80 protein-coding genes, 4 tRNA genes, 1 rRNA gene, 1 pseudogene and 1 riboswitch (1 of these 87 running past the window's edge) are annotated in these 93,410 nt (G+C 64.5%); of the genes and pseudogenes, 24 read left to right on the plus strand and 62 right to left on the minus strand.

Features of this window, described 5'->3' with window-relative positions; genetic code table 11:
* On the minus strand, positions 1–796 hold the 5' portion of the coding sequence (locus QMK22_RS11470; RefSeq protein WP_283497856.1) for a YeiH family protein. It extends 179 nt beyond the left edge of the window; 796 of the gene's 975 nt are visible here — the first part of the coding sequence; its start codon is at positions 794–796; the stop codon falls past the left edge of the window.
* 202 nt (positions 797–998) lie between these two features.
* On the opposite strand from QMK22_RS11470, the gene QMK22_RS11475 reads away from it, so the two are divergent.
* Complete coding sequence (locus tag QMK22_RS11475; RefSeq protein ID WP_283497783.1) at positions 999–1,943, plus strand: LysR family transcriptional regulator; 945 nt, start codon at positions 999–1,001, stop codon at positions 1,941–1,943.
* Between the two features lie 125 nt (positions 1,944–2,068).
* On the opposite strand, the gene QMK22_RS11480 is transcribed toward QMK22_RS11475, so the two are convergent.
* The 4 genes from QMK22_RS11480 to QMK22_RS11495 all read right to left on the minus strand — a co-directional run bounded on the left by QMK22_RS11480 (position 2,069) and on the right by QMK22_RS11495 (position 5,809).
* Positions 2,069–3,142 (minus strand): hypothetical protein, encoded by a 1,074-nt coding sequence (locus QMK22_RS11480; protein ID WP_283497784.1) that lies wholly within the window; start codon positions 3,140–3,142, stop codon positions 2,069–2,071.
* Positions 3,143–3,229: 87 nt separating this feature from the next.
* The gene (locus QMK22_RS11485) at positions 3,230–4,303 is read right to left on the minus strand and encodes a hypothetical protein (protein ID WP_283497785.1); all 1,074 of its coding nucleotides are present in this window, start codon (positions 4,301–4,303) and stop codon (positions 3,230–3,232) included.
* A gap of 142 nt (positions 4,304–4,445) precedes the next feature.
* Entirely contained in the window at positions 4,446–5,219 is a 774-nt protein-coding gene (locus QMK22_RS11490; RefSeq protein WP_283497786.1) for a hypothetical protein, read from the minus strand.
* Positions 5,216–5,809, minus strand: a complete 594-nt coding sequence (locus QMK22_RS11495) for a TetR/AcrR family transcriptional regulator (protein ID WP_283497787.1) — start codon at positions 5,807–5,809, stop codon at positions 5,216–5,218. Before QMK22_RS11495 ends, QMK22_RS11490 begins: the two co-directional genes overlap by 4 nt.
* Before the next feature lie 73 nt (positions 5,810–5,882).
* Between QMK22_RS11495 and QMK22_RS11500 the strand changes: the two genes are divergently transcribed.
* The gene (locus QMK22_RS11500; RefSeq protein ID WP_283497788.1) at positions 5,883–6,932 is read left to right on the plus strand and encodes a zinc-binding dehydrogenase; all 1,050 of its coding nucleotides are present in this window, start codon (positions 5,883–5,885) and stop codon (positions 6,930–6,932) included.
* A 131-nt stretch (positions 6,933–7,063) separates the two neighbouring features.
* Here QMK22_RS11500 and QMK22_RS11505 read toward each other — a convergent pair.
* Positions 7,064–7,153 (minus strand) — tRNA-Ser (locus tag QMK22_RS11505).
* 235 nt (positions 7,154–7,388) lie between these two features.
* Here QMK22_RS11505 and QMK22_RS11510 point away from each other — a divergent pair.
* Both QMK22_RS11510 and radA read left to right on the plus strand, forming a co-directional pair.
* A complete protein-coding gene (locus QMK22_RS11510) occupies positions 7,389–8,168 on the plus strand; it encodes an SGNH/GDSL hydrolase family protein (protein WP_283497789.1) in 780 nt (259 codons plus the stop codon).
* Positions 8,169–8,244: 76 nt separating this feature from the next.
* Positions 8,245–9,606 carry a DNA repair protein RadA gene (gene radA, locus QMK22_RS11515; RefSeq protein ID WP_283497790.1) on the plus strand — a complete coding sequence of 454 codons (1,362 nt, stop codon included), beginning with the start codon at positions 8,245–8,247 and terminating at the stop codon, positions 9,604–9,606.
* 63 nt (positions 9,607–9,669) lie between these two features.
* On the opposite strand, the gene QMK22_RS11520 is transcribed toward radA, so the two are convergent.
* The 21 genes from QMK22_RS11520 to tilS form a co-directional block, all read right to left on the minus strand.
* Positions 9,670–10,077, minus strand: a complete 408-nt coding sequence (locus tag QMK22_RS11520; protein ID WP_283497791.1) for a dehydrogenase — start codon at positions 10,075–10,077, stop codon at positions 9,670–9,672.
* A 79-nt stretch (positions 10,078–10,156) separates the two neighbouring features.
* Complete coding sequence (locus QMK22_RS11525) at positions 10,157–10,804, minus strand: hypothetical protein (RefSeq protein WP_283497792.1); 648 nt, start codon at positions 10,802–10,804, stop codon at positions 10,157–10,159.
* Positions 10,805–10,951: 147 nt separating this feature from the next.
* Positions 10,952–15,265, minus strand: coding sequence for an ExeM/NucH family extracellular endonuclease (locus QMK22_RS11530; protein ID WP_283497793.1), 4,314 nt, complete (start codon positions 15,263–15,265; stop codon positions 10,952–10,954).
* A gap of 195 nt (positions 15,266–15,460) precedes the next feature.
* The gene (locus QMK22_RS11535; protein ID WP_283497794.1) at positions 15,461–15,973 is read right to left on the minus strand and encodes an amino-acid N-acetyltransferase; all 513 of its coding nucleotides are present in this window, start codon (positions 15,971–15,973) and stop codon (positions 15,461–15,463) included.
* Between the two features lie 245 nt (positions 15,974–16,218).
* Positions 16,219–18,744, minus strand: coding sequence for an ATP-dependent Clp protease ATP-binding subunit (locus QMK22_RS11540; protein WP_283497795.1), 2,526 nt, complete (start codon positions 18,742–18,744; stop codon positions 16,219–16,221).
* 137 nt (positions 18,745–18,881) lie between these two features.
* On the minus strand, positions 18,882–20,345 hold the full coding sequence (cls, locus tag QMK22_RS11545; RefSeq protein ID WP_283497796.1) for a cardiolipin synthase: 1,464 nt from the start codon (positions 20,343–20,345) through the stop codon (positions 18,882–18,884).
* Positions 20,346–20,350: 5 nt separating this feature from the next.
* Positions 20,351–20,530 (minus strand): hypothetical protein, encoded by a 180-nt coding sequence (locus tag QMK22_RS11550; RefSeq protein WP_283497862.1) that lies wholly within the window; start codon positions 20,528–20,530, stop codon positions 20,351–20,353.
* Positions 20,531–20,564: 34 nt separating this feature from the next.
* A complete protein-coding gene (locus QMK22_RS11555; protein ID WP_283497797.1) occupies positions 20,565–20,711 on the minus strand; it encodes a hypothetical protein in 147 nt (48 codons plus the stop codon).
* Entirely contained in the window at positions 20,712–22,241 is a 1,530-nt protein-coding gene (gene lysS / locus QMK22_RS11560; RefSeq protein ID WP_283497798.1) for a lysine--tRNA ligase, read from the minus strand.
* Positions 22,242–22,290: 49 nt separating this feature from the next.
* A complete protein-coding gene (gene panC / locus QMK22_RS11565) occupies positions 22,291–23,163 on the minus strand; it encodes a pantoate--beta-alanine ligase (protein ID WP_283497799.1) in 873 nt (290 codons plus the stop codon).
* The gene (locus tag QMK22_RS11570; protein ID WP_283497800.1) at positions 23,160–23,921 is read right to left on the minus strand and encodes a Rossmann-like and DUF2520 domain-containing protein; all 762 of its coding nucleotides are present in this window, start codon (positions 23,919–23,921) and stop codon (positions 23,160–23,162) included. The genes panC and QMK22_RS11570 overlap by 4 nt, the downstream gene beginning before the upstream one ends.
* On the minus strand, positions 23,918–25,621 hold the full coding sequence (locus tag QMK22_RS11575; RefSeq protein ID WP_283497801.1) for a PH domain-containing protein: 1,704 nt from the start codon (positions 25,619–25,621) through the stop codon (positions 23,918–23,920). The genes QMK22_RS11570 and QMK22_RS11575 overlap by 4 nt, the downstream gene beginning before the upstream one ends.
* Positions 25,618–26,160, minus strand: a complete 543-nt coding sequence (locus QMK22_RS11580; protein WP_502857565.1) for a PH domain-containing protein — start codon at positions 26,158–26,160, stop codon at positions 25,618–25,620. Before QMK22_RS11580 ends, QMK22_RS11575 begins: the two co-directional genes overlap by 4 nt.
* A complete protein-coding gene (locus tag QMK22_RS11585; protein WP_283497802.1) occupies positions 26,153–26,623 on the minus strand; it encodes a DUF3180 domain-containing protein in 471 nt (156 codons plus the stop codon). Before QMK22_RS11585 ends, QMK22_RS11580 begins: the two co-directional genes overlap by 8 nt.
* On the minus strand, positions 26,620–27,159 hold the full coding sequence (folK, locus tag QMK22_RS11590; protein WP_283497803.1) for a 2-amino-4-hydroxy-6-hydroxymethyldihydropteridine diphosphokinase: 540 nt from the start codon (positions 27,157–27,159) through the stop codon (positions 26,620–26,622). The genes QMK22_RS11585 and folK overlap by 4 nt, the downstream gene beginning before the upstream one ends.
* Positions 27,156–27,518: a dihydroneopterin aldolase gene (gene folB, locus QMK22_RS11595; protein ID WP_283497804.1), complete on the minus strand. Its 363-nt coding sequence runs from the start codon at positions 27,516–27,518 to the stop codon at positions 27,156–27,158. The genes folK and folB overlap by 4 nt, the downstream gene beginning before the upstream one ends.
* Positions 27,511–28,368, minus strand: a complete 858-nt coding sequence (gene folP, locus QMK22_RS11600) for a dihydropteroate synthase (RefSeq protein WP_283497805.1) — start codon at positions 28,366–28,368, stop codon at positions 27,511–27,513. The genes folB and folP overlap by 8 nt, the downstream gene beginning before the upstream one ends.
* Complete coding sequence (gene folE / locus QMK22_RS11605; protein WP_283497806.1) at positions 28,365–28,934, minus strand: GTP cyclohydrolase I FolE; 570 nt, start codon at positions 28,932–28,934, stop codon at positions 28,365–28,367. The genes folP and folE overlap by 4 nt, the downstream gene beginning before the upstream one ends.
* Before the next feature lie 6 nt (positions 28,935–28,940).
* Complete coding sequence (ftsH, locus tag QMK22_RS11610) at positions 28,941–30,950, minus strand: ATP-dependent zinc metalloprotease FtsH (protein WP_283497807.1); 2,010 nt, start codon at positions 30,948–30,950, stop codon at positions 28,941–28,943.
* A gap of 84 nt (positions 30,951–31,034) precedes the next feature.
* Positions 31,035–31,607 carry a hypoxanthine phosphoribosyltransferase gene (hpt, locus tag QMK22_RS11615; RefSeq protein ID WP_283497808.1) on the minus strand — a complete coding sequence of 191 codons (573 nt, stop codon included), beginning with the start codon at positions 31,605–31,607 and terminating at the stop codon, positions 31,035–31,037.
* A gap of 22 nt (positions 31,608–31,629) precedes the next feature.
* Positions 31,630–32,610 (minus strand): tRNA lysidine(34) synthetase TilS, encoded by a 981-nt coding sequence (gene tilS, locus QMK22_RS11620; RefSeq protein ID WP_283497809.1) that lies wholly within the window; start codon positions 32,608–32,610, stop codon positions 31,630–31,632.
* A 45-nt stretch (positions 32,611–32,655) separates the two neighbouring features.
* On the opposite strand from tilS, the gene ppa reads away from it, so the two are divergent.
* Positions 32,656–33,147 carry an inorganic diphosphatase gene (gene ppa, locus QMK22_RS11625; RefSeq protein WP_092106945.1) on the plus strand — a complete coding sequence of 164 codons (492 nt, stop codon included), beginning with the start codon at positions 32,656–32,658 and terminating at the stop codon, positions 33,145–33,147.
* A gap of 58 nt (positions 33,148–33,205) precedes the next feature.
* On the opposite strand, the gene QMK22_RS11630 is transcribed toward ppa, so the two are convergent.
* Positions 33,206–34,627 (minus strand): C40 family peptidase, encoded by a 1,422-nt coding sequence (locus QMK22_RS11630; RefSeq protein WP_283497810.1) that lies wholly within the window; start codon positions 34,625–34,627, stop codon positions 33,206–33,208.
* Complete coding sequence (locus QMK22_RS11635) at positions 34,620–35,885, minus strand: M23 family metallopeptidase (protein WP_283497811.1); 1,266 nt, start codon at positions 35,883–35,885, stop codon at positions 34,620–34,622. Before QMK22_RS11635 ends, QMK22_RS11630 begins: the two co-directional genes overlap by 8 nt.
* 370 nt (positions 35,886–36,255) lie before the next feature.
* Between QMK22_RS11635 and QMK22_RS11640 the strand changes: the two genes are divergently transcribed.
* The 3 genes from QMK22_RS11640 to QMK22_RS11650 all read left to right on the plus strand — a co-directional run bounded on the left by QMK22_RS11640 (position 36,256) and on the right by QMK22_RS11650 (position 36,630).
* A tRNA-Glu gene (locus tag QMK22_RS11640) sits at positions 36,256–36,328 on the plus strand.
* An 83-nt stretch (positions 36,329–36,411) separates the two neighbouring features.
* Positions 36,412–36,485 (plus strand) — tRNA-Asp (locus tag QMK22_RS11645).
* A 69-nt stretch (positions 36,486–36,554) separates the two neighbouring features.
* Positions 36,555–36,630: transfer RNA gene (locus QMK22_RS11650), tRNA-Phe, on the plus strand.
* Between the two features lie 182 nt (positions 36,631–36,812).
* On the opposite strand, the pseudogene QMK22_RS11655 reads toward QMK22_RS11650, so the two are convergent.
* Positions 36,813–37,079: pseudogene (locus QMK22_RS11655) on the minus strand (RpiB/LacA/LacB family sugar-phosphate isomerase); the annotation flags it as partial.
* Positions 37,080–37,235: 156 nt separating this feature from the next.
* On the opposite strand from QMK22_RS11655, the gene QMK22_RS11660 reads away from it, so the two are divergent.
* The 3 genes from QMK22_RS11660 to QMK22_RS11670 all read left to right on the plus strand — a co-directional run bounded on the left by QMK22_RS11660 (position 37,236) and on the right by QMK22_RS11670 (position 40,663).
* Positions 37,236–37,907 (plus strand): FadR/GntR family transcriptional regulator, encoded by a 672-nt coding sequence (locus QMK22_RS11660; protein ID WP_283497812.1) that lies wholly within the window; start codon positions 37,236–37,238, stop codon positions 37,905–37,907.
* A complete protein-coding gene (locus tag QMK22_RS11665) occupies positions 37,904–38,722 on the plus strand; it encodes an ABC transporter ATP-binding protein (protein WP_502857571.1) in 819 nt (272 codons plus the stop codon). The genes QMK22_RS11660 and QMK22_RS11665 overlap by 4 nt, the downstream gene beginning before the upstream one ends.
* Positions 38,723–39,115: 393 nt before the next feature.
* Positions 39,116–40,663 carry a carbohydrate-binding domain-containing protein gene (locus tag QMK22_RS11670; RefSeq protein ID WP_283497813.1) on the plus strand — a complete coding sequence of 516 codons (1,548 nt, stop codon included), beginning with the start codon at positions 39,116–39,118 and terminating at the stop codon, positions 40,661–40,663.
* Positions 40,664–40,740: 77 nt separating this feature from the next.
* On the opposite strand, the gene QMK22_RS11675 is transcribed toward QMK22_RS11670, so the two are convergent.
* A complete protein-coding gene (locus QMK22_RS11675; protein WP_283497814.1) occupies positions 40,741–41,064 on the minus strand; it encodes a DMT family transporter in 324 nt (107 codons plus the stop codon).
* An 11-nt stretch (positions 41,065–41,075) separates the two neighbouring features.
* A riboswitch (guanidine-III (ykkC-III) riboswitch) is annotated at positions 41,076–41,140 on the minus strand.
* Between the two features lie 96 nt (positions 41,141–41,236).
* Positions 41,237–42,286: a dipeptidase gene (locus tag QMK22_RS11680; RefSeq protein WP_283497815.1), complete on the minus strand. Its 1,050-nt coding sequence runs from the start codon at positions 42,284–42,286 to the stop codon at positions 41,237–41,239.
* A gap of 607 nt (positions 42,287–42,893) precedes the next feature.
* Here QMK22_RS11680 and QMK22_RS11685 point away from each other — a divergent pair.
* From QMK22_RS11685 to QMK22_RS11705, 5 genes are all read left to right on the plus strand, one after another.
* Complete coding sequence (locus tag QMK22_RS11685) at positions 42,894–44,357, plus strand: sugar transferase (RefSeq protein ID WP_283497816.1); 1,464 nt, start codon at positions 42,894–42,896, stop codon at positions 44,355–44,357.
* 1 nt (position 44,358) lies between these two features.
* Positions 44,359–45,612 carry a glycosyltransferase gene (locus tag QMK22_RS11690; RefSeq protein ID WP_283497817.1) on the plus strand — a complete coding sequence of 418 codons (1,254 nt, stop codon included), beginning with the start codon at positions 44,359–44,361 and terminating at the stop codon, positions 45,610–45,612.
* Positions 45,609–46,382 (plus strand): CDP-alcohol phosphatidyltransferase family protein, encoded by a 774-nt coding sequence (locus QMK22_RS11695; RefSeq protein ID WP_283497818.1) that lies wholly within the window; start codon positions 45,609–45,611, stop codon positions 46,380–46,382. Before QMK22_RS11690 ends, QMK22_RS11695 begins: the two co-directional genes overlap by 4 nt.
* Positions 46,383–46,510: 128 nt before the next feature.
* Positions 46,511–47,992: a tyrosine-protein kinase domain-containing protein gene (locus QMK22_RS11700; protein ID WP_283497819.1), complete on the plus strand. Its 1,482-nt coding sequence runs from the start codon at positions 46,511–46,513 to the stop codon at positions 47,990–47,992.
* Positions 47,992–49,038 carry a glycosyltransferase family protein gene (locus QMK22_RS11705; protein ID WP_283497820.1) on the plus strand — a complete coding sequence of 349 codons (1,047 nt, stop codon included), beginning with the start codon at positions 47,992–47,994 and terminating at the stop codon, positions 49,036–49,038. Before QMK22_RS11700 ends, QMK22_RS11705 begins: the two co-directional genes overlap by 1 nt.
* A gap of 50 nt (positions 49,039–49,088) precedes the next feature.
* Here the strand turns inward: QMK22_RS11705 and QMK22_RS11710 are convergent, their stop codons facing one another.
* The 4 genes from QMK22_RS11710 to QMK22_RS11725 form a co-directional block, all read right to left on the minus strand.
* On the minus strand, positions 49,089–50,168 hold the full coding sequence (locus QMK22_RS11710) for a glycosyltransferase family 4 protein (protein ID WP_283497821.1): 1,080 nt from the start codon (positions 50,166–50,168) through the stop codon (positions 49,089–49,091).
* Positions 50,161–51,135: a glycosyltransferase family 2 protein gene (locus tag QMK22_RS11715; RefSeq protein ID WP_283497822.1), complete on the minus strand. Its 975-nt coding sequence runs from the start codon at positions 51,133–51,135 to the stop codon at positions 50,161–50,163. Before QMK22_RS11715 ends, QMK22_RS11710 begins: the two co-directional genes overlap by 8 nt.
* Before the next feature lie 72 nt (positions 51,136–51,207).
* Positions 51,208–54,696: a PKD domain-containing protein gene (locus QMK22_RS11720; RefSeq protein WP_283497823.1), complete on the minus strand. Its 3,489-nt coding sequence runs from the start codon at positions 54,694–54,696 to the stop codon at positions 51,208–51,210.
* A gap of 252 nt (positions 54,697–54,948) precedes the next feature.
* A complete protein-coding gene (locus QMK22_RS11725) occupies positions 54,949–55,671 on the minus strand; it encodes a hypothetical protein (protein ID WP_283497824.1) in 723 nt (240 codons plus the stop codon).
* 220 nt (positions 55,672–55,891) lie between these two features.
* Here QMK22_RS11725 and QMK22_RS11730 point away from each other — a divergent pair, with 220 nt between their 5' ends.
* Positions 55,892–56,965, plus strand: coding sequence for a glycosyltransferase family 4 protein (locus QMK22_RS11730; RefSeq protein ID WP_283497825.1), 1,074 nt, complete (start codon positions 55,892–55,894; stop codon positions 56,963–56,965).
* Here QMK22_RS11730 and QMK22_RS11735 read toward each other — a convergent pair.
* The gene (locus QMK22_RS11735) at positions 56,962–58,848 is read right to left on the minus strand and encodes a WD40 repeat domain-containing protein (protein WP_283497826.1); all 1,887 of its coding nucleotides are present in this window, start codon (positions 58,846–58,848) and stop codon (positions 56,962–56,964) included. The two genes, QMK22_RS11730 and QMK22_RS11735, sit on opposite strands and share 4 nt — an antisense overlap.
* Positions 58,849–59,104: 256 nt before the next feature.
* Between QMK22_RS11735 and QMK22_RS11740 the strand changes: the two genes are divergently transcribed.
* Entirely contained in the window at positions 59,105–59,614 is a 510-nt protein-coding gene (locus tag QMK22_RS11740; RefSeq protein ID WP_283497827.1) for an FAD synthase family protein, read from the plus strand.
* Between the two features lie 77 nt (positions 59,615–59,691).
* Here QMK22_RS11740 and QMK22_RS11745 read toward each other — a convergent pair whose 3' ends face one another.
* The 6 genes from QMK22_RS11745 to QMK22_RS11770 all read right to left on the minus strand — a co-directional run bounded on the left by QMK22_RS11745 (position 59,692) and on the right by QMK22_RS11770 (position 68,173).
* Positions 59,692–61,965: a WD40 repeat domain-containing protein gene (locus QMK22_RS11745; protein WP_283497828.1), complete on the minus strand. Its 2,274-nt coding sequence runs from the start codon at positions 61,963–61,965 to the stop codon at positions 59,692–59,694.
* Between the two features lie 196 nt (positions 61,966–62,161).
* Positions 62,162–63,313: a right-handed parallel beta-helix repeat-containing protein gene (locus tag QMK22_RS11750; protein ID WP_283497829.1), complete on the minus strand. Its 1,152-nt coding sequence runs from the start codon at positions 63,311–63,313 to the stop codon at positions 62,162–62,164.
* A 317-nt stretch (positions 63,314–63,630) separates the two neighbouring features.
* Positions 63,631–64,491: a hypothetical protein gene (locus tag QMK22_RS11755; RefSeq protein ID WP_283497830.1), complete on the minus strand. Its 861-nt coding sequence runs from the start codon at positions 64,489–64,491 to the stop codon at positions 63,631–63,633.
* A 252-nt stretch (positions 64,492–64,743) separates the two neighbouring features.
* Positions 64,744–65,790, minus strand: coding sequence for an acyltransferase family protein (locus QMK22_RS11760; RefSeq protein WP_283497831.1), 1,047 nt, complete (start codon positions 65,788–65,790; stop codon positions 64,744–64,746).
* Complete coding sequence (locus QMK22_RS11765; RefSeq protein ID WP_283497832.1) at positions 65,787–66,854, minus strand: acyltransferase family protein; 1,068 nt, start codon at positions 66,852–66,854, stop codon at positions 65,787–65,789. Before QMK22_RS11765 ends, QMK22_RS11760 begins: the two co-directional genes overlap by 4 nt.
* On the minus strand, positions 66,851–68,173 hold the full coding sequence (locus QMK22_RS11770) for an O-antigen ligase family protein (protein WP_283497833.1): 1,323 nt from the start codon (positions 68,171–68,173) through the stop codon (positions 66,851–66,853). The genes QMK22_RS11765 and QMK22_RS11770 overlap by 4 nt, the downstream gene beginning before the upstream one ends.
* A gap of 223 nt (positions 68,174–68,396) precedes the next feature.
* Between QMK22_RS11770 and QMK22_RS11775 the strand changes: the two genes are divergently transcribed.
* Together QMK22_RS11775 and QMK22_RS11780 are read left to right on the plus strand one after the other, a co-directional pair.
* Positions 68,397–69,338 carry a hypothetical protein gene (locus QMK22_RS11775; RefSeq protein WP_283497834.1) on the plus strand — a complete coding sequence of 314 codons (942 nt, stop codon included), beginning with the start codon at positions 68,397–68,399 and terminating at the stop codon, positions 69,336–69,338.
* Between the two features lie 109 nt (positions 69,339–69,447).
* Complete coding sequence (locus QMK22_RS11780) at positions 69,448–70,722, plus strand: oligosaccharide flippase family protein (RefSeq protein ID WP_283497835.1); 1,275 nt, start codon at positions 69,448–69,450, stop codon at positions 70,720–70,722.
* On the opposite strand, the gene QMK22_RS11785 is transcribed toward QMK22_RS11780, so the two are convergent.
* The 12 genes from QMK22_RS11785 to QMK22_RS11840 form a co-directional block, all read right to left on the minus strand.
* Positions 70,719–71,717 (minus strand): glycosyltransferase family 2 protein, encoded by a 999-nt coding sequence (locus QMK22_RS11785; protein ID WP_283497836.1) that lies wholly within the window; start codon positions 71,715–71,717, stop codon positions 70,719–70,721. The genes QMK22_RS11780 and QMK22_RS11785 overlap by 4 nt on opposite strands.
* 50 nt (positions 71,718–71,767) lie before the next feature.
* On the minus strand, positions 71,768–72,724 hold the full coding sequence (gene pip / locus QMK22_RS11790) for a prolyl aminopeptidase (protein ID WP_283497837.1): 957 nt from the start codon (positions 72,722–72,724) through the stop codon (positions 71,768–71,770).
* Positions 72,725–72,762: 38 nt separating this feature from the next.
* On the minus strand, positions 72,763–73,464 hold the full coding sequence (locus QMK22_RS11795; RefSeq protein WP_283497838.1) for a response regulator: 702 nt from the start codon (positions 73,462–73,464) through the stop codon (positions 72,763–72,765).
* 11 nt (positions 73,465–73,475) lie between these two features.
* A complete protein-coding gene (locus tag QMK22_RS11800) occupies positions 73,476–74,717 on the minus strand; it encodes a sensor histidine kinase (RefSeq protein WP_283497839.1) in 1,242 nt (413 codons plus the stop codon).
* 16 nt (positions 74,718–74,733) lie between these two features.
* On the minus strand, positions 74,734–75,576 hold the full coding sequence (locus QMK22_RS11805; RefSeq protein ID WP_283497840.1) for an ABC transporter permease: 843 nt from the start codon (positions 75,574–75,576) through the stop codon (positions 74,734–74,736).
* The gene (locus QMK22_RS11810; protein WP_283497841.1) at positions 75,573–76,511 is read right to left on the minus strand and encodes an ABC transporter ATP-binding protein; all 939 of its coding nucleotides are present in this window, start codon (positions 76,509–76,511) and stop codon (positions 75,573–75,575) included. Before QMK22_RS11810 ends, QMK22_RS11805 begins: the two co-directional genes overlap by 4 nt.
* A gap of 161 nt (positions 76,512–76,672) precedes the next feature.
* Positions 76,673–78,781 carry an acyl-CoA dehydrogenase family protein gene (locus tag QMK22_RS11815; RefSeq protein WP_283497842.1) on the minus strand — a complete coding sequence of 703 codons (2,109 nt, stop codon included), beginning with the start codon at positions 78,779–78,781 and terminating at the stop codon, positions 76,673–76,675.
* 217 nt (positions 78,782–78,998) lie between these two features.
* Positions 78,999–80,981: a DNA helicase RecQ gene (recQ, locus tag QMK22_RS11820; protein WP_502857588.1), complete on the minus strand. Its 1,983-nt coding sequence runs from the start codon at positions 80,979–80,981 to the stop codon at positions 78,999–79,001.
* A gap of 230 nt (positions 80,982–81,211) precedes the next feature.
* Positions 81,212–81,853, minus strand: a complete 642-nt coding sequence (locus tag QMK22_RS11825) for a copper resistance CopC family protein (RefSeq protein ID WP_283497843.1) — start codon at positions 81,851–81,853, stop codon at positions 81,212–81,214.
* A 56-nt stretch (positions 81,854–81,909) separates the two neighbouring features.
* On the minus strand, positions 81,910–82,626 hold the full coding sequence (locus tag QMK22_RS11830; RefSeq protein WP_283497844.1) for a YcnI family copper-binding membrane protein: 717 nt from the start codon (positions 82,624–82,626) through the stop codon (positions 81,910–81,912).
* Positions 82,627–82,726: 100 nt separating this feature from the next.
* A complete protein-coding gene (locus tag QMK22_RS11835; protein ID WP_283497845.1) occupies positions 82,727–83,353 on the minus strand; it encodes a hypothetical protein in 627 nt (208 codons plus the stop codon).
* Positions 83,354–83,457: 104 nt separating this feature from the next.
* Positions 83,458–84,099 (minus strand): copper resistance CopC family protein, encoded by a 642-nt coding sequence (locus QMK22_RS11840; RefSeq protein WP_283497846.1) that lies wholly within the window; start codon positions 84,097–84,099, stop codon positions 83,458–83,460.
* Between the two features lie 148 nt (positions 84,100–84,247).
* Between QMK22_RS11840 and QMK22_RS11845 the strand changes: the two genes are divergently transcribed.
* Positions 84,248–85,174, plus strand: a complete 927-nt coding sequence (locus QMK22_RS11845; RefSeq protein WP_283497847.1) for an EamA family transporter — start codon at positions 84,248–84,250, stop codon at positions 85,172–85,174.
* A gap of 42 nt (positions 85,175–85,216) precedes the next feature.
* On the opposite strand, the gene QMK22_RS11850 is transcribed toward QMK22_RS11845, so the two are convergent.
* The 6 genes from QMK22_RS11850 to paaA are packed head-to-tail and all read right to left on the minus strand — an operon-like array spanning position 85,217 to position 89,893.
* A complete protein-coding gene (locus tag QMK22_RS11850) occupies positions 85,217–85,990 on the minus strand; it encodes an enoyl-CoA hydratase/isomerase family protein (RefSeq protein ID WP_283497860.1) in 774 nt (257 codons plus the stop codon).
* Positions 85,991–86,039: 49 nt separating this feature from the next.
* The gene (gene paaE / locus QMK22_RS11855) at positions 86,040–87,185 is read right to left on the minus strand and encodes a 1,2-phenylacetyl-CoA epoxidase subunit PaaE (RefSeq protein ID WP_283497848.1); all 1,146 of its coding nucleotides are present in this window, start codon (positions 87,183–87,185) and stop codon (positions 86,040–86,042) included.
* The gene (gene paaD, locus QMK22_RS11860) at positions 87,185–87,760 is read right to left on the minus strand and encodes a 1,2-phenylacetyl-CoA epoxidase subunit PaaD (protein WP_283497849.1); all 576 of its coding nucleotides are present in this window, start codon (positions 87,758–87,760) and stop codon (positions 87,185–87,187) included. The genes paaE and paaD overlap by 1 nt, the downstream gene beginning before the upstream one ends.
* Positions 87,754–88,608, minus strand: coding sequence for a 1,2-phenylacetyl-CoA epoxidase subunit PaaC (paaC, locus tag QMK22_RS11865; protein ID WP_502857584.1), 855 nt, complete (start codon positions 88,606–88,608; stop codon positions 87,754–87,756). Before paaC ends, paaD begins: the two co-directional genes overlap by 7 nt.
* Positions 88,605–88,910 carry a 1,2-phenylacetyl-CoA epoxidase subunit PaaB gene (gene paaB, locus QMK22_RS11870; RefSeq protein ID WP_283497850.1) on the minus strand — a complete coding sequence of 102 codons (306 nt, stop codon included), beginning with the start codon at positions 88,908–88,910 and terminating at the stop codon, positions 88,605–88,607. The genes paaC and paaB overlap by 4 nt, the downstream gene beginning before the upstream one ends.
* Positions 88,907–89,893: a 1,2-phenylacetyl-CoA epoxidase subunit PaaA gene (gene paaA / locus QMK22_RS11875; RefSeq protein ID WP_283497851.1), complete on the minus strand. Its 987-nt coding sequence runs from the start codon at positions 89,891–89,893 to the stop codon at positions 88,907–88,909. Before paaA ends, paaB begins: the two co-directional genes overlap by 4 nt.
* Before the next feature lie 218 nt (positions 89,894–90,111).
* Between paaA and paaI the strand changes: the two genes are divergently transcribed.
* The 3 genes from paaI to QMK22_RS11890 are packed head-to-tail and all read left to right on the plus strand — an operon-like array spanning position 90,112 to position 92,518.
* Positions 90,112–90,540, plus strand: a complete 429-nt coding sequence (gene paaI / locus QMK22_RS11880; RefSeq protein ID WP_283497852.1) for a hydroxyphenylacetyl-CoA thioesterase PaaI — start codon at positions 90,112–90,114, stop codon at positions 90,538–90,540.
* Positions 90,541–90,557: 17 nt separating this feature from the next.
* A complete protein-coding gene (gene paaK, locus QMK22_RS11885) occupies positions 90,558–91,877 on the plus strand; it encodes a phenylacetate--CoA ligase PaaK (RefSeq protein WP_283497853.1) in 1,320 nt (439 codons plus the stop codon).
* 41 nt (positions 91,878–91,918) lie between these two features.
* Positions 91,919–92,518, plus strand: a complete 600-nt coding sequence (locus QMK22_RS11890) for a TetR/AcrR family transcriptional regulator (RefSeq protein WP_283497854.1) — start codon at positions 91,919–91,921, stop codon at positions 92,516–92,518.
* 588 nt (positions 92,519–93,106) lie between these two features.
* Here the strand turns inward: QMK22_RS11890 and rrf are convergent.
* Positions 93,107–93,223: ribosomal RNA gene (gene rrf, locus QMK22_RS11895) — 5S ribosomal RNA — on the minus strand.
* Positions 93,224–93,410 lie beyond the last annotated feature (187 nt).

Genomic DNA, 93,410 nt, shown 5'->3' on the forward strand with positions numbered 1-93,410 from the left:
CGATCGGAAGCGGAACGAGTGTGCGCACCAGCATGGCGGCGATGAATCCGGCGACGAACAGCGGCACGATTGGCGGGTGCTTCGTGCCGACCGCGGGGATATCCGCGCGGCGCCGCACAATAAACGAGGTGATGGCCACCATCGGAGCGAGCATCAGCACGCGGGTGAGCTTAATCACGATGGCAACGGCCAGCGCTGCGGGGCCGGCGATCTGGGCGGTGGCGACGACCTGACCGACATCGTGCACGCTCGCGCCGACCCAGTGACCGAACTGCAGCGCAGAGAAGCCGAGCGGATGCCACAACAGCGGCAGCACAACGATAGCCAAGGTGCCACAGAGCGTGACGAGGGCGACCGGCGTAGCGGTGTCTTCGTCTTTCGACTTCACGACCTGGCTCATCGCACCGATCGCGGATGCCCCGCAAATCGAGAACCCCGTCGCAATCAACAACGGTTGGTGACCGGGCAATTTGAAGAGCTTGCCCAGCCACAACGTCACCACGAAGGTAATCGCAAGAACCGCGACGACGGAGGCGATCGAGACCCAGCCGAGGTGGGCGATATCGATCAGGCTCAGCTTGAGGCCGAGCAGCACGATGCCCAGACGCATGAACGTCTTGGCCGCGACACTCAGCCCGGGAGCGAGTCGACCCTGCAGCGCGGGACGGGCGACCGGAAGTTGTGCCACCAGAATGCCCAGGGCGACGGCGGCGGTGAGCAGCGGAATGCTCGGCATCAACAAGTGGATGCTCCACGCGAGCAGCGCCGCCGCTCCGGCGGCAGCGACCCCCGGCATCCAGCTCACGGATCGAAGCGGCTTCGTGCCCGTCTGGCCAGAATCCCCCGGCTGCGCCTGCAGCGAATCCGCGCTGGAGAAATCGGCACGGTCGGGACGTATCTCTGCTGAACTCACAGTTCCTACTCTCGTCCCGGTGCGGGCGTGGCTGTAGAGGGCGTAACGTTGGACGGGCACAAGTCAGACTTGTAGGAGGTGCGCAGTGCTCGGTCCCCACGTACCCGACCTTGCCGGGTTGCAGATGCTCGTCTCCGTCGGAGAGCTCGGCAGTCTCACCCGCGCGGCGGCGGTTCTCGGCGTCTCTCAGCAGGCGGTCTCGTCGCGGGTGCGCTCGCTGGAAGGCCAGATTGGGGCATCCCTCATCGTGCGGTCTGCGCGCGGATCCACGTTGACCGCCACCGGGACCATGGTCACCGGCTGGGCCGCGGACGTGCTCGAGGCGGCAGCGCGTATGGAGGCCGGGATCGAGGCCCTCCGCTCGCAAGCGCTGCGTCACCTCGATGTTGCGGCCAGCCTCACGATCGCCGAGTATCTCCTGCCGCGCTGGCTGGTCACGCTGCGCGACCGGGAGGAATCGGCCGGTCACGTGGCGACCAGAGTCGGACTGACCGTCGCCAACAGCGAGGCGGTGATCGCTCTGGTGCGGGCCGGCACGGTACCACTCGGGTTCATCGAAACCCCCAATATCCCGGCAGACCTGCGCACCGCGACCATCGGGCACGATACCTTGATGGTCGCAGTCGCTCCAACGCATGCCTGGGCGCAGCGGCGACGGCAGCAGGTGACCGCGCAGGAGTTGGCCGACACCCCGCTGATCACACGCGAAGAGGGCTCGGGCACCCGTCAGGCGCTCGACCATTTGCTCGAGAGTGTTCCCGAAGTATCCGGCGCCCTCGCCTCGCCACGCCTGGAATACTCCACTACAGCCGCCGTTCGCACGGCAATTGCATCCGGGGTGGCGCCCGGTGTGCTCAGTTCGATGGCGATTGCCGATGATCTGGCCCTCGGGCGATTGATCGCGATAGACGTGGCCGGGCTCACCCTGACCAGAACGCTGTCAGCCGTGTGGGCCAGCGGCCCCCACCCCTCTCAGGTCCTGGCGCAGGAGATGATAGCGATTGCGCGCCAGCCGCTCCCACAGACCTGATGACGTAGCGAGACCTTCTCGACGCAGCGTTCGCCGAAGAATAGATCGTCGAACGGCTGATCCTTGGGTGGACCAACGGGCGTCTGACCGCCGCGCTGGCCCCACCCAACCAAGCTTGGTTCAGATCAGTTCAGTGCGATCCGGCGGTGCTTCGTCAGCACCAGACCGAGACCTGCGAGCAGGACCAGGAGAGCCGTGACCAGACCCGAGAAGACATTCGCTCCGGTCGATGCGAGCGTCGTGGTCGAACCCAGAGCAGCGAGCGTAACCGGGGTAACCGTCGTGACCGGTGTCGTCGACGTGGTCGGTGTAGCGGGCGTAACCGGCGTGGTCGGCGTCATCGGCGTCGTCGGCGTCGTCGGCGTCGTCGGCGTGGTCGGCGTCGTCGGCGTGGTCGGCGTCGTCGGCGTGGTCGGCGTCGTCGGCGTGGTCGGCGTGGTCGGGTCACCGATTACCGTGACGGCATTGCCACTGATGGTGATCGGCAGGGCGATGTTCGGAATGATCTGTGTGCCGCCGAGGATGCTGCCAATTCCAGTGGTCGTCGGAACGCGCATCGCAGAAACCGGCGCAGCCACCGGCGCAGCCGAGGCAGCGGGCGCAGCCGGGTCACCGATCAATGTGATGGCGTTTCCGCTGACCGTCACGGGCACCGCAACATTCGGAATGACCTGCGTGCCACCAAGGATGCTGTCAGCTCCGGTGGTCGTCGGAACGCTCGTCGACGCAACCGGCGCTGCGACCGGCGCAGCCGAGGCAGCGGGCGCGGCCGGGTCACCGATCAACGTGATGGCATTTCCACTGACCGTCACGGGCACCGCAACATTCGGAATGACCTGCGTGCCACCAAGGATGCTGTCAGCTCCGGTGGTCGTCGGAACGCTCGTCGACGCAACCGGCGCTACGACCGGCGCAACGGAGGCAGCGGGCGCAGCCGGGTCACCGATCAACGTGATGGCATTTCCACTGACCGTCACGGGCACCGCAACGTGCGCAATGGCTTGCAGGCCACCGAGAATGCTGTCGGCGCCGGTGCTGGTCGGCGCCGACGGGGCGGGAACTGCGGTGAGGATCTGTCCGATCGACAGGCCATCGATTGCGGGAGCCGGTTCGGCGGCATTCGCCGCTCCGATTCCAACGATCGACAGACCTCCAACGAGGGCTGCGCACAGCAGGCCCTTTTTGACGAATGAATGCATGGTTCTACTCCAGTTGTGTGAATGATGGTGTGCTCCCAGGGGGAGGCTTTGGTCTGCGTGCTGCCATAAGAGGGCAGGGCAGACCCATCAGTCGGGAGTAGGAACCGAGTCGAAATGCGGCGCTGACGGAAGTCCGTCACGGCCGAGAGCAGACAGGGTGAGAGCGCTGGCCGGGGCCGCGACCACCGGTGTGAAAGCATCCGCACCCGGGTTGGGCGTGCTGCCCGAACCGGTTGACCCCGCAGCGGATGCTGGCACGATCGCGTCGGTGGTTAGGGGTGTGGGCTGATCTGGAAAATGGCGCCCAGGCGCCGGGGCCTGTCTGATCTCACCCGCAGCGTTCGTCGTGATGACCGTGGACGACGGGACGACCGGTCGTAGTACCGCGCCTGATGCTCCTGGCGATGCGTCCGGCAGCCCTGCCGCGTCAGCCAGGCTGGCTTGAACGCTGATCGGGGCCGGTGCGGTCGGGGCTTCGTCGTGGCCCGGCACCTGGGTGCTTCCACCGGGAGTGGGGCCGACGGGGCCTGGGTGGAGGCAGTCGGTGATCGGAGCCAGCACGTCGGTTACCGGAGCCAGCACGTCGGTTACCGGGGCCAGCAGGTCGGTTACCGGAGACAGTGCCGCAGTGACCGGTGCGACCATGCCAGCTATGGGCATCAGAGCATCGGTAACCGGGGAGAGAGCGTCGGCGATGGGGAGCAAGACCCCCGTGGCGGGAGCGATCACTGCGCCGGCCAGTGGGGCGACACCAGTGATCACTGGTTGCACGGCCGCGCCGACCGGAGTCACTACCGGCGTAACGACGGCATGGACCGGCGCGGACACCGGCGCGATGACCGCTTTAACGACGGCCGAAGCAGAATCTGTGGCCGGCGTCGCGACGGCGACGGCGACGGAGACGACGGGGTTTATCACGGCGACGACGGGCGCGGCCACCGTGGCGATGACGGGCGTGAGGGCAGCAGCCGTGCTGTCCAGCACGGAAGAGCCGGCCGATGAGGCTCCGCCCAAAAGATCGAGGCCATCGGTGATCGCGGCCTGGGCCGGGGAAGCTCCGCCTCCGATCAGGCTGACAGCAGACCAGGCCAGTGCAACAGCCGCACCAACGAGGGCCAGGCGCACACCGGCGGAGGCGGGACGCCGCTTCTGCTCCTCCATGCGGCTCCCCCCAGTGTGTTCGTCGAACACTCAGCACAGCAGAAAAGTGCTTATAAGTCCAGTTTTTCGGACAGGTCGAGATCACCGTTTTACCGAGAGGGCATCGAGGCGACCGCGCTCCGGGTGCCACGAGCCGTTGCTGTCATCGTCCGGAAGTCTTCACGATGGGCGTCTGCCCGCACGTTGACCTCATGGCGAGGGCGACCCGTTCGTCATCCCCGGGCAGCCCCTGGGCGACGCTCCCCACCTGAGAAGAATTTCGAGCAATGCGGCCACCATCGGTGAGTATGATCTGCGTTCGGGTGATGTCGTACGTTCCGTCGGCCTGCCGTGAGGCCAAAACGCCGTACAGAAGGCTGCCGCCGTTCTGATCGGTGCACTGCACGCCGGTGCCATAGTCGCTGAACCCGTTGAGCCCGAACCGGTACGGCGTTCCACCCGAATCGGTCGTAGTGACAAACGCGCAGTCGATAAAGGCGTGCAGCGTTGCCGTTCGACCATCGTCAAGAACAGTGACCGTGGCTCCCTCACGAATCGACGTCCAGCCACTGTGAGTATTCGGTCCCGCGAGGTCATCTTTCAGTAGAACGGTAGCCCCGGACGCCGTCCGAATGCCGTAGTAGAAGCCGTCCTCCTCGGAGTAGAACTCAGCGTCCCCCCGCCCGTCGCCGTCGACATCCTGAATCGTGGCGAGGGCGGCGTCGGCGGGAACAGGTACATCGTTGGCGGGGCATCCGGCGGCGGCAGTCGTGGTCGGTGACGGGCTGATGGTGGGAGCTGTCGTTTCACCCGTCGGCGAGGGGGCTACCGTCGGTGAAGCGGATACCACCACTGTCGGCGCCGAGCCCCCGGTGGTAGCGCAACCGGTCAGCAGGAATGCCAACGCGATACCGATGATGACCCCGTGTCGTCTCATGAGGGCGAGTGTACTGCTGCGCCCCGTTCTGTGTTCGACGCCACCAGCGCGCGGGCCAGGTCGGCGCTGACCGTGAGGGTGTCGAGCGGGAGTGGCTGTGTGACAAGGGCGCCCTCATGCAGCACGAAGAGTTGCATGGCCAGTGCTGCGGGAGTTGAGCTGTTCGCCGCGGTGGCGAGTTCCTCGAAAAGATTCAGCAGCCAAAGCTTCTGGTTCGACGCAACGCGGTGCGCCGGATGGGCTGGGTTGGGGAACTCGGCCAGTGCATTGATGAATGCGCATCCGCGGGGGTTGGTCGTATTCCACGTGCGGAGGGCGACGAAGGGCGCGGCTACTGCCTCGACCGGAGAGTCGCAGGCAGCAACCGTGGCGCGAACAAGTGACTGCCAGCGCTGTTCACGCTCCTCCAGGTAGGCCACCACGAGGTGGTCTTTTGAGCCGAACTGGTTGTAGAGGGTGCGCTTGGTTACGCCGGCGTGTTCGGCGATCAGATCAACACCGACCGCCGTGATTCCTCGATCGTAGAAGAGGTCGCCGGCCGCTGCCAGCACGCGATGACCAGCAGGGGTCATGAGCTTTGCTTCCGCCACGAGACATTCCTTTACCGATCGGTGTACTGTAGCGTGAGTTCACAGATCAGTATACCTCTAAGGAGTTCAGTAAATGGGCATTCCCCAGACCATGCGTGCCGTGCGCATCACACAACACGGAGGACCGGAGGTTCTTGATCTCGCCGAGGTGCCCGTGCCGGTTCCACAGGCGGGAGAAGTCCTGATCCGGGTCAGCGCCGTTGCTCTGAACAACACCGATTTATGGACTCGGGAAGGTGCCTACGGGCGCCCGGGAGACCCGACGGCGCTGTCGGGTTGGCGTGGTCCGATCGATTTCCCGCGCGTTCAGGGCGCGGATGTCGCGGGCCGGGTCGCAACCGTCGGCACCGGCGTAGACGCAGGTCTCGTGGGACAGCGAGTGGTCGTCGACCCGACAATTTACGACTCCGAAGGACCCGACGCGAACCCGGTGGGCCTGATGGGTAGCGAATGCGACGGCGGGTACGCCGAGTATGTGGTCGCCCCGGAGAATCGTGTGCACGATATGACCGGGTCCCCGCTCACCGACGATCAGCTGGCCGCGTTGCCGACCGCTTTCGGCACTGCGCTGGGAATGATCGAGCGAGGCAGGCTGAAAGAGAACGAGACCGTGCTGGTCTCGGGAGCGTCCGGCGGTGTCGGCATTGCGCTTGTGCAGATCGCCCGCGCCCGCGGTGCCAGAGTGGTCGCCATCAGCAGCGGATCCAAGATCGATACGGTGCGCGAGGCGGGCGCCCATGAAGTCGTCGACCGTGCGGGAGACATCGCCGAGCAGGTGCGCGCTGCTGCCCCGGAGGGTATCGACGTAGCCCTCGATGTCGTCGCCGGGGAACTGGTCAGTGACGGACTACCGCTGCTGCGCGAAGGGGGCCGCTGGGTGATCGCCGGCGCCCTCGGCGGGTACGGCGTGAGCTTCGACGTGCGCCGTCTCTACCTACACAACGCGCAGTTGATCGGCTCCTCGATGTACACACCCACGCATTTTGAGATGCTCATGAACATGGCGCGGCGGTCCGAGATTCACCCCATCATCGCCGCGACCTTCCCGCTGGAGCAGGCTGCCTTGGCGCAGGAAGAGCTGGCCCGCAGAGGACACGTCGGCAAGATCGTCTTGCACCCATAGCGGAAAGCATCCGGGCGCCGGCCGCTCGAAACCGGGTCGCGACTAAAGCCACGATAATTCCGAAACGACCATCCGGGCAAAACGAAACCCCCTACTCCCCAGTGAAACACTGGGATGTAGGGAGTTTTTCGTGGCGGTACCGGTGGGATTTGAACCCACGGTGGAGTCTCCCCCACACGACTTTTCGAGAGTCGCACCTTCGGCCGCTCGGACACGGTACCGCCGTCGATCCTAGTAGAGACTTGGGGCGGAAGCGAATCGGCGAACGGTTCGAGTTGCCGGCGGCATTTCACATTGCGCGGGGACTGCGCCGCTACGCGGGAGGTAGAACTGGCGCGTATTGGCGCACGTCCCGCGCACCGCGTTTCATCGCGCTCCGAAACACTCGGCCATCCCGAAGATCCCGAATCGCGAACGTGCAGCAGACACACGGATACCGCGGAGTAGCCTCAGCGGGTGACCTCACCTACCCCCCGCATCCGCTCTACAATCGCTGGCGGTGCACTCTTCGTCGCGACCAGCATCGTGGTGGCATCGACCTGGTTCCGCCGCGACCACGAGCAGCAGAAGGCCATCCTCAACAAAACCCTGCCGGTGCACTCGGCCTGGTGGCGCGACCACGCCATACAGTCAGGAGAGCTGCTCTACGTTGCGATCGGCGATAGTGCCGCCCAGGGCATCGGAGCTTCCAGCCCGAACAAGAGCTACGTCGGCGTGCTCGCCGATCACCTGCGTCTCGTCACTGGTCAGACTGTGCGCGTCGTGAACCTCAGCGTGTCGGGCGCAACGGTGGCTCTGGCCGCGCGCGACCAGCTGTCCCGTTTCGAAGCGCTTAAGCCCGACCTCGTCACGGTCGCGATCGGCGCCAACGACATCGCCCAGTGGAACCCGGAGCGGTTCGAAGCGGGCATTCGCACCGTCTTTACGGCGCTGCCGCCGACCGCCCTGGTCGCCGACGTGCCGTGTTTTCACCTGCCGCACAACGAAGTCAAGGTCGCGGTGGCGAATGAGATCATTCGTCGGGTTGCCGCCGAGCACGAGCTGACCGTGGTTCCCCTACACGCGACGACCAAACGGGCGGGCATTCGCAGCATTACGACGCACGTCGCTAAAGATCTGTTTCATCCCAACGATCGCGGCTACCGGTCGTGGGCCGAGGCGTTTCTGCCGGCGCTCAGCGCCGACGTCGCCCATCGCTTCTCGGAGGTCGGCCAAGCAGCGGACGGCACCGATTAGACCCGGTATGCGCCTTACCACCGTGCTGGAACCATGCGCGCGGTCGTGTGTCGGTGGCCCCGGCTAGGCTCAAAACATGGCAAAATCCGTTTCCTCCTTTCGCTGCTCCGAGTGCGGCTGGACCACCCTAAAATGGGCGGGCCGCTGCGGCGAATGCCAGCAATGGGGCACCGTCGTCGATGCCGGCCAAACTGCCGGCATCACCCGCAAGCTCAAGGCCATCACTCTCGTGGGCGATGGCATCGCCCGTCCCATCACCCACGTTGAAACGGATGCCGCCGCCCATTGGCCGACCGGCATCAATGAGTTCGACCGAGTGCTCGGCGGCGGTATTGTTCCCGGCTCCGTCATTTTGCTCAGTGGTGAGCCCGGCGTCGGTAAGTCCACGCTGCTGCTCGAAGTCGCTTCCAAGGCCGCCGCAGCGAAGAGCCGCGTGCTCTATGTCAGCGCCGAAGAATCCGTGAGCCAGGTACGGTTGCGGGCCGAGCGCACCAACGCGCTCGAGCCGGAGCTGTATATCGCCGCCGAAACCGACCTCGGCGTCATCCTCGGACAGATCGACGCCGTCAAGCCCGACCTCATCATCATCGACTCGGTGCAGACGGTGTCGAGCGCCCTGTCCGACGGTTCGCCGGGCATGCCCAGCCAGGTGCGGGAAGTGGCATCCACCCTGATTCGGGTGGCCAAAGACCGCAACATACCGGTGCTGCTCGTGGGCCACGTCACCAAAGACGGTTCAATTGCCGGGCCACGGGTGCTCGAGCACCTGGTCGATGTGGTCTGTCAGTTTGAGGGCGACCGGCAGACGTCACTGCGCTTCGTTCGTGCCCTCAAAAACCGCTTCGGGCCCACCGACGAGGTTGGCTGCTTCGAGATGACCGGCGACGGCATCGCCGAGGTACCCGACCCTAGCGGGCTGTTCCTTAGCCGGGCCACCGAGCCGGTCGACGGCACCTGTGTGACCGTGGCGTTAGAAGGTCGTCGGGCCATGCCCGTCGAGGTGCAGGCGCTCGTCACCGACACCCAGGCCCCCAATCCCCGACGCGTCACGAGTGGCGTCGACTCAGCGCGTGTGGCCATGTTGCTCGCGGTGCTTCAGGAACGCGCCGGCATGAACCTGTCCACCAAAGACGTCTATGTGTCGACGGTCGGCGGCATCCGACTGAACGAACCGGCCGCCGATTTGGCGATCGCGTTGGCTATCGCGTCGGCGTTCACCGGACTGGCCGTGGCCCACAACGTGGTCGCGTTCGGCGAGATCAGCCTGGCCGGCGAGGTGCGCGGTGCGCTCATGTCGAAGCAGCGGGTGAACGAGGCCGTGCGGCTCGGCTTCACCACGCAGATCGACGCCGCCTGCGGGTCGATCCACGCGGCGGTCGCCCTCGCTCTCGGTACCAGTCGCAGTTCGCGCGATGCCGAACTTGATCGCGCCTTCTAAGAGCCGAAGATACGCCGGGTCCTCGACCCGGCCGTCCGCTCGTCCCGCGGAACCCTCCGTGGGCTAGTCGGCCTCGTCCTCGCCGAGCTGCGGGCTCAGCGCCTTCAACAGGTCCGCCGGGGCAGCCTGCATGACGTTGGGTCCGGCGATGTCAAAGAAGACCATCTCCAGGGTCGACGCGTGCACGGTGAGAAACTCCCGCAGCCATTGGCCATCGCACACCATGACCTGGGGGTTGGGGTCGTCGGGAACGGTGCGCACGTAATTCTCTGCCGCGGAGAACAGCAGAAGCATCCGCTTGTCGGAGCCTTCACGGCCGAACACGCGCACCTGCGCGGCCTCGCCGTTGACCACGAGTTGCGGCACGATCATGTAATCGTTGCGCAGCGCGTAGGCCACAGCGACGACGTCTTGCGCCGCCAGGGCGGCGGCGAGCGCCTCGGAACGGGTATTGGCAGTCGTATCAGTCACCCATTCATTCAATCAGGCAGGGCCGTGCCCGCCCAGCTGAGCACACATGCCACGAGCGAACGCGCATCACGTTGGCTGGCTACTGCAGAATCATGAGCGCCGGGTCGGCCGCCTCAACGCCGTCCACGCTCACGTGCAGGTAGTACGACGCTCCCCCGGCGGGAACGGCGGTTCGCGTTTCGTCCTGGCAGGTATCAACGGCCGAGCGGGTGCGGTCCCAGGTGATCGGCGTTGCCAGCGGCATAACCACACCCGGTTTGAGCGTCACTTCGGCGTCGACCGGGTCGGTCTGGCAGTCGGTCGAGGTCCAGTAGACGTCCTGGCCGCTCATCACGGTGAACACCTGCTTGCCAGTTCCGGCGTTGATCACACAGTCGGTGGTACCAATATTGGTCAGGCTCAGGGACAGTTGCGGCAACGCGTCGGCCGCGTAGCTGGTCTCGTCGGTGATGGCCGCAACCTGCACTGCGGCCGGATCGCAGGCCGCGCCGTCGACGGCGGTGGCCACCTCGGGAAGGGTGGTGGCGGCATCCGTCGGCGTGGCCGACTCGGTCGTGTCGGTCGCCGGCGTTTTCGGAGAATCGGCATTACCGTTGCTGGCGCCGGGCTTCACGATGATGAGAAAGAGTATGACGAGCACGGCGAGCAGCCCGAGCCCTACTACGAAACGCCGGCGCCGGTACACCTTGCTGGACTGGCGGCCGACCGGTTGCTTGATCGTCGACATGCCCCAAGGCTATTGATGTTCGGCGCCGGCAGCCGGTAATGGCGCGCGTGTCGGGGCCAATTGCTGCCGGAATGCACGAAGCCCGCCCGCCACCGAAAGTTCTCCGGTCGCGGGCGGGCCCGTTTGTTCAGCGCTCTGGGCCGTGGATTACTCCAGGCCGCGACGGCGGCGCTTCAGCATGAGCGCGGCACCGAACACCAGCAGAAAACCGCCGGCGTACAGCCACGGGGTCGTGTCCGTTCCGGTGTTGGCAAGGACGGCTGAGCTGGATTCCGCAACGGTAATGTCGGTCCAACCCAGAACGTTGCCGTCGGCGTCCTGCACGATGATGCGGTGTGCGCCTGCCGACAGGTTGCTTGGCAGGGTGGTGCTTACGTTGCCCTGAGCATCAACCTGCAGCCAGCCACCGAGTTGCACCGGCGTGGAACGAACCCACACTGAGACGAATTCGCCGGCGTGCTGCGCGCCGACGCTAATCGTGATGGCCTCACCCGCACGATACAGCCCCTTGTTGGTCTTAATCATGTGCTGCAGAGCCGCGGTGAGGGCGGCTTCGCCAGCGGATGACGCGGGCACTGTCGGCAGCATCGGCACCGTCGGGCCCGGAACTGTCGGGTCCGTCGGATCGGTCTGGTTGACCGCGATGGCGAGGCGCACGATCGTGCCCGACTCCGCCGCTATCAGCTCGAGCACGCTGTTGGCGGCAGCATCGGCCGGCACGGTGACGGCAACCGTGGCGGTACCGGTCGAATCAACGGATGCCGTACCCACGTCGGTGCCCGACCAGCGCAGCGCGAGCTGCGTGTTCTTCGGAGCTCCGAGCGACGTGAGGTTGAGGTTGCCGACCGTGAAGGTGACGGTGTCGCCCGGGTTGACGGCCGCCGTAGGCGCCCCGGTAATCGAGGCCTGGTTGGCCTTGAACGACGGGGACAGCGGGCTGTTCGTCTGCAGGTAGGAGATCCAGGCGTCCCGATCGACCAGACCCGAATCGCGGGTGGCCGTACCGTTCGTGAACTCACGGAAGTTGTCACCGCCGGTGAGCAGGAAGTTGAACGAACCGATGCGGTACGACTGTGCCGGATCGATCTGTGCGCCGTCGATCCAGATGCCCGTCACGCGGTCTCCGGCGGCGCGGCTGGCATCAAAGGTGTAGTTCACGTTGTCGCTCAGCCCGAGCTGCAGAAACGGACGGCTCGGTATCGTGCCGTCGGCGTTGGTCTGCCACTGCTGCTCAAGAACGGTTTTGAACTGCGCGCCGGTGAGGCTCGTCGTCCACAGGTTATTCAGGAACGGCAGCACGGCGTTCGCTTCGGCGTAGGTGACGACGCCGTCAGGAGCCTGCGACAGGTCGGCGCGCATTCCGCCGGGGTTGACGACGCCGATTTCAGCGCCGCCGATGTTGGGGTCGGCCAGCGAATCGCGCAGCGAGTTCGCAACCAGCGAGCCCAGGGTGGAGGGCGCCATCCGGTCTTCGGAGCAGGGAGCGACTCCATCCGTGCAGGCCCGGGTGATGTCGGCCGTGACCGATCCCACGGGCACGTCACCCAGAATTGCCGCCTCGGCCAGAGCGGCCGTCGTGATCGACTGAACCTCGGCCACGCGCGGGTAGGCGGCCACGAGATCGGCGTCCTCCGCGGTGGAGCGGGCCACGTTGCGGTTTTGCACCGTGGTCGTGTCGCCGGTAGTGAGGTCGTAGCTGAGCACGACCTGGCCGATGTTTGCACCGTAGCTGCCGGTCTGCAGCACGGGGCGGGTCACGCCATCGGCTGCGCCGGGTACCTGAGCGTCCCACGCGTACTGCTTGTGCGTGTGGCCGGTGAAGATCGCATCGACCTCGGCCGAGGTGTCATTGACGATGCTCGCAAAGGCTCCGCCGACGGCCAGCTCCTGCTCGAGCGTCGCGCCGTCCGGGATCCCTTCACCGGCACCTTCGTGGTATTCGGCGATCAGAACATCCGCTTCGCCGTTCAACGGGTCGCCGTCGGTGAGTTGGGCGGCAACGCGGTTGACCGCGGCGACGGGGTCGCCGAAGCTCAGGGTGGCAATTCCGTTGGGCGAGACGAGGGACGGGGTCTCTTCCGTCACCGCGCCGATCACGCCGACTTTCACGCCGGCCACGTCGATGATGGCGTATTCCTGCATCGCGGGGGTTTCGGTGCCCAGCTCGTACACATTGGCTCCGAGGTAGTCGAAGTCTGTCGAGTCAGACACCCGGCCGGTGAGGTCGCCAAAGCCCTGGTCAAACTCGTGGTTGCCAACGCTCGAGGCGGCGAGGGCGAGGGCGTTGAGAACGTCAATGGTGGGCTGGTCTTTCTGCGACGCCGAGGCGAACAGGGAAGCGCCGATATTGTCGCCGCTTGACAGGAAGAGCGAGTTGTCGTCGCCGTATCCGGCCTTCAGTTCCTCGACGGTTCCCGCGAACTTCACGGTGTTGCCGTCGATGCGTCCGTGAAAGTCGTTGATATTGAGCAGGTTCAGCTCGACCGAGGTCGGCGCCGCGAGGTTGAGTCCGAGAACCACCGGGTCGTGATCGGAGGAACGGAACGGATCGGCGGCGTAGAAATCGGTGACGTTGTTGTTGTACCGGCTGTACTCGAGGGCGACCGATTCGACCGAGTTGATGTTCCAGACATCGACGTCGTTCACCGTGGCGTCTGCCTCGGGCGAAGCGAACACGTGGTCAAGCGATCCCACCGTGCCGCCGTAGGCATAAGTGTATTCGCCGCTCTTGGCTTCCTGGTTGATGAAGCCGGCGTCGGTGATTACTTGGATCGGGTCTTCCAGGTCATAGGCGTTGAAGTCACCGGTGAGGAAAACCCGGTCGATGCCCGTGCTGATTTTGAGCCCGTTGGCGAAGTCCACGAGAGCCGTAGCCTGATTCACCCGAGACGCGTTGGAGGCGCCCTGGCCGTCGTTCATATCAGCGTCGACCCCGGTTCCGGAACCCTTCGATTTGAAGTGGTTCACAATGGCAAGGAAGGTGCTGTCGGCGTCGTCGACCAGCTGGAACGCCTGGGCGAGCGGCTGGCGGGCGTTGCTGAAGGCGGCGGCCCCGGTCAGGATCGTGGAGTCGCCGACGGTTTCGATCGAGCCTGCCTTGTAGATGAAGGCTGTACGGATGACATCTTCGTTGGCGGGAAGATCCGCGGGCGAAGCCACGAAAGCCCAGACGGCGCTTCCGGCGGCGGAGTTGAGCGCGGTCACCAAGTTGGCGAGAGCATCGTCACGATCCTTGCCGAATGCGGCCGAGTTCTCGATTTCCTCGAGCGAGACCACGTCGGCGTCGAGGGCGTTGATGGCCGCCACGATCTTTGCCTGCTGGCGTTCGAAGTTGACGCTGTTCGCGGCGCCGCGGGCGTCGCATCCGCTGCGAACCGTGATCGGGTTGTCGGCCCGGTCGGTGTAATACGAGCAGCCGGTGAGCGAATCACCGACGGTGGAGAAGTAGTTCAGCACGTTGAAGCTCGCGAGTCGAACGTCGCCGCCCACATCGCGGGGGGTCATGGTGCGGGTGTCGGCGAACGTGGCGGGTTGCACCGTGGCAGCGTTTGCCGCGGTGAGGGCCTCGGTGGGCTGAAACTTCCAGGCGCTGAAGCGGTAGTCAAGGATGACGGGTTTGGTGAAGGTCACGGCCGCGCCGATGCGCAGCGGGTCAGCAACGGTGAGATAGGGAACCGGAATGTCGCGGTCGGCGCCGGTGAGGTAGTTCGTGCTCGCACCGTCATCGAGGGTCACGGCGCGCGCCGCGTTGGCCGCGATAGCCGCAGTGTATTCGTTCGTTCCCGGCCGCGCGGTGACCGTCGGGTTGACCAGGGGGGTCGTTCCGGCGGCGAGGCCGATCTCGGCGTACTGGTTGGTCGAGTAGTTGTTCGTCACGGTGAAGTCGCCCTGCGGCGCGATCAACATGCCCTCGAGCGACTCGCGCGCGGCATCCGTTTCAGGCAGTGCCACGGTGGCCGGCGTCACATCAACGATTCCGGTCGCGTCGATGGGGGTGATATCGCCGAGCGACGTCACATTGAGGTCGGTGAGACCGTAGTACTCTGCGACCTGTCCGGTGACCGACAGGTAGTCGCCCACCGCAACGGATGCCGCGAGGCTGCCCGTATAGACGAACAGGCCGTCAGACGCGTCGTGCGTGCCCAGGTCGATCATGCCGCCGGTTCCGGCAGTCTGCAGATAGAACCCGTCGAACCCGCCGGTCGGGTAGGCGGCCGTGACGATGCCCTGCGTTTTCACCGTGGCGCCCACGAGGGGGCTCGTGTCGGTCGTGCCCTGGATGGCGTTGATCGGCGTCACCTCACTGGGGGTCCCGGTCGTGGAGTCATCGGCTTCGATGACGACCCCGGTTCCGGCGGGATTGGCGCTGGCCGGTACGGCAATGAGCGGGGCGGCCGCGAGGCTCACCCCGACAAGTGTGGCAAAGACCAGCCTCGAACGGCTGCGAACGACGGATGACATGGATCTCCTCTTATCTAGGACGATGGTCGTGTCATTGCACCCGTGGTCGTGCTGCGAAAAGTCTCCCCGGTCATAGGTCGGCAGGTGCAATAGTTCGCAGCCTACCGACGACCCGTGTCTAGGGGGTAAACTCCTCGTATTTTGCTCTTTTGAGCACGAGCCGTGCCGTGTTGGGGTCGATCCAGCCCAGCGGGATCAGTGCAGCCGCTTCACCATGCGGGTGTTGCCGAGCGTGTTCGGCTTCACCCGGGCGAGGTCGAGAAACTCGGCGACACCCTCATCGGGTGAGCGCACGAGTTCGGCGTAGACGGCCGGGTCAACGGTCTCGGTGCCCATGTCGTTGAACCCGTTGCGGGTGAAGAAACCCACCTCGAAGGTGAGACAGAACAGTCGGCTCAGGCCGAGCTCGCGGGCATCCGCTTCGAGGCGTTGCATCAGCGTGTAGCCCACACCGTGGCCGAGCCGCTGGGCATCGACGGCGAGAGTGCGCACTTCGCCGAGGTCTTCCCAGATCACGTGCAGAGCACCGCAGCCGATCAACTTGCCGGAGGAGTCAACGGCCACTCGAAATTCCTGCACCGCCTCGTAGAACACCACCCGGTCTTTGCCGAGCAGAATGCGCTGCTGCACGAGCGGCTCGACGAGCGCTTCAATGCCGGGTACATCGCTCGTGCGCGCACGGCGCACCGAATATTCCAGTTCACTCATGGCAGACGTCCCTTTCGTGGCCCAGGCAGGTCAAACAACTAGTCTATGGACGCTTGAGCAACCCTTTTTCCATTCCTCGCGCATTACTCCTGCAAATTGCGGGCATCCGTACCGGTGACCGGCGGAAAGACACGGGGTGGCGCCTGGGCGTCGTGAAATTGCAGGAGTTATGCGCTGGGACACAAAAAAATGGGCCGAACCCGTGGAGACCGCGGTCTCACCGGGTTCGGCCCACTCTGACCGGGCTAGTCGCTCGTGATGGCGAGGTCGGGCGTGCTCGGACCGGTACCAACTGCGGCGGCGGTGTTCACTCCCACGCCGACCGGGTCGACCCGGGTCGTCGTCGTGAAGATGTATTCGCCGTCGACGTAGTCCACGTGCACGTGGTCACCGGCGTTGAGCTCCCCCTGCAGAATCTTCTCTGACAGGCGGTCCTCCACCTCGCGCTGGATGGCGCGACGCAGCGGACGCGCTCCGAGCGTCGGGTCGAATCCAACCTCGATCAGGTGCTCCTTGGCCGGAAGGGTGACCTCAACGGTCATGTCGCGGTCGAGCAGACGCACGCCCAGACGCTTGATGAACAGGTCAACGATCTGCAGAAGCTCCGGCTTGGTCAGCTGCGGGAACACGATGATCTCGTCCACGCGGTTGAGGAACTCGGGCTTGAAGTGCTTCTTCAGCTCGTCTTTCACCTTGCCGGCCATGCGCTCGTACCCGGTGGTGGTGTCGCCTTCCAGCTGAAAGCCGACCGGTCCGCCCGAGATGTCCTTGGTGCCGAGGTTGGTGGTCATGATGATGACGGTGTTCTTGAAGTCGACAACGCGACCCTGGCCATCCGTCAACCGGCCCTCTTCCAGAATCTGGAGCAGGGAGTTGAAGATGTCGGGGTGAGCCTTCTCGATCTCGTCGAACAGCACCACGGAGAACGGCTTGCGCCGCACCTTCTCGGTGAGCTGGCCACCCTCCTCGAAGCCGACGAACCCGGGAGGCGCACCGAACAGGCGCGAAACGGTGTGCTTCTCCCCGTACTCACTCATGTCGAGCGAGATCATGGCGGCTTCATCGTCGAACAGGAACTCGGCGAGGGCCTTGGCCAGCTCGGTCTTGCCGACGCCGGTGGGGCCGGCGAAGACGAAGGATCCGGAGGGACGCTTCGGGTCCTTCAGACCGGCACGGGTGCGACGGATGGTCTTGGCGAGCGCCGAGATGGCCTCTTCCTGACCGATGACGCGCTGGTGCAGGGCCTTCTCCATGAAGACGAGCCGCGAGGACTCCTCTTCGGTGAGCTTGAACACCGGAATGCCGGTGGCCTGAGCGAGAACTTCGGCGATCAGGCCTTCGTCGACGACCGCGGTGGTCTTGACGTCGCCCGACTTCCATTTCTTCTCAAGGCGCAGACGCTCACCGAGAAGGTTTTTCTCCTCGTCGCGCAGGCCGGCGGCCTTCTCGAAGTCCTGTTCCTCGATGGCGAGCTCCTTGGCGGCACGCACCACGGCGATCTTCTCGTCGAATTCGCGCAGCTCCGGCGGGCTCGACAGGATCGAGAGGCGCAGGCGAGCGCCGGCCTCGTCGATCAGGTCAATGGCCTTGTCGGGAAGGAACCGGTCGGAGACGTAGCGGTCGGCGAGATTCGCCGCGGCCACGAGGGCACCGTCGGTGATGGACACCTTGTGGTGCGCTTCGTAGCGGTCGCGCAGTCCCTTGAGAATGTTGATGGTGTGCGGCAGCGACGGCTCGTTCACCTGGATCGGCTGGAAGCGGCGCTCGAGTGCGGCATCCTTCTCGAAGTGCTTGCGGTACTCGTCGAGGGTGGTCGCACCGATGGTCTGCAGCTCACCGCGGGCGAGCAGCGGCTTGAGAATCGACGCGGCGTCGATGGCGCCCTCGGCGGCACCCGCACCCACCAGGGTGTGGATCTCGTCGATGAAGACGATGATGTCGCCGCGGGTGCGGATCTCCTTGGTGACCTTCTTCAGGCGCTCTTCGAAGTCACCGCGATAGCGGCTACCGGCGATGAGCGAGCCGAGGTCGAGCGAGTACAGTTGCTTGTCCTTCAGCGTCTCGGGCACATCGCCCTTGACGATGGCCTGGGCGAGGCCCTCAACGACGGCGGTCTTGCCGACGCCGGGCTCACCGATCAGCACCGGGTTGTTCTTGGTGCGACGCGAGAGGATCTGCATGACCCGCTCGATTTCTTTCTCGCGCCCGATGACCGGGTCGAGTTTGTTGTCGCGGGCCATCTGGGTGAGGTTGCGACCGAACTGGTCGAGCACCTGGCTGCCGGCCGTGCTGGCCGCCTGCTCGTTGGCGCCAACCTGCACCTGCTCCTTGCCCTGGTAACCGGAGAGGAGCTGGATGACCTGCTGGCGCACGCGGTTGAGGTCGGCGCCGAGCTTCACGAGAACCTGGGCGGCAACGCCCTCACCCTCGCGAATGAGTCCGAGCAGAATGTGCTCGGTTCCGATGTAGTTGTGGCCGAGCTGCAGCGCTTCGCGCAGGCTCAGCTCGAGGACCTTCTTCGCACGCGGCGTGAAGGGGATGTGGCCGGTGGGCTGCTGCTGCCCCTGGCCGATGATGTCCTGAACCTGCTCGCGCACGGCATCCAGCGAGATGCCGAGGCTCTCAAGAGCCTTCGCGGCGACGCCTTCACCCTCGTGAATCAGCCCGAGCAGAATGTGCTCGGTACCGATGTAGTTGTGGTTGAGCATCTTGGCCTCTTCCTGGGCCAAAACGACGACGCGACGAGCTCGGTCGGTAAATCTCTCAAACATATGATCGCTCCCTTGGCGCCAGGGCAGTTGGTGCCGTTACATCGAGAGTAGCCAGCCTGCGCCGCTCGCGCGTGTTTGTTCGCCCTAGGCGTGACGGATACTGTGCGCCGCCCCCGTCCGCCCCCGCCGGACGGTCGTTATTGTACGGCCGAGGTGAGCCGGGCGAGGTTGTCGAGGATGGTGGAGCGCAGGGGTTGCTTGCGCCATTCCTCCAGGGTCAGCTCACGGCTGTTGCGACGGTTCTCGTCTTCCATGGCGCGCAGATTGCGCACGAACGAGCGCCCGCGCACCATGAGCGACACTTCCATGTTGAGGCTGAACGAACGCTGGTCCATATTGCTCGACCCGACCACCGCGACCTCATCATCGATGGTGAAGTGCTTGGCGTGCAAAATGTAAGGCGCCTTGTACATGTAAATGCGCACGCCGGCGGTCAGTAGCTCCTCGTAGTAGGAACGCTGGGCGTGGTAGACGACAGCCTGGTCGCCGATCTCCGACACGAAGAGTTCCACGTGCAGCCCGCGCTGCACGGCTGTCGTTATGGCGTACATGATCGATTCGTCTGGCACGAAGTACGGGCTGGTGATGATGATGCGATCCTGCGCGTAGTAGAGCAGGGCGAGGAACAGCCGTAGGTTGTTCTCTCCCTTGAACCCGGGGCCGCTCGGCACCACCTGGCAGTCGAGGGCGTCCGTCACGGGCCGCGGATGCACCGGCTCGATGTCGCGGGTGAGAAGCTCGTTGGTCTCGCTGTACCAATCCGTGATGAAAATCGCGTTGAGCCCCGACACGATCGGGCCTTCCAGCCGGGTCATGAAGTCTTTCCACTGCAGGCCACGTCGAATGTTGCGCTTCATGTTGTACGAGCGGTCGATGATGTTCTGCGATCCCATAAACCCCACCAGCCCATCAACGATGAGCAGCTTGCGGTGGTTGCGCAGGTCTGGTCGTTGCCATTTGCCCTTGAACGGCTGCACCGGAAGCATGAGCTCCCACGAAATGCCGGCATCCGTCAGTCGTTTCTTGGTTTGACGAAAGCCGGGCTTGCGCATGGACTGAATGTGGTCCATAAGCACCCGCACTCTTACGCCACGGTTGTGAGCATTCTCCAGCGCGTCGAAGAAGGGCGCCGTGGTGTGGTCGAGCGAGAGAATGTAGAACTCGACGTGCACGTATTTTTTTGCCCGGTCGATGTCGGCGATCATGGTGTCGAAGGCCACCTGGTATTCGCCGATCAGGCTTGCCGTGTTGTCACCGACGAGCGGCATCGCTCCGAGATTCCGGTTCAGTTCGACGACCGATTCCAGCCAGGTCGGCCACGGGTGGTCGCGGCGAACCAGTTCCATGCCGTCGGTGCTGTTGAGAATGAACGCGTTGATTTCATCCTGCATCAGCCGGCGCTTCTTCGGCAGCGTACGGTAGCCGATCAGCAGAAAGAGCAGAACCCCGAGGTAGGGAATGAAGAAGATGGTCAACAACCAGGCCATGCCCGACATGGGACGTCGGTTGCGCGGCACCACGATGATGGCAACGACTCGTACGGAGAAGTCAACGATCAGGGCCAGCAGAACGGTGATGGTCGAGCCGTCGACACCGAACATCGGGTTTAGGTGACCGGTTTGTCGAGACCGAGCCTGGCGCGTTCTTCGGCTTCGATTTGGGCGTACACCTTACGTTCGGTGCGGTCGGCGCGCAGGATTGAGCGCATCAGCATCCAGAAGACGAGGCCGAGCAGGATGGTGGGCACGACCGAATAGATCGCGTTTCCCCAAAAGTTCTCAATCACGGTCCTAGCCTACGCGTAAAGGCTGCGATCCCGGCTACTTGCTGAGCAGGCCGATGATGCCGCTGCTCAGAAAGTACACGCCGATGCCGCCGACAATCACCCAGAGAGCGATGCGGCTCATCGACGGCGGCTTGCGGCCGCCCTTGTCGGGCTTTAATTCGTCGTCAGGCAGGAAGCTCATTTATTTCACCAGGGGAAAGAGGATCGTTTCGCGAATGCCGAGGCCCGTCAATGCCATCAGCATTCGGTCGATGCCCATGCCCATGCCGCCGGTCGGCGGCATGCCGTACTCCAGAGCGCGCAAAAATTCTTCATCGAGGCGCATGGCCTCGGGGTCTCCCCCGGCGGCGAGGCTCGCCTGTTCAATGAAGCGTTCGCGCTGCACGACCGGGTCAACCAGCTCGGAGTAGCCGGTGGCCAGTTCGAAGCCGCGCACGTAAAGGTCCCATTTCTCGACGACGCCGGCCACGGAACGGTGGCCGCGCACGAGCGGGCTGGTGTCGATCGGAAAGTCCATCACGAAGGTGGGGCGCACGAGGTCACCCTTGACGAAGTGCTCCCACAGCTCTTCCACGTACTTACCGTGAATGGGGTGATCAATCTCAATGCCTTCCCGCGCGGCGAGGGCGACAAGGTCAGCGAGCGGTGTCTCGGGGGTGATCACGATGCCGGCTGCCGCCGACAGGCTGTCGTACATGCCGATGCGGTCCCAGTCACCACCAAGGTCGAACAGGGTGCCGTCAGCCCAGGTCACCACGTGTGAGCCGGCGATGGCGAAGGCGGCATCCTGAATCAACTTTTGGGTGAGATCGGCGATGGAATTGTAATCGCCATACGCCTCATAGGCCTCGAGCATCGCGAATTCGGGCGAGTGGGTGGAATCGGCGCCCTCATTGCGAAAGTTGCGGTTGATCTCGTAGACGCGGTCGATGCCGCCGACCACGGCGCGCTTCAAAAAGAGTTCCGGTGCGATGCGCAGGAAGAGCTCGGTGTCGAAGGCGTTGCTGTGGGTCTGGAAGGGGCGAGCGGATGCGCCGCCGTGCATCACCTGCAGCATCGGGGTCTCGATCTCGATGAACTCGAGGTCAGTGAATGTCTTGCGCAGGCTCGCAACGGCCTTCGAGCGGGAGAGTACGTTGGTGCGGGCCTGTTCGCGGCTGATCAGGTCGAGGTAGCGGCTACGCACCCTGGTCTCTTCGCTGAGTTCGCTGTGCAGGTTGGGCAGCGGCAGCAGCGCCTTGGCGGCGACCTGCCAGTCGGTGACCATGATCGACAGTTCGCCGCGACGGCTGGAGATGACCTCGCCGGTGACGAACAGATGGTCGCCCAGGTCGACCAGGTCCTTCCACGAGGCGAGGGACTCCGCACCGACGGCGGCGAGGGAGACCATCGCCTGAATCCGGGTGCCGTCGCCACTCTGCAGGCTCGCGAAACAGAGCTTGCCGGTGTTGCGCAGGTGCACGATGCGGCCGGCCAAGCCGACGATGACGCCGGTGGTGGCATCCGCTTCGAGGGTGCCGAAATCGGCGCGCACGGCCGGAATCGTGTGTGTGACCGGTACCGACACCGGGTAGGCCCCGCCAGCAGGGCTCGCGGCAGCCGCGTTCAAGCGGTCGCGCTTGCCGAGGCGAACGGCCTTCTGCTCGTTCATCTCCGCGTCGGAGAAGCCCTCAGCGTCGTCGTGCGAGGCGGTGGTGGGGTTCTGGCTCATGCGGTTCTCCGTTGGTGCTGTCAGTTCAAGTGTGAGCGGATACTGCGGGTCACCCGAGACGGATCGCCACGTTGTCGATCAGCCGGGCGGTGCCGACCCTCGCGGCCACGAGCATCCGGGCCGGCCCGTGATAGTCGCCCGGCACGACCAGAAAAGTCTGCGGGTGCACGATCACGAGATAGTCCAGTTTAACCAGCGGTTCGAGGTCAATGCGCGCGTGCGCTGCGGCGAGGGCGGCAGTCGGGCCGTCCGGACCGGCCGCGGCGGCGGCACTCAGCCCGGCGAACAGCGCCTGTGCGGCAGTGTGCTGCGGCTCGTCGAGGTAGCGATTACGGCTCGACAGGGCCAGCCCGCTCGGTTCGCGCACGGTTTCCACGACCTCGATCGCGCTGCACACGTTGAGATCGGCGACCATCCGCTGCACCAGAAACACCTGCTGCCCGTCTTTTTGGCCGAACACGGCTGCGTCGGGTGTCACGATATTGAGCAGTTTCGCAACAACCGTGAGCATGCCGTCAAAGTGGCCCGGGCGTGCAGCGCCCTCATACAGGGAGCCGACCTCGCCGGTAACGACCCGGGTATCGCTCGCCCCGCCCGGGTACATCTCGCGGGCACTCGGCGCGAACACAAACGTCACATTTTCGTTCGCTAGGGCTGCGAGGTCGGCGTCGAGCGTGCGCGGATAGCTGTCCAGATCTTCGCCGGCGCCGAATTGCAGCGGGTTGACGAATATCGACACGACCACGATGTCGCCGAGCGCGTGCGCCCGGCGCACCAGCGCGAGGTGACCGGCGTGCAGGGCTCCCATGGTCGGCACGAGCACGATTCGGGTGTCTGCGCCGGTCAGCGCCGCGCGCTCGCGGGCCTGCCCCAGACGATCGCGCAGTTCGGGGATGGTGCTGAGTACTTCAATGTTGTTCATTCGACCTCCCGGTCGTCGTCAAGCGGATGCTGATGGTGCTCAATCTCGTCGAATCCCGCCAGGTCGAGTCGGCCGCCGCTCGTGCGCCCGAGGGCGTTCTCCATTGCAGAGCGCAACAGCGGTCCAAGGATAGCTCCCGGCTGCTCAAGGCCGATCCCGGCCAGCAACCCGGTGGCCTGCTCCACGATCGAGGTCGAGAAGGAGGTGGCGATCTGAATGGCTTCGGCATAGCTGGCCCGGTCGTTCTCGTCGACGATGAGCGGTTCGCCGCCCATTTCTACGGCGAGCGCCTGGCCGATCGGCAGCACCGGGCCGGGCGCGGTCACGGCAAAGTAACTGTCGGCGAGCCGGGCCAGGTCGAGGCTGGTGCCGGTGAAGGCCATGGCCGGGTGGATGGCGAGCGGGATCGCGCCAGCGGCCTGCGCCGGCGCGAGCACCGCGGTGCCGTAGCGCGCGGAGGTGTGCAGAACGAGCTGGCCCGGCCGCCACGTGTTCGTCGCGGCGAGGCCCTGCACGAGGCTCGCCAACTGCGAGTCGGGTACCGCAATGATGACCAGTTCGCTGCGTTCGACGACCTCGGGCACGGTCAGAATAGGGACCAGCGGCAAGATGGCTTCGGCGCGGTCCCGGCTCGCCCGCGAGATCGCCGAAATGCCGACAATGGCGTGGCCGGCCCCCGCGAGGGCCGCGCCGAGAATGGGGCCGACGTGGCCGGCACCGATGATTCCCACGCCGAGGCGTCCCGGTTTGACATTCATTCGGCTGCTCCTGGCGTTGCTGTCGGCGTGGTGGGAGCCTCGGTCTGACTCCAGTGATGGCTGGTGTCGGCGCGGGCCGAGCGCACCGCGCCCGTCGACATCCAGGTGAAGAGCACCAACGCTTCGTCGACGTCGAGGACGCTGAGGGAAGCGGAAACCGGGCCGGAAACCGTGTGCAGATCGGCCGAGGCGAGGCGCAACCGACGGCGCACGGGGCCCTGGCTGATGCCCACGCCCTGCATGCGGGCTAGGGGCACGAGAATCAAGTCGCGGGAGAGTACGCCGCGCCGAATCAGCGCGACGTTGCCCGAAACCGCCCAGCCGGTGCGCCACCACGAGAACGGGCGCAGCCAGACCGCACGCGCTGGCGCGTTGCTGTAGAAATCGGCAATGCCGGCATCGCGTTTGCGACCGCCCAGCATGCCGTTTTCGATCAGGGCACGATGAGTATCGGTGTCAAACCCGGGCAGCACCATTTGGAGCACCTTTTCGACGTCGGCCAGAGTACCGACCGGCAGGATGATGGAGCTCGTGGCGGGGGTGGAACTACGACCGGAAGCCTGCCCTGCCGTGTTGATGTTGATCTGCCACCAGCCGGACCGGCGCCAGAGAATGGGCTGGGATACCTTGATCGCATGGATGCGCCCCGGCGGCAGGGTCTGGTTGCTCGTGGAGAGCAGACCGAAGCCGATACGCACCCCATCGGGAGTGCCCGCGATCGTGAACCGCAACTGTTTGGTGATGCGGGAGAAGTAATAGCCGACGCTGCCGATCAGGCCCGGCAGTACGGCCACGAGCACCCAGCCGCTACTTCCGGCGATCACACTGGTGATGAGCCCGAAGACGGCCAGAATCAGAAAGACGGTGAAGCCGCTGAGCACGACAGACCCGATCAGCCGCCCCGGTGGGATGCGCACGACCGACTCGGGTGGGGCGGCATCCGGGTCCAGCTCCGGGGCCACAAACTCGCTGTAGCGGGCAGCCGCGAAATCACCGAAGGCGGAATGCGGGGTGGCCGCGGCATCGTCACCGGGTGCGATCAGCGCCGGGTTCACGTGTGGTGCCGGCGTCACGGCCGAGGGCGACGTGACGAATGGTGCGGCGAGCGCATCCGGCGGGGTGGTCGGTTGTCGAGCCTGGCGCAGGCCCGAGGCGAGGTGCAGCAGGTCTCGGCGCAGGTCATCCGCAAGCTTCGAGCCGAGGTAGGCCAGTTGCACGTTGCCGTCTTGTCCGGCCACCGTGATTTCGAGCCGGGCCGCGCCGAACAGACGGGGAAACAACGGTCGGGCCAGGTTGACGCCCTGCACGCGGTCCAGACGGGCCTTGCGATTGCTGCGAAAGATGAGTCCGGTGCGCACCTCGACGATTTCGCCGCTCACGCGAAAGGTATGCATGCGCCAGGAGAGGTAAAACACCACGAGAATGACGATGAGCACGCCCGCGATGATCAGAAGTGCCCAGCCGAGGGCTCCGCGTTGATAAATCTCGTCGATCGGGTTGCCGGCGTAGTTCTCTTCGCCGATGAACAGGTCGATGAGCCGTTCGCGCAGGTTGGCGACGAGGAAACCGATAATGGCCACCATGAAGATGCCGCCGCGCAGCAGCGGTGTGGCCGGGTGCAGGTGATGCCATTCACCGTCGGTGAGGTCGGTGCGCGGCACCGCGCGGGGCGCCGGAACCGCAGCGACCGGATCGCTCACAGCCCGGCCCGACGACTCTCCGCGAGCTCGACCAACCGGTCGCGGAGGTTCTCGGCGTCGGCCTCGGCGAGGCCGGGAATCGAGACCCCGGCCGATGCCGCGGCCGTCACGAATTTAAGATCGGCCAGGCCGAGCCAGCGCGCGACCGGGCCGCGGTTGATGTCGATCAATTGCATGCGCCCGTAGGGCACCGCAACGAAACGTTGAAACAGTATCCCGCGGCGAAAGAGCAGGTCGTCTGCCCGCAGTTGATAGCCGATGGCACGCACGCGGCGCGGTTCGAATACCAGGTTGACCACGGTCACGACGAGCACCGCGATACCCACCCACAGTGCCCAGGTCTGGTCGAGCAGCAGCCAGAGCAGGGTCGCTCCGCCGCAGATGACGACGCCGTTGACGATGGTACCGACAATCTCCACCAGCACGTGTTTCGGAGAGACTCGCTTCCATTCCCCGACGTCGGGCAGCTCCAGCCGCTCCGACGGATCGGGCGAGTGCGCTTCGGGCAGGCTGGCATCAGGCACTTCGCGTTCAGGCACGCGTACCTCCGGACTCGTCGGTGTCGTCGTCGGGCGGAAGGGTGCAAAAATGTTCGGCTACGAGGCCGGCCGCCAGCATGACGGCGCCACCGATGGCCATGCCGATCGCGAGCCAGAGCGACGTGAGCGCGGGGACCACCGATCGGGTCAGCACGTACAGCACCACGCCGAGGGCGGCGCCGAGCAGCAGTGAGGCCGACAGCGACGTCGCCTTGGAGAGCACGGCAACCCGCATCGCCCAGAATGGATCGATGCGCCGCAGCGCCTTGCGCCGGCTGCTCTGGCGTACCTGCCGGGCCAGACTCACGACGAGCGCGCCCAGCAGAACCAACGTCAACGGCAGGGTTACCGGGGGAACCACAATCGGGGCTCCCGATGCCGCGAAGGCGATCTCAACCAGAAAGCCGATCACCAGGCCGATCAGCAGAACGGCGAGCAGGCCGGTCGCGTGCGAACGCTTCATCGCGGCACGCTCGGCGCCGAGTCGGGGGGCGTGGCATCCGCTATGCGGCGCACGGTGTTGGCGGTCGCGGCCAGCAGGTCGCGCACCAGCCCGCGGCCGGGGATGGCGGCGTCCGCATCCAGGTCGAGCCAGGGAGCGAGCACGAAGTCGCGTTCCGCTGCCCGCGGGTGCGGCAGGGTCAGGCGTTCATCATTGACGCTCATCTGACCGAACACGATGAGATCGATATCGAGCGTGCGGTCACCCCAGCGTTCGGCGCGCACCCGACCGTGCTCAGCCTCGATGGCGTTGACGGCGTGCAGCAGGGTGTGCGGGTCGCCGATATAGTCCATGGTCAGCACGGCATTGAGATAGCGCGGGGCGGTCTCGTCCACACCGTCGAGTTTCACGGCGGCGGATTCATAGACGGGCGACAGGGCGACGAATGCGGCACCGGGCAGAGCCGCGAGATCGCGCACGGCACCGGTCAGGGTCCCCGCCCGGTCGCCGAGGTTGCTGCCGAGGGCCAGCACGACGCGTGTTGCGGCACCGGTCATGGCCGCGACCGGGTGATCTGCACGGCTACGTCGGTAAAGGGCACCGATATCGGAGCGGATGGCTTGTGAACCGTGACCCGCACCCGGAGCGCCGGCGCATGGGCGAGCACGACGTTCGCGATGCGTTCCGCAACGGTTTCGATGAGGTCGACCGGGTTGTGTCGGGCCGCGTCGGTGACCTCTTCGGCCAGTTCGCCATAGTGGATGGTCTGGGTCACGTCGTCGCTCGCAGCAGCCGTCATCAGATCCAGCCAGACGGTCACGTCAATGACGAACTCCTGGCCGTTTTCTTTCTCAAAATCGTAGACGCCGTGGTGGGCGTTCACCCGCAGGCCGGTGAGGGTGATCGAATCAGTCATGGGTCCATTGTGACGGACGTTGCATGCCGCCCGGCACGTCTCTCGGTGTTCCCATCGTCGATCGCGCCACACTGTCGAGCACAGTGAGGGCCGCGCGGGTCGCCGCGACGTCGTGCACGCGCACCGCCCACGCGCCTGCCTGGGCGGCCAGCACGCTGACGACGGCCGTCGGCAGGTCGCGGGCGATGACCGGTGCGCCATCCGGCAGCACCGCAGCGAGAAAGCGTTTACGCGATGCTCCGACCATCACCGGGAGGCCCAGTTCGGCGAATGCGTCAAGCCGGTTGATGAGCTGCCAGTTGTGCTCGGGTTTCTTGGAGAACCCGAGTCCGGGGTCAAGCACAATCCGCTCCCGATCCACCCCGGCCGCTGTCAACGCGTCGACCCGGGCACCCAGAGCGGCGATGACGTCGGTGACAACGTCGTCATACTCCGCCAGGGTGTCCATTTGTTGGGCGTGAGCACGCCAGTGCATCGCTACATAGGTGAGGCCGGTTTCGGCCGCGACCGCGGCCATGCCGGGGTCGGCGAGCCCACCGGACACGTCATTGATGATGCTCGCGCCCGCTTTCGCCGCAGCGAGGGCCGTCGCGGCGTTGAGCGTGTCGATGCTCAGCCGCAGCCCCTGCCTGGCCAGTTCGGTGACCACGGGAATGATGCGGCGTTGTTCCAGTTCCGGCGTGACGCGGGTGGCACCGGGCCGGGTAGATTCACCGCCCACATCGATCAGATCGGCGCCCTGAGCGTGCAGCAGCAGACCGTGCTCGATAGCGGCATCCGTTGACGCCCACTGTCCGCCGTCGCTGAAGGAATCGGGGGTGACATTGAGCACACCCATGATGAGTGTCATCCGCCCGCCGCAATGAGCGCGATGATTTCGGCGCGGGCCGCCGGCTCGGTCAGGGAACCGCGGGAGGCCATGGTCACGGTCGAACTGGCGCTCTGTCGCGGGCCGCGGGTGCCGACACAGCCGTGCACGGCATCCAGAACGACGAGCACGCCGAGGGGATCGAGCCCCTGTTGCAGCGCGTCGGCGATCTCTTCGGTGAGTCGTTCCTGCAGTTGGGGCCGCGCCGCGATGGTCTCCACCACGGCGGGCAACCGACCGAGGCCCACAACTCGATCGCGGGGCAGGTACGCCACATGAGCGGTGCCCAGAAACGGCAGCAGGTGGTGTTCGCAAACAGAACGGAAGGCGATATCGCGCAGCAGAACGAGTTCACCGGTGCTGTCACCGACGGGCACGAAGTCCTGCAGCAGGTCCTGGGGGTCCTGGCCGAGTCCCGCGAAGAACTCGGTGTAGGCATCCGCTACTCGTCGTGGCGTGCTTTCCAGGCCGACCCGCTCGGGATCCTCACCGATAGCAGCGAGAATCTCCGAGACGGCCGCCTGGATGCGCGCCCTGTCCACTGCCACGAGCGCCTAGGCGGTGGCGGGGCGGGGGTTGCGAGCCGGCGCGCGCTTGGGTTTGGCGGTGGCGGCGTCGCCGCTGGAGATGCCACCGTCGACGGCTGCTCCGTCGATGGGAGCCTTGGGGGCCGGCATTGCGATCGGCGGCACGTCGGAAACCGGTCGCTTGTCGCTGGAGAGCCACTGCGGGCGCGGCGGAAGCTTCTCGACGTTCGCGAAGATCTCGGCAAGGGCGGTCTGATCGAGCGTTTCGTGCTCGAGCAGGGCAGAGGCGAGACTGTCGAGAATCACGCGGTTCTTGATCAGAACCTCGTAGGCCTCGTCGTGGGCGTCTTCGAGCAGCTGACGCACCTCGCGGTCGACGCTCTCGGCCACGCGTTCCGAGTAGTCCCGCTGGTGTCCCATGTCGCGGCCGAGAAAGACTTCTCCCGAACCCTGACCGAGTTTGAGCGGGCCGACGACGCTGCTCATGCCAAACTCGGTGACCATCTTGCGGGCCGTGGCCGTGGCTTTTTCGATGTCGTTGGAGGCACCGCTGGTCGGGTCGTGAAAGATGATCTCTTCGGCGACGCGGCCACCCATGGCGTATGCGAGCTGGTCGAGCAGTTCGTTGCGTGTCACCGAGTAGCGGTCTTCGAGCGGCATAACCATCGTGTATCCGAGAGCGCGTCCGCGCGGAAGGATGGTGATTTTGGTCACCGGGTCGGTGAAGTTCATCGCGGTGGCGACGAGGGCGTGGCCGCCCTCGTGGTAGGCAGTGATGAGCTTTTCCTTGTCACGCATAACGCGGGTGCGTCGCTGCGGACCGGCCATGACCCGGTCGACGGCCTCGTCTAGGGCTCGATTGTCGATGAGCTGGGCGTTGGATCGTGCGGTGAGCAGGGCAGCCTCGTTGAGCACGTTGGCCAGGTCGGCACCCGTGAAGCCGGGCGTCTTGCGGGCGAGCACTTCCAGGTCAACGCCCTCCGCCATTGGCTTGCCCTTGGAGTGAACCTCGAGGATACGCTTGCGACCGAGCATGTCGGGCGCGTCAACGCCGATCTGGCGGTCGAACCGGCCGGGGCGCAGCAGGGCCGGGTCGAGAATGTCCGGCCGGTTGGTGGCTGCGATGAGGATGACGTTGGCCTTCACATCGAAGCCGTCCATCTCAACCAGCAGCTGGTTGAGGGTCTGCTCACGTTCGTCGTGACCGCCGCCCATTCCGGCACCACGGTGACGGCCGACGGCGTCGATCTCGTCGATGAAGATGATGGCGGGGGCGTTTTCCTTGGCCTGGCTGAACAGGTCACGCACGCGGCTGGCTCCAACGCCGACAAACATTTCGACGAAGTCGGAACCGCTGATGGCGTAGAACGGCACGTTGGCCTCGCCGGCCACGGCGCGGGCGAGCAGGGTCTTACCGGTTCCGGGAGGACCATACAGCAGCACACCCTTGGGGATGCGGGCACCGACGGCCTGGAACTTGGCCGGCTCCTTCAGGAAGTCCTTGATTTCTTCGAGCTCTTCGATGGCTTCGTCGGCGCCGGCGACGTCAGCGAAGGTGACCTGTGGGCTTTCCTTGGAGACGAGCTTGGCCTTGGACTTGCCAAACTTCATGACCTTGCTGCCGCCGCCCTGCATCGAGATCATGAGCCAGAAGAAGGCACCGATCAGCAGAACGGGAAGCAGAAAGCTCAGAACGGAGAGCACCCAGTTGGGCTGCGGCACCTCGTCGGTGAAACCATCCTTCGGGTTCGCAGCGGTCACCGCGGTGATGATTTCTTCGCCACGCGGGGCGACATAGTAGAACTGCACCTGCGTTCCGAGGTCGCCGCTCGCCTTGGTCAGGGTGAGGTCGACGCGTTGTTCGCCGTCGACGATGGTGGCCTCGGCAACATTGCCGGATTTCAGGTAGGCGAGGCCTTCCTGGGTGCTGACCTCGCGGAATCCGCTCATGGTGATGAGGCTTGACCCCACCCAGACGGCGATAATGGCGAGCACAATATAGAGAATGGGGCCGCGTAGTAACTTCTTGACGTTCATGGTGACCTCAGGCTAGCGCTCGATGACAAGGGAATGCCGTGTGTTCGCCCAAAGGAGAACTCAGGCTGATGCGCTGGTGCGCTCCTAGAGCGCGGCGGCCGCGACGGTGGAGTAGACGTGCGGGGCCAGAATACCCACCGAACGCAGGTTGCGGTATTTCTCGTCGTAGTCCAGGCCGTAGCCGACGACGAACTTGTTCGGAATGTTGAAGCCAACGTATTTCACGTCGATATCAACGCGCGCGGCATCCGGTTTACGCAGCAGCGCACAAATTTCAATGGATGCCGGACCGCGGGTTTTCAGGTTCGCCAACAGCCACGACAAGGTCAGGCCGGAGTCGATGATGTCTTCGACGATGAGCACGTTGCGCCCGGAGAGGTCGGTGTCAAGGTCCTTGAGAATGCGCACGACGCCGCTGGACTGCGTGCCGGAGCCGTAGGAACTAACGGCCATCCAGTCCATGGTGATCGGGTGATGAAGTTCGCGGGCCAGATCGGCCATGACCATTACCGCACCCTTGAGTACGCCCACCAGCAGCAAGTCGGTGCCCGCGTAGTCGATTTCGATCTGACGGGACATCTCGGCCAGACGAGCTCGAATCTGCTCCTCGCTGATCAGGATCTCGGTGAGGTCGCCGTCAATGTCGCGAGGTTCCATGTGGAAAGATCATTCCTTTGTGTCAGGTGGGTCCAGGCGCGGAGAAAATCAATATTCCGTCCTGCCGTATAACTCTAATACCTGGCAGGCTGAGCGCCCCCTGTCCGCGCCAATCAGTCACGAGGGCCGCCACGGCCAAGGTCTGACCGCGATTCAGCGACACCCCGCACAGATTGTGCACTCCGACACGGATCATGCGTTGCCGCACGGCCGGCGATTGCGCCGCGAGCGCGGCCGCCGAGATCTGTCCGTGCGCCCAGTGCACGTGTAGCGCCGACTCGGCCAGCTCATCGAGGGCATCGGAATCTTCCCGCAGGGCGTCGGCGGTACGGGCAAGCGCTACCCCGATACCGGGACCGAGCTCGCGTTCCAGTAGCGGCAGCACCGTTTCGCGCACCCGCACCCGGGCATAGCGCGGGTCAAAATTCTGCGGATCGGTCCAGAACTCGAGGTGCGCATCCACGCAGAACGCTCGGGTGACCGCTCGACGGATGCCCAGCAACGGTCGAAGAATCGGCCCGGTTCGCGCCGCCATCCCGCGCAGGCTCGTCGGTCCGGAGCCGCGAGCGAGGCCGAGCAGCACGGTCTCGGCCTGATCATCGAGGGTGTGCCCCAGCAGAATGGCGCTCGCTCCGCTCTGTGCGAGGGCTTCGTCAAACGCTGCGTACCGCTCGGTGCGGGCCGCCGCCTCCGGTCCGGTTCCGTCGCTGTCCACGTTCACGCTCATGATCAGGACCGGATCGAGACCGAGTCGGCGGGCGGTCTCGGCGGCCGTCGCCGCGACATCCGCTGACCCGTCTTGCAGGTTGTGGTCGACGATGACCGCCCCGGCCCGAATTCCGGCGCGCCCCGCTTCAAAAGCGGTCGCCGCGGCGAGTGCGAGCGAATCGGCCCCACCGCTGAGGCCCACCAGCACGAGCCCCTCGGCCGGCAGCAGCGCGCGCACGGCCCGGCGAATATCGGCGATGGCCGGGGTGAGGCGCGGGCGGCGGGTGGTTTCCATCCAGTAACGTTATCCGCAGACTTAGATCAAGGGAGAAACAAGGCCATGGCCGAATACGACGCAGTCATCGAAATCCCCCGCGGGAGCCGCAACAAGTATGAGGTAGACCACGAAACCGGTCGGGTTTACCTCGACCGCGTGCTCTACACGAGCTTCATGTACCCGACCGATTACGGCTACTTCGAGAACACGCTGGGCCTCGACGGCGATCCCGTCGACGTTCTCGTGCTGCTTGATTACCCGCTCTTTCCGGGCGTTGGCGTGTCCGTTCGCCCCGTCGGAGTGTTCAACATGACCGATGACGGCGGCTCAGACGCCAAGGTCATCGCCGTTCCGGCCGGCGACCCGCGCTGGGACCACATCCAGGACGTCCTCGACATTCCGGAGTACACCCGCAAGGAAATCGAGCACTTCTTCGAGCACTACAAGGACCTTGAGCCGAACAAGTGGGTCAAGACGGAGGGCTGGGGCGACGCTGCCGAAGCCAATCAGATCGTGGTTGACGGCATTGCCAAGCTGGCCGAAGAAGGTCACTAGCTCGCACGAAAAACGGGCTTCCCCCACCGGTACGCCGGCGGGGGAAGCCCGTATTTATTTAAGCGGCCGGTCGGCCCACGTAGGGTGCCACGGCCCAGGACGACCAGATGCTGTGTATCCGCACGCTCGCTGAGGGGTTGGGCGCTTCGAGGACCTGGCCGTTGCCCACGTAAATCGCCACGTGGTAGTAGTTGCCCGGGCTGCCCCAGAACACCAGGTCGCCCACCCGTACCTGAGCGAAGGAGACGAGCTTGCCCTGCTGCGACATGGTGTTGTACTGGTTCGTCGCCGAGTGAGATCCAATGTACACGCCGGCTGCAGCGTAGGCCGCCTTGGTCAGGCCTGAGCAGTCCCACGAGTCGGGACCGGAGCCCCCAAAGACGTAGCGGTCACCGAGCTGGGCGCGAGCGAACGCGAGGGCAGTGTCAACAACACCGGCATTCGGCGCCGGAGCCGGAGTCGAAGCCGCGGGCGCTGCCGGTGCGGCTGGTGCAGCGGGTGCAGCCGGCGCAGCGGGCGCTACGACCGCGACGGGGGCGACCGGCGTCGAGCCAGAACCTGAACCAGAACCAGAACCAGAACCGACTGCGGTGGCCGGGGTGCGACCGGCTTTCGCCGCTGCGGCATCCGCTATCACCGCAGCGGATGCCTGCGCCTTCGCGAACGCGGCGGCCGCGGCAGCGGCATCCTCGCCGGCCTGAAATGTGCGCTCGGCTTCCGCCGTGGTGTCTTTGAGCAGGGCGAGCTGCTCAAACAGCTCGCTCGACTTGCGCTGCTGGGTGTCGTAAGCGCTCTGGGCTGCGGTAGAACTGGCGGTGGCCGCGTCGAAGGTGGTCTTGGACTCCTCCGTGAGGCGTTCGCGTTCTGCGGTCGCCGATGTGGCCTGCTTACCGAGGGATTCGGCCGCGTTCTTGTCCTGCACGGCTTCGGTATAAATCTGCTCGGATTGCTCGCTGAGCTTGCTGGCCGTTCCGAGCTGATTCAGCAGGTCGTCCGCGCTGTTGCCGTTCAGAAACAGGTTGAGCGACAATCCGTTGGCTCCGGATTTGGCCAGGTGTGCGGCGATCAGGCCGGCGCGCATCTTCGACGTCGCCGCGGTGGCGTCAGCCGCTTCAGCCTGCTCGTTCAGGCTGGTTTCCCGCGCGGTGGCCGCATCCAGGGCATCTTGCGTCACGCGGTAGGCCTCGGCCGCGATCTGCGCGGTCGTGACCGCCTTCGCGGCCTGACTCGCCAGTCCGTCGAGTAGGTCGCCGAGCGTGGCGATCTCGGCCTGTTTTGTCGATTCGTTCTGCTTGGCCTTTTCGACGTCGTTCCAGCTGGGGTAATCGGGCGCAGCGAATGCCGCGCCACCGCCGGCAGCCACGGATGCCGTGACCGCCGAAACCGCTCCGATTGCCACCGCAGAGAGCAGTCGCTTGGATGTTGTACGAACCCGTGCGCGTGCCGTCGTGCCAACTGTTGTCGTGCTGCTCTTAGCCAAGTGATGCTCCCCGGTCGGCCATAAATGGAACAGGATTGATGCGGTTTCCACCGATCCATACTTCGTAGTGCAGGTGGCACCCCTGAGCGGCCCCGGTTTCACCGGAATAGGCGATGAGCTGCCCGGCCGCGACGGTCTGCCCGCTACTCACGTTGTAGCCACCGTCACGAATGTGGGCGTAACCGGTTGACACATTGCCGCTGTGGCTGATCTTCACGAAGTTGCCGTAGGTGCCGAGGCGTCCGGCCCAGGTGACGACGCCAGCATTGGCGGCGTAGATGGGCGCGCCACAGCCGGTCCCGAGGTCTGTGGCGTAGTGAAAGCTGCCGCTGCACGCGCCGCCGTTGCAGATGACCGACCGGGGGCCGTAGCCGGCGGTAATGCGTCCGCTGGCCGGCACGGCCCAGCCAGACGTGTTCACCGATCCCCCGGAGTTGCCGGATCCGCCGGAGCCGCCGCTGTTCGCGGCTGCTGCAGCTGCCGCAGCCGCCGCCGCAGCCCGGGCCGCCGCAGCGGCCGCCGCGACACGAATAGCTTCAAGTCGGGCGCGCTCGGCTACGCCGGCCTCATATCCGGCTGTCGTCGTCGCCTGGGCGTCGCGCATGAACTGCAACTGCTGTTCCAGCTCCGCACTCTTGACTTCGGACTCGACCAGGGCGCTGGCTGCCGCCGCGGCTGCGTCCTGCGCCGCCGCTAGTGCTTCTTCAGCGGCGACACGTAGGGTTTCGCGTTCGGTCTGCGCCACCTTGGCCTGGTCGCTGAGCGACTGGGCGTTGTTTGTGGCCGACTGTGCCGACTCATAGACGTCTGAGCTGCGCTCAACGAGTTTGCTCATGTTGCCAAGTTTCGCCAGCAGCAGGTCGGCATCTGCACCGTCACCCTCCCCCTCGAGAAACAGGTTCACGCTGAGATCGGTGCCGCCGGTGCGGTAGAGCTGGGCGGCGAGCTGGCCAGCCTGTTTGGTGGCCGCATCCGCTGTGCTCTTACTGGAATCGGCTTGGGACTGAATGTCGGCCGCGCGGCGGGTGGCGTCGTCGAACTCCTGCTGGGCGGTTTCAAGTTCGCTCGCGCTCTTTTCGGCGGCGGCCTGAGTTTCCTGAACCTTCACCTGCAAGCCGGCGATGAGATTTTCGATAGCGGTCACCTGCGCGGCAGCCGAGGCGGTGTTCGCCTTGGCGTTCTGTAGGTCCTGCCACGAGGGGTAGTCAATGGCGCGGGCCGGAGCGACGGGGCTGACCAAGGTAATCAGAAGGGTCATGGCCGCCATGATGCTGGTGAGCGCCAGGGTATGTCGTGGCCACCGATGGCTCACATGCGAGCTGCTGGCGGACATCAAAATTCCGCGGCCGGTCACACTTCTAGTACGAATCATTGTTTCCCAACAGGCTTGAACAGTCACGACGTGCGCTGACGCAGACTCCTCAGAGTAACAAAGCGGGCACGATTCACCCAGCGTCCTTAGCGATCTCCCCCCGGAAATGCCCGCTGGTCCGCCCATCCGGGGGGCGCGGCATCAAGGCCAATCGCTAAATATTGATCATTCCAACGGATGCTGCGCGCGCCGATTTGGCCTTCGCGCCACAAGACCGTATGCTTACTCTTCGGCAGCCATGAAATCTGTGGCTCACGGCCCCATCGTTTAGCGGCCTAGGACGGCGCCCTTTCACGGCGTTAACACGGGTTCGAATCCCGTTGGGGCTACGCAAAATGCACGTGCACAAAGTAGCAAGAAAATAGAATAGTCTTACCTAGTGCCTCACACACAGATTCACAGTTTTACTCGAGGCCCTGTAGCGCAGTTGGTTAGCGCGCCGCCCTGTCACGGCGGAGGTCGCCGGTTCAAGTCCGGTCAGGGTCGCAAAGGCAATAGCCCTTTCGAAAGGAAGGGCTTTTTTCCTTAGAAGATGCGTTTTTGACGCAGCTTTGGGGCCCTGTAGCTCAGTTGGTAGAGCGTTCGACTGAAAATCGAAAGGTCACCGGATCGACGCCGGTCGGGGCCACCACCGCCACTCCCTAGGAGACTCGCTTGCGAGTATCTCGGGGAGTGGTTTTTTTATGTCCATTTTCGGGCTCCGGCTCGGCCACGTTTTCTCCCCGTGGCCACATTTTGGACACAATTGAAATAGCGATCATCATGACCGCAGCACGCGGGTGTTTCACTGTCGGGGGGCATGAGAAGCTGGGCGTTTGCGGTCACAGCCCGCACACCAGCAACCTTGTTAGCAGCGATCGCTACGCCGAGTCCCGTGCCACAGATGAGCAGAGCTCTGTCGAACCCGCCGCGAGCGACCCGCACTGCCGCTGCTACAGCTATTACCGGGTACGGCGCGTGGCCTTCTCTATCGACTCCAACGTCAACAACGACCTCGACAAGACCATCCTCTTCAAGGTCAGCTTTGAGCTTCTCTTTATTGGAATATCCCGCGTCATCAGATCCGATAAAGATTCTCAGCGGGTTGGAGGCGACAACGTTGGAACGTCAAGTACCCCGCATTTGGCATGGTCCGCGTCGACATACAATCCTCCAACTCGACCTCAGACACAACTTGTCGGAGGAGTAGAGTAGTTGGAGTAGTACGTAGATGCGTCCAGAGACTGAAGAGGCAACATGGCATTGGTGATCCAGCGGAACCGGCTGGCCGCGCAGACGGCAGAGATACTCTTGGGGCGAATTCGTTCCGGCGAGTGGCCGCTGGGACACAAATTGCCAGCAGAGACGACCTTGGCGCTAGGGGTGGGTGTCGGGCGTTCCACGCTGCGCGAGGCAATCCGAGAGCTCGCCGGCAAGGGCGTGCTCGACAGCCGTCAAGGCTCGGGCGTCTTCGTGATCTCTACCGATATCACCGAGGACTGGGATGTTGTGCTGCGTCGCGTGTCAATTTTGTCTGTCTTTGAGGCTCGTATCGCGATCGAAGCCGAGGCCGCCTCCCTCGCAGCGCACCGGCGGACCCCATCAGATTTGCGAGCGATACGCCGAGCATTTGCACGCCGCTCCGATGCGAACCTTTCCGTCGAAGATTTTGTCGACGCCGACATGAGGTTTCACCGCGAGGTCGTCGCAGCAGGTCACAATGACGTCATGATGGAACTGTTCGATGGTTTCGTACCGCGAGTCCGCCTGGCAATGATAGAGATGCTCAAGTTGCGACCAATCGGCAATTCAGAAGACGACGAATCAGCACACGGCGCTCTGGTCGAAGCGATCGCCGACCGAAACCCGGCAGCTGCTGCCCAGTCCAGCAGGGCGCATCTTGCCGGCATACATCGCGCTCTCTCGTGACCATCGACTCCACCGTTGTCGAGCTTCGTAGCGTCACCTTCCGACGCGGCAATCGCACCATCCTTGACGCGGTCGACCTCACGGTTCGAGCGGGCGAGCATTGGGCTCTCCTCGGACCTAACGGTGCCGGGAAGAGCACCATCCTCGGCTTCGCCGCCGCCGTTACGCACCCGACCTCCGGGTCTGTGCAGATCTTGGGCCAAAGACTCGGTCGGGTCGAATTGCAGGCGCTCCGTCGGTCCATCGGACACGTCAACCCTCGTCACCCGCTGCAGTCGCCCCTCACGATTCGCGATCTGGTCCTGACGGGCTTGACCGGCTCCATCGAGACCCCGCCTCGATGGGAGCCCACACTCAAACAAATCCAACTCGCGGCGGAGCTCATCAACCAGATGGGGCTGACCGGCAAAGACGGAGACCGATGGCCGACCCTTTCGCAAGGAGAGCGCGGGAGAGCACTCATCGCCCGTGCCCTGATCGCCGAACCGGATTTGCTCCTTCTCGACGAGCCCACAACCGGGCTCGACGTCGCTGCGCGTGAACAACTCCTCGAAACCATCGACGCACTTGAGCACGACTTCCCGCGACTCGCATCAATCCTCGTTACCCATCACCTCGAAGAGCTACCGTCCACGACGTCCCATGCCGCTCTCATTGCGCAAGGTCGCATTTTCAAAGCAGGGCTGGCAGAACAGGTCTTGACCACCGAGAACGTCACCGCAGCATTCGCCCACCCTATCCGCGTCGGACAACACGATGGCCGGTGGTTCGCGCTCCCCGGGCGCAAACGCTCCCGCGAACTCACCAGGTTCTAATTTCGGCAGTTGAGCACTCGGGGTCCGAAGCTAGCGCTGCACCTGCGGCAGGATGCCTGCCGCAGGAAGTCTTTCACGCACCCCACACTCAACTCGCTCTTATCTCGCTCATAGAAAGCTCATAGGGAGCGCTGCTGAGATGTACCTGTCACCAACAACCGACAGGGGCCACCGTGGTTTCCGCCAAAAATGATCGCCATCGAGCGGGCTATCGCCTTCGAGCGAGCTGAAGTTTGCGTCGAGACGACTCACCAGCCATGACCGAACCACGCTGATCGTCGAAACGAGCGCACCGCGCGCGGCGATACCGAGCTTCCTCCCAATCTTTCCCCCACCACACGAGCGCGGATTCTGCGCCGACACTTTTCGCCGACACTTCTCAAGGAGCGCAATATGAAAAACAGGAAATACACCCTCGCTGCGGCAACCAGTACGCTCATAATCGGTGGCCTGCTGCTCGCTGGATGCTCGTCGCCGGCGGCAGACACCGCCACCACGACCGCGACAACTTCCTCCAGCATCTCGTCGTTCACCACGGGGGCAGTCGCCACCGAGGTGCTCGCGGCCAACGCGAACTCAACGACGGTGAACGACGACGAGTGGACGACGGACGGCGCAGTGACGATCACGCTGAGTGGTACGACAGCATCCGCAGACGGCGACGGCGTTGCCCTCACCGGTTCAACCGTCACCATCTCTGCCGCCGGAACCTATGTGGTGACCGGGCAATTCGACGGGCAAGTCGTTGTCGACACCGACCAGGAAGGCGTTGTCGCCCTGATCCTCTACGGCGCGGAGATCTCCAGCTCAACCAGTGCGGCGATCGCGGTACTGAACGCCGAGGACGTCGCCGTGTCCCTGAGCGGAACCAATGTGCTCACCTCAACCGGCGACGATGACGAAGCCAACGCCGCACTGTTCAGCGACGCTGACATGACAATTTCCGGCGATGGCTCGCTCACGGTCAACAGCAGTCTGAACGACGGGATCACGAGCCAGGACGACCTCATGGTGTTGTCAGGGAACATCTCGGTCACTGCCGGCGACGACGGGCTTCGAGGGAAAGACTCACTGACCATCGCGGGCGGCAGCGTCACGGTGGATGCCGGAGGCGACGCACTGAAGTCCGATGACGAAACTGACGACACGCGTGGATTCATTCTCATCTCCGGCGGAACACTCGACTTGGTCGCGGGCGACGACGGCATGCAGGCGCAGACCGACCTGGTGATCACCGGTGGGGAGACGATGCTCACGGCGACGGATGACGGGCTCAAGTCCGAGGTCAACCTGGTTGTCGCCGGCGGCACCACCGCTGTCGAGAGTTCTTACGAAGGCGTCGAGTCGTACTACATCACGATCGAGGGAGGCGCCCTCGACGTTCACGCCAGCGACGATGGGATCAACGCCACCAGTGGCACCAGCACAACCACAGACGTTGGGGGCATTGAAGAGGCCGACGACGGCGCGTGGGTCACAGTCAGCGGCGGGGAGACCACCGTCGAGGCAGAGGGCGACGGCATCGACTCCAATGGTTCGGCACTCTTCACCGGCGGTACCGTCACGGTGTTCGGCTCATCGAGCGACCGGGAGGGCGCACTCGACACCAACGGGTCCCTGGTCGTCGATGGCGGAACCGTACTCGCGGTCGGAACTACCGGTATGGCTGTCTCCCCCGACGCGTCATCCGCTCAAGGATGGTTTTCCGCCGCCCTCGACCAGACCTATGGCGCTGGCGAGAGCGTGCAGGTGCTTGACGACAGCGGCGCGCTCATCATGGAGTTCAGCTCGGCAAAAACGTTCCAGTCCGTCGTGCTCTCTGACGCAAGTCTCGTTGCGGGATCGACGTATACGGTCACGGTCGGCGATCAGACCGCCGGAACCGTCGTCGAAGGCGTCGCAGCCGCTGGCGGAATGGGAGGCGGACCAGCAAGGCCGTGACTGGGTCGTCCGCACAGCACAGCGCGAAATTCGCCAGAACCCCGGAAACTCGTTGAACGCAGACTTGTCTTCGGGGGTCAGTGCGGGCCATCGACGAGCTTGAGGCCCACGATGCACCCGATCAGGCCGAGCAGCAGCGCAATTTTTACCCACGACACGCTGGCATCGCCGCTGATCATCGCCCAGGTCACAGTGAGCGCTGCCCCGATTCCGACCCACACGGCGTAAGCCGTCCCAACCGGAATCTCCCGCATCGACCACGCCAAACCGGCCATGCTGAGCGCAAGGGCGCCCCCAAAGACAACCGTCGGCCAGAGTTTGGTGAAACCCTCGGATTTTCCGAGCGCCGTTGCCCAGACAGCTTCGAGCACTCCGGAGACTACGAGCAAAATCCACGACATGACTGAAACTCCTCGGCCAGTCTTGTCGCGTTCCGGGTACTGATCCGTCGTCCGGGGCCGCATTCCACGGCCTAGTTGAAGTCTAGACACACCCACTGGGCAACATCTGTGCAGAGTCGAGACCCGCCTCGCGAACGGATGCCGCAGTGCGACTTTTCCACGTGCGAAACGGTTAGGCCACGAAGGCGCGGTAGGCGTCGTCGTTGGCGCGCAGCACGCGCAGCACGTTCTGATCGCCCAGCTTGGCGAGATCGACGTCGCTCCAGCCGCGACGCCCCAGCTCCTCAAACAAATTGGGATACTCCGACACGTTTGCCAGGCCGATCGGCATGTCGGGGCAGCCGTCGAAGTCGCCGCCGAGCCCGATGTGATCGACTCCGGCCACCGCGCGGGCGTGCTCGACGTGGTCGGCAACGTGCGCCACCGTTACGACCGGCTTCTCCCCCACCGATCCGGCGTCCTCCCAGCGTCGGTATTCGGCCGAAATAAACGCCGGCACAAAGGTGATCATCTGAACACCGTCATTGGCGGCGAGCTGGGCGAGAATCGCATCCGGCACATTGCGCGGATGCGGATTGAGCGCGAAACACGAGGAGTGGCTGAACAAAAGGGGCAGCGCTGTGGCATCGAGGGCGTCCTGCATGGTGGCCGCGGAGACGTGCGACAGGTCGATCATCATTCCAATCCGGTTCATCTCCGCGATGACGGCCCGGCCGCGCTCATTGATGCCATTGTGGGTCACAGCACCGACAGCGGCATCCGCCCACTCGGTCGACGAATTCCAGGTCAGTGTCATATAGCGCACGCCCAGTCGGGCGTACTCGCGCAGCACAGCGAGTGAATTATTCATCTGGTTGCCACCCTCGACTCCGAGAAGCGACGCAATTGTGCCGCGCCGCTGGGCGCGCTCGACATCATCCGCGGTGACGGCCCGTTCGAAATCATCGGGATAGGCCGCAATCAGCCGGTGTACGAAGTCGATCTGCTCAAGAGTGGCCTGCACCGAATCGGTGCCCTCGAGGTCGGTGTGCACCCATACCGACCAAAACTGGCCCTGTACCCCGCCCCGGCGCAGTTTGGGGATATCCGTTTGCACTGCGCTGTGCCCAGAATCGCACTCGTAGTCGAGCCCGGCGACCGAATAGTCACGGTGCTCACGGCACGCCCACGCGAGGTCGTTGTGGCCGTCGATAACGGCAAATTTCGGAATGCTTACGGTCATGTGAACTCTTCCCGACGATCGGTGCGGTCATACCAGCCTAGGACCCCGCCATTGGGTGCCTCCGACGGGTGGCTCGATCGCAGTCCAGGGCGTCCCCCGCCGCAGCCGGGTGCCGCAAACACCGGGTGCCGAGGGTAAAAAGTTTCACGCCAAGACTCAGCAGATGAGCTCACGAAGCGCGCGATTACGGGTATTTCTCACCCGGCAGGGCATTTTGTCCCCTGTAGAGGTTACAGCGCCGCCGACTTGAATCGAGGTAGTGTCTGCCAGTAAGTTGCTGAGAAAGAATCATCTTCTTACGCCCCGCCCCATCCAACGACAAATGCCAGCATCGTCATTTTGTCATTGCCACCACCCGTTCCTGTAAACCCGACTGCTGGGAATGAATACGTGAAACAACTCCATTCCGCCGACTCACCGTCACCAATTCTTCCGCAAGCCTTGGGTCGGTCCCGCAGCAACAACCACACCGGCCGCTATCGCACCAAGCAGTTTTCACGTTCGACTGTAGGGGGAAAATCGAATGAGTGAATCAGATTCGCACCTTTCTTTTGCAAGATCATTCCCGCTCGGCCGCGTGCCCAGGCTACGGATTGTGGATCGGGCAGTGTCGGAACAACACGACATAGCCCTCGACACTCCCTCATCCGGGCTGATCTGGGCGCAGCGGTACCGCACCAAACTGCGCCTGACTGACAGCGCCGTGATCGTGCTCGCGGTGAGCGTTGCGCTGGTCGTCCGATTCGGCGTCAATGGCATTCCCGCCGTTCCGGGGTCTTTCAGCGCCAATTACTGGCTCGTGTCCCTGCTCATCGTGGCTGCCTGGCTGACCACCCTCGCACTCTTCCACACCCGGGATTCCCGTGTCATCGGTGTCGGAGCGAGCGAGTACAAGCAGGTTGTCAACGCCAGCGTCATCACTTTCGGCATGCTGGCTATCGCATTCCTGATTCTTCACATTGACATCGCCCGTCTCTACTTCGTTCTCGCGCTGCCCATCGGCATAGTCGTGCTCGTTTTGGAACGGTGGCTATGGCGCAAATGGCTGCTGCACCAGCGCAAGTTCGGCCACTACCTGTCTCGCGTGATTGTCGTCGGAAATCGCGAAGACGTGCAGTACGTCGTCAGTCAAATCAACACCAAATCCGGCGCTGCGTACTACATCGTCGGCGCTGCCCTGGAAAACGGCATCGGCGAGGAGATCTCGGCGGGCGAACGAACGGTGCCGATCGTGTCTGATTTCGACAACGTCGCGTCGGCGGCAGCCGCAATGGGCGTCGACACGGTCATCGTGGCCGGTCAGCCGAGCGGCGGCAGCTCCTACATTCGCAACCTCGGCTGGGATCTTGAAGGCACCTCGGCTGAGCTGGTCCTCTCCAGTCGGCTCACGGATGTGGCCGGTCCGCGCATCCACTTTCGTCCGGTGGACGGCCTGCCACTGATCCATGTCGAGATTCCCCGGTTCGAGGGCGGGCGTCACGCCCTGAAACGAACGCTGGACGTCGTCACCACCGGTCTCGCTATGTTGCTTCTACTGCCCGTGCTCGCGGTGATCGCCGTGCTCATCAAAATGGACAGTCCCGGCCCGGTGCTGTTTCGGCAGCAGCGGTGCGGTCGCAACGGTCAGATGTTCCGCATGATCAAATTCCGATCCATGGTGCAGTCCGCGGAAGACGATCTGGCGGGCCTGCTCGACCAAAACGAAGCGGCGGGGGTGTTGTTCAAGATCCGCAACGACCCGCGGATCACCAGGATCGGCCGCGTACTGCGCAAATATTCGCTCGACGAGCTGCCCCAGCTGTGGAACATTTTTGTCGGTGAGATGAGCCTCGTCGGACCGCGACCACCGCTCCCCGAAGAAGTGCAGGTCTATGAGACCCACGTGCATCGTCGCCTGTACATCAAGCCCGGCCTCACCGGCATGTGGCAGGTCAACGGCCGGTCCAACCTCAGCTGGGAAGACAGCGTGCGGCTGGACCTCTACTACGTCGAGAATTGGTCGCTCGCCGGTGACCTAATGATCATTTGGCGCACCTTTAAAACTGTCATTCAACCGGTAGGGGCGTACTGATATGACCGCGGAGAATGACCACCCGGCGACCACCGGCCGCCGGCGTCTGAACATCGCAATGATCGGCACCCGCGGCATACCCGCTGCGTATGGCGGCTTTGAAACTGCCGTCGAGGAGATCGGGCGACGACTCGTCAATCGCGGCCACGACGTCACGGTTTACTGCCGCCGCGCCGCGCAGCCGGCACCCCGGGAATACCTCGGCATGAGGCTCGTCGAATTGCCGGCGCTGCGCCACAAGGTTCTCGAAACGCTCAGCCACACCGGGCTGTCGGTGCTGCACGCGACCCTGCACAAACGGGCCGATGTCGCCTTCGTGTTCAACGCGGCCAACGCCCCGTTCGTTCCCCTGCTGCGGCTGCGCGGAATACCGAGCGTCGTGCACGTTGACGGGCTGGAGTGGAAACGGGGCAAATGGGGTGGTGCCGGTCGGCGCTATTATCGGTGGGCCGAAGAACTGTCGGTCCGTGAAGCGGATGCCCTCATCGCCGACGCGCAGGGAATCGTCGACTACTACCGGGACGAGTTTTCCATCCCTACGGAGTTGATCTCCTACGGCACCCGAATTCTGCACGACACCCCAACCGATCGCCTCGCCGAACTCGGGCTCGAACCCGGCGGCTACCACCTCGTGGTTGCCCGGTTCGAACCGGAGAACCACGTCGACGTCATCGTCGAGGGATATCGCGCGAGCGATGCGCGCCTGCCGCTCGTCGTCGTCGGCTCTGCACCGTACGCCGCCGGCCACATCACGCGCATCGCCGACCTGGCCGCATCTGATCCTCGTATTCGCATGCTCGGCAGCGTGTGGGATCAGAACCAGCTCGACCAGCTCTACACGCACGCCAGCACCTACCTGCACGGTCATTCGGTCGGAGGAACCAACCCCTCGCTCCTCCGGGCGATGGGCGCCGGAACCATGGTGATCGCGTGGGACGTTGTGTTTAATCGAGAAGTTCTCGGCGACAACGGTGCGTATTTCTCACGACCCGACACCCTCAGCACCCTGCTCGAGGACTCCGAAGCGAGTCCCGACCACGTCGCCGAGGTGGCGTCAGCGCTGCAGCAGCGCGCCGAGCAGCTGTACAACTGGGATAGCGTCACGGCCAGCTACGAACAGCTCGCCCGACGTGTGGCCGTCGGCTACAGCACGCACCGGCAAAGCAACGTCCGCGCCGGGGTGTCGACCTGGAGCCTGCCCGACAGCATGACTCAACAACCGTCGAATGAACCATCCAGGGGGATCACCTTATGACCCGCACTCCGACCCACGCTTCCGCGTCGACCGCAACCTACTTCGATACGGTACGCCGATTGTCGTCGGCTCAGAAGCCCGCGGCCCGTGGCGCACCGCCGTATTCCGTTTACGTCAATCGCCGGGTCGGGCGTTTTCTCGCGGCGGGCGCCTTTCGTTTGGGTCTCACCCCGAACAACGTCACCGCGATCAGCGCCGTCTTCACCTTCTGCGCCATCGGGCTACTCGCTATCGGTGAGCCGAGCTGGTGGCTTGGAATCCTCGTCTGGCTGTTGCTCGCCATCGGGTACGCCTTCGACTCGGCTGACGGCCAGGTCGCGCGATTACGTGGCGGAGGGTCCCCCTCCGGTGAATGGCTTGACCATGTCGTTGATTCCATCAAGATATCGACCCTGCACCTCGCGGTACTCGTCACGATGTTCACGCATTTTCCGCTGACAGATTCGGGTTGGCTACTCGTGCCCATCGGGTTCACCGCCGTGGCCGCGGTGTCGTTCTTCGCAATGATTCTCAATGACCTTCTCAAAGCCAAGCACGCACCGCTGGCCCCCGTGTCCACGGCTCCCCGGTCGATGACGCGGTCCCTCCTCGGCCTGCCCACCGACTACGGTGTGCTCTGCCTGGCCTTCGTACTGCTCGGCGCTCCCCCGGCCTTTTTGGGCCTGTACACCCTGCTTTTCATTGCCAACGCGCTCTACCTCGGCCTTGCGCTGGGCAAGTGGTTCCGCGATATGACCGAGCTGGGCCACGTCGAAATCACCCGGCCCTAATCGAGCATCCGCCATTCCCCATCGAAGTCCGTGGTGTGTGCCCTGTACTGGGGATGCTTCCCCTCGCCTTCAGACGTGAGTTTTGGTCAGCTTGATTGTAGTGTGGGCGCAAACGGACGGAGAACGCTGTGGAACCCATCGATTATTTGAGGACCATCATCAGACGGTGGCTGCTCATCGTCATTGTGGGCCTGATTGGCGGCGCGGCGGCGTGGGGCTATGCCTCCACAATTCCCGCCCAGTACCAGGCCACCAACAGCGTCTTCGTCACCAGCGACCGTGGTGAGACCACCAGCGAACTTTTGCAGTCGTCAACGTTCACGCAAAACCTCGTCCAGTCATACGCCCAACTCGCCACAACGCCGACGGTACTGGAACCGGTGATCAGCCGGCTGGGCTTGAATATTTCCGCTCAGGCCCTCGCCGCGCGGGTCACCGCGGTCACTCCGATCAATACGGTGTTCATCAACATCACCGTCACCAGCCGTTCGGCGGCGCAAGCGGTGTCGCTCGCCGATGCTATATCTGACTCGCTCGCGACCACCGTGGAGAATCTGGCTCCGAAGGGGCCCGACAATTTGCCGTCGATCACCTTGAAGACGGTCTCTCCTGCCCAGCTTCCGGGCGCACCTTTTGCGCCCAACACGGAGTTGTTCGTGATTACCGGTTTGCTGCTCGGTCTGGTCGCGGGCGTGCTCTATGCGCTGGCCCGTGAGGTATTTGACACTCGGGTCAGCTCCGAAAAGGATCTCAACCGCGTCTCGAACGATCCTCTGCTCGGAAAGGTCGGTCGAAAGAAGCGCACCGACCCGGCCGGCCTGGTGATGAGGGTGATGCCACACAGCGCGCTGGCCGAGGCGTATCGTCGGGTTCGGGCCAATCTGGAATTCATCGACGTGGACAGCCCTCCGCGCAGCGCCGTGGTCACCTCAGCGGTCACGCGCGACGGCAAGTCGACGACCGCAATCAACCTTGCCCTCGCGATGGCGGAACGCTCGTCGCGGGTACTTCTGATCGATGCCGACCTCCGACGTCCGTCGATTTCGGAACTGTGCGATCTCGAAGGCGATGTGGGCCTCACCACCATACTTCTCGGCGATGTCGGTCCAGAAGACGCGATCGTGCGCTGGTCCGACGGGCTCGACGTGCTGCCGTCCGGCGCCGTACCGCCCAACCCCGGCCAATTGCTCGGTTCGGCGGCGATGAAAACCCTAATGCAGCGCCTCCTGGCGGACTACGACTTCATCGTCGTTGATTCGCCGCCCCTGCTGCCGGCCACGGATGCTCTCGGCCTGGCACACCTCACCGACGGTGCCATCGTGGTCGCTCGCTATAAAACGACCACCCGCCAGCAGTTGGCCACCACCCTGGAGTCGCTCGAAGCGGTCAACGCCCGCATTCTCGGCATTGTGCTCAACCAGGTGCGTGAGCGCCGCGCCGAGGTCTACTACGGACCGCTCACCCCGGTGACCGGTGCTATCCAGCTCACTCCGGGAACAGCGAGTCGCGTCACGGCGAACATGGTCACGCCCACCCGGGCGCCGCGCACCACCTTCGACAAGACGAGTCTCCGCAAATCGCGCACGTCGGAGCCGACGCGGGCGTCATAGTGCGGGTCCTCCAGTCGTTTCCGGAGGGGCGCGCCACGACGAATCCCTACCTGCTGCAACTGAGCAGGTCGATCAGCCCGCATGTGGAGGTGCTCGGCTTCACCTGGCGGCGCGCACTCACAGCACGCTACGACGTCTTCCACGTGCACTGGCCCGAAATTCTGCTGCAGGGCCGCACGCCAGCGCGGGCGTTGGCGCGACGGATGTTGGTTCGTCTGTTTCTCGCGCGGCTGCGATGGCGCCGAACGGCGGTGGTGCGCACCGTGCACAATGTACGCAGCCACGAGTCGTCGCCCCGGCACGATCAACGGCTACTTCGACGCTTCGATGAACGCACCACCGTGTGGATTCGGCTCAATGCGTTCACCCCGGTGCCGCCGGGCGCACTGGCCTGCACCATTCCGCACGGCGATTATCGTGACTGGTACTCGGCCCAAACGCCGGGTACGCCCATACCTGGCCGCCTCCTCTATTTCGGTCTCATTCGTGCGTATAAAGGCGTGGACGTCTTGGTCGACTCTTTTCGACAACTCAACAAGAGCGACCCTGAGCCCAACACGCAGCACGCCGTACGGGAAGCTACGGTAACCACCGCAGCGACGCTGCGCATCGTCGGATCACCCCAATCACCGGAACTGGCCCGACGCCTGCGGGTCGCTGCGGCCGACGACCCACGCATCGCGCTCATGCTGCGCCACGCGAGCGATACCGAATTGGTGGATGCCATCGGTGCCGCGCAACTGATCGTGCTGCCGTACGCCGAGATGCACAACTCGGGCGCCGCCCTGCTGGCACTATCGCTAAACCGCCCAGTATTGGTGCCACGGAACGCTGTGACCACAGCACTGGCCGAGGAGATCGGTGCGGATTGGGTTTTCACCTATGACGGACCGCTGTCGCCTCAGGTCTTGGTCGACACGATCGCGCAGACACGGCGACCGCGCAGCACTCTCACCCCCGACCTATCGAACCGCCGGTGGGCTGCCGGAGCAGCCGACCACATAGAAGCGTATGACTGCGCCGTGCGTTCACTGCGATCAGACTAACCGGGCGGTCAGACTAGCTGGGCGGTCAGACGAGCCGGGGACGGCGCTGCTCAGGACCCGGCGAACAGCCACTCGTCCGCGGCGAGACGACCGTCGACAGCAGGCAAGTCGTCTGCGGCGGGGCGAGGAGCCCGCAGGGCCTGAACCACGGCATCCGCTAGCTGCTCCGGCGCGCTGTCCGGGTCGACCACGCCGTGGCCATGTTCACTCAACCAGGTCGCGAGGCCGGTCTCGGTCGTGGTCACGATGCGACAGCCGTGTGCGAGGCCCTCGACGATCGGCAGCCCCACCTGCTCGCGCCACGTGGCCGTCGGCTGGCTGGGTAGCGCCAGCACGCACGCACGCCGCAACTGCCGGTGAATCTCGCTGCGGGATGGGTCGACGATCAGCTCGATCGTCGGGTCGTTCGCAACGGCCTCGTGCGCCAGACTCTCCAAAGCGCCTTTGCCGATGAGGGTGAGGCGTGCATCGGGACGAAGCGCGGTCACCTGCGGCCAGGCCGCGAGTATGTTCGGCAGCCCTTTGCGCGGAACGAACGCCCCGAGAAAGACCACCCGACCCGAGTCGTTGCCCGTATCCTGCGGGCAACCGCACGGAGCGGGCAAAGCGGGTATGACGGCGGAGATGGCGTCACGAGCCGGTTCGGGTAGCGCCACACGGTAGGTGACCCGAGCAGCATCCGTGCCGAAGACAATGCGGTCGGTTTGGTGCCACACAAAGCGGGCCGCAATACCGTTGAGAGTGCGGCGCAGTCGCGATCGTGCGCCGCACTCGCGTTCGAATGGATCAGCATTTTCCAGAGCGTAGGTGACGATGGTCGCTGGGCGACCGCCGAGTCGTGCCCGGAGGCGGAGCGCGCTAATCGCCAGCGCACTGGCCCACACGCTGGACAGCATGAGCGGTTCGCAGATTTCGAGGATCGTGACCGGAGAACGGGCCAATTTCCAGGCGGCGCTCACCGGGCGGGCCTGCAGAACGACGAGCCCCTCGGTGAGTTCCTCGTGAAAGTCATACCTCTTAATACGATAAAGAATGGCAGCTGTCGGCAACTCGTGCGCACGCTCGAGGTGCGCGCTGCGCAGGGTGCGGTACAGTCGGGCCCGGTCGGTCAGAATGCGATTGCTAGCCACGCTTGTACTCGTGATAGACCGACCCCACCGAACCGGCCAGCATCCCCGCGCCCCGAGCGGCCGTACGCAGGCCGCGGGCACGCAACGGCAGCTGTCCGACGAGTGATCCGGCGAGGTAACGCACTATCCCCCCGCAGACCCGTACGGCACCGCGCGCCTGCAGATTCATCCGAACGAGAAGACGTCGGCCATTTTCCGTTTCGTCCAGGTTGATCCGACTCCAGGTGTTGCCCATGCGGAACGCACGGTGCAGCACCCACTCCCGGGTGAGACGATCTGCCGGCACAATATCGATGACGGTGGCTTCATCGCACCAGATCATCTGCCCGCCGCGCTGGTGCAGTTGCCGGGTGAACAGCGAGTCCGACCCGCCGGACAGCCCGAAACGCTCGTCAAAACTGAGCCCGAGCCGGCGCACCTGGGCGAGATCGAGCAGCAAATTATTCGTGGCGGCCAGTGCTACCGGCGTACCGGTTACGAAACGGCGACGCTCAAAAAATCCGCCTGCGCGAATCCACTGCTCGGGCTCGATATCGTACTGCGAGAGCACCGGGCCAACGACAGCAGCGGGTCGGTAGGCCGAATAGGTGTCAAGCAGCTGCACGAGCCAGTGGCTGCTGGGCCGTTCATCATCGTCGATAAAGATGAGCAGATCCGCGTCGCGCCCTTCCTGCAGCGCACGGTTACGAGCCGCGGCGATACCCGGCGTTGGTTCGTGCACGTACCGTATGGGTGCCGGCGGGATCGAGGCCGGCTCTCCCTCGTGCACCCAACTGGGCTCGGTCACGAGGGCGCGCGCACCGGCATCGGGATCGTTGTCGACGACGACGATCTCTACCGGCGCGAGCACCATCTCGGCTTGGTCGAGCAGCTCCGGCAGGAGTTCCTCAAGGTCAACGGGGCGCCGATAGGTCAGCACGGCGATGACTACGCGTTGGTCAGTCGTGGATCGGTTGACAGGCGACATGACCGACCTCCTCTGTTGTGGTGCGAATGATGCGGAAGCGACTAAACAACGGTTTCGTGAGTGCGTCTAGGTTCAATTGGCTCGCGTCACGATGAGATCATCAAAGGTGGCGGTGACGGGTGAGACAGTAGCGGTCGACCCCAGGTAGAAGGACAGTCCGACCGCACCGGATGTCTGCAGGGCGGCAGTTGCATCTGTCGCCGTGGTCTGCCACGCGGTTGGCTCCGGGGTGCCGAGGGCCCAGACCTTGGCGCGAAGGGTGGTCGGCGTCGAACCCGTGACCTGCAGTCTCAGCTGCACCGCACTTCCCGTTGTATAGGTCAGGCCGGTGATGTTTTGAGCTTTCAGGGTGGTAGCACCACGCATAAGCTGCAGCTGAACCACTCCGGTCGACAGGTTTTTCATCCGCACTCGATAGTCGTCCGTGCCCACGCGGCGACCGATCAGGGAGGTGTACGCGCCGGAACCGGTCGCATCCTGCTGGAGAGTCGTCGTTACGAGCATGTCGGTGTCGAGCAGGGACACATCGGAGAGATAGGCGTTGACGGTTCCTCCGGCGGAGGCCTTGAGCGCTCCGACTCCGCCGCTCACCGAGTAGTTCGATGCGGAACCGGTTGTGGACCAAACTCCACCGGTGTCTGCGGAGCCCAACCCGGTCGCAACGGTGCGGGAGAACCCGTCGGTGGCCAACGGGCTGGTCGGATCAACGTCCGGCACCAGAACAGTTTGAGTGGTCTGCGCGGTTGCCAGCGAGTTGTCGGTCACGGTGAGGAGCACGGTGTAACTCCCCGCGGACGCGTAGGCGTGCGACGCGGTCACTCCGGTGCCGGTGCTACCGTCACCGAAGTTCCAGGCGTAATTGGTAATGGTGCCGTCACTGTCGGCGGCGGCCGAGGCATCCACCGCAATCGCGAGCGGTGTCGTCTGGTAGCTGAAAGCAGCGGTCGGCGGCACGTTCGCCGGCGGGTTGGTGGCAACGATCGTTCGGGTCGTAGCCGTGCTGGCCCCGGAGTTGTCGGTGACGGTGAGCGTGACCGGGTAACTACCGGCGGACGCGTAGGAGTGCGTAGCGGTGACGCCGGTTGCGACGACGCCATCACCGAAGTTCCAAGCGTAACTGGTGATGGTGCCGTCGGAGTCGGCAGACCCCGACGCGTCCGCGCTCAGCGTGCGATAGCTGACAGCGCTGCTGAATGAAGCGGTTGGCGGCACGTTCGCCGCCGGACCGGATCGACCGACCGAGTTGTGCCGGGCGATCGCGCTGGCGCTGAGAACCGTGTTGTATACGGCAACCTCGTCAATATCAGCCGCGATATAGTCGCTCGTCGGTCGGCTGGTCCAGCCGCTGAGATTGTCACCACCAATGCGCCAGTACCCCTGGATTGGAGCGGCCGAGGTAGTGTCGGTGCGCTGGGCGGCCAGAGCCCCATCGACGTACAACGACATTCCGTTGGCCCCGACCGATGCGACGATGTGGTGCCATTGCCCGTTGTTGTATGCCGCAGTCGTATTCACGGTGCGCAGAATGCCCGGCTTCACGCCGAACCAGATACGTCCGGCGTTGTCCATATAGACCTGACGATCGTAGGCCGCTGAGGCACCGGTCGCCGCGCTGCCCAGTCCGATGATCTTTCCCCCGCGGGTGGTGGTGGTCTTCACCCACGCTTCAACGGTGAAGGCGCCCCGTGGCGTCTCGAAGGCGGACGATGCGGCCGTTCCCGCCGTGGTGCCGCTAAATCGTGAGGCTGTACCCGAGTCTGCGGCGAGCGCCCCGGCCACATTGCGCGTGACACCGGTGCCCGTGGTTTCATTTGAGCCCGCAGCCCAGTCGTAGGCCGTCGTACCGCTGGGTTCACCGAGCGGCCAGTACGACGAGGGCGAGTCACTCATTACGGTCTTGGCGTAGGCGTTGTACTCGCCGGAACCGGAGACAGTCACGCTCGTCGGGTTGCCGGTTTTGAGATTGCCCAAGGAGTCTCGAACGCTGACCCGATAGGAATAGGTCTGGCCCGGCGTGAGTCCGGTGTCTGTGAAGCCCATAGCCGGTCGGGACCAGTCCGTTGACAGGCCGGTCACCGTACCGACGGAGACGCCGTCCCGCAGCACCTCGTAGGTGAGCTGTTCATTGTCCCGGTCGAATGCCGCTTTCCACCCGATCCGGGCAGTACCGGCCGACAGGGATTCTACGGTGGGAACGAAAGCGGATGCCGCAAAGGCCGCGTTTGCCACGCGCGGGCCTTCTTTATTGGGGGCGATGGACGTGCTGGCGAAGCGAACCAGCCCCTGCTGGCCCTTGTTGTTCACGTTGGTGAATTCTCCGCCGTAGATCAGGTACTGACCGTTGGAGGTGACGGTCCACGGCCCCTGGCCCTGACCGGTGAAGGTGCCCGAATTGATCTCCGGATAGAACGTCAAGATACTGGGGCTTGGCTTGCCGGTGAAACTAAAGTAACTGCCGACCGCATTGGGGGTGAGAGTGCCGGTTACCGCCGTGGAGAAGGTCATGGTGCGGTGATACGAGCGGGGCGAGGTCTCGACGGGCCCGCCCATGTTTCCGCAGTAGTGCGTGTGGCCCGTGGTGTACACAACGTTGCCCACCGGAACTGCGGAATACGTGTCGCCATGGCAGTCTTCCATCCAGATGAGTGATCCGTCGCTCCAGTTGGCACGGAACGTGCCCTCGAAGTTAGCCCCGCTGCCGTAGTCATAGCCGGTACCGAAGGCGCCATCCGCGGATGAGGTCAGGCTCGTGATGGCACCATTGACGCCGGCATTGCGAATAATCGTGTTCACTGCCCAGGGCAGGGACGCCCCGGTGACCGAGTCCGTGGCGGCCATGCCATACCCGGGAGCGTCACTGTTGTTGTAGGAGGTGAAGGAACCGCCGAGGAGAACCTTGGTGCCGTCTGGCGAGACCGTCATCGCGTTGACCGACCCGCCGACCGGGTTTCCGGTCCAGTTGCGCAGTGCTCCGTTAGACGCGGAAAATGCGGCGATTTGATTGCGGGCGACCCCGCTGGCCGAAGTGAACACACCCCCGACGTAGACGGTATCGCCGTAGATCGCCAGACTCTTCACCGAGGCGTTGACCGTCGGCGCCCAGCTGGAGACGAGCGAGCCGCTGGCCGTGTCGAACGCGGCCAGGCGGTATCGAGCCACCCCTCCGACGGTCGTGAAGTATCCTCCAGCGTAGATGCGGGTGCCGTCGGCGGATGCGACGAGTGACCGAACGGTACCGTTAACGTCGGGATTAAAGCTCGCGATCAACTCACCCGTTGTGAGATTGTACGCGAGCAGGTTATTGCGCACGACCTCGTTAACTCCCGGGCCTGAGCCAGCGGGTCGGGCCGTGGTGAATTCGCCGCCGGCGTAGACCGTGTTGCCGACAATCACCTGGGACCAGACGACGCCGTTGATCTGGGTCGTTGGCAGGGAGTCGGCGGCAACGGTTACCGGGGTGCCGGCATCCACCGGGCTCGTGTCGGCCTGCGCCATCAGCGGGGCCGTCAGAACACCCGCCAGTACGGTCACGGATACCGTCGTGCCGGTTAGTACACGCATCCAGCCGGACTGCACCGACCGGGAACCTCCCGTCAGTGAGTCATCGGATCGCGCCGTCGAACGGCTAACGTGCAGACGATTAGCATGCAGGCGAGACAGAGGGCGCACGAGGATTCCTTACTCGGGTGAGGTGCCGGGCCGTCAGCTAGCCGACGCGTTCCTCGGAGTATAGTGAGAATCTTTCACGGATGAATGCCCCCTTTCCGGGGGTGCCTTCCCCTGCCCGTTCGGGGCAGCCCTCAGAAACCGCGATCAGCGCGGTGCCGCGCCCTCAAAGAGCACGATCGGCACGCCAGCGGAGTAATCCACGGCGATGCGCACCCGATCGCGTTGATCGCTCGGCACGGTGAAAACAAAGACTCCCTGCCGGGTCGCCCCAGGGGGGACCGATTCGGGGAACGGAGCTCCGCCCGAAGCCGTCAGTTCCGTGGCGGGACTCTGTTCGTCGCCGAAGAACAGGTTGACGACAGTGGACGTCAACGCCACGGCGTCTGGCGTGTCGTTGCGCACGGACACGGCAAAACGCAGGGACGGACCGCCGACCTCTCCCGGTCCGCGGGCCACTCCGTCGACCGCCTCCAGTTTGCCAATGCTGAACACCACGCCGGGCACGGCGGCGGCGGAGTCGGTCAGCGGTACGGGCGCCTGCGCGGCAGGCGGTGCCGGTTCCGCCACGACCTCGGTCGGTCCGGGAGCCGCCTCCGGAGGTACTGCAGAAGTCGGGTCGGGCGATGCGTCGGACGATGGCACCGCGCTCGGCGTGGAAGAGGGCCGTTGGCTCGGCGTGGCGCTTGCGCTAGCCCCGGCCGCGCTCGGCTCGGCCCTATTCGACGCGGCGACCCCGGCGACGACGAGCACGACGATGAGCAGGGCGAGCACAGCGGATGCGATGATCCACCAGACGCGCCGCCGTTTGTTCGCCTGCCGCCCCGCGGCGGGGCCGGAGCTGTTCTCGACGGGCTGGCGCACTGACATGGTGGATCTCCAAAATGCTCGGGTGGTTACACGATCGGGTAGAGCCGCCGTGCAACTGTTAAATACACTGCAGCCATTAATACACGGGGCACACCCGCATTCCTAGGGGGTGCACGCGCCCCGTACGGGGGTGTCCGCTCACGCTGTCCGGGGGTATCCGCTCACGCTGTACAGTGTGAAAACCCGACCCGAGCAGCATTCGAACGACGAGGCGACAGACATGAAAATTGCCATCCTGCACGGCAGCAACGATGCCTATGGCGCCTCCAAGGTGCTGCGCCAGGAGGTGGAGTGCCTGGTGGCCCTCGGACACGACGTGCTCGTTGTGGTTCCGCACGCCGGCCCACTGGCCACCGACCTGGCGCACTTGAGGCCGGCCGTGTCGGTCGTCGTTGATCCCTCGTTGGTGGTGCTGCGCCGCAGCAAACTGGCCGACCTGCTGCATCCGCTAACCTTGCGCCGAGACGTGGCCCTGGCCGACATCGTCGTGCTGTGGACGCTGGCACTCAGCGCCTACATACCCCTGCTGCGAGTGCGCCGTCGGCGTTTCTACGTCTCGGTGCATGAGCTGCTGCTGGGTCGAGTTGGCGGGCTGCTCGTGCGCGGGCTGTTGGCCCCCGGCACCTTTCCGGTGTGCGCGTGCAGCGAAGCCACAGCGCACTGGCTGCACGACCATGGCGTGGGCCGTGATCGCTTAACGGTCACATCTCCGGTGTTCAGCGAAGTTGAAGCGATCCCCACCCGCGCCGTGCACGACCCGCTGACGCTGGCCGTTGTGGGCAGGGTCAACGGGCACAAGGGCCACCTCGAAGTCGCCCAGGCGTTCCAATCGCCTTCGCTGTCCGGCTCCGGTTGGAAGCTCCTGCTTTTCGGCGCCCCGTACCCCGGGCAGGATGACGCCTTGGAGGACGTGCGGGCGCTGGTGCAACGTGATCCGCGCATTGAATACCGCGGTGAAGCGGCATCCGTGGCGGCCATCGCCGATGAAATCGATGCCGTTGCCTGTTTTCCATCAACGCCGGAACCATTCGGGCTGGTGCCGATCGAGGCGTGGCGGGTCGGCGTTCGATCCGTCGGTTTCGCCGACGGCGGCGCGGGAGAAGTTCTCCCGGTAGTTGGCGGCCTGGGGGTGCGCCGCACAAACTCCCCCGCTCGCGACATTGCGGCCGCGCTCGTCGGCTTGGCGATCAGCTTGAAGACACAGGCCCCTCTGCCCGCACCGGCTCAGGTCAACCCGTTCTACTCGGCCGGTCGTCGTCGCGAACTCATCGCTCGGGTGGTCGCACGCTGTTAGGTGGCGGGCACCTCGGGGATCGCACGACGAGTGTCATCCGCTGCCGGCGGTGAATTCGGAGCGCTCTGTTGCCCGGGAAACACCAGATCAGACTCCAGGTCGGGGGCGGGGTCCGGCAGGGGCAGGACCTCCGGCGCATTTTCCGGAGCTGGCTCCGGGGCCAGCTCCGGGGCCAGCGTCGCATCGGGGATGTTATCCGGCGCGCTCGGCGCAATGGTTGCGTCGGGCTTCACCTGTGCAGCCCCGCCGGTGGCTTTGATACTCGCCGAAGATCCGGTGACCGAGTTGCCGAACGGGTCGGTAGCCCGCAGCTGGTACGTGTACGTCGTTCCACCGGATCGCCCGGTGTCGGTCCAGCTGATTCCGGGCCGGTTCCAGTCGGTGGAGAGCCCGGTTAGGGTACGCACGACGACACCATTACGCAGCACCTGGTAAGTGAGTTGCTCGTTGTCGCGATCATAGTTGGACGTCCAGGTGACCCGCACCGAGTTAGCACTGGGAGTGCTGAGCGTAGGCTGAAAGTCGGAACTTTTCGCTTTCGGCCCCTCTTTGTTGGGGGCGATCGAGGTAACGGCGAAGCGCGCCAGGCCCTGTTGCCGTTTGTTGTTCACGATGGTGAACTCACCGCCGTAAAGAACGTATTGGGAGTTGGCCGCGAGATTCCACGGCCCCTGGCTCTGGCCGGTGTAGGTGCCGGTGTTGATCTCCGGATAGAACGCCAGCAGGGTCGGCCGAGGCTTGCCCTCGAAGTTGTAATAGCTGCCGCCGGTCACGTTCCGGGTGATAGTGCCGGTGGCAGCCTTGGTGAAGGTCAGTGTGCGGTGGTAGCTGCGCGGGCTCGTCTCCCCGAAACCGCCGATGTTACCGCAGAAGTGGGCATGGGCCGTGGTGTATACGACGTCCCCCACCGGCACCGCCGAGTAGGTGTCGCCATGACAGTCTTCGATCCAGACGGTGTTGCCATTCGACCAGCTCGCCCGAAACGTACCCTCGAACATCGCACCGGAACCATAGTCATACCCGGTGCCGTACACCCCGTCAGCGTCAGAGGTCAGCGACAAAATAGCCCCATTGGGCCCGGCATTCTTAATGAGCTTGCCGATGTTCCAGGTCAGGCCGGCCCCGGTGCTTGAATTCGTCGCAGCCATGCCGTAGCCCGGCGTCGTCGCGCCGTTGTACGACGTGAACGAACCGCCAATGACAACGCGGTCGCCGTTCGGCGAGACCGTCAGCGCGTTGACCGCACCATCGGCAATGCTCCCCTTCCACGCCCCGAGAGCGCCCGTAGCACTGCTGAAAGCGGCGATTCTTTGACGAGCCTGGCCACTGGCCGAGGTGAAACTCCCGCCGGCATATACCGTGCCGCCAAAAGTTCCCAGGGCCCGCACCGTGCCGTTCGCCGTGGGCGTCCACGTCGACACCAACTGCCCGGTGGACGCATCGAAGGCCGCGAGGCGTGTCCGCGTTTGCGTGCCCACCTTGGTGAACGCACCCCCGACATAGATGCGGGAACCGTCCGGGGAAGCGGTGACCGCCCTGACCGTGCCATTGAGGCTCGGATCAAAAGACGTCATCACACCCGTCGACAGGTCGTATGCCATGAGATTATTGCGCGACACCTCGCTTGTACCGGCCGACGCCCCCGCCGGTCGCGCTTTGGTGAATTCACCACCGACGTACACGGTGTTCCCCACGATTACCTGTGACCACACCACACCATTGATCTGCGCGGTGGGCAGAGAATCCGCCGCAACGGTGCGCGGAATCGCCACAACAGGCGGCGACGTATCCGCTTGGGCCAGACCCGCCCCGGTCAGAACCGTCATGGCGAGGGCCGTTAGGGCGATGAGCGCGGGAACCGGGGAACGGAATTGCCACAACATTGAAGAACCTCTTCTTTGCGCGATTTGCGGCCGCGGAACTACCGCCGCAGTGCAGAAAATACACCGAGTCCCGCTTCCTGCACAGCCCGCAGGCGGCAGCACTGCGCGGGGCCGAACTGTGCGAGTGAGTCGCTGACCGGCCGCCCTAGCCACGCCCGGCCAGAAACGCTAGGATTCCTCATTACCGCGCCCCATACTCTCCACCCGAATCGTTCCGCGCTCCGCGCAGCACCCTGAGAGAAACTTGAGCACCGAAATGGCATCAGACATCGACGAAACCGCCAACGACCCCACGACGCCACTCCGGATCGGCTATGCCGCCGGCGCATTTGATCTTTTTCATGTGGGCCACCTCAACATTCTCAAGCACGCGAAGAGCCAGTGCGATTACCTGATCGCGGGCGTAGTTTCGGATGAGATGCTCCAGCTGACGAAGGGAATCACTCCGGTCGTGCCTCTGTTTGAGCGCCTCGAAATCGTGCGGCATATCTCGTTTGTCGACGAAGCGGTTGCCGAAGTCGTCGAGGACAAGCTGGAGACGTGGCGTCAGGTGCGTTTCGACGTGTTCTTCAAGGGTGATGACTGGCGCGGCACCCCTCGAGGCACTCGCCTGGAGCGCGAGTTTGCTGAGGTCGGCGTCGACGTCGTGTACTTTCCATACACGGTCAATACCTCCAGCACCATGCTGCGCCGAGCGCTTGACGCGCTGACCAGACCGGATCTGAGCGCACGCTGGAAAGCGCACGCAGCCGAGGGGACGTCCTAGCCTGTCCCCGCTCCATTGACGTCTGGCCCACAGCGGGGCCGAGCGGATTCCAACAGTCCGCTCGACCCCGACGCCCGCTACTCAGCTGCCTCGGTGACGACTAGTTCATCAAAGGTGGCCGTCGCTGGGGTCGTCGAGACACCCGGCAACAGCGCAAGGGCCACGTACCCGCGCGATTGCAGCGCGGAGGCCGAGTCACTCACGGAGACCTGCCATGCGGTCGGCTCCGCAGAGCCCGCTTTCCACACCTTGGCAGCGATCACGGTCGGCGACACCCCGACGACCTGCATTCTGACACGCAACGGCGCGCCGACAGCATCGGTCACGCCGGTCGCACTCGTGGAGGCGAGTGTGCGATTGGCAGCGCCGGCGATACGAAGGGTCACATCGCCCGCAACGGAATACTGCAGGCTCGCGCGGTACTCGTTTGAGCCGACCTTGCGACCGACCACAATAATGGTGGCCGGTGTTCCCTGAGATGTCAGGGTCGCTGTCACGCTCAGGTCAACATCCGTCTGGGACACGGCGAGTAGCCCTGCTCCCGCGATCCGGCCGGGCTCGATCGTGAAACGGGCCACCCCGTCAGCGACGGAGTAATTGCTGGACGGCGAAAGATTCGCCCACTTGCCTCCCGTGTCAGCGGTCCCCAGCCCCGAGCCCACGCTGCGCCCGAAGGCATCTTGCGCATAGGTGACAACCGGATCCGGTTCGCCCGATCCGGTTGCCGTCACGGTCGCTGCCGCGCCGGTTACCGTATTACCGAACGGGTCAATGGCCCGAATCTTGTAGCTGTAGGCCGTTCCCCCGGTCACACCGGTGTCGGTCCAGGTGATGTCGGGCCGGTTCCAATCCGTGGACAGCCCGGTTTGGGTTTCGACAACGACGCCATCGCGCAACACCTCGTAGGTGAGCTGTTCGTTGTCGCGATCGTAGTTGGACGTCCAGGTGACGGCGACGGTATTGGCCGTCGGCGTGGCCAGGTTGGGCAGAAAGTTTGTGCCGCTCACCCGCGGCCCCTCTGTGTTGGGGGCGATCGAGGTGACGGCGAATCGCGCCAGGCCCTGCTGTCGCTTGTTGTTCACAATGGTGAACTCCCCGCCGTAGAGAACGTATTGGGAGTTCGCGGTGAGATTCCACGGCCCCTGCCCCTGCCCGGTGTAGGTTCCGGTGTTGATATCCGGATAGAACGCCAGCAGTGTCGGACTCGGCCGTCCCTCAAAGTTGAAATAGCTGCCCCCGGTCACATTTCGGGTGATAGTGCCCGTGGCAGCCTTGGTGAACGTCAGGGTGCGGTGATAACTGCGCGGGCTCGTCTCCCCGAAACCGCCAATGTTGCCGCAGAAGTGAGCGTGGGCGGTGGTGTAAACCACGTCTCCCACCGGCACCGCCGAATAGGTATCGCCGTGACAGTCCTCTATCCACACGGTGTTGCCATTGCGCCAACTCGCGTGAAAGGTACCCTCGAACATCGCGCCGGAACCGTAGTCATACCCGGTACCGTAGACACCGTCCTCATCCGAGCTCAGCGACAGGATGGCCCCATTGGGCCCGGCATTCTTGATGAGCTTGCCGATGTTCCAGATCAGGCCGGCTCCGGTGCTTGAATCGGTCGCCGCCATGCCGTAGCCCGGAGTCGTCGAACCGTTGTACGACGTGAACGAACCGCCAATAACAACGCGATCCCCGCTCGGCGAGACGGTCAGCGCGTTGACCGCGCCGTCAGGCACGTTCCCTTTCCACGCTCCCACCACGCCCGTAGAACCGACGAACGAGGCGATCTTCTGCCGGGATTCCCCGCTGGCCGATGTGAAGCTGCCCCCGGCGTACACCGTGTCAGCGAATGCTCCGAGGGCCCTGACGGTGGAATTCGCCGTGGGTTTCCACGTTGACACCAACTCTCCGGTAGCCGTATCGAAGGCCGCGAGTCGGGTTCGGGTTTGCGTGCCCACCTTGGTGAAGGCGCCCCCGACGTAGATGCGGGAACCGTCCGGGGAAGCGGTGATGGCCCTGACCGTGCCATTGAGGCTCGGATTAAAGGATGTCATCACTCCGGTCGTCACGTTGTAGGCCATGAGATTATTGCGCGACACTTCGCTCGTGCCCGAGGCCGCACCGGCCGGTCGTGCACGAGTGAATTCGCCTCCGACAAACACGGTGTCACCCACGATCACCTGCGACCACACCACACCGTTGATCTGCGCCGTGGGTAGAGAATCGGCCGCGACGGTTGTGGGCAGAGAATTGTCCGGCGGTGCCGTGTCGGCCAGAGCACCCTGAACGGGAATAAGAAATGCCCCGATCAGAGACGCTAAAGCGATTAGTGATACTACCGGGGCACGCATTCGCCACATATCAGATTCCTATCATTGCTCGTCGGGCAACCCGGGCTGCTCGGGCCGTCGCCCAGGAACGCTTCCGCTCGCACTATAGCGAGAATTCATCACGTTTGTTCAGCTCGCCCGTGGCTGGCGGGCGCACGGCTGTCGGCCCTGCCTACTCAGCGGCCGGCTCAGCGGCCGGCTCGGCGGCCGGCTCGGCGGCCGAGGGCTAACCTTGATGGACCTCCACGAGGGTGTCGTCGGGCGTGTAATAGTTGTGAGACATCAGCACCTTCGTGGTCGACGGCGCAATGACCGCGCAGTCGTCGACCCGGGTATTGCGACCGAAAGTATTGCCGCTGACAACCACCCCGTGCAGGGGTCCGTGCGCTTTCTCGGCGAGGTTGATGGAGCATCCACCGCCATCGACGATGTTGTTCGAGATGGTCAAATTGGACACGCCACCGCGGTCCTGTGTCACCTGCACGGAGGCATTCCATGCATCGGTCAGCCGATTGCCATCGATGAGGATGTTCGATCCTTCCTGAATCTGAATGGAGTCGTCATGGCTCGGTGTGCCGCCCTGGTTGGGATCTCGGTCATAGTGCAGGTTGTCGTGAAGCCACGAGTCTGTGATGGCAACATTCCCACCGGTGAGATGGATGCCGTCAACCACGCCGTGGATATTGACCCGGGTAGCCTCAAAGTTGTAGCCGTAGATTCCCTGAAAGTCGGGTGACGGCGCGGACGGGAAAAGCTCCGTGTCGATGATGCGCAGGTTCCGGTAACCGCCGAGGTTGCCGATCAGGGCCATCGGGCCGTTCAAGGCTCGTCCACGCACGATCGAGTTTTTGATGGTGACGTCGGATGCTTCGACCTTGACCATGCCTCGAACGTCGAGGCTGTCGATTACGGTGCTGGCCTCCGTGATGATCAGGTCTCCCCAATGCACGGTCAGCGCTGTACCGGCCGGCACACCGGTGTTACTTTCATTCGGGATGCCCACCGTCGACGGCGGAGTGGGCGCCGGAGCCGGAGCGGGAACAGGCACGGGAACAGGCACGGGTGCCGGTACCGGAATTGGAGCTGGAGCAGGCACAGGCGCTGGCGCTGGCACCGGTAGCGGCGCGGGAGTGAGAATCGGTTCAGGAACCACCGGTTCAGGAACCACCGGTTCAGGAACCACCGGCTTCAAAATCACCGGCTCCGGAGCCACCGGTGATTTGAGCCGTGCCAGAAGCCAGCGCAGTTGCGCCGGAGACAGGCCTGATCCCGAGGAGACGTCGGCGGCGGGGCTCACGGACAGCCCAGCGCCCCACGGGGTGACCGTGTAGTTCAGCGGCGCAGCTTGGGCTGGCACGATTCCGATGGAGGCGCCCATGAGTCCGAGTGCGACAGAAGCGATGACCCTCGGGCGAGCACGACGGAAGGGGGAAGATACTTTCTGGTTCGTGGGCAAGCGGTGCAATTTCGCGGTGAATGTCATTAATGTCATTTCGTGTCCTGCACACGTTTCGGGACGTGCTGGGCGAGGCAGCTGAAGGGAGCCGCCGGTCGTGGGTACAGCATTTCGTATCGGCAATACTCGGTCAATGAAAAGTTGTGAATACCTTGGGGCGCGCTCGAACGGGACGCCCCACTGGGGCCGCCGGTAGCGCGTGGAATCGCCGCGGCAGCTAGCGGGGGAACCTAACCGACCTAACCGGCATGCACCGTGACTGTTTTGCTATCGGGCGTGTAGTAGTTGCGGGCCGTGCTGATCTTGGTCGTTCCGGGCGAAATGATCGCACAGTTGGTCACCTTGGTGTTGCGGCCGAACTTGTTGTCGGTGACCACAGTGCCGTAGATGGGGCCATAGGCTTTTTGGGCCACGTTGATTGTGCAGGCGCCACCGTCGGCGAAGTTGTTCTTGAAGGAGAAGTTCGACACATCTCCGGTGTCTTGGGTAATCTGCACCCCGGCGTTGTGGGAGCCGGTCAGGGTGCTTCCGTACACCTTGATGTTGCTGCCCTTTTGAATCTGGATGGAGTCATCGTGGCTCGCCTTGCCGCCCTGATTCGGGTCACTGGCGTAGTGCAGATTGCCGTGCAGCCAGGAGTCGGCGATGGTGACGTTGCTGCCGGTGATGTGCACGGCGTCGATGACTCCGTGGATGTCCAGACGGGTCGCGGTGAAGTTGTAGCCGTAGATTCCGTTCACATCGGGAGACGGTTTCGAAGGGTAGAGTTCCGAGTCGATGATTTTCAAACCGGAACGTCCGCCCAGATTATTAATCAAGGCCGCCGGGGCGCTGAGGCTTCGACCGCGAATGATCGAGTTTTTGATCGTCACGTTGATCGCGTTGATCTTGACGAGGCCGCGAATGTCGAGCCCGCTGATGACCGTGCCGGCCTTGGTGATGTTGAGGTCGCCGGTATAGACCTTGAGTGTCGTCCCAGACGGAACTCCGGTGGTGTCGGCACTCGCCGTAGCGGTGCGCACGGTACCTGCGGTTGCGGCTTGCGCGGGAGCAGCCAATCCAGCCAGCGGCAGAAGGACGGCCAATACAGCCGCAGCCAAGGAGCTGACTCTTCTCTTGCTGAACGAACGTGACGCTTCTGGGCACACAGCGCGAGCTGTGGCATCGATGGTGGCGGAGGGGTGGCGGCTGTCGTGGCTGGGGGCTGAGGGTCGGCGATGGGAACGTGGGATAGTGTCGCTCATGAAGTCATTTCGGGTGGTGCACGTTCGGGTATGCGCGTAAGGCAACCGCAGGGAGTCGCCGATAGTTATTAGAGTGTTACCCAAAAATGAAAATACGTCAAATTAACTTCATGACCTCATCGCTACCGCGGGGCGCTTCGACGCAATGACCCAGGACTGCACGGGCACCGTGAAAATACCCGGAACCGCGTGGAACCGTCGGTGTAGAGCGAGAGCGAAAATGATCGCCCCGGCACAGAGCAGCGGCGGCAGGAAGGTCGTGAGCACGGTCGCAACGTGCACGTCGAAGGCGACCACCATGGCCGCGAACGCCGTCATCGGAAAGGTATGCACGAGGTAGATCGGCAGGGTGCGCGAACCGAGCGAACGAACGAAGTCGAATGCCGCGATCCGTGCCAGCACCGCCGCGACCGTGATGCCAACGGCCACGGCGAGCACGCTCAGTACGAGCAGCACGAACGGAACCTTGGTTAGGGTGAACTTGGTCGTGACCACGACCAACGCGCCGTATCCCCCGCACAGCAGCGCGACATGCCACCACCGCACGCGTGGAACGAGGCGGCGCACCAGCGGCCCAAGGTAGATGGCCGCGATGAAAAACACGAGGTATTTGCCCATTTTGTCCCACGGCGACCCCGTGTGCAGCAACTGCGCACCAAACAGCACCGCCACGACCGTGGTGAGGGCAATCTGCAGGAGCGGCGACCACTGCCGCATGAGCCAGGCCAGGGTGAAGAACAACGGCAGGGCGTAAATAAACCACAAATTTGAGCTGGGGCGCGCGAACAAAGTAACGATGCTGGCCCACGTGGCGTTCGGCCCTCCCGACGGGCTGATCGGTGGGAGGGCGATCAGAAACAACGTCTGCACGGCCACCCAGACGACGTAAAGGTACAACAGCAGCGAGATGCGCTTGCGAAACAGCTGCCAGTACGGCAAACGGATGGCTGAAGCAGCCAAAATCCCCGACATGAAAAAGAACAGGGGCATGCGAAACGTGTCGAACAGCGGATTGAGCGGAGCGAGCGCACCCGCCAGCCCGACCTGGTCCAGGTACATTATGGCGTGATAGAGCACGACCAGGGTGATTGCGATTCCCTTCGCGACGTCGATCCACGCTTCGCGAGCCGGAGGGACTGCCGGCGTCGCAGTCATGTCGGCTCCTCACCCGGACGAACCGCGCGCAGACGGCCAGGGCGCGCGTCGAGCTCGGTTATAAAAGGTGGCGGTTCGTAGGCGTACCGCAGCCAGCTTCGCATCGCGTACCGGTGGAGCGCGAGGGCGAGCAGAACGGCGGCGAGCGCGAGAATCGGCGGCAGCACGGGTGCGATGACAGCGACGGCGGGGAAGATCACGGGCAGCGAGAGCACGAACGAAATCAGGATGACGATGGGCGTGTGAGCCAGATAGATGGGCAGCGTAATACGCCCGATCGCACCGAACCAGCGAACGCCGCGCAGCGTGCGGCTGAACGCAATGCCGCCGACCACGCCGACCAGGCAGTTCACAAAGTACAGGCCGAAAACGTCTCGGAGTCCGAGCAACGCGATGGCGGCAGTGACGGCCACCCACAGCACCATGGCCGCACCGACCAGCAGGGTATTGTCGACCGTACCGATACGGATGATCCAGTTGCGCAGGTAGATCCCGGCCAGAAAAAAGAAGTAGTACTTGAGCGAGCCGGACCAGCCCACATTGGCCGTCTCGAGGCCGCTCAGGGCAACGATCGAGACGGCGCCGGCGACGACGAGTTGGAGCCGTGGATCCACCCGACGGCTGAGCTTGGCGACGACGAAGAAGATCGATAGCGCCCAGATGAACCACAGCTCGAACCGCGGCAGAATCGGTGACACCGCGAGGCCCAGCACGGCATCGCGCAGGCCGAAGCCCTCACCCTTCATGGTCTGACCGAGCAGGAACACGATGGAGCCGATCACCTCCCAGAGCAGGAACACCCAGAGGTAGAGGCGCACTTTCACCGTCCACAGGTCACGCCACGGCTTGAGGAGCCATTTAGGGGCGAACAGCCCAGACAAGACAAAGAACAACGGCATGCGCATCGACGACAGCGCCTCGTTGATTTCACGCCAATAGGGGATATCAAAACCGGCCCCGAGCAGCCAATTTGCCGAGTGGAACAGGGCGACGAGCAGGATGGCGATGCCCCGACCGGTATCAACCCAGCCGATGCGCTCGGTTGCTGTGCCGGTAGCGCTCATTGCCAGAGCCGCACCGGCGCCAGGCGCAGCAGCGCGGCATCCGCCTTGGCGGGCGCTGTGCGGGTAATGAGCAGTCCGAGCACGAGAACGAGCAGCACCGAGGAGCTGAAGAACGGGCCGAAGAGCATGAACCAGACGGCTTTGATGCCCAGGTAGAGCAGCACGGCGCTGGCGGTGTTGCTCGCCACGTGCACGCCGATGCTGCGCACGATCAGCACGAGAATAACGAGGGCAAGCAGAAGCCCTGGAATGCCCATACCCGCCCAGAAGTCACCGATGATCGAGTGCAGTTCGATGTGCCCACCGAACATGTAATTATCGACATACCCGTTATTCGGGTCGTAGTTGATCGCGGCCATACCGCTCTTGGCCGCCAGGACGTCTTGCGGATTGGGCGCGGTTCCCACACCGAATCCCCACGGCTGATGTTGCATCAGCGCGATTGTCGCGGTGAGTTCGGGACGGCCACCGAGGATGAGCGAACCGGTCTCTTCGAGTTGGGCGACGGTGCGCTGCTGGGTGGCTTCGCCGAGGGCACCATCAAGAATGAGGGCTTGGATCGCGTTGAAGACGACCAGACCGAGCACGCCGAGCCCGAGCACGGCCCGCAGCGCCGATGTGCCGCGGGTGGGCCGAGTGGGGCGCATTTGCCAGGCCACCAGCAGCACGGTCAGAAGCATGAAGGCGAACGCGGAGCGGGCATCCGTCATGGTCGCTACGACCGTGAGCACGAGCGCGACCGCCAGTTCCAAACCGCGGCGGCGCAGTTGGAGGGCTATTCCGAGCAGCAGAATGGTCAGCGCCACCGAGTAGCCGAACCGCCAGGGGTTTGCCGCGTACAACTCGCTCGACGGCGATACACCGAGCAGGATTCCGGCGCCGTACCAAATCGCGATCTGCGAATCGGGCAGGACCGTGCGCGCCCAGAGCACGAATCCGACGCCGGAAAGCAAGCCGACCAGACCGGCGATCGCACCGAACGCCTGGCCGAGGCTTGTGTCGTGCGTGGGCGCGGACAGGGCTGTGAGCCAGATGCCGGAGCCGATTGCGACGACCCCCACGACCAAGAACAGTCGGGCGCCCCAGAACTGGCGCAGCACCGGAATCCACACTGGAAACAACGCCACGCAGATCACGGCACCCAGGGTGACGCCCTGGGTGATGTCGAGGCGCATCGCGACGATGAGCAGAACGACCACGGCAATAATTTTGTTGACAATGGGCGGTACCCGGTACTCGAAACGACCCGCGCGGGTGCGTGGCGGCGGCACCGCGGCGGGGAGAGCTGCGGTGCCGTTGGAACGTACCTGAGAGGACACTAGCCACCACCACCCGGGCCGTACAGGAACGATTCGGGCATCGTTTCTTATTGCACAGCCGCATCGTGCACAAGAATAGACGGCACTGGACCGCAGCGACAAGGGCGATCCACCTCAAACTGAGGGAACGTCACCCCCCGAGAAGGGGACTCGGGGACGGGCCGCATGGCCTGTATAGTGGCGATTTCGTGAGGGATTTTCATCGTGCTACCGGAAGCAGCCTGTGGTTATCAATAAACTCGGTCGGCTCGTAGCCGACGTGCGCCGCGACCCGGCCGACCTGGCGCAGCGCGCCAGGATCAAGGCGCGCCTCGCCGGCCTGACGGTCGCCAACAGGCTCAGCCGCCGGCCCGCGACCGGAACCGGCGCCGTCGTGGTGAACCTGACCTCCTTCGGCCACCGAATTGATCTGGTGTTCTACGCCCTCGAAACCATCGCCGCCGGTCGAATTCGCCCCCGGCGGCTCATTCTCTGGCTCGACGACGCAGCGGCAGCGGCACACCCTCCGGCCACCCTCCTCCGCTTGCAGCGACGGGGCCTGGAGATTCTCCGCTGCCCCGACTACGGGCCACACAAAAAGCAGTATCCCTACGCCCTGACCGGCCCGACGCTTCCGCTGGTTGCCGCCGACGACGACGTGTTGTACCCGCGCGGATGGCTCGCGGAACTGCTGCGGGCGGCAGGGCGGCATCCACGTGATGTCGTCGGACATCGCGCCCACACGATCACCTTCGACGGCGACCGCGTGGCACCGTATTCGCAGTGGGTCGCCGCCCTCGGCACCGTCGCGAATTTTCGAACTCTCTGCACCGGCGTTTCCGGCATCTACTACCCGCTGGAACTACTCGATGCCCTACGTCTGGCGGGTGACACTTTTCTGCGCGCGGCTCCGCGGGCGGACGATCTGTGGGTCTTTTCGGTCGCGGTGCGCAGCGGGATTCGCGCCCGCCAAGTCGGTGAGCGGCAGGCCGAGTACCCGGCGATTCCTGGATCACAGCGCGGTACCCTCTACCGACAGAATGTGATCGAAGGCGGCAACGACGCCCAGTTCGCGGCGTGCGTGGGCGAACCCGAACGCGAGCGCATGCTGCGCGACGACCCGAGCGACACGGGGGCGGTATCGGCGAGGTCGGCGCTGCGAACGGTCAACGGCGATGGCACCTAGACGCCCCCGCGGCCCCGTGCAGACCCGAGGCTCTGCTCAGCTTTCAGCCGACCCGACACCCCGCCGAACAGCACCACGTCCAGCCGCTCCAAGCTCGGTCTCACGCAACATGACGATTGCGCTGATCGGCAACTCTTTCCCCCCGCTCGTTGCGCTGTTCTCCGGGCCGATTCTGGCCCAGGCCCTCGGTGTGGACGGTCGTGGCGCCGTGGCAGCCGCCACCGCACCGCTGGCCCTCGTGGTCACCCTCGCAACCTTCGGTGTTCCCGAAGCTGTCACCTGGGCGATCGCCCGCAACCCCGCCCTCGCCCGCAACGCGTCCAACCGGGGCATGCTGATTCTGGTTGTGGCCGGGCTGCTGGCCATGGGCGCCGTCGTCTTGTCTGCCGCCTGGCTCAGTGGCGGCGACCCCACCGTGCAGCAGCTCATCCTGGTGGCCTGCCTGGCCATCGTGCCCAACCTCCTGGTCGGAGTGTTCCGCGGGGTCGCCTCCGCTACCCAAAGCTGGCGGCTCGTCGCGCTGGAACGCATCGTCACCTCCTCCTTGCGGCTCGCCGTGCTCATTCCGTTCTGGCTCACCGGCACCCTGACACCGCTCGTGGCGACGATCGCCGTGGCGGCCATGCCAGTGACCGGGCTGTTCGTATATATCGGGCGCATGCGCACCCTCGACCCGCGAGCCTTCGACGTTCCGCGCGAGGCCCGTACGGCTGGTCTACTGAGCTACGGAGTACGCATCTGGGTCGGCTCTCTGTCGGGGATTCTGCTGTCCCGGCTCGACCAGGTGCTCATGACACCATTCGCCGGTACGTATCAGCTCGGGCTCTACGTCGTCGCGGTGAGCGTGAGCGAGCTGCCGCTGATCATCAACCAGGCAGTGCGCGACGTGACCTTTGTGACGGATGCTGCCGATTCGGTCGACGCGCGCCTCGCGTCATCGGCCCGCATCTCGACGCTGCTGTCCGGCCTCGCCGCCCTGTTCCTCGGCATCAGCATGCTGTGGTGGCTGCCGTTTCTGTTCGGCGAAGATTTTCGGCCGGCGCTGCCGGTGGCCGCCGTGCTCCTCGGCGCGGTAGTGCTGGGTACGCCCGGATCGATCGGTGGTTCCGGTCTGAGCGCGCGCGGGCGACCCGGTTTGCGCAGCATGTCACTACTGATCGCCTGCCTGGTGAACATTGCCATGCTGATCCTGTTGGCCCCCCTGCTCGGGGCGATGGGGGCCGCACTGGCGACCCTGGCCGGCAACCTGATCTCCAGCAACCTGAATCTTGTATTCATGTATCGCAAGTTCGGGATCAACCCCCTGCAGTTCTACGGTGTGCGGCGTGCCGACCTGGTCACCCTGCGCGAGTACGCGAAACGGTTCACGCGGCGCCGCCGCTAGGACCGTCTGGTCGGGGCAGTACCACCGGGGGCAGTACCACCGGGGGCAGTACCACTGGGGGCAGATCGGGGGGAACCGGCGGAAGCCGGTCGATATGCAAGCCCATCACGCAAACCCCGCATCGCAGCGAGAAGCGGCTGCATCGACGTCAGCAGCTGGCGTCGACCCCCGCGGGAGACGACTTCCCAGGCTGCCGATACGCTGTGGCGGCGCCAGCGGCGGTCGTCGTCGTCGTTAAGGTTGCGGGCCGCGTAGACGAGGCGGTTGCGCACGTTGTAGTAATAGTAGGAGTACGACTTGGCCTGTCCGGCGCTGTGCTGGCCGGCGCCCTGTGTGCCGCCCTGGGCGTGGATCGCCTGCGCGGTGGCGCAGACCGTGACGGATCCACCCTTCTGCAGTACCCGGTGCGAGAGTTCGACGTCTTCCCAATACAGAAAATAGTCGTCACTGAACCCACCGGTCAGGCACCACAGTTCATCGCTGATCAGCAGGCACGCACCGCTGAGCCACGGCGTGACCCGCTGCTGCGCAAAATCCCTGCGCCTGCGGGTCGCGCGCACCCGCCCATCCTCGAGGTAGAGGTCGCTGCCGTCGAACCACACCGTGCCGTCGGGCCGCAGAATGCGGGGCGAAACCAGGGTGAGCGGATGCATTCGAACCAGTTCGAGCAGTCTGGCCACCTGGTCTGCGGCGATCGCGGCATCCGGATTCAACAGCAGAAAGTGGATGCGGCCGTTTTGTTGCGCCCGCGCAACGCCGAGGTTCATGCCGCCGCCGAAACCGAGATTGGTCGGCGACAGCACCAGCTGCCAGTCTTCCCGTTCGGAGAGCGCCGCCACCCTCGCCTGCTCGGCCGCATCGGTGAAGTTATCGACGACGACCACCTGCAGCCCCGGCGCCGACCGGGACAAGGGCCGCAGGTTCGCCTCGAGCAGCGCGGACGACCCGAAGTTCACCACCACCACGGCGAGGGAGTCGAAGTTCGAGTCGGTCATGCGGTCAGTATTGCAGATCCGTACGGATCGCCTGATAAATTCTCAGCGCACTAGCCGGCGAAGCGGTCGGTCGCCTCGATGATCGCGTCGAGGATGCCGGGCTGGTCGAAGGCGTGGCCGGCATCGGGAATCATCTTGAACTCGGCCTCCGGCCAGTTCTTGTGCAGGTCCCACGCGGTAAAGGCCGGGGTGCACATGTCGTAGCGCCCCTGCACGATGACGCCGGGAATATCGGCCAGGCGGGAGGCGTCGTCGATGAGCTGGTTGGGGGTGAACCAGCCCTTGTTGGCGAAAAAGTGATTCTCAATGCGGGCGAACGCCACAGCGAAGGCCGGATCGGAGAAGTGCGCGATCTTATCGGGCTCCTGAATGAGGGTAATCGTCGACGATTCCCAGGTGGCCCACGCCACGCCGGCACGTTCGCGCACGAATTGGTCGGGGTCGTGCAGCAGCCGACCGTAGGCCTCGATCAAATGGCCGCGCTCATTTTGGGGAACCGGCGCGAGAAACGACTCCCACAGGTCGGGGTAGATCGCCGCAGCGCCGCCCTCGTAGAACCAGTCGAGCTCGACCGGCCGCAGCGTGAAGATGCCGCGTACAACGAGTTCGGTGACTTTCTCGGGGTGCGTTTCGGCGTAGGCGAGAGCCAGGGTGCTGCCCCACGATCCACCGCAGACCAACCAGCGGTCGATGCCGAGGTGCTCGCGCAGTTTTTCCAGGTCGGCCACGAGGGTCCAGGTGGTGTTGACGCCCAGGTCGATGTCCGGTTCGCTCGCGTGCGGTGTGCTGAGGCCGCAGCCGCGCTGGTCGAACAGGATAATGCGGTATTTCGCCGGGTCGAACACTCGACGCTGGTCCGGGCCGGACGCGCCACCCGGGCCGCCGTGCAGGTAGACCGCCGGCTTGCCGTCGGGATTGCCCGAGGCCTCCCAGTAGATGGTCTGGTTGTCACCGACATCGAGCATGCCGGTTTCGTAGGGTTCACACTCGGGGTAGAAGGTACGCATACCTCGAGCCTATGCCCCACCCCCGGAGCTCGCCCCGGTCAGCGGCCGACGAGACCGTGCTCGTAAGCGAGAATGACCGCCTGCACCCGGTCGCGCAGGCCGAGTTTGTGCAGGATGCGTCCGACGTGGGTCTTCACGGTCGACTCCGAGAGAAAGAACCGTTCGGCGAGTTCGGGATTGGAGAGCCCCTCGGCGATCGCGAGAAAAACCTCGGTCTCCCGTTCGGTGAGGGCCGCGACGGCGGCGGCAGCACACGCATCGGGGGCATCCGTTTGTGGCAGCTGGGTACCGAAGAGGTCGAGCAGGCGCCGGGTCACCCGCGGCGAAACGGATGCCTCCCCCGAGACCACCGTGCGAATCGCCGCGATCAGCTCCACCGGTTCGGCATTTTTCAGCAGAAAGCCACTCGCACCGGCACGCAACCCACCGAAGGCGTACTCATCCAGATCGAAGGTGGTCAGGATGATGATCCGGGTGTCCGGCTGGGCAGCCATAATCTGCCGGGTCGCCTCGATCCCGTCGAGACCAGGCATGCGCACGTCCATCAGGATGACTTGGGGACGCAGACTCGCGGCGAGCGCAATCGCCTGGGCACCGTCGCCCGCTTCGGCGACGATGATGAAGTCGTCTTCGGCCTCGAGCACCATTCGAAAACCGACCCTCAGCAGCGTCTGGTCGTCGACGAGCAGGATGCGGATCGGATCGGGGAGCGCTGAATCCTGCGCGGCTGGTGAGGTCATTTCGGCGTTTGTCATTTCTCGATCTCGAAGGTCATGGCGGCGTGCACGCGCCAGCCGTCGTGGAGCCCTGTTCCTGCTTCAAAGGTTCCACCGTAGATGGCTACCCGTTCCTGCATGCCGATCAGGCCGCGACCGAGCGAGTGAGCGCTCGGTTCGCGGTGCGGCCGACCGTTGTCACTAACGGCAATGTCGACCGTTCCTGGTGCCGACTTCAGCCGCACCACAACGTGCGTGGGCGTATCGGCGTAGCGCAGCACGTTGGTCAGTGACTCCTGCACCAAACGAAAGATGGTCAGCTGCACGCTCGGGTTATCCGGCGGGCGGCCGCTGCGTTCCAACACGACCGGAAGCCCAGTTGATCGAAAGGATTCGACGAGGTCGGCGAGTTGATCGATACCCGGTTGCGGGGCACGCGGGGCCGGCTCGGTGCCGGCATCGAGCACCCCGAGCAGGCGCCGCATCTCGGTCATTGATCGGCGCCCGGTGGCAGCGACGTCGAGCATGGCTGCCCGGGATCGCTCGACGTCTTTCGGGGCTATGGCATGGGCACCGTCGGCGAGGGCGACCATGACGGACAGGCTGTGGGCGACCACGTCGTGCATTTCGCTCGCGATCCGGGAACGCTCGGAAATGCGCGAGAGCTGCGCCTGTTGATCGCGTTCGCGGGTCAACTGTGCCGCGAGGTCGAGCAAAGAAATCACATACCGCTTGCTGTTACCCGTGTTCACGCCAATCAGGGTGGCGGCGAGCATCATGATTGACATGGTGATGGCAACCGGAAGCCAGGGAGTGTTCACTGAGTCGGTGGAATACCAGACGGCTAGGCTCACCAGAACCGAGGATGCCCCAAACCCGAACCACGCGCTGCGCACATCGACGTACACCGCGACGGCATAGAGCGCGAGAAGCTGCGCAACGAGGTACGCGTCGCCGTAATCAGCGAAACTAAGCAGGCCCACCCAGGTCACGGCCAAGACGAGCCGTGGCATCCGTCGGCGAAAGAACAGTGCTGTCGCCAGAAGCAGCACGAGGGCGGCGTTGAGGAGAGTGTCGCGCACAGGGGGCGGATCGGCATCCAGCGAGTTGAGCAAGAGCGTCAACACCATCGGTACGGCGTAGATCAATACGATGAGCGTGTCGGCCACGTGCGGATGCCTGGTCCAGAACCGCCGCACGATTCCGGGCGGAGTGGGCAGATGCACGTTTCCCCCCGGCGCGAGGTCGCGCGCGGGGGGAACCGTGTGAGTACTCATTCTTCGATGGTACGGGTCAGGCGTCGCGGCGCTTGAGCAGCAGCGCGGCGGCGCCGAGGCTCACCACGACCCAGGCCAGGACGACCAGGAAGGCCTGCCAGGATTCCATGGTGTTCGGGGTGATCATCTCGGAACCGGCCGAGGTGAACAGGAATGGCATGATGTCGGCGACCCACCCGACGAGCATCGAGAACAGGCCAACGACCGTCGGCAGGAGCAGGATGATTCCCAACGCTGACGCGATGCCGCCGGCGCTGCTGCGCACAATGGTGCCGATACCGATGGCGAACACCGCGATGAGCGCGAGGAACAACGCGTTGCCGAGCAACGGCAGCAGCACAGCGCTGTCAAACAGATTCACTGAAATGTTTTTCGCGCCCAGGATGGGAACGGCCACGAGGAACGATGCGACCACGCTGAACAGACCCACCAGGAAGGTGAAACTAAACAGCACGGTGACCTTGGCCCAGAGTGCGGGCAGGCGGTTGGGCACCGCGGTGAGGGTCGACTTGATCATGCCACTCGAATATTCGCCACTGATCGAGAGCACGCCGAGAACGGCGACAATCAGCTGTCCGAGGGCCAGCCCGGCTGTGGAGACGAGAACGAACAGCTGAGCGTTGTCGACGCCCAGGGCTCCGTTGGTGGAATCGAAGGTTGCGGACATGGCGAACGACATCAACAGGGCGATGCCGACCGCGGCAACGATGACGAGTGAGAAGCTCCAGTAGGTGGAGCGCAAGCTCCACAACTTGATCGATTCGGAGCGGAGCAACCCGCCAAAGCTGAGCCCGGACCCGGTCGGCACGAACGATGCGCGGGCTGCGGACGGCTGGGTTGACTGGGCTACGGTGCTCATCGAGCGACCTCCGCTTCGGTGTGGCTGGAAGCGTCGCCGGTGCGATACTCCACTTCGTTCTGGGTCAGTTTCATGTAGGCCTCCTCCAGCGAGGCGCTCACCGCGGAGAGTTCGTGCAGGGAGATCTGGGCGGCCGCGGCGCGGTCACCGATTTCGTTCACCGTGAGGCCGCTGATTTCGAGCACGTCCGGCTCGACGTTGGTGATGGTGACATCGGCCTGCGCCAGCAGGGTGGCGAGGGCTACGGTGTGCGGGGTGCGCACCCGAACTGCGTCCTGGGCGGCCGATTTGATGATGTCGGCGACCGAGGCATCCGCTATCACTCGGCCGCGGCCGAGCACGATGATGTGGTCGGCGGTGAGCGCCATCTCACTCATGAGGTGCGAGGAGAGCAGCACGGTGCGTCCCTCGGCAGCCAGCTGCTTGGTGAGCTTGCGGACCCACTGCACGCCCTCCGGGTCGAGGCCGTTCACCGGCTCGTCCAGGATGAGCGTGGCCGGGTCACCGAGCAGCGCTGCGGCAATGCCGAGGCGCTGACCCATGCCGAGCGAGAAGCCGCCAACGCGCTTGCGGGCGACGGACTCGAGGCCGGTGAGGTTGATGACCTCGTGCACCCGGCTGGTGGGGATGCTGTGGGTTGCGGCCATGGCACGCAGGTGGTTGTAGGCGCTGCGACCGGTGTGCACGGCCTTGGCGTCGAGCAGCACGCCGACTTCGCGCAGTGGCGCCTTGTGCTCGTGGTACGGCTTGCCATTGACGATGACCGAACCAGCGCTCGGCCGGTCGAGTCCGACAATCATGCGCATCGTGGTGGACTTGCCCGCGCCGTTCGGCCCGAGAAACCCGGTGACCTTGCCGGGCTGCACCGTGAAGTCGACCGCGTCGACCGCGGTCTTGCTTCCGTAGTGCTTGGTCAGGGATTGTGCCTGAATCAAAAGTGCCTCATTCCGTTTGTGGGTGAGGCCCCGTTTGACTGCACTGAAGCCCCCAACAAAACGGTACGGCGTGCAGCAGATGGGCGCATCAACCTGGGGGATGGTTGCGCGCCCCCTGTGTCATACCGCGGTACGACGTGCAGCGGTACGACGTGCAGGGCCTACTTCTTGACCGGCTTTTCGGGGGTGGGCGCAGTTCCGGACGCCCGCTGGGCAGCGAAGTAGTCTCGGGCTTCGGTTTGGCGTTCGCGCTCGACGCCACTGGCGATCGTGGCCCGCAGGTGGTCCTGCGAATAACCGAACGCGTCAACCAGGTCGAGTGCGTAGGGGCGGATGCGCGCGATGAGCCGGTCGATGTAGGCCGTGACGGCCTGCGCTCGTTGAGCCGACAGTCGACCATGAATGAGGTACCAGGCGAGGTTCTTCTCCACCAGGCCAAGGCCGAACAGGTCGCGCAGCCAGGTGAGCACCTGCTTGGTTCCGGCATCCATGGGAGCGTCCAGTGCCCGCGTGAACGACTCCCACTGCAGCAGTTCGCCGTGCGCGCGGGCCGCCTCGATGAGCTCGTTCTGGTGCGCGTTGAACAGGTCGGCCGCCTGCTTCTTGGGCAGTTTGGTGGCGCCACGCAGCTTGCCGGCGACCTCGCTGATCATGCTTTCGACCCGGTCCGTGAGCAACTCACGCTGCACGTCAGAATCACGCAGCGCATCGACGGAGCGAGCGGTCGACCCGCGGTCGAACACGGTCTGTCCGAGGGTGCGCAGGCCGGTGCCGTGGTAGGCGCGACCGGCGGCGTGCTGCACGACATAGCGGGCGAGGGCGCCAGCATCCGCTTTGGCGAATTTGCGGCTGTAGTCGGTGAGCAGACGTTTGGCAACGAGCTGCAGGAGCACGTTGTTGTCTCCCTCGAAGGTGGCGTAAACGTCGAGATCGGCGCGCAGTCCAACCAGGCGGTTCTCGGCCAGGAAACCGGCGCCGCCGCAGGCTTCGCGGGCTTCCTGCAGGGTGTCGAGCGCATGCCAGGTGGAGAGCGGCTTGAGCGCGGCGGCCAAAGTTTCGAGGTCTTGCCGGTCGTCGTCGGTGTCGGCTTTGCCGCTGAACACCTCGTCGAACTTCACCAGGAATTCATCGTGCGCGAACGTCTGCGCGTAGGTCGTGGCGAGGCGCGGAAGCAACCGGCGCTGGTGTCGCTGGTAGTCGAGGATGACCTCCTCGTCGGTGCTGCTCCCGGCGTTGAACTGGCGGCGCTGGCTGCCGTAGGTGATCGCGATGGTCAGCGCGAGAGCGGATGCCGCGGTGGCGGCGCCGTCGAGCGACACCCGACCCTGCACCAGCGTGCCGAGCATGGTGAAGAAACGGCGGCCGGGGCTGCTGATCGGGCTGGAGTAGGTGCCGTCTTCGGCAACGTCGCCGTACCGGTTGAGCAGATTCTCGCGCGGAATGCGCACCCCGGTGAAGTGCAGGCGTCCGTTGTCGATGCCGTTGAGGCCACCCTTGAGGCCGTCGTCTTCGCCGCCGATGCCGGGCAGAAAATCGCCGTTCTCATCGCGAATGGGCAAGTAGAAGGCGTGCACGCCGTGATTGACACCCTGGGTGATGAGCTGCGCGAACAGCACGGCGGCGATGCCGTCTTTGGCGGCGTTACCGAGGTAGTCCTTCCAGGCGGCGCGAAACGGGGTATCGATGACGAACTCGCCCGTTTCGGTATCGAAGGTCGCGGTCGTGCCGATGCTCGCGACGTCGGAGCCGTGGCCGATTTCGGTCATTGCGAAGGCACCCGGCACGCTGAGGTCCATGATGCCCGGCAGATACTTGTCGTGGTGCGCCTTCGTACCGAGGTGCAGCACGGCGGCACCGAACAGGCCCCACTGCACGCCGCCCTTGATCTGCAGGCTCGGGTCGGCGATGACGAGTTCTTCGAAGCCGGCGATGTTGCCGCCATGGTTGTCCTGCCCGCCGAGGTGTGTGGGAAAAGCGCGAAGCACGAGGCCGTTGGCGGCGAGCGCTTTGAGCTGTTCGAGGACACGCAGCCGGTGGTCGGCCATGGAGAGGCCTTCGATGCGCTGCATATCGGGGCGCGCGGTGATTTCACGGGCAGCGAGGCGCACATCGGCCCAGGTACCGAGCAGCTGACGTCCGAGTGCCGCGACGTTGACCACGGGAGCGGTCGGGTCACCAATGGACTTGATGGGGCCGGTGTCGACGTTGAGGTCGAAGCTGGGGTCAGACGTCGTCGATCCGGTGCTGGAGCGCTGGGCCGTGTCAACCATGGTTGGTCCTAACTGTTCGCGCGAAAGTGATGATCGCAACGTTAGGACCCCGGTGAGCGGGCGCGAAATGCGCGGTGCCAGGACGACAACAGCGGATGCCGCCCACGGCATCCGCTTTGTATGTTCCCTACAACCACTACCCCCGAAGACCTGCCCTCCCCCACAATACCTGCGGCCACCGGCGGCCGGCCAGGGCTCACGGTAGGGCAGCGAGCGATTAGGCGGACGCGGCTACGACTTCGAGGAGAGCTTCTCCGTAGGCCTCGAGCTTCTTGGCGCCGATGCCGGTGATGCCGTCGAGAGCAGCGAGGGTCGACGGGCCGGCCGCTGCGATGGCAATCAGGGTCGCATCGCCGAACACGATGTAGGCGGGCACGCCCTGCTCCTTCGATTCCGCCGACCGCCAGGCGCGCAGCGCCTCGAACAGGGATTCTTGAGCGGTACTGAGGTCGGCCGCGGCCACCTTCGCTGCGCTGGGCCGGCGAGCAGCGCTGGACCGCGCGGGGCGGTCGGGTTCACGCCGCAACTGCACAGTGCGGCCGCCGATGAGCACCTCAGCCGCGGCATCCGTCAGCACGAGAATGCCGTATTCGCCGGAGGTGGCCAGCAGGCCCTGGGCCAGCATCTGGCGCACGACGCCGCGCCAGGCCTGGTCGCTGAGGTCGGCGCCGAGTCCCCAGGTACTGAGCGACATATGGCCGTACTGGGTGGCCCGGGGGGTTTCCTTGCCGCGGAGAATATCGATGAGATGCCCGGCACCGAACTTTTGGTTGCGTTCGCGGTGCAGGCGCACGATGGTGGAGAGAAGTTTCTGGGCAGGGATGGTGCCGTCCCAGGCTTCAGGCGGCTCCAGACAGGTGTCGCAGTTGCCGCAGGGCTGGCTGGCCTGGCCGAAGTAACGCAGCAGGTTCACCCGGCGGCAATGCACCGTTTCGCACAGGGCGAGCATGGCATCGAGGTGGGCAGAGAGTTTGCGACGATGGCCGAGGTCGCCGGCCGACGTGTCGATCATGCGGCGTTGCTGCACCACGTCTTGCAGGCCGTAGGCGAGCCAAGCGGTGGCCGGGGCCCCGTCACGGCCGGCGCGACCGGTCTCCTGGTAGTAGCCCTCGACCGACTTGGGCAGGTCGATGTGGGCAACGAAACGCACGTCGGGCTTGTCGATTCCCATGCCAAAGGCGATCGTGGCGACGATGACGACGCCCTCCTCGCGCAGGAACCGGGACTGGGTGCGCGCGCGCACGCCCGCGTCGAGCCCGGCGTGGTACGGCAGTGCGTTCACGCCGTTGGCGCGCAAGAACTCGGCGGTCTGGTCGACCGTCTTGCGGCTGAGGGCGTAGACGATTCCAGCATCGCCGGGGTGCTCCGTCTTCAGAAATGCCAGCAGCTGCTTGCGTACCTCGGCCTTGCCGACGATGCGGTACTGGATGTTGGGCCGGTCGAAACTCGCCACGAAGTGCTTGGCGTCGCCCATCTGCAGGCGGGTCGTGATCTCCTGGTGTGTGGCGTCGGTTGCCGTGGCGGTGAGGGCAATGCGCGGCACGTCCGGCCAACGGTCGGCGAGTTCGCCCAGCGCGAGGTAGTCCGGCCGAAAATCGTGGCCCCATTGCGACACGCAATGAGCTTCATCGATGGCGAACAGAGCGATGGTTCCGCGGGCGAGCAGCCGCTTGGTGGCCTCATTGGAGAGCCGCTCGGGGGCGACGTAGAGCAAGTCGAGGTCACCGTTCAGGTAATCGCGTTCGACCTGGCTGCGGGTCGCGGAATCCTGGCTGGAGTTCAGAAATTCAGCGCGCACGCCCACAGCGGTGAGCGCATCGACCTGGTCTTGCATCAGGGCGATGAGCGGCGACACCACGATGCCGGTGCCCGCCCGCACGAGTGCCGGAATCTGATAGCACAGGCTCTTGCCGCCACCGGTGGGCATGAGCACGACGGCGTCCTTGCCGTCGACGACCTGAGCGATGATCTCGGCCTGGTCGCCGCGAAAGGAGTCGTAGCCGAACACTGTGTGCAAGGCTTCGGCCGCGGTTGTGAATTTGCGCGACGCGGCGCGAACCGGAGCTGCGGCCCGAGCCGCCCCGGCGTAGCTCCCGGCGGGCTCCCGCCCGCCGTATTGCCGGTCGACTTCGGGAGGCGGGGCGTCGAAGTCGTCGGGAGCGTCAAGATCGCTCGGTGCGTCGAAGTCACTCGGCCGGATGTCACTGGTCCCGCTGTCACTCGGCCCGATGTCACTGGTCGCATCGACATCATTGAACGCAGCACGGCCACGGGGTGGTTCGACGGCGTTAGGGTTTCCGGGCAGCTCAGCGTTCCAACTCACCTGCCCAACTTTACCCGCGCCCCCTGACACGTTCCCCGCTCGAACTGGATCGGTACGACTCCGGGCACGAGTCAGGGCACGAGTCAGGGCACGAGTCAGGGCACGAGTCAGGCGCGGGGCTTCCGGCGCAGCACGATGAGGGTCGCTCCCACAGCGAGCAGCACCGCGCCCAAAGTCCCGCCGATCCAGGCGACGGTTTCCAGGGTGCCATCGTTGGAACCGGTCACGCCGGCATCTGAGGCAGGCGTGGTACTGGCATCCGGGGCGCCGGCATCCGCTTCGGTTCCGCACGATGGTGCCGTGGCCGCCCCCTCGGCCAGTGTTTGGTCTGGGCCCGGCTGCCAGTCAAAGGTGAACTCGTCGGAGATCGCGTGGCCGTCGGTGGAGACCGTTTGCCAGATCACCGTGTACACCCCGGCCGCGCCGAGCTGCGCCACGGTCTCCACGGTGGCACCGGAGACCGTGGCGCAGCCATCACCGTAGAACAGCGGCGCACTGGCCGGTCCGGTGATCACCATCGCGCTGCCGGATCCCGTCCCTCCCAGATCGAGCAGCAGGTCATTGGTGGTGACCGAGAACGAACCGGGCTGCTCGGTCACCACCGCATCGGCTGCCGGCGAGGAGCCGACGACGTAGTTATGAGCGGATGCCGGGGCTGCGCCCCAGCCCACGGCCGCGGCAACAACGACGACCGCGAATACCGCTCGGACCGTGCGGCGAACCGTCGGTCGCGCCGGCCGATGATTCACCGCACGCGCCGAAGAAGTGAAGGTTCCGGGGACTGTCGTGTTGCCGCGCACGGTAACTAGACCGACTGCTTGCGGCGGGCGGTGACGGCCAGCACGATGCCGACGGCACCGACAACCAGTCCGCCGGCTCCCAGCACCCGAGCGAGTACGTCATCGGACGAGGCTGTAGCCGTCGTGGCCGCATCCTCGTCGTGGGTGTCGGTGGCCTCGGCTTCGGCGTGGCCGTGCTCATCTTCGGTGGCTGCGGTCACGGTGATGGCGGGCGCCGGGTGAGCGGGCTCGTTTCCACCAGCGACCGTCGGTTCGTTCCAGTTGGTTTCGCCCGCTTCACAGGTTTGCAGCACGGGGAATTCCAGCGTCTCGCCCTCGGCATCGGCGGGCAGTTGCAGGCTCAGCGCGAAGGTTGTGCGCAGGCCATCGGGGAACGGGGTATCGGCGGTGTACAACACGGCACCGGTGCGGGTCGTGATGGTGTTTCCTTCGCCGTCATCGATCGGCGTCGCGAGGTCAACCGCTGTCTCCGAAACGCCCCAACCGGCGTTCACCGTGGGGGTGACGCTCGCGATGTTCTCGGGAATGCCGATGCTGACCGATGTCGTCGAGGACGCATCGCACCCGTGCGGCAGCGCGAAGGTCAGCACCGTGTACGCGCCGGCGGCGGTCGTGGGCGCGTCCACCGCGATGTGGGCGCTCGCGGCGAGCGGGGAGGTGAGCGCGAGTGCGGCGCCGATGGTCAGGGCGGTGGCGGCGAAAATGGGGGTCGTGAACTTCATGATGGTCCTTCAGATGGGGTGACGGCGTGAACCGAACGGTGCAGGGCAAAGCCTCTGCTACTCGTTCGGCGCGGCGAAGAAAATGGTCTGGTCTGCGGGGTCAGGCGGCGAGCCCGACAGCGGGTGGGCCACGATGGCGCATCGGAGACAGGACGAGAACCAGATTGCGCGGCGTCAGCACCGGGGCATCATGCCCGATCCGGTGTGGGCTGGCCACCGGTACCACCAGCTGTGTCGACCGGAGCAGGGTGCGGATGCCCAGGTGAACGCTGTCAACGAGGCCCCAGAAGGCGCGTTCCCCGAACCGAAGGGCGAGAACGGTCACAGTCGCTGCTCCGAGATGGGCGAGCCACATTGAGGTGCCGGCGTGTAGTGCGTGCGTGCTCGAGGCCAGAACCGTCGGGTCGATCAGACCGGGCAGTGCTGCGTGTTGGTGGGTGCCGGAGGCGGCGATGGCGTCGGCTCCGAGCGCGCCGCCGGGTGCCCCCAGGGAGAACAACCCGTGAAAGATGAACTGGCTGATCAGAACGGATACGGTGCCGCGCCACAATGACAGGGTGCGGCCCGAGAGCGCGACGCACACCATGCCGGCGAAAGCGAGCGACACGACGACCGCCAGCCAACCGGGTGCCGCAGCACCACCAAGCGTGTGCGAGAGGGCGGCGACAAAGGTCGAGAACACGGCCACGATCCAACCGCGCGCGAAACGGGCCCACCTCGTCGTCATCGCTCGCCCATTGTCACCTGACCAGAGTACGTTGCGTCAACCACAAAACGCTCATCGTGCCCCACGAACCGTGGGAAGTCGGCCGAAAGCCCGACGACACAAATTCAGTGGAAGGCCAGGCTGCGTGCTTCTGCCCGGTCGCGGCGGCGCCGAGCGATGAGAGCGGCAGCGGCACCGAGGACGACGAGCAGGACTCCCCCGCCGACCAAAGCGATGGTCGGTACACCATCCTCGCCGACAGCGACGGCTGCAGCGCCCGGGACGGCACCCGATGCATCCATCGCCGTCACCACTGTGGCACCGGCACACTCGGGCGGCGTCGCCGACCCGGTCGCCAGAACCTGATCGGGGGCTGGCTGCCAGTCAAAGCTGAACTGACCCGAAATTGAGTGGCTGTCCATGGACACCGACTGCCAGGTCACGGTATACGTTCCCGGTGCGCCCAGCTGGGCCTCGGTTTCGACGCTGGCCTCTTCAACCCGGCCACACCCGTCTCCGTAGTACTCGGGGGCCTCCGCCGGGCCACTGATCTGCATCAGGCTGGCGCCGACATTCAACAGCTCGTCATTGGTCGTTACCGAAAACTCGCCCGGTTGCTCCGTGACCACGGCCCCGTCTTTCGGGACCGATCCGACCTCATTGTTGTGCGCCGACGCCACACTCGTTGCACCACCGCACAGGATGGTCACCATCACGGTAAGGATCAGGATGCGGCCGCGCTGGCTGAGCGAGCTCACGTGCGTCATGTCAGGTCTCCTTCGATGTTGCCGAAAGAGTAGTGCTGAAATGCCGAGACGAACGCATTGATTATGGGGGTCTCGCTGGGGCGTTCACCCCTGCAATACTTTCTGTCCTGTGAGATCGCCGCCGCCGCCAGCGTTAGGATAATTGCCTATGCTGACCGCATTTTTTGGACTCACCGGGGCCGTCGTGTACGGTTCGGCCGACTTTCTCGGCGGACTTGCCGCCAAGCGCATCAGCGCCATGCTGGTGACGGCGGTCTCTGCCGTCTCCGGCCTGCTCGTGGTGCTGCTCCTGCTGCCCTTCGTCGCCGGCGAATGGTCGTCATCCGCAGTCTTCTGGGGCGCCCTCTCCGGGGTGACCGGGGCCCTGGCGATCACGTTGCTCTACGCCTGCCTCGCTATCGGGCCCATGAGCATCCTCTCACCGTTGACCGCCGTGGTCTCAGCGATCGTACCGATGACCGCCGGTCTGTTCGGCGGGGAGCGGTTTTTGCCCATCGGCTACTGGGCGCTCGGCTTGGCGCTCATCGCCGTCGTGCTGGTTGGGTTCGTACCCGAGCGCGGCGCGGTACGGCCACGCCTGCTCGGAATTGTCATGGCGCTCGGCTCCGGAAGCATGATCGGCACCTTCATGATTCTGATCGATCAGACGCCGCCGGACAGCGGACTCGTTCCGCTTGTTCTCAATCGCGTGGTCAATGGGGGCATCATGTTCACCGTTGTCGGCCTCGTCGCCCTGCGTGCACGTCGACGCCGTGCTGCGGTGACCGTACCGGTATTGGTCGGGGAGCCCGGCGCGGCACCCGCAGCCGTGCCCCCCGCCGCCGTCGACCGATCGATCGCGCGCACCGGGCTGAAGCTCGCTGTGGCCTGCGGCGTGATCGACGTCAGCGCCAACTTTCTGCTGCTGCTCGGGCTGCGCCTCGGCGACCTGACCGTGGTCAGCGTGCTCACGGCAATGTACCCGGCCGGTACTATCCTGTTGGCGGCCGTCGTTCTCAAAGAACGCATCGCGCCGGTGCAGTGGCTCGGCCTCGCGCTCGCCCTGGCCGCTGCCGGAATGCTCGCAATCGCCTGACCGGTTGCGGGTACTACTCCGAAACCGGGTGGCGCAGATGGGTCAGGCGCGACCGGTGAAAGCGGGTTTGCGCTTCTGCTGGAACGCGGCGAACCCCTCGCGATAGTCGCCGGTGGCGCAGAGCGCTGCCTGCGCTGCGCTCTCGTCACTCATGCTCTGCCAAAGTCCGAGCCGTTCGTCGCGCAGCGACTGAACAAGCGCCTTGCTCGCCAGAAATGCCTGTGTTGCACCGGATGCCGCGTGCGCGGCCGCCTGCACGGTCGCCTCGGTCAGCTCCGCGGCCGGGAAGACCTGGCTGAACAGGCCACCGGCGACGGCGTCGGCCCCGGTCATCAACCGTCCGCTGTAGATCAGGTCAAGCGTGCGGTGCGCACCCAGGCGCTCCACGAACAGGGCGTGCCCACCAGAGTCCAGCGTGGCGCCGAGGTTCGCGAACGGCGAGCCAATCTTGGCGGTGTCGGCGACGTAGACAACGTCGGTGGCGATGAGCAGCCCGAGACCCACGCCGAGGCACGCGCCGTGCGCAGCAGCGAATGTCGGGGCCGGAAACCGGCTCATGCGCTGCAGCAGCGGCGTGACGAGGTCGCCGAGGTAGCCCAGCACGTCGTCCGTTCGCGGATCGACGGCCGAAATGTCGCGGCCGGCGCAGAACGCCCGTCCCTCGCCGCGCAGCACGAGCGCGCGAACCCCGGCCCGCTCGGCGGTTTGGTAGGCCGCGTCCAACTCGACAACCGCGGCCTCATCGAGGGCGTTGAGTTTGTCTGGCGCGTTCAGCACCACGTAGGCGACGTCGTTATCTATCGAGAGCTCAATCACGGCATCCGCTTTCTTCGTACTCATCGTCGTACTGCTGGACGCAGTACTGCTAGACGTCGTAGTCGACGACAACACTGTCGGTGGTCGGGTGTGATTGGCAGGTCAGCACGTACCCGCGGGCGAGTTCGTCGGGCTCGAGCGCGTAGTTCTCGGTCATCGTGACGTCACCGCTGACCAGCTTGGCCCGGCAGGTGCCGCAGACTCCGCCGGCGCAGGCAAACGGCACGTCGGGGCGCACGCGCAGGGCAGCATTCAGGATGCTCTCGTTGGCGTTGACCGGGGTGGTGACAGTGTTGCTCTGGCCGTCGAGCGTGAACTCGATTTGGAAGGTCTTGTCGCCCTTGCCGATAGTGACGGGCCGGCCGCGGTCGCCGCTGGCCGCCGATGGCTCCCCCGTTGTGAACAGTTCGAAGCGCACCAGAGAACGGTCGACGCCGGTGCTTTCCAGGGTGTCGCGGCACAACTGCACCAGCTCGAACGGACCGCAGAGAAACCATTCGTCAACCGTGGCCGGGCGCAGAATGGTCTCGAGCATGCGCCGAAACTTCTCTTCGTCGATGCGGCCGGAGAGCAACGATGAAGACCGCTGCTCGCGGGACAGCACGTGATAAAGCGCGAGACGGGCCGGGTAACGGTCTTTCAGCTCGGCCAGATCGTCGAGGAACATCACGTCGAGCGCCGTGCGGTTGGTGTACACGAGCGTGAACATCGACGTTTCCGAGGCGGAGAGCACCGTGTGGGCCAGGGCCATGAGCGGGGTGATTCCCGAGCCGGCAGCAACGCCGACGACGTGTTTGTGATCGAGGTTGTGCAGGGTCGAAGTGAAGCTGCCCTGCGGGCTCATCACGTCGATCTCGTCGCCGGAGTGCAGCTCGCTGTTGGCCCAGGTGGAGAACGCGCCGCCCAGGTCGCGTTTGATCGCAACACTGATTTGACCGGATGTTGCCGGCCGACAAATCGAGTAGCTGCGGCGTAGTTCCTGGCCGTCGATCGTGGCGCGCAGCGCGAGGTGCTGGCCGGGCAGGTAGTCGAACGCACCCTGCAGTTTGGACGGAACAGCAAAGGTGACCTCGACGCTGTCGGCGGTCAGCGGGCGTACTTCAGCCACCGTGAGGGTGTGGAAGCGTGCACGGTGCTTGATCGGCGCCAGGGTCGAGGCGCCCTGGTTTGTGGAATCGAGACGTGTTGCAGCCATTAGAGCACCTTGAAGTAGTCGAACGGCTCGAGGCAGTCTCGGCATTCGTAGAGGGATTTGCAGGAAGTGGAACCGAAGTGCGCCAGCTCGCGGGTGTTCAGTGACGAACAGCGCGGGCATTTCACGGCCATTGTGAGCCGGATCGGACCGGCCGGGCCGGAACCGCGCACGGTGGCATGCCCGGTGGGGGCGGCGATGCCGTATTCGCGGAGCTTGGCCTTGCCGATCTCGCTCATCCAGTCGGTGGTCCAGGCCGGGCTGAGCACCAGTCGTACCGTCACGTTCTCGTAGCCGGCCTTCGTGAGCACCTCGAGAACGTCGTCGCGCATGGCGTCCATCGCGGGGCATCCGCTGTAGGTCGGCGTGAGGGTAACCCCGACAGCATCGTCAGTGACGTTGACCGAGCGCAGCACACCCAGATCTTCGATCGTGAGCACGGGAATCTCCGGGTCGACGACCTCGGCGGCGATCGTCCAGGCGGCGAGTGATGCCGCGTCGGTTGGCCGCGGGCGGGCGAGCGACTCGTGCAGTTCTGCGGTGTGCAGGTCAGCCGCGTTGCTGTCGCTGGCTACCATGACGCTCCGGGGTGGGCGCGGGTGAGCACCTGCATTTCGGCCAGGAGAAAGGCGAGATGCTCGGAGTGATTGCCGGTACGGCCGCCGCCGGAGGCGACGAATCCGCGGGGAATTTCGAGCTCGGCCTCGGCAAGCACCGGAGCGATCGCGGCGTCGAACGCCGGGCGCAGACTCGACGGGCGAACGGCGACTCCTTCGAGACGATCGATGAGCGGGTCGTCGCGAAAGATCTCCTCGACGTAAGGCCACAGGTCGCTCAGAGCGGTGATCATGCGGCGGCGCGATTCGTCGGTGCCGTGAGCGAGGCGCAACACCCACTGATTGGAGTGGTCGCGGTGGTAGTCGACCTCTTTCACCGCTTTTGCCGCGATTGCGGCGAGGGTCGCGTCAGCGGATGCCCGCAGCCGGCTGTACAACTCGAACAGGTAATGGGACACAATGAACTGGCGCGCGATCGTGTGCGCGAAGTCGCCATTGGGCTGCTCGACAATGTGCAGCGACCTGAATTCAGGTTCGGTACGCCAGTAGGCGAGGTCGTCTTCAGTTTTGTTCGATGCGGTGCCGGCGTAGTGCAGCAGCGATCGGGCGTGCCCGATGAGGTCGAGGGCTACGTTGCCGAGGGCGACGTCTTCTTCGAGCTCCGGTGCGCGCGAGATCCAGGCACCGAGCTGCTGAGCCAGGATGAGTGAGTCGTCGCCGAGCCATAGGGCGTATTCGGCGATGTCGGCCGTAGCGTCAGACGGGCCCTCGATGAGTTCGGCATCGAGCGTGGTGATATCGACGGCAACGTGGCCGTGATCGTCGCCATGGGTGTCAGCGGGGGCATCCGCCGTGGTGTCGTCGCTCACAGGTGCTTCACTCCTTCGCTCTTGGAGTAGTAGCTCGCGTGGCGGTAGTTCTTGCCGGCGGGCGATTCGAAGAAGGCGCCCTTGGCGTCGGGGTCACTCGTAGTGATCGCGACGGCCGGAACAACCCAGACCGAGACGCCCTCACTGCGCCGGGTGTACAGGTCGCGCGCATTGCGCACGGCGAGGGTTTCGTCGGGAGCGTGCAGTGAGCCAACGTGAACGTGGCTGAGGCCACGGTTGGAGCGAACGAAGACCTCCCAGAGGGGCCAGAGTTCTGCTGCGGAATCGCCAGGAGTGGTCATGAGGCTGCCATTTCGAGAGTGGTGGTGAGTGCGGATTGTTTGCGTGCGTAGGCCGCGGCCGCTTCGCGCACCCACTGGCCGTCTTCGTGGGCGTCGCGTCGACGCTGCAGTCGCTGGGCATTGTTCGGGCCGCGGCCGGCGAGCACCTCGTGAAACTCGGTCCAGTCGATCTCTCCGAGGTCCCACTGCTGAGTTTCCTCGTTGAAGTGCAGGTCGGGGTCGGGCAGGGTCACTCCGAGCACGGCGGCTTGAGGAACAAGCATGTTTACAAAACGCTGGCGCAACTCGTCGTTGGAGTGACGCTTGATCTTCCACGCCATTGACTGCGCCGAGTTGGGCGAGTCGTCATCGGGCGGGCCGAACATCATGAGTGCGGGCCAGTACCAGCGGTTGACCGAGTCCTGAGCCATCTGGCGCTGCTCCTCGTTGCCGGCCATGAGCTCGAGCAGAATCTCGAAGCCCTGACGCTGGTGAAAGGATTCTTCCTTGCAGATACGCACCATTGCTCGGCCGTACGGACCGTAGGACGCGCGGCAGAGCGGCACCTGGTTGCAGATGGCGGCGCCGTCAACGAGCCAGCCGATCGAGCCCATATCGGCCCAGCTCGGGGTGGGATAGTTGAAGATGGAGGAGTAACGCGCCTTGCCGGCGATGAGGGCATCCGTCATGTCATCGCGGGTAGCACCGAGGGTCTGCGCGGCAGAGTAGAGGTAGAGCCCGTGTCCGGCTTCGTCTTGCACCTTGGCCATGAGAATGGCCTTGCGCTTGAGGCTGGGGGCGCGGGTGATCCAGTTCGACTCGGGCTGCATGCCGATGATCTCGGAATGCGCGTGCTGCGAGATCTGGCGCACGAGCGACTTGCGATACCCCTCGGGCATCCAATCGCGCGGTTCAATGCGCGAGTCGGCTTCGATCAAGTCGTTGAACTGCTGCTCTTCGACGCTGATAGCGCTCGTAGCGGGCGTGATGGTGCTTGTCATCATCGGCTCCTGGTCTGCGTTGACTGCGGTGGTCATGGGGTGTGCGGGCGGCGCTAAGGTAATGCACGTCGGGAAAATACGCACGGATCGGCAAACTATTACCAACCGATCGTTCAGTTAGTATATAGTCACATTATCGGGCGGGCAACCCCCGAGGATGCAAGCTTTCAGCACCGCAACGCCGAACGCTCACCGCACGGCAACTCAATGAGGAGAACCGAATGACGCAAGCACAGCCCGTCGGCAGCCACGCCATGATGCAGCGCGATCGGGCATCCGCTTCTCTCGGCATGATCGTGGAGCGCAACGAGCCGGGCCATGCCGTCGTCTCGATGATCGTGCGCGACGACATGCTCAATGGTTTTGACGTGACCCACGGCGGGTTCATTTTTGCCCTCGCCGACACGGCGTTCGCTATTGCCTGCAACGATTCACACCACGTCACCCTCGCGGCCGGCGCCGACATCACCTTTCTGAAGCCGACCACACTGGGCCAGAACCTGACCGCTACCGCACTGTTGCGCGTGAAGAGCGGCCGCAGCGGCATCTACGACGTACGCGTGACCGTTGATGACGATGTCACCGTGGCGGAATTTCGCGGCCGCAGCCGCACCACCAACTTGCCCGTCCCCACCCGCAACCACCTCTAACCTTTTCGGAAGGCATCATGTCAACGCTGACCAAAACCCGTCTGCACGCACCCGCACGAGAAGAACTCGATGTGGCAGAACGGATGTCCCGCGACGAGATCCGGGCCCTTCAGCTCACGAGACTGCAGCACACCGTGCGGCACGCCTACGAGAACGTACCCCTCTATACGCGCAAGTTTGATGCTGCCGGCGTGCACCCCGACGATATTCGCACCCTCGAAGACGTGGAGCTGTTGCCGTTCACGACCAAGGAAGACCTGCGCGTCTCCTACCCGTTCGGCATGTTCGCGGTGCCTATGGACCAGGTCGCGCGCATTCACACGTCCTCCGGCACGACGGGGCTGCCGACCGTGGTCGGTTACACCAAGAAGGACCTAGCCATGTGGGCCGGCCTGGTCGCTCGCAGCCTGCGCGCTAGCGGCGTGCGCCCCGGCATGAAGGTGCACAACGCCTACGGTTACGGTCTGTTCACCGGCGGCCTCGGCGCCCACGCGGGCATTGAAGCACTCGGCGCGTGCGCCATCCCCATGTCGGGCGGTCAGACCAACAAGCAAATCCAGATGATCACCGACTTCGAACCCGACGTCATCCTGTCCACGCCGAGTTACCTGCTCACCATCACCGACGCCATGGTCGCGGCCGGCCTGGACCCCCGCCGGTCGAGCCTCAAAGCCGGCGTGCTCGGTGCCGAACCGTGGACCAACCAGATGCGTCTTGAACTTGAGGACCGACTCGACTTTGACGCACTCGACATCTACGGCCTCAGCGAGGTTATGGGGCCCGGCGTCGGCAATGAGTGCATTGAGTCGAAGGACGGCCCGCACCTGTGGGAAGACCACTTCCTTCCCGAAATCATCAACGGTGACACCGGAGTTTCGCTACCCGACGGCGAAACGGGCGAACTCGTCTTCACTTCCCTCACCAAAGAGGCCTTTCCGGTCATCCGCTACCGCACGCGCGACCTGACGCGCCTACTGCCCGGCACCGCCCGCCCGGGCATGCGCCGCATGGAAAAAATCACCGGACGCAATGACGACATGATCATTCTGCGCGGGGTGAACCTCTTTCCGACCCAGATCGAAGAGATCGTGCTCGGCATTGATCACCTCTCCCCGCATTTCGTGCTCGAACTGACCCGTCCGTCGCGCATGGACGAACTCACCGTGCGCATCGAACGGCACGAACATGCCGACGAAGCCGCGTCGGCGGTCGCTCGCGCCCTGCTCATCGCTCTGATCAAGGATCGAATCGGTTCCAGCGTCAACGTTCTTGTTGTCGAACCGGGCACCTTGGAACGCAGCACCGGCAAGCACAAGCGCGTTTACGACCTGCGCTAGCCGGTCGTAGATCCCACGCCTGCGTGAGAGACTCGAGATCTATGTCTGACGTACACACCCCCAAACGCGGACGCCCCGGCTACGACCAGCGCGCCATTCTCGAAATCGCCGTCACCGCGTTCAATGAATTTGGCTACGACGCGACCTCGATGGGAGTTCTGGCCACGCGCCTGACGCTGTCAAAGGCGGCCATTTACCACCACTTCTCCTCCAAGGACGAAGTACTCCAGCTCGCCCTCGACGAGGCCCTCAACGGGCTCGAGGGCGTGCTGTTGGAGTCCGGTGCTCTGACCGGCAGCGCGATCGACCGTCTGGCGCACGTTCTTCGAGGGGCCGTGCGCGTACTCACGACGCGTTTGGCCTACGTCACCCTGCTGCTGCGTGTGCGCGGCAACACCGACGTAGAGCGTCTCGCTCTCACCCGAAGGCGCGCGTTTGACCGCGCCGTCTCGGCGCTCGTCGTTGAGGCTCGAGACGAGGGCTCGCTGCGCAGCGATATCGATCCTCGCGTAGTCACTCGTCTGCTCTTTGGCATGGTCAATTCGATTGCCGAGTGGTATCGCCCCGAAGGCCCGGAAGATGCCGCTCAGCTCGCCAACGACGTGCTCGCGGTAGCTCTGGACGGCCTGCGCCGCCACTGACACCGACCGATACGACGAAAGGCCACGCACCCTGTGCGTGGCCTTTTTCGTGCACCGGCGACCCGACCAGCGCCTGGGCATGCCCGAACACCCGCGTGCACCCGCGGGATGTTCGCGGGTGCACGCGGGTGTTCGCAGGGTGTTTGTATTGCGAGCGGGGTAGCTGCGGTGTTCTCTGCCAGTCCCGGTGCCCGGGTTGTTCGTGTTGTGGGCGGGTTGGTGGGGTGTTCGCGGGGTGTCGAGTTATGGGATTTTCTGGGGAGGTATCCGAATGTTTGTCTCGGATGTCTCCCCTATAAATGCCACTGTTTGAGCTGAGGAGCGGACGCCCCACCAACTCGCAGAACCGCGTCCTCGTCCTGGTCGTGGTCGTGGTCGTAATCCGCTGGACGCGTTGCAGGACGCGTTGCTGGACGCGTTGCTGGACGCGTTGCTGGACGCGTTGCAGTGTGCGTTGGAGGATGCGTGTCGGGTTAACGAGAAAGGCCACCCGTGGGTGGCCGTGGTGGGGCATGCGGTCGCGCGTGGGGTGGTGTTAAAGCAGAATAGCCACCCCGGGGGGTGGCTATTCTGGTGTTTCTAAGTTAAGTCCGGCGGTGTCTTACTCTCCCACAGGGTCCCCCCTGCAGTACCATCAGCGCTGAGAGTCTTAGCTTCCGGGTTCGGAATGTGACCGGGCGTTTCCCTCTCGCTATAGCCGCCGAAACACATTGTGATGTGAATCGATTCTATATTTTTTAGTTATAGAGCTCCCCTGAAAGGAGCGTTGTTCTCGACCGTACATCGAGAACCACATAGTGGACGCTAAAGCAGCTTCTTCAAACTGAGTGTTATCAAATTATCGGCTTATTAGTACCGGTCAGCTCCATGGGTCTTTAGTCCCCACTTCCAC

It is taken from the genome of Cryobacterium sp. PH29-G1 (genome assembly GCF_030063365.1).
In the GTDB taxonomy this organism is placed as follows: Bacteria; Actinomycetota; Actinomycetes; order Actinomycetales; family Microbacteriaceae; genus Cryobacterium.

What these genes read in the sequence shown, in the direction of transcription:
- QMK22_RS11480 (WP_283497784.1), bottom strand. Translation starts at nt 3,142, where the DNA reads ATGCATTCATTCGTCAAAAAGGGCCTGCTGTGCGCAGCCCTCGTTGGA.
- QMK22_RS11485 (WP_283497785.1), bottom strand. Translation starts at nt 4,303, where the DNA reads ATGGAGGAGCAGAAGCGGCGTCCCGCCTCCGCCGGTGTGCGCCTGGCC.
- QMK22_RS11490 (WP_283497786.1), bottom strand. Translation starts at nt 5,219, where the DNA reads ATGAGACGACACGGGGTCATCATCGGTATCGCGTTGGCATTCCTGCTG.
- QMK22_RS11500 (WP_283497788.1), top strand. Translation starts at nt 5,883, where the DNA reads ATGGGCATTCCCCAGACCATGCGTGCCGTGCGCATCACACAACACGGA.
- radA (WP_283497790.1), top strand. Translation starts at nt 8,245, where the DNA reads ATGGCAAAATCCGTTTCCTCCTTTCGCTGCTCCGAGTGCGGCTGGACC.
- QMK22_RS11525 (WP_283497792.1), bottom strand. Translation starts at nt 10,804, where the DNA reads ATGTCGACGATCAAGCAACCGGTCGGCCGCCAGTCCAGCAAGGTGTAC.
- QMK22_RS11530 (WP_283497793.1), bottom strand. Translation starts at nt 15,265, where the DNA reads ATGTCATCCGTCGTTCGCAGCCGTTCGAGGCTGGTCTTTGCCACACTT.
- QMK22_RS11535 (WP_283497794.1), bottom strand. Translation starts at nt 15,973, where the DNA reads ATGAGTGAACTGGAATATTCGGTGCGCCGTGCGCGCACGAGCGATGTA.
- QMK22_RS11540 (WP_283497795.1), bottom strand. Translation starts at nt 18,744, where the DNA reads ATGTTTGAGAGATTTACCGACCGAGCTCGTCGCGTCGTCGTTTTGGCC.
- cls (WP_283497796.1), bottom strand. Translation starts at nt 20,345, where the DNA reads ATGTTCGGTGTCGACGGCTCGACCATCACCGTTCTGCTGGCCCTGATC.
- QMK22_RS11555 (WP_283497797.1), bottom strand. Translation starts at nt 20,711, where the DNA reads ATGAGCTTCCTGCCTGACGACGAATTAAAGCCCGACAAGGGCGGCCGC.
- lysS (WP_283497798.1), bottom strand. Translation starts at nt 22,241, where the DNA reads ATGAGCCAGAACCCCACCACCGCCTCGCACGACGACGCTGAGGGCTTC.
- panC (WP_283497799.1), bottom strand. Translation starts at nt 23,163, where the DNA reads ATGAACAACATTGAAGTACTCAGCACCATCCCCGAACTGCGCGATCGT.
- QMK22_RS11570 (WP_283497800.1), bottom strand. Translation starts at nt 23,921, where the DNA reads ATGAATGTCAAACCGGGACGCCTCGGCGTGGGAATCATCGGTGCCGGC.
- QMK22_RS11585 (WP_283497802.1), bottom strand. Translation starts at nt 26,623, where the DNA reads ATGAAGCGTTCGCACGCGACCGGCCTGCTCGCCGTTCTGCTGATCGGC.
- folK (WP_283497803.1), bottom strand. Translation starts at nt 27,159, where the DNA reads ATGACCGGTGCCGCAACACGCGTCGTGCTGGCCCTCGGCAGCAACCTC.
- folB (WP_283497804.1), bottom strand. Translation starts at nt 27,518, where the DNA reads ATGACTGATTCGATCACCCTCACCGGCCTGCGGGTGAACGCCCACCAC.
- folP (WP_283497805.1), bottom strand. Translation starts at nt 28,368, where the DNA reads ATGACACTCATCATGGGTGTGCTCAATGTCACCCCCGATTCCTTCAGC.
- ftsH (WP_283497807.1), bottom strand. Translation starts at nt 30,950, where the DNA reads ATGAACGTCAAGAAGTTACTACGCGGCCCCATTCTCTATATTGTGCTC.
- hpt (WP_283497808.1), bottom strand. Translation starts at nt 31,607, where the DNA reads ATGGAACCTCGCGACATTGACGGCGACCTCACCGAGATCCTGATCAGC.
- tilS (WP_283497809.1), bottom strand. Translation starts at nt 32,610, where the DNA reads ATGGAAACCACCCGCCGCCCGCGCCTCACCCCGGCCATCGCCGATATT.
- ppa (WP_092106945.1), top strand. Translation starts at nt 32,656, where the DNA reads ATGGCCGAATACGACGCAGTCATCGAAATCCCCCGCGGGAGCCGCAAC.
- QMK22_RS11635 (WP_283497811.1), bottom strand. Translation starts at nt 35,885, where the DNA reads ATGACCCTTCTGATTACCTTGGTCAGCCCCGTCGCTCCGGCCCGCGCC.
- QMK22_RS11660 (WP_283497812.1), top strand. Translation starts at nt 37,236, where the DNA reads ATGGCATTGGTGATCCAGCGGAACCGGCTGGCCGCGCAGACGGCAGAG.
- QMK22_RS11670 (WP_283497813.1), top strand. Translation starts at nt 39,116, where the DNA reads ATGAAAAACAGGAAATACACCCTCGCTGCGGCAACCAGTACGCTCATA.
- QMK22_RS11675 (WP_283497814.1), bottom strand. Translation starts at nt 41,064, where the DNA reads ATGTCGTGGATTTTGCTCGTAGTCTCCGGAGTGCTCGAAGCTGTCTGG.
- QMK22_RS11680 (WP_283497815.1), bottom strand. Translation starts at nt 42,286, where the DNA reads ATGACCGTAAGCATTCCGAAATTTGCCGTTATCGACGGCCACAACGAC.
- QMK22_RS11690 (WP_283497817.1), top strand. Translation starts at nt 44,359, where the DNA reads ATGACCGCGGAGAATGACCACCCGGCGACCACCGGCCGCCGGCGTCTG.
- QMK22_RS11695 (WP_283497818.1), top strand. Translation starts at nt 45,609, where the DNA reads ATGACCCGCACTCCGACCCACGCTTCCGCGTCGACCGCAACCTACTTC.
- QMK22_RS11715 (WP_283497822.1), bottom strand. Translation starts at nt 51,135, where the DNA reads ATGTCGCCTGTCAACCGATCCACGACTGACCAACGCGTAGTCATCGCC.
- QMK22_RS11720 (WP_283497823.1), bottom strand. Translation starts at nt 54,696, where the DNA reads ATGCGTGTACTAACCGGCACGACGGTATCCGTGACCGTACTGGCGGGT.
- QMK22_RS11725 (WP_283497824.1), bottom strand. Translation starts at nt 55,671, where the DNA reads ATGTCAGTGCGCCAGCCCGTCGAGAACAGCTCCGGCCCCGCCGCGGGG.
- QMK22_RS11730 (WP_283497825.1), top strand. Translation starts at nt 55,892, where the DNA reads ATGAAAATTGCCATCCTGCACGGCAGCAACGATGCCTATGGCGCCTCC.
- QMK22_RS11735 (WP_283497826.1), bottom strand. Translation starts at nt 58,848, where the DNA reads ATGTTGTGGCAATTCCGTTCCCCGGTTCCCGCGCTCATCGCCCTAACG.
- QMK22_RS11740 (WP_283497827.1), top strand. Translation starts at nt 59,105, where the DNA reads ATGGCATCAGACATCGACGAAACCGCCAACGACCCCACGACGCCACTC.
- QMK22_RS11745 (WP_283497828.1), bottom strand. Translation starts at nt 61,965, where the DNA reads ATGTGGCGAATGCGTGCCCCGGTAGTATCACTAATCGCTTTAGCGTCT.
- QMK22_RS11750 (WP_283497829.1), bottom strand. Translation starts at nt 63,313, where the DNA reads ATGGGCGCCTCCATCGGAATCGTGCCAGCCCAAGCTGCGCCGCTGAAC.
- QMK22_RS11760 (WP_283497831.1), bottom strand. Translation starts at nt 65,790, where the DNA reads ATGACTGCGACGCCGGCAGTCCCTCCGGCTCGCGAAGCGTGGATCGAC.
- QMK22_RS11765 (WP_283497832.1), bottom strand. Translation starts at nt 66,854, where the DNA reads ATGAGCGCTACCGGCACAGCAACCGAGCGCATCGGCTGGGTTGATACC.
- QMK22_RS11780 (WP_283497835.1), top strand. Translation starts at nt 69,448, where the DNA reads ATGACGATTGCGCTGATCGGCAACTCTTTCCCCCCGCTCGTTGCGCTG.
- QMK22_RS11785 (WP_283497836.1), bottom strand. Translation starts at nt 71,717, where the DNA reads ATGACCGACTCGAACTTCGACTCCCTCGCCGTGGTGGTGGTGAACTTC.
- pip (WP_283497837.1), bottom strand. Translation starts at nt 72,724, where the DNA reads ATGCGTACCTTCTACCCCGAGTGTGAACCCTACGAAACCGGCATGCTC.
- QMK22_RS11795 (WP_283497838.1), bottom strand. Translation starts at nt 73,464, where the DNA reads ATGACCTCACCAGCCGCGCAGGATTCAGCGCTCCCCGATCCGATCCGC.
- QMK22_RS11800 (WP_283497839.1), bottom strand. Translation starts at nt 74,717, where the DNA reads ATGAGTACTCACACGGTTCCCCCCGCGCGCGACCTCGCGCCGGGGGGA.
- QMK22_RS11805 (WP_283497840.1), bottom strand. Translation starts at nt 75,576, where the DNA reads ATGAGCACCGTAGCCCAGTCAACCCAGCCGTCCGCAGCCCGCGCATCG.
- QMK22_RS11815 (WP_283497842.1), bottom strand. Translation starts at nt 78,781, where the DNA reads ATGGTTGACACGGCCCAGCGCTCCAGCACCGGATCGACGACGTCTGAC.
- QMK22_RS11830 (WP_283497844.1), bottom strand. Translation starts at nt 82,626, where the DNA reads ATGAAGTTCACGACCCCCATTTTCGCCGCCACCGCCCTGACCATCGGC.
- QMK22_RS11835 (WP_283497845.1), bottom strand. Translation starts at nt 83,353, where the DNA reads ATGACGACGAGGTGGGCCCGTTTCGCGCGCGGTTGGATCGTGGCCGTG.
- QMK22_RS11840 (WP_283497846.1), bottom strand. Translation starts at nt 84,099, where the DNA reads ATGACGCACGTGAGCTCGCTCAGCCAGCGCGGCCGCATCCTGATCCTT.
- QMK22_RS11845 (WP_283497847.1), top strand. Translation starts at nt 84,248, where the DNA reads ATGCTGACCGCATTTTTTGGACTCACCGGGGCCGTCGTGTACGGTTCG.
- paaE (WP_283497848.1), bottom strand. Translation starts at nt 87,185, where the DNA reads ATGGCTGCAACACGTCTCGATTCCACAAACCAGGGCGCCTCGACCCTG.
- paaD (WP_283497849.1), bottom strand. Translation starts at nt 87,760, where the DNA reads ATGGTAGCCAGCGACAGCAACGCGGCTGACCTGCACACCGCAGAACTG.
- paaB (WP_283497850.1), bottom strand. Translation starts at nt 88,910, where the DNA reads ATGACCACTCCTGGCGATTCCGCAGCAGAACTCTGGCCCCTCTGGGAG.
- paaA (WP_283497851.1), bottom strand. Translation starts at nt 89,893, where the DNA reads ATGATGACAAGCACCATCACGCCCGCTACGAGCGCTATCAGCGTCGAA.
- paaI (WP_283497852.1), top strand. Translation starts at nt 90,112, where the DNA reads ATGACGCAAGCACAGCCCGTCGGCAGCCACGCCATGATGCAGCGCGAT.
- paaK (WP_283497853.1), top strand. Translation starts at nt 90,558, where the DNA reads ATGTCAACGCTGACCAAAACCCGTCTGCACGCACCCGCACGAGAAGAA.
- QMK22_RS11890 (WP_283497854.1), top strand. Translation starts at nt 91,919, where the DNA reads ATGTCTGACGTACACACCCCCAAACGCGGACGCCCCGGCTACGACCAG.